Source organism: Pantoea pleuroti (assembly GCF_014156615.1).
GTDB classification, from domain to species: domain Bacteria; phylum Pseudomonadota; class Gammaproteobacteria; order Enterobacterales; family Enterobacteriaceae; genus Pantoea; species Pantoea agglomerans.
In genome coordinates this window covers 127,629-242,971 of the sequence record NZ_SBFD01000007.1, presented here as the reverse complement: position 1 = coordinate 242,971, position 115,343 = coordinate 127,629, and the positions used below count along the sequence as shown (strand labels likewise).

The 115,343-nt window shown below is 56.7% G+C and carries 90 protein-coding genes, 5 tRNA genes and 1 other RNA gene (1 of these 96 only partly in view); 22 read left to right on the top strand and 74 right to left on the bottom strand.

Annotated features, from left to right (window positions below):
* The first annotated feature begins 59 nt into the window (after window positions 1-59).
* The gene (fadB, locus tag EPG66_RS17315; protein ID WP_182687642.1) at window positions 60-2,243 is read left to right on the top strand and encodes a fatty acid oxidation complex subunit alpha FadB; all 2,184 of its coding nucleotides are present in this window, start codon (window positions 60-62) and stop codon (window positions 2,241-2,243) included.
* Window positions 2,244-2,253: 10 nt separating this feature from the next.
* Complete coding sequence (gene fadA / locus EPG66_RS17310; protein ID WP_031590260.1) at window positions 2,254-3,417, top strand: acetyl-CoA C-acyltransferase FadA; 1,164 nt, start codon at window positions 2,254-2,256, stop codon at window positions 3,415-3,417.
* 71 nt (window positions 3,418-3,488) lie between these two features.
* On the opposite strand, the gene fre is transcribed toward fadA, so the two are convergent.
* The 3 genes from fre to pepE all read right to left on the bottom strand — a co-directional run bounded on the left by fre (window position 3,489) and on the right by pepE (window position 6,522).
* Window positions 3,489-4,190: an NAD(P)H-flavin reductase gene (gene fre, locus EPG66_RS17305; protein ID WP_010257219.1), complete on the bottom strand. Its 702-nt coding sequence runs from the start codon at window positions 4,188-4,190 to the stop codon at window positions 3,489-3,491.
* A 41-nt stretch (window positions 4,191-4,231) separates the two neighbouring features.
* Window positions 4,232-5,716, bottom strand: a complete 1,485-nt coding sequence (gene ubiD / locus EPG66_RS17300; protein ID WP_010257222.1) for a 4-hydroxy-3-polyprenylbenzoate decarboxylase — start codon at window positions 5,714-5,716, stop codon at window positions 4,232-4,234.
* Window positions 5,717-5,796: 80 nt separating this feature from the next.
* Window positions 5,797-6,522, bottom strand: coding sequence for a dipeptidase PepE (gene pepE / locus EPG66_RS17295; RefSeq protein WP_083070397.1), 726 nt, complete (start codon window positions 6,520-6,522; stop codon window positions 5,797-5,799).
* A gap of 206 nt (window positions 6,523-6,728) precedes the next feature.
* Here pepE and rfaH point away from each other — a divergent pair, with 206 nt between their 5' ends.
* Complete coding sequence (gene rfaH, locus EPG66_RS17290) at window positions 6,729-7,217, top strand: transcription/translation regulatory transformer protein RfaH (RefSeq protein ID WP_010257230.1); 489 nt, start codon at window positions 6,729-6,731, stop codon at window positions 7,215-7,217.
* Here the strand turns inward: rfaH and tatD are convergent.
* The 10 genes from tatD to udp form a co-directional block, all read right to left on the bottom strand.
* Window positions 7,214-7,996, bottom strand: a complete 783-nt coding sequence (gene tatD, locus EPG66_RS17285; RefSeq protein WP_039390518.1) for a 3'-5' ssDNA/RNA exonuclease TatD — start codon at window positions 7,994-7,996, stop codon at window positions 7,214-7,216. The genes rfaH and tatD overlap by 4 nt on opposite strands.
* 88 nt (window positions 7,997-8,084) lie before the next feature.
* A complete protein-coding gene (tatC, locus tag EPG66_RS17280) occupies window positions 8,085-8,843 on the bottom strand; it encodes a Sec-independent protein translocase subunit TatC (protein WP_031590265.1) in 759 nt (252 codons plus the stop codon).
* Window positions 8,843-9,448: a Sec-independent protein translocase protein TatB gene (gene tatB, locus EPG66_RS17275; RefSeq protein WP_115757960.1), complete on the bottom strand. Its 606-nt coding sequence runs from the start codon at window positions 9,446-9,448 to the stop codon at window positions 8,843-8,845. Before tatB ends, tatC begins: the two co-directional genes overlap by 1 nt.
* A gap of 3 nt (window positions 9,449-9,451) precedes the next feature.
* Window positions 9,452-9,706: a Sec-independent protein translocase subunit TatA gene (gene tatA / locus EPG66_RS17270; protein WP_039390514.1), complete on the bottom strand. Its 255-nt coding sequence runs from the start codon at window positions 9,704-9,706 to the stop codon at window positions 9,452-9,454.
* Window positions 9,707-9,815: 109 nt separating this feature from the next.
* Window positions 9,816-11,453, bottom strand: coding sequence for a ubiquinone biosynthesis regulatory protein kinase UbiB (gene ubiB / locus EPG66_RS17265; RefSeq protein ID WP_031590268.1), 1,638 nt, complete (start codon window positions 11,451-11,453; stop codon window positions 9,816-9,818).
* Window positions 11,450-12,055 carry a ubiquinone biosynthesis protein UbiJ gene (gene ubiJ / locus EPG66_RS17260; RefSeq protein ID WP_010257253.1) on the bottom strand — a complete coding sequence of 202 codons (606 nt, stop codon included), beginning with the start codon at window positions 12,053-12,055 and terminating at the stop codon, window positions 11,450-11,452. The genes ubiB and ubiJ overlap by 4 nt, the downstream gene beginning before the upstream one ends.
* An 11-nt stretch (window positions 12,056-12,066) precedes the next feature.
* Window positions 12,067-12,825 (bottom strand): bifunctional demethylmenaquinone methyltransferase/2-methoxy-6-polyprenyl-1,4-benzoquinol methylase UbiE, encoded by a 759-nt coding sequence (ubiE, locus tag EPG66_RS17255; protein WP_008926452.1) that lies wholly within the window; start codon window positions 12,823-12,825, stop codon window positions 12,067-12,069.
* Between the two features lie 75 nt (window positions 12,826-12,900).
* Window positions 12,901-14,400: a DNA recombination protein RmuC gene (gene rmuC, locus EPG66_RS17250; RefSeq protein WP_031590271.1), complete on the bottom strand. Its 1,500-nt coding sequence runs from the start codon at window positions 14,398-14,400 to the stop codon at window positions 12,901-12,903.
* Between the two features lie 67 nt (window positions 14,401-14,467).
* Complete coding sequence (locus EPG66_RS17245; protein ID WP_182687634.1) at window positions 14,468-15,754, bottom strand: tetratricopeptide repeat protein; 1,287 nt, start codon at window positions 15,752-15,754, stop codon at window positions 14,468-14,470.
* Between the two features lie 92 nt (window positions 15,755-15,846).
* Window positions 15,847-16,608, bottom strand: a complete 762-nt coding sequence (gene udp, locus EPG66_RS17240; protein ID WP_010257266.1) for a uridine phosphorylase — start codon at window positions 16,606-16,608, stop codon at window positions 15,847-15,849.
* A gap of 303 nt (window positions 16,609-16,911) precedes the next feature.
* Here udp and EPG66_RS17235 point away from each other — a divergent pair, with 303 nt between their 5' ends.
* On the top strand, window positions 16,912-17,745 hold the full coding sequence (locus tag EPG66_RS17235; RefSeq protein WP_010671680.1) for a dienelactone hydrolase family protein: 834 nt from the start codon (window positions 16,912-16,914) through the stop codon (window positions 17,743-17,745).
* Window positions 17,746-17,800: 55 nt separating this feature from the next.
* On the opposite strand, the gene metE is transcribed toward EPG66_RS17235, so the two are convergent.
* A complete protein-coding gene (metE, locus tag EPG66_RS17230; RefSeq protein WP_182687632.1) occupies window positions 17,801-20,071 on the bottom strand; it encodes a 5-methyltetrahydropteroyltriglutamate--homocysteine S-methyltransferase in 2,271 nt (756 codons plus the stop codon).
* Window positions 20,072-20,215: 144 nt separating this feature from the next.
* Between metE and metR the strand changes: the two genes are divergently transcribed.
* Window positions 20,216-21,142, top strand: coding sequence for an HTH-type transcriptional regulator MetR (metR, locus tag EPG66_RS17225; RefSeq protein ID WP_003854400.1), 927 nt, complete (start codon window positions 20,216-20,218; stop codon window positions 21,140-21,142).
* An 83-nt stretch (window positions 21,143-21,225) separates the two neighbouring features.
* A complete protein-coding gene (locus tag EPG66_RS17220; protein ID WP_069025607.1) occupies window positions 21,226-21,705 on the top strand; it encodes a YehS family protein in 480 nt (159 codons plus the stop codon).
* A gap of 511 nt (window positions 21,706-22,216) precedes the next feature.
* On the opposite strand, the gene EPG66_RS17215 is transcribed toward EPG66_RS17220, so the two are convergent.
* Complete coding sequence (locus EPG66_RS17215) at window positions 22,217-23,080, bottom strand: carboxylate/amino acid/amine transporter (protein WP_182687630.1); 864 nt, start codon at window positions 23,078-23,080, stop codon at window positions 22,217-22,219.
* Between the two features lie 374 nt (window positions 23,081-23,454).
* On the opposite strand from EPG66_RS17215, the gene glpT reads away from it, so the two are divergent.
* Complete coding sequence (gene glpT / locus EPG66_RS17210) at window positions 23,455-24,795, top strand: glycerol-3-phosphate transporter (protein ID WP_064703272.1); 1,341 nt, start codon at window positions 23,455-23,457, stop codon at window positions 24,793-24,795.
* Between the two features lie 49 nt (window positions 24,796-24,844).
* Here the strand turns inward: glpT and yigL are convergent, their stop codons facing one another.
* Together yigL and pldB are read right to left on the bottom strand one after the other, a co-directional pair.
* The gene (yigL, locus tag EPG66_RS17205) at window positions 24,845-25,645 is read right to left on the bottom strand and encodes a sugar/pyridoxal phosphate phosphatase YigL (RefSeq protein WP_182687628.1); all 801 of its coding nucleotides are present in this window, start codon (window positions 25,643-25,645) and stop codon (window positions 24,845-24,847) included.
* Window positions 25,646-25,697: 52 nt separating this feature from the next.
* Complete coding sequence (pldB, locus tag EPG66_RS17200; RefSeq protein WP_064703271.1) at window positions 25,698-26,690, bottom strand: lysophospholipase L2; 993 nt, start codon at window positions 26,688-26,690, stop codon at window positions 25,698-25,700.
* A 112-nt stretch (window positions 26,691-26,802) separates the two neighbouring features.
* Here pldB and rhtB point away from each other — a divergent pair, with 112 nt between their 5' ends.
* A complete protein-coding gene (gene rhtB, locus EPG66_RS17195; protein WP_010257290.1) occupies window positions 26,803-27,426 on the top strand; it encodes a homoserine/homoserine lactone efflux protein in 624 nt (207 codons plus the stop codon).
* 53 nt (window positions 27,427-27,479) lie between these two features.
* Here the strand turns inward: rhtB and EPG66_RS17190 are convergent, their stop codons facing one another.
* From EPG66_RS17190 to pldA, 4 genes are all read right to left on the bottom strand, one after another.
* Window positions 27,480-28,289 (bottom strand): DUF1460 domain-containing protein, encoded by an 810-nt coding sequence (locus tag EPG66_RS17190; protein ID WP_182687651.1) that lies wholly within the window; start codon window positions 28,287-28,289, stop codon window positions 27,480-27,482.
* Between the two features lie 225 nt (window positions 28,290-28,514).
* Window positions 28,515-29,138 (bottom strand): threonine export protein RhtC, encoded by a 624-nt coding sequence (gene rhtC / locus EPG66_RS17185; protein WP_010257296.1) that lies wholly within the window; start codon window positions 29,136-29,138, stop codon window positions 28,515-28,517.
* Window positions 29,139-29,150: 12 nt separating this feature from the next.
* Window positions 29,151-30,980 carry an ATP-dependent DNA helicase RecQ gene (recQ, locus tag EPG66_RS17180; protein ID WP_010257299.1) on the bottom strand — a complete coding sequence of 610 codons (1,830 nt, stop codon included), beginning with the start codon at window positions 30,978-30,980 and terminating at the stop codon, window positions 29,151-29,153.
* Between the two features lie 24 nt (window positions 30,981-31,004).
* Window positions 31,005-31,883, bottom strand: a complete 879-nt coding sequence (gene pldA / locus EPG66_RS17175; RefSeq protein ID WP_010257301.1) for a phospholipase A — start codon at window positions 31,881-31,883, stop codon at window positions 31,005-31,007.
* Window positions 31,884-32,077: 194 nt separating this feature from the next.
* On the opposite strand from pldA, the gene EPG66_RS17170 reads away from it, so the two are divergent.
* Together EPG66_RS17170 and rarD are read left to right on the top strand one after the other, a co-directional pair.
* The gene (locus tag EPG66_RS17170) at window positions 32,078-32,548 is read left to right on the top strand and encodes a thioesterase family protein (protein WP_010257304.1); all 471 of its coding nucleotides are present in this window, start codon (window positions 32,078-32,080) and stop codon (window positions 32,546-32,548) included.
* Between the two features lie 23 nt (window positions 32,549-32,571).
* On the top strand, window positions 32,572-33,471 hold the full coding sequence (rarD, locus tag EPG66_RS17165) for an EamA family transporter RarD (RefSeq protein WP_010257306.1): 900 nt from the start codon (window positions 32,572-32,574) through the stop codon (window positions 33,469-33,471).
* Here the strand turns inward: rarD and EPG66_RS17160 are convergent.
* The 10 genes from EPG66_RS17160 to EPG66_RS17120 all read right to left on the bottom strand — a co-directional run bounded on the left by EPG66_RS17160 (window position 33,442) and on the right by EPG66_RS17120 (window position 44,238).
* Window positions 33,442-34,494 carry an AbrB family transcriptional regulator gene (locus EPG66_RS17160; protein ID WP_039390486.1) on the bottom strand — a complete coding sequence of 351 codons (1,053 nt, stop codon included), beginning with the start codon at window positions 34,492-34,494 and terminating at the stop codon, window positions 33,442-33,444. The two genes, rarD and EPG66_RS17160, sit on opposite strands and share 30 nt — an antisense overlap.
* Window positions 34,495-34,591: 97 nt before the next feature.
* The gene (corA, locus tag EPG66_RS17155) at window positions 34,592-35,545 is read right to left on the bottom strand and encodes a magnesium/cobalt transporter CorA (protein ID WP_003854370.1); all 954 of its coding nucleotides are present in this window, start codon (window positions 35,543-35,545) and stop codon (window positions 34,592-34,594) included.
* A 176-nt stretch (window positions 35,546-35,721) separates the two neighbouring features.
* Window positions 35,722-35,778 carry a YsgD/CorL family protein gene (gene ysgD / locus EPG66_RS23280; protein ID WP_353748370.1) on the bottom strand — a complete coding sequence of 19 codons (57 nt, stop codon included), beginning with the start codon at window positions 35,776-35,778 and terminating at the stop codon, window positions 35,722-35,724.
* A 67-nt stretch (window positions 35,779-35,845) separates the two neighbouring features.
* On the bottom strand, window positions 35,846-38,008 hold the full coding sequence (uvrD, locus tag EPG66_RS17150) for a DNA helicase II (RefSeq protein WP_010257313.1): 2,163 nt from the start codon (window positions 38,006-38,008) through the stop codon (window positions 35,846-35,848).
* A 154-nt stretch (window positions 38,009-38,162) separates the two neighbouring features.
* Window positions 38,163-38,879 carry a 5-amino-6-(5-phospho-D-ribitylamino)uracil phosphatase YigB gene (gene yigB, locus EPG66_RS17145; RefSeq protein ID WP_022624864.1) on the bottom strand — a complete coding sequence of 239 codons (717 nt, stop codon included), beginning with the start codon at window positions 38,877-38,879 and terminating at the stop codon, window positions 38,163-38,165.
* Window positions 38,876-39,781, bottom strand: a complete 906-nt coding sequence (gene xerC, locus EPG66_RS17140; RefSeq protein WP_069025599.1) for a tyrosine recombinase XerC — start codon at window positions 39,779-39,781, stop codon at window positions 38,876-38,878. The genes yigB and xerC overlap by 4 nt, the downstream gene beginning before the upstream one ends.
* A complete protein-coding gene (locus EPG66_RS17135; RefSeq protein WP_010257324.1) occupies window positions 39,778-40,482 on the bottom strand; it encodes a DUF484 domain-containing protein in 705 nt (234 codons plus the stop codon). The genes xerC and EPG66_RS17135 overlap by 4 nt, the downstream gene beginning before the upstream one ends.
* Window positions 40,479-41,303 carry a diaminopimelate epimerase gene (gene dapF / locus EPG66_RS17130; protein ID WP_010257326.1) on the bottom strand — a complete coding sequence of 275 codons (825 nt, stop codon included), beginning with the start codon at window positions 41,301-41,303 and terminating at the stop codon, window positions 40,479-40,481. The genes EPG66_RS17135 and dapF overlap by 4 nt, the downstream gene beginning before the upstream one ends.
* Before the next feature lie 28 nt (window positions 41,304-41,331).
* A complete protein-coding gene (lptM, locus tag EPG66_RS17125; RefSeq protein ID WP_010257328.1) occupies window positions 41,332-41,532 on the bottom strand; it encodes an LPS translocon maturation chaperone LptM in 201 nt (66 codons plus the stop codon).
* Window positions 41,533-41,679: 147 nt separating this feature from the next.
* Complete coding sequence (locus EPG66_RS17120) at window positions 41,680-44,238, bottom strand: class I adenylate cyclase (protein ID WP_182687625.1); 2,559 nt, start codon at window positions 44,236-44,238, stop codon at window positions 41,680-41,682.
* Between the two features lie 315 nt (window positions 44,239-44,553).
* Between EPG66_RS17120 and hemC the strand changes: the two genes are divergently transcribed.
* Genes hemC through hemY form a run of 4 tightly spaced genes read left to right on the top strand, consistent with a single transcriptional unit; the run spans window position 44,554 to window position 48,578 of the window.
* Window positions 44,554-45,495, top strand: a complete 942-nt coding sequence (hemC, locus tag EPG66_RS17115; protein WP_031292611.1) for a hydroxymethylbilane synthase — start codon at window positions 44,554-44,556, stop codon at window positions 45,493-45,495.
* On the top strand, window positions 45,492-46,220 hold the full coding sequence (gene hemD, locus EPG66_RS17110; protein WP_182687623.1) for a uroporphyrinogen-III synthase: 729 nt from the start codon (window positions 45,492-45,494) through the stop codon (window positions 46,218-46,220). Before hemC ends, hemD begins: the two co-directional genes overlap by 4 nt.
* 25 nt (window positions 46,221-46,245) lie before the next feature.
* Window positions 46,246-47,379 (top strand): uroporphyrinogen-III C-methyltransferase, encoded by a 1,134-nt coding sequence (hemX, locus tag EPG66_RS17105; RefSeq protein WP_010257336.1) that lies wholly within the window; start codon window positions 46,246-46,248, stop codon window positions 47,377-47,379.
* A 2-nt stretch (window positions 47,380-47,381) separates the two neighbouring features.
* Complete coding sequence (gene hemY, locus EPG66_RS17100; protein WP_069025598.1) at window positions 47,382-48,578, top strand: protoheme IX biogenesis protein HemY; 1,197 nt, start codon at window positions 47,382-47,384, stop codon at window positions 48,576-48,578.
* 922 nt (window positions 48,579-49,500) lie between these two features.
* Here the strand turns inward: hemY and EPG66_RS17095 are convergent.
* The 19 genes from EPG66_RS17095 to trxA all read right to left on the bottom strand — a co-directional run bounded on the left by EPG66_RS17095 (window position 49,501) and on the right by trxA (window position 65,245).
* A non-coding RNA gene (locus EPG66_RS17095) (RtT sRNA) lies at window positions 49,501-49,630 on the bottom strand.
* Window positions 49,631-49,661: 31 nt separating this feature from the next.
* Window positions 49,662-49,738 (bottom strand) — tRNA-Pro (locus EPG66_RS17090).
* Window positions 49,739-49,758: 20 nt separating this feature from the next.
* Window positions 49,759-49,845: transfer RNA gene (locus EPG66_RS17085), tRNA-Leu, on the bottom strand.
* Window positions 49,846-49,861: 16 nt separating this feature from the next.
* Window positions 49,862-49,937, bottom strand: a tRNA-His gene (locus EPG66_RS17080).
* 98 nt (window positions 49,938-50,035) lie between these two features.
* Window positions 50,036-50,112 (bottom strand) — tRNA-Arg (locus EPG66_RS17075).
* Window positions 50,113-50,270: 158 nt separating this feature from the next.
* Window positions 50,271-51,011 carry a lipopolysaccharide N-acetylmannosaminouronosyltransferase gene (gene wecG, locus EPG66_RS17070; RefSeq protein ID WP_182687621.1) on the bottom strand — a complete coding sequence of 247 codons (741 nt, stop codon included), beginning with the start codon at window positions 51,009-51,011 and terminating at the stop codon, window positions 50,271-50,273.
* A 25-nt stretch (window positions 51,012-51,036) separates the two neighbouring features.
* On the bottom strand, window positions 51,037-52,380 hold the full coding sequence (wzyE, locus tag EPG66_RS17065) for an ECA oligosaccharide polymerase (protein ID WP_182687619.1): 1,344 nt from the start codon (window positions 52,378-52,380) through the stop codon (window positions 51,037-51,039).
* On the bottom strand, window positions 52,377-53,444 hold the full coding sequence (wecF, locus tag EPG66_RS17060; protein ID WP_182687617.1) for a TDP-N-acetylfucosamine:lipid II N-acetylfucosaminyltransferase: 1,068 nt from the start codon (window positions 53,442-53,444) through the stop codon (window positions 52,377-52,379). Before wecF ends, wzyE begins: the two co-directional genes overlap by 4 nt.
* Complete coding sequence (gene wzxE / locus EPG66_RS17055; protein ID WP_010257347.1) at window positions 53,441-54,691, bottom strand: lipid III flippase WzxE; 1,251 nt, start codon at window positions 54,689-54,691, stop codon at window positions 53,441-53,443. The genes wecF and wzxE overlap by 4 nt, the downstream gene beginning before the upstream one ends.
* Entirely contained in the window at window positions 54,691-55,821 is a 1,131-nt protein-coding gene (gene rffA / locus EPG66_RS17050) for a dTDP-4-amino-4,6-dideoxygalactose transaminase (protein ID WP_143790260.1), read from the bottom strand. The genes wzxE and rffA overlap by 1 nt, the downstream gene beginning before the upstream one ends.
* On the bottom strand, window positions 55,808-56,515 hold the full coding sequence (gene rffC / locus EPG66_RS17045; protein WP_033767582.1) for a dTDP-4-amino-4,6-dideoxy-D-galactose acyltransferase: 708 nt from the start codon (window positions 56,513-56,515) through the stop codon (window positions 55,808-55,810). Before rffC ends, rffA begins: the two co-directional genes overlap by 14 nt.
* Window positions 56,493-57,374: a glucose-1-phosphate thymidylyltransferase RfbA gene (gene rfbA, locus EPG66_RS17040; protein ID WP_031590304.1), complete on the bottom strand. Its 882-nt coding sequence runs from the start codon at window positions 57,372-57,374 to the stop codon at window positions 56,493-56,495. The genes rffC and rfbA overlap by 23 nt, the downstream gene beginning before the upstream one ends.
* A 19-nt stretch (window positions 57,375-57,393) precedes the next feature.
* The gene (gene rffG, locus EPG66_RS17035; protein ID WP_182687615.1) at window positions 57,394-58,464 is read right to left on the bottom strand and encodes a dTDP-glucose 4,6-dehydratase; all 1,071 of its coding nucleotides are present in this window, start codon (window positions 58,462-58,464) and stop codon (window positions 57,394-57,396) included.
* Window positions 58,461-59,720, bottom strand: a complete 1,260-nt coding sequence (gene wecC / locus EPG66_RS17030) for a UDP-N-acetyl-D-mannosamine dehydrogenase (RefSeq protein WP_115758765.1) — start codon at window positions 59,718-59,720, stop codon at window positions 58,461-58,463. The genes rffG and wecC overlap by 4 nt, the downstream gene beginning before the upstream one ends.
* Window positions 59,717-60,847: a non-hydrolyzing UDP-N-acetylglucosamine 2-epimerase gene (wecB, locus tag EPG66_RS17025; RefSeq protein ID WP_033759719.1), complete on the bottom strand. Its 1,131-nt coding sequence runs from the start codon at window positions 60,845-60,847 to the stop codon at window positions 59,717-59,719. Before wecB ends, wecC begins: the two co-directional genes overlap by 4 nt.
* Window positions 60,848-60,857: 10 nt before the next feature.
* A complete protein-coding gene (gene wzzE, locus EPG66_RS17020) occupies window positions 60,858-61,907 on the bottom strand; it encodes an ECA polysaccharide chain length modulation protein (protein ID WP_031590308.1) in 1,050 nt (349 codons plus the stop codon).
* Window positions 61,908-61,934: 27 nt separating this feature from the next.
* Entirely contained in the window at window positions 61,935-63,020 is a 1,086-nt protein-coding gene (gene wecA / locus EPG66_RS17015; RefSeq protein WP_182687613.1) for a UDP-N-acetylglucosamine--undecaprenyl-phosphate N-acetylglucosaminephosphotransferase, read from the bottom strand.
* 280 nt (window positions 63,021-63,300) lie between these two features.
* Window positions 63,301-64,560: a transcription termination factor Rho gene (gene rho, locus EPG66_RS17010; protein WP_010257369.1), complete on the bottom strand. Its 1,260-nt coding sequence runs from the start codon at window positions 64,558-64,560 to the stop codon at window positions 63,301-63,303.
* A 352-nt stretch (window positions 64,561-64,912) separates the two neighbouring features.
* Window positions 64,913-65,245 (bottom strand): thioredoxin TrxA, encoded by a 333-nt coding sequence (trxA, locus tag EPG66_RS17005; protein ID WP_003851963.1) that lies wholly within the window; start codon window positions 65,243-65,245, stop codon window positions 64,913-64,915.
* A 117-nt stretch (window positions 65,246-65,362) separates the two neighbouring features.
* On the opposite strand from trxA, the gene rhlB reads away from it, so the two are divergent.
* Together rhlB and gppA are read left to right on the top strand one after the other, a co-directional pair.
* Window positions 65,363-66,655: an ATP-dependent RNA helicase RhlB gene (gene rhlB, locus EPG66_RS17000; protein WP_182687611.1), complete on the top strand. Its 1,293-nt coding sequence runs from the start codon at window positions 65,363-65,365 to the stop codon at window positions 66,653-66,655.
* 7 nt (window positions 66,656-66,662) lie between these two features.
* Window positions 66,663-68,147: a guanosine-5'-triphosphate,3'-diphosphate diphosphatase gene (gene gppA / locus EPG66_RS16995; protein ID WP_010671664.1), complete on the top strand. Its 1,485-nt coding sequence runs from the start codon at window positions 66,663-66,665 to the stop codon at window positions 68,145-68,147.
* Between the two features lie 43 nt (window positions 68,148-68,190).
* Here gppA and rep read toward each other — a convergent pair whose 3' ends face one another.
* On the bottom strand, window positions 68,191-70,212 hold the full coding sequence (gene rep / locus EPG66_RS16990) for a DNA helicase Rep (RefSeq protein WP_010257384.1): 2,022 nt from the start codon (window positions 70,210-70,212) through the stop codon (window positions 68,191-68,193).
* A 75-nt stretch (window positions 70,213-70,287) separates the two neighbouring features.
* Here rep and ppiC point away from each other — a divergent pair, with 75 nt between their 5' ends.
* The gene (gene ppiC / locus EPG66_RS16985) at window positions 70,288-70,569 is read left to right on the top strand and encodes a peptidylprolyl isomerase PpiC (RefSeq protein WP_010257386.1); all 282 of its coding nucleotides are present in this window, start codon (window positions 70,288-70,290) and stop codon (window positions 70,567-70,569) included.
* On the opposite strand, the gene EPG66_RS16980 is transcribed toward ppiC, so the two are convergent.
* The gene (locus tag EPG66_RS16980; protein ID WP_182687609.1) at window positions 70,570-72,630 is read right to left on the bottom strand and encodes an AsmA family protein; all 2,061 of its coding nucleotides are present in this window, start codon (window positions 72,628-72,630) and stop codon (window positions 70,570-70,572) included.
* Window positions 72,631-72,914: 284 nt separating this feature from the next.
* Here EPG66_RS16980 and kdgK point away from each other — a divergent pair, with 284 nt between their 5' ends.
* Window positions 72,915-73,847 carry a 2-dehydro-3-deoxygluconokinase gene (gene kdgK / locus EPG66_RS16975; protein WP_182687607.1) on the top strand — a complete coding sequence of 311 codons (933 nt, stop codon included), beginning with the start codon at window positions 72,915-72,917 and terminating at the stop codon, window positions 73,845-73,847.
* Window positions 73,848-74,048: 201 nt separating this feature from the next.
* On the opposite strand, the gene msbA is transcribed toward kdgK, so the two are convergent.
* Complete coding sequence (msbA, locus tag EPG66_RS16970; RefSeq protein WP_376712838.1) at window positions 74,049-75,806, bottom strand: lipid A ABC transporter ATP-binding protein/permease MsbA; 1,758 nt, start codon at window positions 75,804-75,806, stop codon at window positions 74,049-74,051.
* A 493-nt stretch (window positions 75,807-76,299) separates the two neighbouring features.
* On the opposite strand from msbA, the gene EPG66_RS16965 reads away from it, so the two are divergent.
* Complete coding sequence (locus EPG66_RS16965) at window positions 76,300-77,172, top strand: alpha/beta hydrolase (protein ID WP_010671660.1); 873 nt, start codon at window positions 76,300-76,302, stop codon at window positions 77,170-77,172.
* A gap of 2 nt (window positions 77,173-77,174) precedes the next feature.
* Here EPG66_RS16965 and EPG66_RS16960 read toward each other — a convergent pair whose 3' ends face one another.
* From EPG66_RS16960 to bcsR, 8 genes are all read right to left on the bottom strand, one after another.
* Window positions 77,175-78,665 (bottom strand): M16 family metallopeptidase, encoded by a 1,491-nt coding sequence (locus EPG66_RS16960; RefSeq protein ID WP_031590318.1) that lies wholly within the window; start codon window positions 78,663-78,665, stop codon window positions 77,175-77,177.
* Window positions 78,666-78,911: 246 nt separating this feature from the next.
* A complete protein-coding gene (locus tag EPG66_RS16955; protein WP_010257403.1) occupies window positions 78,912-80,201 on the bottom strand; it encodes a dicarboxylate/amino acid:cation symporter in 1,290 nt (429 codons plus the stop codon).
* 225 nt (window positions 80,202-80,426) lie between these two features.
* Window positions 80,427-82,433 (bottom strand): biofilm formation regulator HmsP, encoded by a 2,007-nt coding sequence (hmsP, locus tag EPG66_RS16950; RefSeq protein ID WP_031292605.1) that lies wholly within the window; start codon window positions 82,431-82,433, stop codon window positions 80,427-80,429.
* A 116-nt stretch (window positions 82,434-82,549) separates the two neighbouring features.
* The gene (gene bcsC, locus EPG66_RS16945; RefSeq protein WP_182687605.1) at window positions 82,550-86,017 is read right to left on the bottom strand and encodes a cellulose synthase complex outer membrane protein BcsC; all 3,468 of its coding nucleotides are present in this window, start codon (window positions 86,015-86,017) and stop codon (window positions 82,550-82,552) included.
* Entirely contained in the window at window positions 86,010-88,298 is a 2,289-nt protein-coding gene (gene bcsB, locus EPG66_RS16940) for a cellulose biosynthesis cyclic di-GMP-binding regulatory protein BcsB (RefSeq protein ID WP_143991281.1), read from the bottom strand. Before bcsB (EPG66_RS16940) ends, bcsC begins: the two co-directional genes overlap by 8 nt.
* 4 nt (window positions 88,299-88,302) lie before the next feature.
* A complete protein-coding gene (bcsA, locus tag EPG66_RS16935) occupies window positions 88,303-90,906 on the bottom strand; it encodes a UDP-forming cellulose synthase catalytic subunit (RefSeq protein WP_182687603.1) in 2,604 nt (867 codons plus the stop codon).
* Entirely contained in the window at window positions 90,903-91,634 is a 732-nt protein-coding gene (gene bcsQ, locus EPG66_RS16930) for a cellulose biosynthesis protein BcsQ (RefSeq protein ID WP_010257415.1), read from the bottom strand. Before bcsQ (EPG66_RS16930) ends, bcsA (EPG66_RS16935) begins: the two co-directional genes overlap by 4 nt.
* Window positions 91,634-91,831, bottom strand: a complete 198-nt coding sequence (gene bcsR, locus EPG66_RS16925) for a cellulose biosynthesis protein BcsR (protein WP_010257416.1) — start codon at window positions 91,829-91,831, stop codon at window positions 91,634-91,636. The genes bcsQ (EPG66_RS16930) and bcsR overlap by 1 nt, the downstream gene beginning before the upstream one ends.
* A 200-nt stretch (window positions 91,832-92,031) precedes the next feature.
* Here bcsR and bcsE point away from each other — a divergent pair, with 200 nt between their 5' ends.
* Genes bcsE through bcsG form a run of 3 tightly spaced genes read left to right on the top strand, consistent with a single transcriptional unit; the run spans window position 92,032 to window position 95,416 of the window.
* On the top strand, window positions 92,032-93,570 hold the full coding sequence (gene bcsE, locus EPG66_RS16920; RefSeq protein WP_182687600.1) for a cellulose biosynthesis protein BcsE: 1,539 nt from the start codon (window positions 92,032-92,034) through the stop codon (window positions 93,568-93,570).
* A complete protein-coding gene (gene bcsF / locus EPG66_RS16915; RefSeq protein WP_039390442.1) occupies window positions 93,567-93,755 on the top strand; it encodes a cellulose biosynthesis protein BcsF in 189 nt (62 codons plus the stop codon). The genes bcsE and bcsF overlap by 4 nt, the downstream gene beginning before the upstream one ends.
* A complete protein-coding gene (gene bcsG / locus EPG66_RS16910) occupies window positions 93,755-95,416 on the top strand; it encodes a cellulose biosynthesis protein BcsG (protein ID WP_069025584.1) in 1,662 nt (553 codons plus the stop codon). Before bcsF ends, bcsG begins: the two co-directional genes overlap by 1 nt.
* Window positions 95,417-95,549: 133 nt before the next feature.
* On the opposite strand, the gene EPG66_RS16905 is transcribed toward bcsG, so the two are convergent.
* The 13 genes from EPG66_RS16905 to EPG66_RS22885 form a co-directional block, all read right to left on the bottom strand.
* Window positions 95,550-96,557, bottom strand: coding sequence for a family 8 glycosyl hydrolase (locus EPG66_RS16905; protein WP_182687599.1), 1,008 nt, complete (start codon window positions 96,555-96,557; stop codon window positions 95,550-95,552).
* A gap of 8 nt (window positions 96,558-96,565) precedes the next feature.
* Window positions 96,566-97,009: a cellulose biosynthesis protein BcsD gene (gene bcsD / locus EPG66_RS16900; protein WP_039390436.1), complete on the bottom strand. Its 444-nt coding sequence runs from the start codon at window positions 97,007-97,009 to the stop codon at window positions 96,566-96,568.
* The gene (locus tag EPG66_RS16895; RefSeq protein ID WP_182687597.1) at window positions 97,009-100,824 is read right to left on the bottom strand and encodes a cellulose biosynthesis protein BcsC; all 3,816 of its coding nucleotides are present in this window, start codon (window positions 100,822-100,824) and stop codon (window positions 97,009-97,011) included. Before EPG66_RS16895 ends, bcsD begins: the two co-directional genes overlap by 1 nt.
* Window positions 100,825-100,835: 11 nt before the next feature.
* The gene (gene bcsB / locus EPG66_RS16890; RefSeq protein WP_182687595.1) at window positions 100,836-103,787 is read right to left on the bottom strand and encodes a cellulose biosynthesis cyclic di-GMP-binding regulatory protein BcsB; all 2,952 of its coding nucleotides are present in this window, start codon (window positions 103,785-103,787) and stop codon (window positions 100,836-100,838) included.
* Window positions 103,784-105,895, bottom strand: coding sequence for a UDP-forming cellulose synthase catalytic subunit (bcsA, locus tag EPG66_RS16885; protein ID WP_010671648.1), 2,112 nt, complete (start codon window positions 105,893-105,895; stop codon window positions 103,784-103,786). The genes bcsB (EPG66_RS16890) and bcsA (EPG66_RS16885) overlap by 4 nt, the downstream gene beginning before the upstream one ends.
* 49 nt (window positions 105,896-105,944) lie before the next feature.
* Window positions 105,945-106,748, bottom strand: coding sequence for a cellulose biosynthesis protein BcsQ (gene bcsQ, locus EPG66_RS16880; RefSeq protein ID WP_182687592.1), 804 nt, complete (start codon window positions 106,746-106,748; stop codon window positions 105,945-105,947).
* Entirely contained in the window at window positions 106,739-107,329 is a 591-nt protein-coding gene (bcsO, locus tag EPG66_RS16875; RefSeq protein WP_137229761.1) for a cellulose biosynthesis protein BcsO, read from the bottom strand. The genes bcsQ (EPG66_RS16880) and bcsO overlap by 10 nt, the downstream gene beginning before the upstream one ends.
* 828 nt (window positions 107,330-108,157) lie before the next feature.
* Window positions 108,158-109,180, bottom strand: a complete 1,023-nt coding sequence (dppF, locus tag EPG66_RS16870) for a dipeptide ABC transporter ATP-binding subunit DppF (protein ID WP_182687590.1) — start codon at window positions 109,178-109,180, stop codon at window positions 108,158-108,160.
* Complete coding sequence (gene dppD / locus EPG66_RS16865) at window positions 109,170-110,156, bottom strand: dipeptide ABC transporter ATP-binding protein (protein ID WP_010257423.1); 987 nt, start codon at window positions 110,154-110,156, stop codon at window positions 109,170-109,172. Before dppD ends, dppF begins: the two co-directional genes overlap by 11 nt.
* A 12-nt stretch (window positions 110,157-110,168) precedes the next feature.
* Window positions 110,169-111,071, bottom strand: coding sequence for a dipeptide ABC transporter permease DppC (dppC, locus tag EPG66_RS16860; protein ID WP_010671643.1), 903 nt, complete (start codon window positions 111,069-111,071; stop codon window positions 110,169-110,171).
* 9 nt (window positions 111,072-111,080) lie between these two features.
* Window positions 111,081-112,100 carry a dipeptide ABC transporter permease DppB gene (gene dppB, locus EPG66_RS16855; RefSeq protein ID WP_010257427.1) on the bottom strand — a complete coding sequence of 340 codons (1,020 nt, stop codon included), beginning with the start codon at window positions 112,098-112,100 and terminating at the stop codon, window positions 111,081-111,083.
* A gap of 171 nt (window positions 112,101-112,271) precedes the next feature.
* Window positions 112,272-113,882 carry a dipeptide ABC transporter periplasmic-binding protein DppA gene (gene dppA, locus EPG66_RS16850; RefSeq protein ID WP_039390428.1) on the bottom strand — a complete coding sequence of 537 codons (1,611 nt, stop codon included), beginning with the start codon at window positions 113,880-113,882 and terminating at the stop codon, window positions 112,272-112,274.
* A gap of 1,417 nt (window positions 113,883-115,299) precedes the next feature.
* Window positions 115,300-115,343: transfer RNA gene (locus EPG66_RS22885), tRNA-Pro, on the bottom strand; it runs 167 nt beyond the window's last position.

The following is a 115,343-nucleotide window of genomic DNA, read 5'->3' as shown; positions in this document are numbered from 1 at the left end:
CCCACACTCACGATCATCTGGTATGACCAGATCACCTTTCGCGGTTTCAGGAGACGCACATGCTCTACCAAGGCGCTAACCTTACTCTTCACTGGCTGGACGATGGCATCGCCGAGCTGTTTTTTGACGCTACGGGCTCGGTCAACAAGCTCGATACGCAAACTGTCGCCAGCCTGGGCGAGGCGATAGCTGTGCTGGAGCAGCAGCCAGAACTGCGCGGCCTGCTGCTGAGCTCCGCTAAACCTGCATTTATTGTAGGGGCAGATATCACCGAGTTCCTTTCACTGTTTGATGCACCCACCGAAAAACTGAGCCAGTGGCTGAGTTACGCCAACAGCATCTTCAATCGTCTGGAAGATTTGCCGGTCCCGACTCTGGCCGCCATTGACGGCTATGCACTGGGCGGCGGATGTGAATGCGTACTGGCAACCGATCTGCGTATCGCTACTGCGGACGCCCGTATTGGCCTGCCGGAAACCAAACTCGGCATCATGCCGGGATTTGGCGGCAGCGTGCGATTGCCGCGCCTGCTGGGTGCCGACAGTGCGCTGGAAATTATTGCGGCGGGAAAAGATGTCGATGGCAATGCCGCTCTTAAACTCGGTCTGGTCGATGCGGTGGTGTCTCGCGAGAAACTGCGTGAGGCGGGGATCATCATGCTCAAAGCCGCTGCCACTGATGGCAGCTGGCGCGCACGCCGGGCCCCTAAGCTGGCTCCGCTGAAACTCAGCCCGATTGAAGCGGCCATGAGCTTCACTATCGCGAAAGCCATGGTGCTGCAAACCGCAGGCAAGCATTATCCCGCTCCGCTGATGGCGGTAAAAACCATTGAAGCCGCAGCCAGCCTTGGCCGGGATGACGCGCTGAAACTTGAAACCGCAGCGTTTGTGCCGCTGGCCCAGTCTGATGAAGCACGCGCGCTGGTTGGCATCTTCCTCAACGATCAGTACGTGAAAGGTCTGGCGAAAAAGCGCGGCAGCGAAAGCGGCGCACCCGCTCAGGCAGCGGTACTGGGCGCAGGCATCATGGGTGGCGGCATCAGCTACCAGTCTGCGTGGAAAGGCGTGCCGGTCAGAATGAAAGATATTAATCCACAGGCGTTAACGCTGGGGATGAACGAAGCCAGCAAGCTGCTCAATAAGCTGCTGGAACGCGGCAAAATCGACGGCAACAAACTCGCCAGTGTGATCGCCACTATCCAGCCCACGCTGGATTACGCCGGTTTTGAACAGGCTGATGTGGTGGTTGAAGCGGTGGTAGAGAACCCGCTGATCAAGGCAAAAGTGCTGGCGGAAACCGAACAGCATCTGCGTAAGGATGCGATTCTGGCCTCCAATACCTCGACCATTCCCATCAGCCAGCTGGCGCAGGCGCTGCAGCGTCCGGAAAACTTCTGCGGCATGCACTTCTTCAATCCGGTGCCGCGTATGCCGCTGGTAGAGGTGGTTCGTGGCGAGAAAACCAGTGAAGCGACCCTGAGCAAAGTGGTGGCCTGGGCCAGCAAAATGGGCAAAACCCCCATCGTAGTGAATGACTGTCCGGGCTTCTTTGTTAACCGGGTGCTGTTCCCTTACTTCGCCGCTTTCAGCCTGCTGCTGCGCGACGGCGCTGATTTCCGTCAGATTGATAAAGTGATGGAAAAACAGTTTGGCTGGCCGATGGGCCCCTCATGGCTGCTGGATGTGGTGGGCATTGATACCGCGCACCACGCGCAAAGCGTCATGGCTGACGGTTTCCCGGATCGTATGAAGCATGACTATCGTGATGCGATCGATCTGCTGTTTGATGCCGGTCGTTTTGGCCAGAAAAATGGCAAAGGCTTCTGGCGCTGGGAAGAAGATAAAAAGGGCAAACTGACAAAAGTGGCTGATACCGAAGTGGATACGCTGCTGGAGCAGGTCTGCCAGCCTAAGCGGGTCTTTAGCGACGAAGAGATCCTGAATCGCATGATGCTGCCAATGCTGAATGAAGTAGTGCGCTGCCTGGAAGAGAAGATTATTGCCTCGCCAGCGGAAGCGGATATGGCGCTGGTCTATGGTCTCGGCTTCCCGCCTTTCCGTGGCGGCGCTTTCCGCTATCTCGATACCCTGGGCAACAGCAACGTGGTGGATCAGGCCCGGCGTTATAGCGCACTAGGAGGCTTATATGCCCTGCCTGCGCTGCTGGTGCAGAAAGCCCATCAGCATGAAAGCTGGTATCCCGCCGCCAAACCGATTGATGAAGCCGCGCTGAAAAGCGCCTGAGGGCAAAAAGATGGAAAATGTGGTGATTATTGATGCGGTGCGCACGCCAATGGGACGTTCAAAAGGCGGCGCCTTTCGTCACGTGCGCGCTGAAGATCTCTCTGCGCACCTGATGCGCGAACTCCTGAGCCGCAACCCGGCGGTGAACCCGACATCACTGGACGATATCGTCTGGGGCTGCGTACAGCAGACGCTGGAGCAGGGATTTAATATTGCGCGTAACGCCGCGCTGCTGGCCGAAATCCCGCACTCAGTGCCGGCCACCACCGTCAACCGACTGTGTGGCTCTTCAATGCAGGCGCTGCATGATGCGGCCCGCGCCATTATGGTCGGTGATGCGCAATGTTGTCTGATCGGTGGCGTGGAGCATATGGGGCACGTGCCGATGAATCACGGCGTCGACTTTCATCCCGGTCTGGGCCGTACCGTGGCAAAAGCAGCAGGCATGATGGGCTTAACAGCTGAAATGCTGGCGCGGATGCATCATATCAGCCGTGAGCAGCAGGATGCATTTGCCCTGCGTTCGCACCAGCGGGCCTGGCAGGCCACCCAGCGCGGGGACTTTGCAACAGAGATTGTCGCCACCTATGGTCACGACAGCGACGGCATTCTTAAACGCTATGACTTCGATGAGGTGATTCGCGAGGAGACCAGCGCCGAAGGACTGGCGGCACTCAAACCCGCCTTCGATCCGGTTAACGGCACCGTCACAGCGGGCACGTCGTCGGCGTTGTCAGATGGCGCGGCCGCCATGCTGGTCATGAGTGAATCACGCGCCCGTGAACTGGGGCTGACAGCGCGCGCGCGCATCCGCAGCATGGCGGTGGTGGGCTGTGATCCTTCGATCATGGGCTATGGACCGGTACCGGCCAGCAAACTGGCATTAAAACGGGCGGGACTGAGCGTCAGTGATATCGATGTGTTTGAGCTGAACGAAGCCTTTGCCGCGCAGACGCTGCCGTGTATCAAGGACTTAGGTTTGCTGGAACGGATGGATGATAAGGTCAATCTGAATGGCGGCGCGATTGCGTTAGGCCATCCGCTGGGCTGCTCCGGCGCACGCATCAGCACGACGTTGCTGAATATTATGGAACGACGCGATGCCCGTTTTGGCCTCGCCACCATGTGTATCGGACTGGGTCAGGGCATTGCGACCGTATTCGAGCGTCTGTAATACGTTGAGTCTTACTTTGTCAGATTTACCCGCCAGTAAACCGGCGGGTTTTTTCTGTCTGCTACAGGGAATCAGATAAAGGCAAACGCATCGCCGTACATCTGTGACTCCACTGCGCCACGCTCGGCACAGAAACGATCGCGCGCAATCTTCGCCATCTCAAAACGTCCGGCGATGTAGATCTCATGCTCGCTCAGCGTACTGAAGTCCTGCATCACTGCCGTCAGTACCGTGCCTGAGCGGCCCTGCCAGCCCGCTTCAGGTTGCTCGACAACCGGGATCACCTTCAGGTTCGGATGCTTCACCGCCAGCGCATCCAGCTCTTCCAGATCGTACAGATGCTTGAGTTCACGTCCGCCCCAGTAAATGGCGATATCGCGCTCTGGCTGTTCCGCCAGTGCAGTGAGCAGAATCGAACGGGCATAGGAGAAACCGGTGCCGCCTGCAATCAGAATCAGCGGCTTGCTGCTCTCTTCACGCAGCCAGGCATCGCCGTGCGGCATATCAACCGTAATCTGGCGATCGTTACGGATGCGATCCATGACGGCCATGGCATAGAGGTTCAGATCGGACGCACCGATATGCAGCTCAATGATATCTTTTTCCATCGGCGTTGAGGCCAGTGAGAACGGACGCTTGTCACGCTCGTCCATCACCACCATCAGATACTGTCCCGCGCGAAAACTGAATTCCGCTTCAGGGATCAGGCGAACGCGATAGACCGTGTCGGTAATCGCCTCAACCGAAGTTACTTTACAGCTTAACGTTGTCATGCGTTCCCTCTGTCGGGTCGTCTTTATGGTTGTGCTCGCCATCAACGCTGTGGCGGCTGATCAAAAATACCTAGCTCATCCCAGATAGCATCAATGCGCGCGGTGACCGCAGGATCTTTGACGATAGGTGTACCCCATTCGCGCTGCGTTTCACCTGGCCACTTATTGGTCGCATCCATCCCCATCTTCGATCCCAGCCCGGAAACGGGCGAAGCGAAATCGAGATAATCGATTGGGGTATTTTCCACTAATACCGTATCGCGGGCCGGATCCATACGCGTGGTGATCGCCCAGATCACGTCGTTCCAGTCACGCGCATTAACGTCATCGTCACACACAATAACAAATTTGGTGTACATGAACTGCCGCAGAAACGACCAGACGCCAAACATGACACGTTTGGCATGCCCCGCGTACTGCTTTTTAATCGTCACGACCGCCAGCCGGTATGAACACCCTTCTGGCGGCAGATAGAAGTCCACGATCTCCGGGAACTGCTTCACCAGAATCGGCACCAGTACTTCATTCAGCGCCACGCCCAGCACCGCAGGTTCATCCGGCGGACGGCCGGTGTAGGTGGAGTGATAGATAGGCTTATGGCGCTGCGTAATATGCGTAACGGTAAACACCGGGAAGCTATCTACTTCATTGTAGTAGCCGGTGTGGTCGCCGTAAGGTCCTTCCGGCGCCATATCGCCCGCTTCGATATACCCTTCCAGCACGATTTCCGCGCTGGCGGGAACTTCGAGATCGTTCGAGAGGCATTTCACTACTTCAGTTTTATTGCCGCGCAGCAACCCGGCGAACGCATATTCTGACAGCGTATCAGGCACCGGCGTTACAGCTCCAAGGATAGTGGCGGGATCGGCACCCAGCGCCACCGAGACCGGAAAACGCTCACCCGGATGCGCTTTCGTCCACTCCAGATAGTCGAGCGCGCCGCCACGGTGCGACAGCCAGCGCATAATCAGACGATTTTTGCCGATCACCTGCTGCCGGTAGATCCCAAGATTCTGCCGCTCTTTGTGCGGACCGCGCGTCACGGTCAGCCCCCAGGTAATCAGCGGTGCCGCATCGCCCGGCCAGCACTTCATCACCGGAATGCGCGTCAGATCGACTTCATCGCCGCTGAACACCTCTTCCTGACAGGGTGCATTGCGCAGGCGTTTGGTCGGCATGTTCAGGACCTGCTTAAACTGCGGCATCTTATCGAACAGATCGCGGAAGCCTTTTGGCGGCTCCGGCTCTTTCAGGAAGGCCAGCAGCTTCCCCACTTCACGTAGTGCGCTGACCTCTTCCTGGCCCATGCCCATTGCCACACGCTTTGGTGTGCCGAACAGATTGCACAGCACCGGCATGTCGTACCCTTTCGGGTTTTCAAACAGCAGAGCCGGGCCACCGGCACGCAGGGTGCGGTCGGCGATTTCGGTCATTTCCAGTTCAGGATCGATCGACTGGGTAATGCGCTTTAGCTCACCGCGCTGTTCGAGCAGCGCGAGAAAGTCTCTTAAATCGTGATATTTCATGCGGCTTTAGCTTTCCGGCCAGAGTGAATCGGCCATTATAGGTCTGATTAAGCGGTTATGCTGAGGTTTATATGGCAGCGTCATACGCACTGAAAGGGAACCAGCGGTTGTAACGCGCGGGCATCGTGATACCCCTGAATCGGCTCGCCGTGGCGAAACAGTTTAAAATCTTCGTTTCGCACGCTGTGATAGCGCAGCTGATTGTCGTGAAGGTGCAGAAAACTGCCTTCACGCAGTGCAATCACCGACTCGGTCGGATTAACTGCACAGAACTCTGCCAGCCGTTCGTCGCGGGTTTCGCCCATATGCCCGCTGACGCTGGCATCCAGATAGTGGGGATTAATCTGCACCGGAAAGAGTCCCAGCGCAGGCAGCACCACGCTGCTGCGCACCGGCATATCATTCGTGGTACGGATTGAGGGCGTCGCCACGTTGCAGCCTGCGCTCCAGCCGACATAAGGTACCTGCCGCTCCCGCACCGCGCGCTGAATCGCCCCGATCAGACCCTGCTCATGCAGCATCTGATTCAGGAACCAGGTGTTACCGCCGCTGACTAAAATCAGCTCTGCCTGCGCAATCGCTTCAGCCGGTGAGGCGAATGCCTGAACCCGCTCAACCTGAATACCCAGAGAGGCACTAAGTTCGGCGGCGCGTTGCTGCTGATCGCCACGAATAATCGCGTAGGGGATTAATACCGCCGAGCGAATAGCGCGTCGGGCGATCATGGCGTGCAGCTGCGGCTGCGCATAGCCCAGCAGCGGCGCATCATCGGCCAGCTTGCCGTTGCTCAACAGAAAGAGTTCCATCAGAGGATCCTTTTGCAGATGTGATGGTCATTGAGTCTGATACAGAGCAATAGCAGACGTCAATTTTCAGTCACCTTTTCTGCTGCCATCGGGCATCTTAAGAAAAGTCTCAGTTTATTTTCTTTGCGGGACGCTTTACCCTGCCCCTGCGCTATAACTCTGGCAGCAGGTTTGCTATTCTTAGCGTCCATTCAATGGGAGCAGTTATGGAATCCTGGTACTTACTCTATTGCAAACGTGGACAGCTACTGCGCGCGAAGGAGCATCTGGAGCGGCAGGAAGTGCATTGCCTCAGCCCGATGATCGCTCTGGAAAAGATCGTGCGCGGTAAACGCACCACCGTGAGTGAGCCACTGTTCCCGAATTATCTGTTTATCGAGTTTGATCCGGAAGCCATTCACACCACGACGATCAGCAGTACCCGTGGTGTCAGTCACTTTGTGCGCTTTGGCACGACGCCCGCGACCGTGCCTTCAGCCGTGATCGAAGCGCTGGAAACGGACGTTCCGCAAATCCTGCTTGACCCTGAAACGCCGCAAAGCGGCGATGAAGTGGTCATCACCGACGGGACGTTTGAAGGGCTGCGCGCCATCTTTGCCGAGCCGGATGGCGAAACACGCTCGATTCTGTTGCTTAATTTGCTGAACAAGCAGGTGATGCGCAGCGTCGACAACAAGCAGTTCCGCAAGATTTAAGCCAGTCTGAATAACGTCCGCGCATTATGGTCGATGCGGGTCGCCAGTTCCTCAGCACTCTCACCACGCCATGTCGCCACCTGATGCACAATATGCGGTAAAAAGCAGGGTTCATTACGGCGCGAAGTCGGGCGTGGACGCATGTCTCGCGGCAGCAGATATGGGGCATCCGTTTCCAGCAGCAGGCGATCGGCCGGAATCAGTGGCAGCAGCTCGCGCAACTCCAGACCACGGCGCTCATCGCATACCCAGCCCGTAATTCCTACCGATAATCCCATGCCCAGACAGGCTTCCAGTTCGTCACGCGTGCCGGTAAAGCAGTGGATCACCGCGCCAGGCAATTTTGGCAGCCAGGGCGCCAGCACTGCGGCGAAACGCGCATGGGCTTCGCGGCAGTGCAGAAAGACCGGCATATTGAGTTCCGCCGCCAGAGCCAGCTGCGCATCAAACGCATACTCCTGCTGCTCATGAGCCGACAGGTTGCGATTGAAATCGAGTCCGCACTCACCAATGGCAACCACTTCCGGTTTTTCAGCCAGACGACGCAGGGTGCTGGCAATTTCCGTTGACCATTCGCTGGCATGATGAGGATGGACGCCCGCGGTAGACCAACAGAAGCCCGGTTGATCCTCAGCCAGTCGCTGAGCCTGCTGGCTCTCCAGCGCGTTAGTGCCGGTAATAAGCATGCCGGTGACGCCCGCATCACGCGCGCGTTTAACCACCTTTTGCCGATCGGAGGCGAATTGCGTGCTGGTCAGGTTTACACCGATATCAAACATAATTTTTCCCACAGTTTATAAACAAAAACCGCCCATCAGGGCGGTTTGGAGTGATCGCTTCCCGCCAGTGCGGGTAAAGCTGTCCGCATCAGGAGTCGGTATTCTCGTCTTCATCCTGTAACCGGCGGCCTTTACCCACATAGTAACGGGAAAAGAATACGCCGACTTCAAACAGGCAGTACATCGGAATAGCGAGCAAAGTTTGGGAAAAAACATCCGGCGGTGTGAGCAACATCCCGACCACGAAGGCGCCCACCAGAATATAGGGACGTTTCTTCTTCAACTCTTCCGGGCTGGTGATCCCGGTCCAGCACAGCAACACAATCGCCACCGGCACTTCAAACGCCACGCCAAATGCCATAAACAGCGTCATGACAAAATCGAGATACTTAGAGATATCCGTTGCTACGGTCACGCCGATCGGCGCTGTCTTGGTGAAAAAACCAAATGCCAGCGGGAAGACCACGAAATAGGCAAAGGCCACGCCAAAGTAGAACAGGAAGGTGCTGGAAAACAGCAGCGGCATAACCAGCCTGCGCTCATGCCGGTAAAGCGCCGGGGCGACAAATGCCCAGACCTGATAGAGGATCACCGGCACCGCAAGAAACACCGACACAATAATGGTCAGCTTAATCGGGGTGAAAAACGGTGAGGCCACATCGGTCGCGATCATGCTGGAGCCCACCGGCATCTGGCTGATTAGCGGTGCCGCGACCAGCTGGTAGATGTCGTTGGCGAAATAAACCAGCACCAGGAAAATCGCTAATACAGCGATGATGCAGTTCAGTAGGCGCTTACGCAGCTCAATCAGATGACTGATGAGCGGTTGGGTATCTTCAACGGCCATTATCGTTCATCACTTGCAGAAGAGGGGGTAGCGGAATGACGCGCAGGATCTGCCGGCCTGGCAACGTCGCCAGCGGGCGCCTGTGCCGGTGCGCTGGCCACAGCGGTTGGTGCAGCAGAGGATTGCGCCGCCGGACCTGAGTCTGAAACCGCAGACGGCGTCTGTGCCGGGGCACTGGCCTGGTGTTCTGCAGTAGCCGGTGTCGCCGAAGGCTCAGACGCAGCAGGCTCAGAGACCGGATGAGGCGCAGGCCTGTGCTGAGCCGAATGGATGGTGTTTGCCTCGTCTTCCTCTTTTTCAATGTCGATGCTCTGGCTGACCGAGCGTTTCATTGAATCCGCAGTTTTACGCAGCTCTTCCATTGACTCTTTCAGCTCAGGTGAGAGCGTGCCACGGCCCGCTTCTTCCACCTTTTTCAGGCTCTCCTGCAACTCCTGCAGCTTGAGCTCCTGCGCCAGTTCATGTTGTACATTGGCTGCCAGCGAACGAATCGCCCTGATCCAGCCGACCACGGTTTTCACCGCAACCGGTAAACGTTGCGGGCCGAGTACAATCAGCCCGATCACGAACACCAATACCAGTTCACTAAAACCAATATCAAACACGGTTTACACCTGCTTGTCGTTCTTGGCTTCTTCTTTGTTAGCCGAAGTTTGCTGTTTGTCCGCCAGCGTTTTGGCAGCGAAGTCAGCGTCCTGCTCTTTCGGTTGATCCTTTTTGTCGTCCTCGTCACTCATGGCTTTTTTGAAGCCACGAATCGAAGAACCCAAATCTGAACCCAGATTACGTAATTTGTTAGTACCGAACAGAAGTACAACAATCACGGCAATGATTACCAATTGCCAGATACTGATACCGCCCATGAGATAGCCTCTAATATTCTGTGAAAACGATGAGGTAATGCACCACAGAGTGCCCTTTTCAACCGGGCCTGAGCCAGCGACATTACCTTTTTTTAGACGGACGTGACAATCAGTTTGTCTTACGCCAGCCGATTAACCAGGAGACAATTCCTGCTGCCATTAACACCGCCGGGAAAAAGTCCCAATCCGGTCGGGTGAGCAGCACAGCCGTTCCGCTTAAGAGCAACGTTGCACCGACGCCGAACAGGTAACGCGCCTGATGGTGCCGGACGCGCTGCGCATTCATATCGCCCACTAATTTATCGACGCTGTGCCGTAAAAGTTTGTGCTGGCGCATGCTGTCGTAAAACAGCTCCGGCAGCTCAGGGAGCTTCTCAGCCCAGAATGGTGCTTTCTCTTTTACCGCACGGATAATAGCCGGTAATCCCACCTGATCTTTAATCCACTCTTCCAGGAAGGGCTTGGCTGTCTTCCACAGGTCGAGCTGCGGATAGAGCTGACGGCCGATGCCTTCAACATAGAGCAGCGTTTTTTGCAGCAGGACCAGCTGCGGCTGCACTTCCATATTAAAGCGGCGTGCAGTGTTGAACAGGTTCAGCAGCACATGCCCGAAGGAGATTTCAGCCAGCGGTTTTTCAAAAATCGGCTCGCAGACTGTGCGAATCGCAAACTCGAAATCTTCTACGTTGGTATCGGGTGGCACCCAGCCTGAGTCAACGTGTAACTCCGCGACCTTACGGTAGTCACGGTTGAAGAAAGCGATAAAGTTTTCAGCCAGATAGCGCTTATCTTCTTTGTTCAGTGAACCCACGATACCGCAGTCGATGCCGATATATTGTGGATCTTCCGGATGTTCATAGCTGACAAAAATATTGCCCGGATGCATATCCGCATGGAAGAAGCTGTCGCGGAAAACCTGGGTGAAGAAGACCTGCACGCCACGTTCTGCCAGCAGCTTCATATTAACGCCATGACGCTCCAGCGTGGCAACGTCTGAAATCGGAATGCCGTAGATGCGCTCCATCACCATCATGGTTTCGCTGCAGTAGTCGGAATAGACTTCCGGCACATAGAGCATGCGGCTATCTTCAAAATTCCGGCGCAGCTGAATGGCGTTAGCCGCTTCACGTAACAGATTCAGCTCATCAAGCAGGGTTTTCTCATAATCACGCACCACCTCGACCGGACGCAGACGACGGCCATCCGGCAACAGGCGCGGGACCCAGCGGGCCAGGCGATAAATCAGCTTCATGTCCGCCCGAATCACCGGCAAAATATCGGGGCGAATCACTTTGATCACCACTTTCTTGCCGTTTGATTTCAGCGTGGCGGTGTGCACCTGCGCAATGGATGCCGAAGCCAGTGGCTTGATATCAAAATCATCAAACCAGGTTTCAATCGGCGCGCCCATTGAAGCTTCAATCTGCGCTTTGGCTTTGACGCCATCGAACGGCGCAACGCGGTCCTGCAGGATCGCCAGTTGATCGGCAATCAGCGGCGGGAAGAGATCACGACGGGTCGACAGCATCTGGCCAAACTTGATCCAGACCGGACCCAGCTGCTCCATCGCCATGCGCATACGTGCGCCGATCGGTTCATGCTGATGCAGATTAGGGATCCAGAAAACAGAGCGACGCCACAGGCGAAACAGGAAAGTGAGGCGTGTCTGAGGAATCAGTTCATCAAGGCCATAGGTCAGAAACACCTTCATGATCAGATATAAGCGGCGGATCTCTCCAAAACTCATTTTGCCTCCAGCTGCGCCAGACGCGCATCAAGCGCCTCAAGCGAACGTTCCATCGCGTCGACCTCCTCAGAAAACCAGGCTAATTCCAGCGAGCCAGGCGCAACACGCCACTCTTCGGTTATGGCCTGTCCGAGATAATCCTGGCGACGCTGCACTTCACCTTTGAAAAAGCGTAATGCCTGTTGTGAGCGCTGGCTGATCCCCTGTGCGGCGATATCGCCGACCCAGGGAGCCAGATATTCTGCCGGATCCAGCTCAGCCAGATCCATCAGCGCAGAGAACTGCTGCACCACCTGCAGGTCACCTTCAACCTGCAGTTCACCGCTACGGATCAGCGGCGTCAGCTGCTGGCGATCGCGCAGCTTCGGCAGGGTTTTCAGCGAGGTGATCACCGTGCAGTCACTGCGATCCTGCCAGTCAGCTAACACATCGACCTGCTGTTCACTGAAAACCAGCACCAGCGGATGAGAGAACTCATTCAGGCGCAGCGTCAGCACTTTGCCATTCAGGCGTTGCCGCGCCGGTTTCAGGCCACGATCGCGATAGAGAATACGGTTCAGCGCCGTTTCCAGGCCCGCGGTAATCAAGGGCGTCAGGTTCATTACCATCTCACTCAGAACTTAAATCCACGATGCAGCGCCACAATGCCGCCGGTCATATTGGAGTAAGTGGTATTTTCAAAACCAACATCGTTCATCATCGCTTTCAGGGTCTCCTGATCGGGATGCATACGGATCGATTCGGCCAGATAGCGATAGCTCTCTGCATCCTGCGCCACCAGTTGTCCGATGCGCGGCAGAATGTGGAACGAGTAGGCGTCATACGCTTTGCTCAGCGGATCCAGGACGGGTTTAGAGAACTCCAGCACCAGCAGGCGTCCGCCCGGCTTGAGTACCCGGAACATAGAGGCCAGCGCCTTCTCTTTTTCCGTAACGTTACGCAGGCCAAAAGAGATGGTAATGCAGTCGAAATAGTTATCGGGGAAAGGCAGGGCTTCGGCGTTGGCCTGTACGTAACTCACGTTGCCGACCACGCCCTGATTACGCAGCTTTTCGCGGCCCATCTTCAGCATGGAACTGTTGATATCGGCCAGTACAACCTGACCCGTTTCGCCCACCAGACGAGAAAATTTAGCCGTCAGATCGCCGGTACCACCCGCCAGATCCAACACGCGCTGACCGCGACGTACGCCGCTGCTGTCAATGGTAAAACGCTTCCAGATACGATGGACGCCAAACGACATCAAATCGTTCATCAGGTCATATTTTGCCGCTACGGAGTGAAACACGTCCGCGACTTTGTCAGCTTTTTCGCTTTTGGCGACCGTCTGAAAGCCAAAATGGGTAGTTTCCTGCTGTGATTCATCTGCCATCGGTTTTACCTGCTCCACAAACAATACTTCCCGAAGTGTATCAGAGTCACGGAAGCCAGGCACGCTGCGCCCATACTATTCGTGGAGGCGCCTCACACGCATCGCACTCTCATCCGCATCACTGTCATCATCTGCGTCATCAGCCGCCCGGTTTTCCGGCATGGCTCGTTCGGCCAGTTGAGGATTGATTGGTCGTTTGATCTCCACACCCAGCGCACGAAATCCTTCAGTCTGCGCAATCAGATTGCCGCGCCCTTCTGACAGCTTTTTCATCGCCTCGCGATAGCTGTTCTGTGCTTTATCCAGGCTGTGACCAATGCCGCTCATGTCATCGACAAACAGCCGCATCTTGTCATAGAGTCGCGTTGCCCGATCGGCAATACGCTGTGCATTGCGGCTCTGATGCTCATAGCGCCACAGGTTATTAATGGTACGTAACGCCACCAGCAGCGTGGTGGGGCTGACCAGCATGATGTTCTGCTGCAGCGCCTCACCAATCAGCTCAGGCTGGCGGTCAATGGCCAGCAAAAAGGCGGGCTCCACCGGGATAAACATCAGCACATAATCCAGCGATCGTAAGCCGGGCAATTGTTGATAATCTTTTCTTCCCAGCAGGCGGATGTGCGCCCGCATGGCAGCGACATGTTCCTGAATAGCCTGCTCTCGTTCGATCTCATCATCCGCATTGAAGTAGCGCTCATAGGCCACCAGCGTCATTTTGGCGTCCACCACCACATCTTTGCCCTGCGGCAGGCGTACAATCACATCCGGCTGCATCCTGCCCTGCTGTTCTGACTGAATGCTAACCTGGGTTTCATATTCGTAGCCTTCACGCAGTCCGGAGGCTTCCAGTACCCGGCTCAGCACCACTTCACCCCAGTTGCCCTGGATTTTATTATCGCCCTTCAGCGCTTTGGTCAGGTTAAGCGCCTCCTGCGCCATCTGCGCATTCAGCTGCTGTAACTGCCGGATTTCATGGGTCAGGGTATGCCGTTCACGCGCCTCTGCGCCAAAGCTTTCATGAACCTGACGACGAAAGCCATCAAGCTGTTCACGCAACGGGCCAATCAGCCCGTCCAGACTTTGCCGGTTCTGCTCATCGACGCGACGGCCGCTGTTTTCGAAAATACGGTTGGCGAGGTTTTCAAACTGGGCGCTGAGGCGTTGTTCGCTATTGGTCAGCAGGCGCTGTTTCTCTTCTGCGGCGAAACGGGTCTCTTCAAGGCGAATGGTCACTTCCCGCAACTCCGCTTCCTGCGCGCTGTTGACCTCCAGCTGATTGCGCAGTTCACGATTAAGCTGCTCACTTTCATTGCGCCAGTAATCGAGCTGTTGCAGCCGCTCATTGGCGCCGCTCAGCGCGCCGTGCAGCTGACGAAGCTCCTGCTCACGCTGCTGCGTCTGCTGCTGAAGCTGTTCGATTTGTTGCTGCTGACGCTGTTGCGCCTCTTCCTGCAGACGGCGCTCGGTCTGGAAACTGGCGACCTGATGGCCGGCACGTAACTGTGCCAGCATCCAGCCAATCCCTAACCCGGCAAGCGCCAGACAGGCGCTGATAATGATGTGCTGATCCATGATTTCCCCCGCGACTCAGGCTGCTGAGGGAAAGGTAGAGTCGCACTGTATGAATGTCCAGATAATTTTAGCAGGATTCAGCGCCTTGCAGTGCCGCCACCGTGAGCTTGCCAGCCTGCCAATCATCAATCAGGAAAAACGGCATGGGCAATAGCCATTCACCCTTTTTAACCTGCGCCAGATAGTGCCAGGTTGTCCCGCCCGAGGTGATCGCGACGCGCTGTCTGCTTCCCTCAGCGGCGCTGGATTTGCCGGTCATACTGGCAAAACCGGCATTGCTGCCCACGTGGAAATGCGGCGTCTGCCAGCGCACGGGCGCATGGTCAGGCCACGGCTGGGCCTGATGAAAATGAAACAGCGCATCGTGGCTCAGGAGGCTTTCGCGCACCGTCGGCCACAACGCCACCTTGAGGAAATATTGATCGGTGAAGCGCTGGCTGCCCTGATACTCCGCAATGAAATCGCGCATCGCCTGTTCCACATCCCGGAAGACGCCGTGACAGCCGCCCCACATCCCTGCCAGCAACAGCTCAGTATGGGAGAAGTAGTCACGCATATGGTGGAACCAGTAAGGTGACGCCAGCCAGGCGTTTACCGCTGCCGCTTCGCGCTCCGAGAGCAGCGAGTCGGCATCACGCACGATAAAGCGTTTCACGCCAGGATCGTCCATCACCAGGAAACGCCACAGGGTCGGAAACAGCGTTTTCTCGTGGGACATATCGATCAGCTGGACGTGCGGCTGGTCAAGGCGCTGCCAGACATGCTGCGGCACGCTGTCATCAAGGTAGATGCGGCAGACCCAGCCGGGATAGAGCTCAGGCGCCACTTCAACGTTTTTGAGTAAGGTTTCACAGTAGCGCGGCTGATCGCCATAGAGGCAGAAAGCGATGACATTCTGGTGCGGATGAGTGAGATCGACAGGCTCCGGTTGCGGAGCGGGAAACGTGGCGCGCTGCCCCTGACTGAAACGCGCATCAGAGCGCTTCAGCGACGCCAGACCGTGACGCGCCACCTCGTCCTTTTTATCCAGCCAGCCACACACTTCGGTCAGGCCATCCAGCCAGGTTTCAGAGGCGGTAGCCTGCACAGCGGGCGGCGCCTGATAAATCTTCTGGTAGATTTTGTACGACTTATTGTGCTGACCCAGACGCAGCAGACAGAGCGCATAGTCGCTCAGCACCTGCATCTGATTGGGCATTGAGCGCAGCACCTCTTCGCAGCATTGAGCGGCCAGCGCATAGTCGCCCTGTTGCATGGCGGCACGGAAACGTTCGGCACTGCGTTCCAGCATGGCTTTGAGTGCGGCTGGATTAGCACCAGGGGCAGGACGTCGGACGGGAATAGTATTGCGCATAAAAACTCTCAGGTTTCACTGATATTACGCGCCGTTAACTACCGGCAGCAGGTTTTGAGTCTGGACAAAAAACCTGCTGCCAGACGCAATCGTTATAGTAAACGACGCGCCGCTTCGACCACAATCTTCACTGCGTCGCTTTCTGTCTGTTTCATGGTGACCGCATCCGGGATCTCTTTCTGAGTGCGGTTCACAATCACGCCCGCCACCATGCCGGCTCGCAGACCCTGGCTGGCGCACATGGTTAACAGTGTAGCGGATTCCATCTCATAGTTGAGAACGCCCATCTCCTGCCACTCTTTCATCGATCCCCTGAAGCGACTGACTACGCGGCCCGAAACGGTGTCGTAGCGCTCCTGACCCGGATAGAAGGTGTCAGAAGAGGCGGTGATGCCGATATGCGTTTTCGCGCCACAGGCTTCTGCGGCGGCAACCAGCGCGGTGGTGCAGGCGAAATCAGCCACTGCCGGGAACTCCATCGGCGCAAAATGCAGGCTGGCCCCGTCCAGGCGAACGGATGCGGTGGTCACCAGCACATCGCCAACATTGATATGCGGCTGGATAGCGCCCGTGGTACCGACACGCAGGAAGGTGCGCACGCCAAGCTGCGCCAGCTCTTCGACCGCAATCGAGGTAGACGGACCGCCAATGCCGGTTGAGCAGACCACGACCGGCTTACCATCAATTTTTGCCAGCCAGGAGGTAAATTCACGGTGTGAGGCGAGATGCGTGGCATCTTCCATCAGTCCGGCAATTTTCTTCACGCGCTCCGGATCGCCCGGCACAATCGCCAGGGTGGCGCCCTGCAGATCGGCTTTGGTCAGGCCAAGATGGAAAACGTCAGACTGTGTCATTTTCAGACTCCTGTTAAGGGAAGGTAGCGCGCCACTCTACGCCAGCACGCCCGATAAATATGTGACAACATTCACTTAAGAAAATGAAAGTTACATTTTCCGGAAGATAAATTGTGACAACAATCACACAATTGCATCTTCCTGGTGCGGATAGCTCTCGGTGGGGCTGTGTCAGGGTCTGCGCAATGTTAAAGAGAAGGATGATTTTATTCGCTGCTGATTCTGTGACCCGACACCTGGCGCATACGCTTTCCGGCCAGGCTATAGTTACGTGATTGCGCAAATGCTTGCACGGAGAGAATAATGAAACCCAGTGATAATATGGCACAAAAACCGGCGACGGGCGGCTTTGCCCCTGCCGTGCAGCCCACCGCCTCCACCACCATCATTACCGACAGCCCGGCGATTCACGCGGGTGAAACCTCAGTACCCAGCCAGGGCGAAAACATGCCGGCATTCTTTGCAAAACCCCAGTCAGCGGAAGGCCCGTGGCCAGTCGTGCTGGTGGTGCAGGAGATCTTTGGTGTCCATGAACACATCCGGGATATCTGCCGCCGTCTGGCGCTGGAAGGCTATCTGGCTATTGCGCCTGAGCTCTATTTCCGCGAGGGCGATCCCGCTGAGTATAACGATATCCCGACGCTGTTCAGCGAGCTGGTCAGCAAAGTGCCTGACAGCCAGGTGCTGGCCGATCTCGACCATGCCGCCAACTGGGCCGCACGCAACGGCGGCGATATTCGTCGCATGGGCATAACCGGTTTTTGCTGGGGTGGTCGTATCAGCTGGCTGTACGCCGCGCATAACCCGCAACTGCGCGCCGCCGTGGCGTGGTATGGACGGCTGACCGGTGAGCGTACGCTGAAGCAGCAGAAGCATCCTATTGATATTGCGGTCGATCTGAATGCGCCAGTATTAGGTTTGTATGGTGGCCAGGATGAGGGTATCCCGCTGGAGAGCGTCGAGCAGATGCGTCAGGCACTCCATGCCGCCAATGCGACCGCAGAGATCATCGTCTATCCCGAAGCGGGCCATGCGTTTAATGCTGACTATCGTGCAAGCTATCATGCTGAATCTGCCAATGATGGCTGGCAGCGGATGCTGGCCTGGTTCAGGCAGTATGGTGTTGCATCGCAGTAAATGAAAAAGGGGCGCGTCTGCGCCCCTGATTTTTTCGTCCACCAGACCCGATTCCCTACGCCGTTTCGCCACGCAATTTCTTCGCCGCCGTCACCATGTTCGCCAGCGCCTGACGCGTTTCCGTCCAGCCCCGTGTTTTTAAACCGCAATCCGGGTTCACCCACAGACGCGCTTCCGGAATACGTTTTGCCGCCTTCAGTAATAGTGCTTCTATCCACTCCACGCTGGGGACGTTAGGCGAATGGATGTCGTAGACGCCGGGGCCGATTTCATTCGGGTAGTCGAAGTTTTCAAACGCCTCCAGCAGATCCATGTCAGATCGCGAGGTTTCGATGGTGATCACATCGGCATCCAGCGCCGCGATAGCGTCCATAATGTCGTTAAATTCGCAGTAACACATATGGGTGTGAATCTGGGTTTCATCCCGCGCCACCGCCGCATTCAGTCGGAAGGCCTCCACCGCCCAGTTCAGGTAGGCGGCCCATTCAGACTGGTGCAGTGGCAGACCTTCACGCAGCGCAGGCTCATCAATCTGGATAATCCCGATGCCCGCCTTCTCCAGGTCTTCGACTTCATCACGCAGCGCCAGCGCGATCTGTTTCGCGATGGTTTCGCGTGACACATCTTCACGCGGGAATGACCAGCAGAGGATGGTTACCGGACCGGTCAGCATCCCTTTTACCGGCTTGTTGGTCAGCGACTGGGCATATCTGGCCCACTCAACGGTGATCGCCTCCGGACGACTGACATCGCCGATAATGACAGGCGGTTTCACACAGCGTGAACCGTAGCTCTGAACCCAGCCATTCTGTGTAAAGACAAACCCCTCCAGATGTTCGCCGAAGTACTCAACCATGTCGTTACGTTCCGCTTCACCGTGAACCAGCACATCCAGCCCCAGCCGCTCCTGTTCGAGAATCGCCTGCTTAATGTGCTCCGCGATGCCGGTGCGGTAATGGTTGCTGTCGAGCCGGCCCTGTTTAAAGTCGAGGCGCAGGCCGCGAATTTCAGTGGTCTGCGGAAAAGAGCCGATGGTGGTGGTAGGCCAGGCTGGCAGATTAAAACGCTGACGCTGCAGGACAGCCCGCACCGGATAAGCGCTCTGGCGTTCACTGTGCTGTGGGGTAATGGCCTGCAGACGCTGGCCCACCGCCGCATTATGCACGCGGCGGGAATGAGCGCGGGCGTGTACCGGTGCGCTCCAGGCTTCCAGCGCCGTCGCATCGTTGTTGTTGAGTGCCTGACTCAGCAGCGAGAGCTCGGCACATTTCTGCAGCGCAAAGGCGAACCAGCTTTTGACTTCATCATCCAGACGGGTCTCGACGCTCAGGTCGATAGGGCTATGCAGCAGCGAGCAGGAGGAGCCAATCCACACCTGTTCACGCACTCTGGTCAGCGGTTGCAAGCGGCTGAACCAGCGGCTCAGATCGGCGCGCCAGACGTTGCGTCCGTTGATCACGCCGAGCGACAGCAGCCAGCTGGCGGGCAGTTGCTGATTCAGTTGCTGAATATCATCACGACCATGGACCAGATCGACATGCAGCCCCTGCACCGGCAGCGCACGAATCACATCAATGTTCTGGCCGATGCTGTCAAAATAGGTGGTCAGCAGCAGTTTGCTGTGACCCTGCAGTGCGTCATACGCCGGCTGGAAGGCTTCGCGCCACATCTGCGGCAGCTCCAGTGCCAGAGCGGGTTCATCAATCTGTACCCATTCGATGCCGCGCTTAGCCAGTTCCGCCAGCACCTGCTGATAGACCGGCAGAATTCCCTCCAGCAGCGACAGACGTTCAAACGGCTCACCCTTCACTTTACCCAGCCACAGATACGTCACCGGCCCCAGCAGCACTGGCTTGATGTTGTGTCCCAGCGCCAGTGCCTCATCCACCTCATCCAGCAACTGGGTCCAGGTCAGTTTAAACGTCTGACCCTGGGTAAACTCCGGCACCATGTAGTGATAGTTGGTGTTAAACCATTTGGTCATTTCTGCCGCCGCCGCAGGCTCGCCGGTCGGCGCACGACCGCGTCCCAGGCGGAACAGGGTGTCGAGGTCCACAGTGCCTGCTTTGTTCTGATGACGCGCGGGCACGTTGCCCAGCATCAGGCTGGTGGTCAGCACATGGTCATACCAGGCGAAATCGCCGACCGGCAGCAGATCGACGCCCGCCTCTTTCTGTTGTTGCCAGTGTCGCGCACGCAGCTTACGGCCCGTCGCCAGTAATGCCTGCTGCGTGCTGTCGCCAGCCCAGTAGCTCTCCAGCGCTTTTTTCAGTTCACGGCGCAGGCCAATACGGGGAAAGCCGAGGGTATGGTTCAGGATAGTCATGTGCTGTTCTCCAGATAATCTTTCACTTTGGCTGAAATGGGCAGCCAAAGATGTTTAGCCGTCCAGATGTTTACACTGCTATACTCTGCGGGTACTGTATATTGCTCAAGCGCAATATGTTCATTTTCGATGTGAAGGACTCTCATGATCGAACTCAAGCACCTGCGGACGCTTCAGGCTCTGCGCAATACGGGATCGCTGGCGGCGGCGGCGGCCCAGCTTCATCAGACGCAATCGGCGTTGTCTCATCAGTTCAGCGATCTGGAGCAGCGGCTGGGATTCCGCCTGTTCGTGCGTAAAAGTCAGCCGCTGCGCTTTACGCCGCAGGGCGATATTCTGCTGCAGCTGGCCGAGCAGGTGCTGCCGCAGATTCAGCAGGCATTGCAGGCCTGCCATGAGCCGCATCAGACCACATTACGGGTGGCGATAGAGTGCCATAGCTGCATTCAGTGGCTGACCCCCGCGCTGGATAAATTCCGCCAGAGCTGGCCGCAGGTGGTGATGGATTTCAAATCGGGCGTGACCTTTGATCCTCAACCCGCCCTGCAACAGGGTGAGCTGGATGTGGTGCTGACCTCCGATATCCTGGCGCGCTCGGGTCTGTTCTACTCCCCGATGTTTGATTATGAAGTGCGTCTGGTGCTGGCAACGGATCACCCGCTGGCGCAGGTTGAGCAGATTTCGCCGGAAGATCTAGCCGATGAGGTGTTGATGATCTATCCGGTGCAGCGTCAGCGTCTGGATATCTGGCGTCACTTTCTGCAGCCCGCAGGCGTCAGTCCGGCACTGAAAAGTGTGGATAACACCCTGCTGATGATTCAGATGGTCTCGGCGCGTATGGGGATTGCCGCGCTGCCGCATTGGGTGGTGGAGAGTTTTGAGAAGCAGGGTCTGGTGGTCACCCGCACGCTGGGTGATGGCCTGTGGAGCCGTCTTTATGCGGCCGTGCGCGAAGGGGAGCAACGTCAGCCGGTGCTGGAAGCGTTTATCCGCTTTGCCCGTCAGCACGCCTGTGAGCATCTGCCTTTTGTGCGCGACGCCGCGCTGCCCGGTGCGGTGTTGCAGCGGTAATCTGGCGGGCACAAACCTGCGCGAAGGCGGGCAAAATCCCCTATAATGCGCAGCCTGTCGACTGACCACGAGAAGATTTCACCATGACTAACAATGATATTCTGCGCAGCGTGCGCTACATGCTCAACCTGAGCGATGCCAAAATGGTGGAGATTTTTGCGCTGGCGCAATGTGACGTGCCGCTGGCGGATATTCAGGCGTGGCTGAAAAAAGATGACGATGCTGCGTTCCGTCCCTGCCCCGATGTGCTGATGGGTTATTTCCTGAATGGCCTGATCTTCTACCGTCGCGGTAAAAGTGAAGATGCGCCCGCACCGTCGATTGAGCGCAAGATGACCAACAACATCTTCATGAGAAAGCTGCGTATCGCTTTTGATCTGAAAACCACCGATATTCCTGATGTACTGAAGCGCGTGAATTTTACCGTTTCACAGGCTGAGATTGGTGCGATTTTCCGCAAACCTGAGCATAAGAACTACCGCGAATGCGGCGATCAGATTCTGCGTAACTTCCTGAAAGGGCTGGCGATGATTCAGCGCCCTAAGAGTGAGAAGCCTGCTTAACGTCTGTGGCTGATCGCTTCGGGTACCTGCGTGGTCAGAAGTGGCGCATCTGATCGCAAAGAAAGCCTGCATCCATGCAGCACGGCCTCGCCATCCCTGGCTCGGACGCTTTGCTCCTCAGTTGCGCCACCTCTTCCCTCAAGCTTCTTCATGGCTTTTTAATCAGCAACACCAGGCCAGCCCTGGGGAGTGAAAGCGGGTCATCGGTGGAGCGTTCGTCGCAGGGGGAAAAATCGCCGGGCGCGTTTCTGAACCATCCTGTAAGATTCCTTCGCGATCGCACACGCCAACTCCATTGCGAATGCTCTACGTTTCAGCGCGCCATCCCCTCCTTCATATTCGCTCTGAGCCCCTGGTTCAACTGCGATGATGCTGTTAAGTCTCCAGGGCTGGCGCGTCTGAAGAGCGAAGCGTCCGGGCCAGGGATGGCCCGGCCGATCCACAGGGATGTGAGATTCCTTCGCGATCGGACGCGCCAGCCCGGGAGGCCGCTCCCATGCAACAGCCCTGTTTATGATCGGTCACCGCGCCCCACCACCCAGCGCTTATGCACCCACAGCGAGGCGAGGATCACCATTGCGCCCGCAATAAAGCCTGGCCAGTGCGGTTTCTCCTGCCAGATAGCCAGATTCACCAGCAGCCCGGCAGGAACGTGCATGTTATTCATAATGCCCAGCGTGCCGGCATCGACCTGGGTCGCACCATAATTCCACATAAAATAGCCGAGACCGGAAGCCGCAATGCCCAGCCAGACCAGAATGCCCCACTGCAATGAGGTCGTTGGCAACTTCTGCGGATTGCCCCAGGCACACCAGGCGATCACCGCAATCAACACCGCACCCAGATAGAACCAGGAGAAGGCCGTGTGCTGCGGCATCGGGCGGGTCTCCTGCAGACGCTTATAGCCCACCATTCCCGCCGCAAAGCAGATATTTGCCAGTTGCACTAACAGCAGACCAAACCAGAAATGATCGCTGACTTTGTCATAGCGAATAATGGCCGCACCTGCCACAGCCAGCAGTGCACTGAAGATATAGCCGATGCGCAGTGGACGACGGCTGATCAGATCGTAAATCAGCGTCACATAAAGCGGCGTCATCACCGTAAACAGCAGGAATTCCGAAACGCTAAGATAGAGATAGGCTTCGAAACTCAGCAGATACATCACGCCCAGCTGCAGCATCCCGACCAGCATGTAAAGCAACAGCGTTGAAGGGGGATGACCACGCCAGCGCAGGAAAGGTAAAAATACCAGCGCAGCCAGCGCCAGTCGCATCAGTACAGAGAACCAGCTGTCCACCTGCCCGGCAAGGTATTCGCCAATCAGACTGAACGAAAAGGCCCACAGAATGGTGGTAATAATCAATAAAAACACGGTGACGACCCCGAAATTAACAGGCCGTCAGTGTAAACAATGTGCTGCCATCAGGCTGTGAAATCTGGTTGACATCTGATTACAAACCAGGCGATCAGAATAGCCATCGGAAAAGGGCTTTCGCCTCCTGACATAACTGTCTGCATAAAGATCTTTCAGCCAGATAAAATGCGCGAAATGATCCATCGAATGATCACTTCCGCTCCAGAATGTAATAAAAGTGTAACAAATGTGTCATTCATCACAGTAACGTTGCGCAACTAACACTATTCTTTGCGCGAAATGGAACATTCTGCGTCCATTTTCTTCTGCTCTTTTCCTGCCCCAACCTGCTGGGAATTAAAAACCATAATGTGCCCTGGAGGGCCTCACTGATGCTGAGCATTTTTAAACCTGCACCACGTCAGCCGCAGGTGGCGGAGGATCACGTTGATCCGCTCTACCGTCGTCTGCGCTGGCAAATTTTCATCGGGATCTTCTTTGGTTACGCTGCCTACTATCTGGTCAGAAAAAACTTCGCACTCGCCATGCCCTACCTGGTAGAGCAGGGTTTTTCACGTGGCGATCTCGGTTTTGCCTTATCCGGAATATCCATCGCCTACGGCTTTTCAAAATTCATCATGGGATCGGTCTCTGACCGCTCAAACCCGCGCATCTTCTTACCGGCAGGCCTGATTCTGGCCGCGACAGTGATGTTGATCATGGGATTCGTTCCCTGGGCCACCTCCAGCATCATGGTGATGTTCGTGCTGCTGTTTATCTGCGGCTGGTTCCAGGGCATGGGCTGGCCACCTTGTGGACGTACCATGGTTCACTGGTGGTCGCAGAAGGAGCGCGGCAGGATCGTTTCGGTCTGGAACTGCGCCCATAATGTCGGCGGCGGTATTCCGCCTCTGCTGTTCCTGCTCGGTATGGCGTGGTTCAACGACTGGAAAGCGGCTCTCTATATGCCGGCGTTTGGCGCCATCGCCATTGCTATTCTGGCCTTTGCGCTGATGCGCGATACGCCGCAATCCTGTGGTCTGCCACCGATTGAAGAGTACAAAAACGACTATCCGCCCGACTACGATGCCAGCCACGAAGAGGAGCTGACGGCTAAACAGATCTTCATGAAATATGTACTGCCGAACAAGCTGCTGTGGTACATCGCGCTGGCCAACGTATTTGTTTATCTGCTGCGCTACGGCATTCTCGACTGGTCGCCGACCTATCTCAGAGAAGTAAAACACTTCACGCTGGATAAATCGTCGTGGGCTTACTTCCTGTATGAGTATGCGGGGATCCCCGGAACGCTGCTGTGCGGCTGGATGTCGGACAAAGTGTTCCGCGGTAATCGCGGTGCGACCGGGGTGTTCTTTATGACGCTGGTAACCATCGCGACCGTGATCTACTGGCTCAACCCGGCGGGTAATCCTGGCGTCGATATGGCCTGTATGATTGTGATTGGCTTCCTGATCTACGGTCCGGTGATGCTGATTGGTCTGCACGCGCTGGAGCTGGCGCCGAAAAAAGCGGCGGGGACGGCGGCGGGCTTCACCGGCCTGTTCGGCTATCTGGGTGGATCGGTGGCAGCCAGCGCCATTGTCGGTTACACCGTCGATTACTTCGGCTGGGACGGCGGCTTCATGGTGATGATTGCTGGCTGTGTGCTGGCGGTTATCCTGCTGTTACTGACCATGGTCAGCGAACACAAACACAAAAAGACCCCTGCCTGACGGCAATAAAAAAGGGCCGGATGTCCGGCCCTTTTTTTGCGCTGACGGCTTAAGCAAGATAGAGCGTGCGCAGCGTCTGCGGCACGGCATCATCGGCATTTGAACCGATCACATCCAGCTCCGGCAGCGTATCTTTCAACCGCTGATGGGCGTTCTGCATGATAAAGCCTTTACCCGCCATGCTCAGCATCTCCACATCGTTCATGCCGTCGCCAAAGGCAATACAGCTTTCCAGTGAGTGGTCCAGCGTTTTCGCGACCGCTTCCAGCGCATGCCCTTTCGACACGCCGCCCGCCATCACTTCCAGACAGGTAGGCAGCGAGAAACTGACGTTAACCCGGTCGCCCCAGCGCGCTTCAATCGCCTGTTCCATCGGGATCAGATGCTCGGGATTTTCGCAGGTAAAAAAGACCTTGCTGATATTATCGGTTGGCAGCAGACCCGGCTCATAGACCTGATAGTTGAACACCGACTCGCGGAAATAGTCCTGCTCAGCCGGACTTGAACGGCTGACAAACCACTCATCGTCGCGGTAAACGTGGGTCAGAATATCGCTGTGATGATATTGCAGGCCAAACAGATCGCTGGCGATATCCTCATCCAGATTATGACTGAACACCAGTTCGCCCTCTGCGTTGTGCACGCGCGCGCCGTTTGAGGTGATCATATAGGCCGGAATCGCCAGGCTGTCACGCATCTGTCCGACATCGATATGATGACGGCCGGTGGCGAATATAAAGTGAATATCTTTCGCAACCAGTTGCTGCAGCGTTTCACGCGCAAAAGGGGTCAGGCGATGTTCGGGAGAAAGCAGCGTGCCATCCAGATCGGATGCAACGATGTGATACATGAATACCTCGGGTATCTGGTTCTGCCGGCCTTAACCGGTCGGATAAATAACGTCAGTGGTGCGAGGAAAAAAAGTCGACCACTGCATTGAGTGCTTCGGCGCGCATCTCATCCTTTTCAAACAGGATCTCATGACGCGCACCGTCGATCACCCGTGGCTTATTGCCCTCACACGGATGACCCGCCGCCGCCATCGCGGCACAAAAAAGGTCCTGCGAACGGTTGTCGACCACCCGATCATCGCTGGCCTGTAACAGCAGCAGTGGCGTAGTGATTTTATCGACCTGACTGATGATGTTGCGACCCGCATGGACGCCTTCACGTACCCAATGGTAGGTTGGCCCGCCAACGCGAATCGCCGGATCGTCCGCATAAAAGCGCAGGTTTCGCCGATAACGCTCGGTGCTGTGCGTCAGCCGGTTAATGCCAAACGGATGCGCACGCCAGCGGCCGGTGCCGAGCGCATAGCCATCGCGCATGGCCGGACGCTTCTCCGCCCAGTCCAGAATCCGATGAGCCAGAAAAGAGGGCAACGGTAAAGCAATGCCAAACATCGGCGCCACCAGCGCGGCCGCATGAAACGCCTGCGGCTGACGCGCCAGAAACAGCGTTAAGATTGCGCCGCCCATGGAGTGAGCCAGAGCATAGCGCTGCTGGTAGTGACCGCTGATAATCTCTTTCAGATAGAGCGTTTCAAGGTCGTCGACATAATGGGTAAATTCCGCCACGTGGCCACGGTGTGAATCTTCCAGCAGGCGATCGGAACGCCCCTGACCGCGATGGTCAAGGATCACCACATCAAATCCGCAGTGAAACAGATCGTACGCCAGCTCAGGATATTTTATGTAACTCTCGATGCGTCCCGGCACAATCAGGATCACACGCTTGTGTTGCGGTGATGTGAAGCGGACGTAGCGCAGCGTCAGATTACCCACGCCGGTAAACTCAAGCTCTTCGCGGCTGTGCCAGAAATCGAGCAGTGGCCCGGTAGCGAAGGCAGCAAAGGCTTTTTCTCGTCGCAGCCAGCTGGCTTTGTGTTGATTCATTCGCCCTCCTGATGACCGGATACAGAGTCCTGAATGCCATGCGCAGGCCGTAGCGCCGCGCTTATTTCTGGCGTATTGTGTCACAATTCCGCTACTAAAGAGAGCCTGACCCATGACCATCGAATGGTGGCTGACCTATCTGCTTACCACTACAATTCTCAGCCTGTCGCCCGGTTCCGGCGCAATCAACACCATGAGTACCGGTATCAGCCACGGCTATCGTGGCACGGTGGCCTCTATCTCCGGTTTGCAGGTCGGCCTGGCGCTGCATATCGTGCTGGTCGGCATTGGTCTGGGTGCGCTGTTTTCTCAGTCGCTGCTGGCGTTTGAGATTCTGAAATGGGCCGGTGCGGCCTATCTGGTCTGGCTGGGTATTCAGCAGTGGCGCTCAGCGGGTGGCATTGATCTGGATGCAGTCGCCAGAGCGATGCCGCGTCGTCGCCTGTTCAAACGCGCCGTGCTGGTTAACCTGACCAACCCGAAAAGTATCGTCTTTCTCGCCGCCCTGTTCCCGCAATTTATTCAGCCGCATCAGCCACTATTTATGCAGTATCTGGTGCTGGGCGTCACCACCGTTGTGGTCGATATCATCGTGATGATTGGCTACGCCACGCTGGCAACGCGGATTGCGGGCTGGATTAAGGGACCAAAACAGATGAAGTTAATGAACCGCATTTTTGGCGGGCTGTTTATGGCGGTAGGCGCACTGCTGGCCAGTGCCAGAAAAATCGCTTAACGCCTTTCGCGCCGAATTCGGCGCGAAAGATTATTCCTTCTTCCCTGGCCCCGCTACGGCGCTGACAATGGAACCGCACGCAACACAATGATGCCCGGCTTCGAGCGCATATATTCCCTGAACGGCGCATCGACAACTTTTCGATTAACGGCCAGCGAAGAGGCGTTCCTGAACCATAAGCGGCCATCATGCCGGACAGCAATCCCCACATGCGTAACATCCAGCCCCTGACTGGTGGCGTAAACCCCCACGTAATCGCCGGTCTGGATCTGCTTCAGCACCTGCGGTGTGATCGCCCGGGCCGGAATGTAAGTGATACGACGTGCAATCACACCCAGACCGGGCACCTGTTCTGCTCCGCTGGCCTGACGATTCAGGTGCTTCACCACCGTCACCGTATCCGGGCTAAGGGTGCGGGTCACGTCATCGGCATTGCGCGGGCTATCGGCGAACCAGTCGGAAAAAAAGTGGCGACGATTCCGGTAGCTGACCTCACCGCCAGCGTAGCGGGTCCGAATCAGGTTAGCCTCAAAGCTGGCGCGATCGTTGCTGCGGCTCAGCGCCTGCACATAATCAAGCAGCGTGTAACAATCCACACCGTTGAAATTGATTACCAGCGCTTCCGGACGCGTGGGAGAACCGATCAGCGTATCCGCTTCATAGGGTGTCCCGAGAAACGTCGCAGAGATCCGGCTAATCCTTTCGCCCTGCGTCTGATCGACATCGGGCAGCGTCTGCATCAGGATCGAGGTGACCTCATCGCTCTGGCCCGGCTCTGGCGCAGGGTTACGGGCGGCATCAGGCGAGGCGCAGGCGCTGATACAGGCCGTCATCAACACCAGTAATATGAACTTCACTCTCATCATCCTCTCCATAAACATTGCGCCTGCTTCCCGACTGTAATGGAGATATGGATATGAATGATTAATAAAGAGTGACGATTTATCTGCGGTTGCAACAGCAAAACTCCCTGAGCCCTGGAATGTGACATCTGTCACACAAGCGAACTCTCTGGAGGAAGCGACAGCGAGGGAAGTTTCTGCCGGAGGCGCAACGCGCACTCCGGCATAAAGACTGAAACGCGGAATTTAACGCGAAAGAATCAGGTGGATACCAAAACCGGCAAACAGTACGCCTGCCATGCCATCGACCCACTTCGCCAGTCGCTGATACTTAGCGCGGATCCACGGCAGCGCAAAAATCGCCGCCACCAGGGTAAACCAGGCAAAAGTTTCTCCGACAATCAGCAGGAACAGCCCCCAGCGCTCCGCCGAACCGACATCGTCGCCAACAAACAGCGAAAAGACGCTGCCGAAGTAGATAATGGCTTTAGGATTCGACAGGTTCGTCAGCAGGCCTTTGAGAAAGCTCATGCCGCGTTTCGGCAACGCAACCACCGGCTCATCCTGCTGCGGCTGTTTATGACGCTGACGTGCCGAGCACATCAGCTGCCAGCCCATCCACAACAGATAAAGTCCACCGCCGACCATGATGATCTGATGCAGCCAAGCCATTTTTTCCAGAATCAGATGCAGCCCCATCAGCGCCACACCCGCCCAGACCACAATGCCCAGCGTAATACCCAGTACACCCATCATCGCCTCTTTGCGCGAGCGGCTGGCGGCAGTCTGTGACACGAAAAAGAAATCGGGGCCGGGGCTCATCAGTGCCACCAGATGCACCAGCGCCACAGTGGCGAATAACATCAGCATAATCAGTGTCCTTTACTCTTCATCATCAAGATGCTCTTTGATCATCACCAGGAAAGGTTTGCCAAAGCGCTCCAGTTTGCGGTGACCCACGCCGTTGACGCTGAGCATCTCGGACGCGCTGACCGGCATCTGTTCTGCCATCTCTATCAGTGTGGCGTCATTGAACACCACGTAAGGCGGAATATTCTCTTCATCGGCGATCGCTTTTCGCAGCTTACGCAGCTTGGCGAACAGTTTGCGATCGTAGTTGCCACCGTGAAACTTCGCCGGACTGCTGCTTTTTGTTTTTGCGGTGATTAAACGGGGCACCGCCAGCATCAGTGGCACTTCACCGCGCAGCACGGGACGCGCCGCTTCGGTGAGCTGCAGAGCCGAATGCATAGCGATGTTCTGCGTCACCAGCCCCAGATGGATTAGCTGACGTAACACGCTCACCCAGTGTTCGTGGCTCTGATCTTTGCCCAGTCCATAGACCGGCAGTTTGTCATGACCCTGCTCACGGATACGCTGATTGTTGGACCCGCGCAGCACCTCAACGATATAGCCCATACCAAAACGCTGACCCACGCGGTAGATGCCGGAGAGCGCTTTTTGCGCTTCAACCAGGCCGTCATACCGTTTAGGTGGGTCGAGACAGATATCGCAGTTATCGCACGGCTGCTGGCGGCCCTCGCCAAAATAGTTCAGCAGCACCAGACGGCGGCAGGTCTGCGCTTCAGCAAACGCGCCCATGGCGTTGAGTTTGTGACGCTCAATATCCTGCAGCGGTCCGGGCACTTTCTCTTCCAGACATTTACGCAGCCAGGCCATATCGGCCGGGTCGTAAAGCATCATCGCTTCGGCAGGCAGACCATCACGTCCGGCTCGCCCGGTTTCCTGATAATAGGACTCGATGTTGCGCGGGATATCGAAGTGGACCACAAAACGGACGTTGGGCTTGTTGATGCCCATGCCAAAGGCAACCGTCGCCACCACGATTTGCAGATCGTCACGCTGAAACGCTTCCTGCACCCGGCCACGCTGCTCGCTGTCGATACCGGCGTGGTATGCCCCGACGCTGAATCCCCGGCTTTGCAGTCGCGCGGCGGTGTCTTCCACCTTCGCCCGGCTGTTGCAGTAGATAATGCCGCACTTGCCGCGCTGATCCTGAACGTAACGCAGCAGCTGATCGGTGGGTTTAAATTTCTCCACCAGCGTGTAGCGAATATTGGGGCGGTCAAAGCTGCTGATCTGGATCAGCGGATCCTGCATATGCAGCAGGTTAACGATGTCGTTGCGGGTAGTTTCATCCGCGGTAGCGGTCAGCGCCATTACCGGTAATTCGGGGAAGCGCTGACGCATCTTGCCGAGTGCGCCATATTCCGGACGGAAATCGTGGCCCCACTGGGAAATACAGTGCGCTTCATCCACCGCCAGCATCGCCGGTTGCCAGTGCGCCAGACTGTCCAGGAAGTTATCCATCATCAGGCGTTCCGGGGCGATGTAGAGCAGCTTAACCCGACCGGTTCGGCAGTCGGCCATCACCGTCTGCTGCTGATCGCGCGTCATGGTGGAGTTGAGATAGGCTGCCGCCACGCCGTTCGCCAGCAACTGATCGACCTGATCTTTCATCAGCGAGATCAGCGGCGACACCACCAGCGTCAGCCCCTCGCGCACCAGCGCAGGAATCTGATAACAGAGCGATTTACCGCCGCCGGTGGGCATCACCACCAGACAATCGCGCCCGCTCAGCGCCTCATTGATGATCGTCTGCTGACCGGGACGAAAATGCTGGTAGCCGAAGGTATCCTGCAATACCTGCTGCGCCAGCGCTTCCTGATTAAGAACTGCCGAGGTTGCCACGCGATTCCTGTCTTTCGTTATGGATTAGAACAAGTCGTTAAGTGTTACACCCACACCCAGACGCGTCTGGCGATGGTTGTAATCGATCAGTGATTCACCGTAACCGCTAAACACCTGAGTATAGAAGCGAACGTGCTCAGTGATAGGGTAGCTCCAGCCCAGGGTCGCGCCGCCATAACCGCTGTTCCAGTTATAGTTGCCCTCTACGCTGAAGATATTGTCGCCGAGCTTATAGCCCAGACGGGTGCGGTAGTAACCCATGTATTTGGTGATATCGGGATTATCATCGCTGTTCGCCCCTTCAGGGATGCGATACCAGGGTTTGATTTCCGCCAGGAAGTTACCATTCTCTGCCATCAGACGCGCATAGACGCGGTTCCAGCTGCGCGAGGTGGGATCGCTTCGTCCGTTGGATTGGTGATTCAGACCCACTTCGACATCACGCAGTGTCCAGCCCGCCAGCGAATAGTCGGTCGCCCAGCCCAGGAAAATCTGCGGCTCATAGTTGGTCTCACGGAATGGCGATGACTCAGCACTATTCGACAGCTGCCACCAGGAACGCTGGGTATAAGAGGCGGCCAGCACGGAGTTGTCGCCCAGAATACCGCGCCACAGCGGAAACGCCAGGCTGAGCTGGAATTTAACTTCATCTTTGCGGGCATTCTCTCCCCAGTTATAGGAGGAGATCGCCTCTTTATTGAGGTCGCTGGTATAGGTATAAAGCAGATAGTTGTTCTCGTAAGGATAGAGAACAAACGGGTTATCATGCTTCTCCAGCAGGTTAGCGATAATGCTGCCCTGAACCTGTGGCGCGTCATGAACCTCTTTAATATGGGCTTCATCCGCCTGCGCCAGCGCAGGAAATATCAACATTGCCGCCAGCAAGGCGCGATGCTTACGCATAAAATTCTCCGGTGAGCAGCTGCGTATCAAAGTAACTGAAAGGGTGTCGTAAAAAGCAGGCCATTCTACACGCAAATGGCAGTGAGCATGAGTGCTGATTTCTTAAACTGGAAACACCCTCGCAGGCGGCATAGAATACACAACTCATTCATATTCCGCGCCCCTCTGGCCCGATTTTTTCAGGACACATCATCATGTCATCACCCGTGCTGACACAGCAGGACGCTCGCCAGCTGGTCGGCGAAATTTTCGTTTATCACATGCCGTTTAATCAGGCGCTGGGCCTGGAACTGATGCGCCTTGACGCAGACTACGCAGAGATCAGCTTCAATAACAAAACCATGCTGGTGGGCAACCAGGCGCAGCAGATTCTGCACGGCGGCGTTATCGCGTCGGTACTGGATGTCGCGGCGGGCATGGTCTGCGTCAGTAATGCATTAACCCGTCAGGAAAGCATCAGCGAAGCGGATCTGCGCCAGCGTCTGTCACGCATGGGTACCATTGATATGCGCGTCGACTATCTGCGTCCCGGACGCGGCGAACGCTTCACCGCCACCAGCAGCCTGCTGCGCGCCGGTAACAAAGTCGCCGTGGCGCGTGTGGAACTGCACAATCAACAGGGCGATTATATCGCCACGGCTACCGCCACCTATCTTATCGGCTAACCACGCCATTGAATGGATCGCATATGGATACGCAACAAACCCGCCAGGGCGTTGGCTTTGCACTGGGCGCTTACTTTATCTGGGGCATTGCGCCCGCTTATTTCAAGCTGGTAAAGCAGGTTCCCGCCACGGAAATCATGACGCACCGGGTGATCTGGTCTGCACTGTTTATGCTGTTACTGATTACCCTGAGCCGCAGCTGGCCCGGCGTTCGCAGCGTGTTGCGCCAGCCTAAAAAAGTGCTGCTGCTGGCGCTGACGGCCGTGACTATCGGCGGCAACTGGCTGCTGTTTATCTGGGCAGTCAACAATCAGCATATGCTGGAAGCCAGCCTGGGCTACTTTATTAACCCGCTGATCAACGTGGTGTTCGGCATGCTGTTTTTGCGCGAACGGTTTCGCCGCTTGCAGTGGCTCGCCGTGCTGCTGGCCACCGTCGGCGTACTGGTGCAGCTGTGGCAGTTTGGCTCGTTACCGATCATCGCGCTGGGCCTGGCGCTGAGTTTTGCCCTGTATGGCCTGGTGCGTAAAAAGATTCAGGTCGATGCGCAGAGCGGCATGCTGATTGAAACTCTGTGGCTGTTTCCGCTGGCGGCGATTTACCTGTTTGGCTTTGCCGACAGCGCCACCAGCCACTTATCCGCCAACCCACTGAGTCTCAACCTGAAGCTGATAGCGGCGGGCATTGTGACCACCATTCCGCTGATGCTGTTTGCGGCAGCCTGCAGTCGTCTGCGACTTTCCACCGTAGGCTTCTTTCAGTATCTCGGTCCGACGCTGATGTTTGTGCTGGCGGTCGCGTTTTACGGTGAGACCATCACGCCAGACAAGATGGTGACTTTTGGTTTCATCTGGCTGGCGCTGCTGGTATTTGTCTGCGATGCGGTGGCGTTTTCATTCCGTTCCCGTTCGCGCATAGCGTGAAATAAAGCGCGCTAAAGCCGGGCCGGTCAGCAGGATAGTAAAGAGACGCAACGTCTGCAACGCCATCACAAACGCCATGTTGACCTGGGTTCCCGCCGCAATGATCGCCACCGTGTCCAGCCCCCCTGGACTGGTGGCGAGATAGGCCGTCATCAGATCGATATCCAGCATTCGCGTCAGCATCCACGCCAGCCCGCCACACAACAGCATCAGCCCGAAGATCGAGGCCAGCATCTGCGGCAGCGTGCGCAGTGCCAGCAGAAAAATCGGGCGGGTGAAACGTAATCCCACGCTCCAGCCAATCAGTGCATAGGCCACGGCCAGCAACCATTCCGGCACCTGTAACACCGCGATGTCGCTACTGTGCAGTGCCGCACCCGCCAGCGCAGGCAGCAGCAGCGCGCCAGAAGGAATGCGCAGTCGTGTGCCCAGCCACGCGCCTGTCAGCATCACCACCAGGGTGATAACAAAGCCCTGATTCAGCGGTGGAAACCAGAGCAGCGAGACGCTGTGCGCCTCATCGCCCAGTCCGATGCGCGCCACCAGCGCGGCCGCCGAGGCGACAAACAGCACCCGCAGATACTGCATGAATGCGACCAGCCGCACGTCAGCGCCAAAGTCACCCGCCATCGCCACCATGGCCGATGCACCGCCCGGCGACGATCCCCATGCGCCGGTCGGGCCAGGCAGATGACTGAAGCGCACCAGCAGAAAACCTGACAGGCCGCTGGCCGCCAGCGTCAGCAGCAGCACCGTCAGCACGATCGGCCAGTCCTGAATCAGCGGGGCCAGAATCGAAGGCGACAGACTCTGCGCAATCATGCAGCCCAGTACGGCCTGAGCGAGCAGGAACAGCCGTTTATCAATTCGCAGCGTGGCACCCGACAGCCCCATCACTACACCGACAATCATCGGCCCCAGTAACAGCGCAGCGGGCACATGAAAATAGTGCAGCACCGCGCCCAGTAATACCGAGATCAGCAGCAGCAGTGTCCACTGCGCGCGCAACGAAAAAGCGTCCATAAGAAGTTAATAATTTGTAAAAACAGGAGGGTAAGATTACGCAGAAATGGGGACAGGAGCCAGCAGAACGGGCCATCTCAGATGGCCCGTTCTTATTTTAAAGCCAGTTTTTACGCTTGAAATAGAGATAAGGCGCCAGTCCGGCCAGAATCATCAGGCCGATCGCCGCCGGATAACCGAAGCTCCACTTCAGTTCCGGCATAAACTCAAAGTTCATCCCGTAACTGGAGGCCACCAGCGTCGGCGGCAGAAACACCACGGAGACCACCGAGAAGATCTTGATAATGCGGTTCTGCTCGATGTTGATGAAACCCATAGCCGCCTGCATCAGGAAGTTGACCTTCTGAAACAGTGATTCGTTATGCGGCAGCAGCGATTCGATATCGCGCAGAATTTCACGCGCCTGCTCCAGCTGATTGCCCGGCAAACGTGCTTTGCGTACCAGGAAGTTCAGGGCGCGCTGGGTATCCATCAGACAGAGGCGCACCTTCCAGCCGATATCTTCCAGTTCCGCTAATCGCGACAGCGCCTGATCGTACTCTTCGCCCTGCTGACCTTCCATGATCACCCGGCTGAGTTTCTCCAGTGCGCTGTAGATGTTCTCGATTTCGTCCGCCAGCTGTTCGATTTTGGTTTCAAACAGGTCAAGCAGCAGCTCAAAGGCATTGCCGTCGATCAGGGTCTGATTACGGGCGCGCATGCGATAGAGACGGAAAGCAGGCAGCTCACGTTCGCGCAGCGTGTAGAGACGGCCTTCACGGATGGTAAACGCCACGGTGGAGTTACCGGCGTGATCGTCAGCATCTTCATAGAAGAAGAAGGAGTGGATATGCAGGCCATCTTCATCTTCGAAGAAGCGTGCCGAGGCCTCGATATCTTCCAGCTCAGGCCGTGTTGCCAGACTCTGGCCCAGCTCAGATTGCACGCGATCACGTTCGCCCTCTTCCGGCTCGATCAGATCGACCCAGACAGAGGTCGTCAGTTTGTCGTTTTCGTCTTCCAGCTCCAGTCGCGTCAGGCGGCTGTGATCCAGTTTAAATGCGCTCAGCATAGCAATACTCCCCATTGCAGACTAAATGGGACAAGGCAGTCCGCCGTTCCTCAACATGGAACGGGCAGCCTGAACACGGAAACAGAGTTTCAGAGATAAATCAGTGCTGACTCGCGACGGAATCAAAAAGGGAGGTCGCTGATAACCGCTAAGGCTACCCGCGTAAAGAGGTAGCCTTAGATGTTATTCCTGGAATCCAGGTCATTGAGCCAGCATCGACTGGGCGTGTCCAAGGCATTGTCCTCTCATGATAATAGTGGGCGCATGTTACGCTGAGACGAAAAAGCCGTCAACCGCACGCTAAAGCGTTTCCAGCTTCGCGTAAGCCGCCACCAGCCACTTGATTCCCTGCCCCTGAAACGCCACCTGAAGACGGCTATGCTCGCCGCTACCTTCCAGATTAATGATGGTGCCTTCGCCAAATTTTGCGTGATGAACACGCTGCCCCAGCGCGAATCCACTGTCATTTTTGGTCACCGGGGCACCCATACGCTGATGGTTTACCGGACGGCTGACGCTGGCGCGCAGACGCACTTCTTCTATGCACGCTTCGGGCAGTTCGCCGATAAAACGGGACGGGCGGTGATACACTTCCTTACCATAGAGTCGGCGGGTTTCGGCGTAGGTCAGCGTCAGCTTCAGCATCGCACGGGTCACGCCGACATAAGCCAGACGACGCTCCTCCTCCAGCCGGCCACCTTCATCCAGTGACATCTGGCTTGGGAACATGCCCTCTTCCATGCCGACGATAAACACCTGGCTGAACTCCAGCCCTTTTGCCGAGTGCAGCGTCATCAGCTGAACTGCATCCTGCCATTTGTCTGCCTGGCCTTCGCCCGCTTCCAGCGCGGCGTGGGATAAAAAGGCCTGCAACGGCATCAGATCTTCATCTTCATCCTGATAGCTGAACTGCCGCGTAGCGGTCACCAGCTCCTCAAGGTTTTCGATACGCGCCTGACCCTTCTCACCTTTTTCCTGCTCATACATCAGCCACAGGCCAGAGTCTTTGATGACCCGGTCGGTCTGAACATGCAGCGGTAACTCGGCAGTTTCGGTTGCCAGTGAATCAACCAGTTCACAGAAGCGTTGCAGCGCAGACGCGGCCCGGCCGGCCAGCGCACGGCTTTGCAGCAGTTCACGCGTTGCCTGCCACAGCGTCATCTGACGTTCACGGGCCGTCTGACGCACCACGTCGAGCGTGCGATCGCCCACGCCGCGCGTCGGGGTATTTACCACGCGTTCAAATGCCGCGTCGTCATTGCGGTTCGCCATCAGACGCAAATAGGAGAGCGCATCTTTGATCTCCTGACGTTCGAAGAAGCGCATGCCGCCATAAATACGGTACGGCATGCTGCTTTGCAGCAGCGCCTCTTCCAGCACACGCGACTGGGCGTTGCTGCGATAGAGAATGGCGCAGTCGTTGAGCGCGCCGCCGTTCTCCATCCAGACCTTAATGCGGTTGACCACGAAGCGCGCTTCATCCAGCTCATTAAAGGCGCAGTAGATCGAGATCGGTTCGCCATCACTGCCTTCGGTCCAGAGCTCTTTCCCCAGACGACCATTGTTGTTAGCGATCAGGGCGTTGGCGGCTTTCAGGATGTTATTGGTTGAGCGGTAGTTCTGCTCCAGACGGATCGTTTCCGCGCCGGGGAAATCCTGCAGAAAGCGCTGAATATTCTCGACCTGCGCGCCGCGCCAGCCGTAGATCGACTGGTCATCATCGCCCACGATGATCACCCGACCACTGTCGCCCGCCAGCATCCGAATCCAGGCATACTGAATGTTGTTGGTATCCTGGAACTCATCCACCAGCACATTGGTAAAGCGTTCGCGGTAGTGATTAAGAATGTGTGGCTTGTTGAGCCATAACTCATGGGCGCGCAGCAACAGCTCGGCAAAGTCGACTAAACCCGCGCGATCACAGGCTTCCTGATAGGCCTGATAGATGCGCAGCCAGGTCTGCTCAATCGGATTGCCGTAGCTTTCGATATGCTTTGGCCGCAGGCCTTCATCTTTTTTGCCATTGATGTACCACATGCCCTGACGCGCAGGCCACTGTTTGTCATCAAGGTTCATTGATTTGATCAGGCGCTTGAGCAGACGTAGCTGATCTTCGCTGTCGAGGATCTGAAAATCCTGTGGCAGACCGGCGTCAAGATGGTGGGCGCGCAGTAAGCGGTGCGCCAGACCGTGGAAGGTTCCGATCCACATCCCGCCCTGACTGGTGCCGATCAGATGCTCGATACGGTGACGCATCTCCGCTGCCGCTTTATTGGTAAAGGTCACCGCCATAATCGAATAGGGCGAGCAGTTCTCCACCGACATCAGCCAGGCAATGCGATGCACCAGCACCCGCGTTTTACCACTGCCCGCGCCTGCCAGCACCAGCAGGTTACTGCGCGGTGCCGCAACGGCAGCGCGCTGATTGTCATTCAAACCATCGAGCAGTTCAGAAACGTCCATAAGCACCGATTACCAAAGAAAAAAACGCCGTCGTCACACTGATTATTCCGCCTGCCGCAAGGCATTATCGCTGCCAGTCAGGCGGCGACACAGGTGCCGGATAAGGGACGGCGGCAAAACAGAAAGAGGAGACGACTGGATAAATTTACAGCCATTATAGCAGTGAGGTGAGTGATGCCAACCGCGAAATTTCGACATGCGGCAACAGGCGCGCATCCGGGATATGCATCAGGTTGCCCTGCCGCAGGTTAATCCAGCAGGCCTGCAGCCCGCAGCGCAGTGAGCCCGCCACGTCGGTGGTCAGGTCATCACCCACGTGCAGAATATGGTGTGGCGCGATATCAAGGCGTTGCGCGGCAAGCTGATACATATCCTGCCATGGCTTGGCGCGCCCGTCCGGGCCGGCCCGCAGTGTGAAGCGGAAGTATTCGGCAATGCCCATTTTTTCCGGGCAGGCGTTGCCGTTGGTGACAGCCACCAGCGGGATTTTTTCCGCCAGGGCTTTCAGCGTCTGGTGCGTCTCATCCGGCATCTCGACCTGACTCCGCCACTGATGGAAGACCGCCATCACTTCTGCCGCGCCCGCGGTGGCTTCAGCAGCAGAGAGGCCGATATTCAGCATCGCCAGCTCAACCGAACGGCGTCGCCACTCCGAAACATCATGATAGATATCAGGTTCGCGCTGCAGTAGTTCATCGCGCAACTGCTGATAATCCTGCGGCGTGAAGTCACGCAGCGCCGGATGAAAAGCCTGCAACGCGGCATGGGATTCCAGGGTGGTGCGACGGATGACCGGGTAGTTATCGTAGAGTGTGTCATCAAGGTCGAAGGTCATGGCTTTTATGGCCGACAGCGGACGATAAAACTTCATTCGTTCTTTCCTCGTTTGGCGCGGGGATGCGCAGCGTCATACACCGAAGCCAGATGCTGGAAGTCGAGATGGGTATAGATCTGGGTCGTCGACAGGTTTGCATGGCCCAGCAACTCCTGCACGGCGCGCAGGTCACCACTGGATTCCAGCAGATGCGTGGCAAATGAATGTCGTAGCTTATGCGGATGGATATGGCTGGCCACGCCCTGTCTGATGCCCCATTCGGCAAAGCGTTTCTGCACGTTGCGTGGCGAGATGCGGTTGCCGCGCGTCGAAAGAAACAGCGCATCATCCTGGCCGCCAAAGGTTCCACGCAGCGGTAGCCAGTGCTGGATCCAGGTGACCGCCGTGCGACCAATCGGTATCCGGCGCTCTTTGCTGCCCTTACCGACTACCCACACTTCGCCTGAATCGAGATCGACGTGGCGACAATCCATATTCACCAGTTCAGAGAGACGCAAACCGCCGCCATACATCACTTCCAGCATCGCCCGGTCGCGCACCGCCAGCGGATCGCTAAGGTCGATCTCCAGCAGTTGATTCACTTCATCAACATCAATGTTTTTAGGCAGATGGCGCGCTTTACGCGGCGTCATCACCCCTTTGGCCGGGTTGGCAGAAAGCAAACCCTGGCTCACCTGCCAGTCGAGAAAACTGCGCAGGGCGGAGAGCCGCAGCGCGAGGCTGCTGGCGGCCAGTCCGGCGCGACGGCTGCGCGCCGCCATGCTGCGCACCTGTGCTGGTTCCAGCTGCGCCCAGCTGCTGAGCTTCATCTCATCAGCAATCGCCACCAGCGCGGCAAGCTGGCGCGCATAGCTGCTCTGGGTTAACGGACTGAGCTGGCGCTCCACTTTCAGGTAGCGCAGAAATCCGTCGACGGCCTCCTGCAGCGCGCTGCTCATGCGCGTTCAACCCAGCGGGAGAGCAGATCAGGCATCATCTGCGACAGATGCTGCAGCAGCAGTGTCCCCATGCCCGATTGATAGTGCTGGCTGTCACGACTGCTGAACACCAGCACGCCGAGATCGCCCTCCTCACCCATTAGCGACATGGCAACCGACCCGATCGCTTTGGCCTGCGGCAACAGCAGCAGCAGTTCCGGCCCGTTAATGTTGCCAAGATAGTGATGCTGGTTACCGAAGCGCTGAATACGCAGCGGTTCAAACGCCTGACGCGAGAGGCTCAGCTGAAAGAAATCGGAGGGCGCGCCCAGCAGCCATTTATCACTGAACAGCCGCACATTGGCACCCGCCAGGCCCAGCTCACGCGCCCAGCGATGCAGACGGTTGAGCATATCCTGCAGCGAGTCAGCCGCGGCCAGATGGCTTTCCAGCGACAGCAGACGGTCAAACAGTTCGTGGTTAGCGCTGGCCTGCTCCATCAGCAGCGTGATCTCTTCTTCCAGCCGCTGAATATGGTTGCGTTGCCGCGCCATATGCCATTCGACCAGCGAGACGCTGCCACGCACCGGATGCGGCACGGCCATCTGTTCAACTGCGCGGGCATTGCGGATAAAGAAATCGGGATTCTGCCGCAGATAATCACTGACGGCCTGATCGTCCAGCAGAACCGAACTGTCAGCCTGCTCTTCGATATTTTTCATAGATGAATAAACCCATCGTAGACGTGTGTCGCAGGCCCGGTCATATAGAGCGGCTGACCGGCGCCTTTCCAGGTGATGTGCAGCGTTCCGCCAGGCAGGTCGACACGCACTTTGGGTGCCAGAATGCCCTGCTGAATGCCACATGCAACGGCAGCACAGGCGCCGCTGCCGCACGCCTGCGTTTCACCCGCTCCGCGTTCGTAAACGCGCAGGCGGATATGTTCGGGATTGATGATCTCCATAAAACCGACATTGACGCGATCCGGGAAGCGTTCATGACTCTCCAGAATCGGGCCAAGCAGTTCAACCTGCGCGGTTTTGACACTTTCAACCTGGATAACGCAGTGCGGGTTGCCCATCGACACCGCACCCAGCATCACCGTCTGTTCGGCCACACGTAGCAGATAGAGATTTTCGGCTTTGTTGGCACGAAACGGCACCTGCTGAGGCTCAAAGTTTGGCTCGCCCATGTTCACGCGCACCTGGTCGTCAGGCGTGACGGTCAACACCATGCGGCCATTCTGCGTACTGACCCGGATGTCACTTTTGTTGGTCAGCCCTTTCAGCTGAACAAAGCGGGCAAAGCAGCGCGCACCGTTGCCGCACTGTGCGACTTCACTGCCGTCAGCGTTGAAAATGCGATAGTGGAAATCGAGATCGGGATCATAAGGCGGTTCAACAATCAGCAGTTGATCAAAGCCGATCCCCAGATGACGATCGGCCAGCCGGCGGATCAATTCCGGCGAAAAGAAGACGTTTTGTGTCACCGCATCCACAACCATAAAATCGTTGCCGAGACCGTGCATTTTGGAGAACTGCATTTTTTGCTCCGCCGGATAAGCCATCAGATTAGTTCGCTTTTACGCCTGAATTGCCGGTAACCAGCCCGCCGACATCGGCTTTAGAGGCATCCGCTTTCTGGCGGTCGGTTGGGGCTTGTTGTTTCTTCGGCTGATCCTTCGGCGGGAAGTAGAGCGGTCCTTTCAGACCACAACCTGCAAGGCTGATTACTGCCAGTGTCATGGCCAACAGGCTTATTACTTTCTTCATTCTTTATGCTCTTCATGTCCTTTACCTGGATGCTTATCATCGCAGTTGAAGGTGGAAAAGCAACAGGAAATGCCCGCAAATAGCGTGAAGCGGGTGACAAGCCGGGAAGATTGCGGCCACCCGCAGAGCGCAGGCAGCCCGTCAGCATCAGTGCACCTGATAGCGTGGCTGATAGTCGCTGTTGTCGTTGTCAGGCTGCGAGGTACACAGCTGCGTCAGCGTCTGGCTACGGAACGGAATCACCTGGAATCGCTCACCGGTGTTCACAATCTGGTAGAACTGCGGCAGGTTGAAGTTGATAAAGCTCGAACCATAGGTAAAGCGATCGTGCGATGAGGAGTAGAACCGGCTGACGTCGCGCACCAGCTCCTCTTTGCTGCCTTCACAGTGATGATAGACCTCAACCCGATTGGTCTCATCAAGGATGTAGATATTGAAGCCGCGCTCATCAGTGGTGTTTTCAAAGAAGAACTGAATAATGCCTTCGCTGGCATAACCGTTGACCACGGGTGGCAGCGGCGTCTGATTCGTTTCGACTTTGATCGACAGTCCGTGCAGCTTGTTGTTGGAGATCGCGCCATAAAACTCAACCGCGTTTTCCAGCTTCTGCACCGAAACGCTCATGCGTTCAAAGAACAGGCCCCAGGTCTCACCCGCCATACGCAGCGCTTTAAAGCGACCCGGCTCCTGACGTGTGCTGGAGAGGCGCAGCTCAATGCATTCTGAGACCAGCTGCTGTACCCGCGTCCGAATCAGACCGCGCAGATGCTGGCTGTAGCAGAACACTTCCACCGTATCGGGCGGTGCAGCATCCTGATGCATCTTGCCGAGAATGGTTTTCAGCCCTTCGATCATCGCCTGTTCGCCACTGAAGTGTAGCGTACGTACCTCATTCCAGGAGTTGCGATAGAGCAGATCGATGCTGCCAATCAGGCACTGCTGCTGCTGACCAAAACTAAAGACATCCAGCTTACGGAAGTCGAAGTGCACCACCTGATTGCGGAAGGCCGCCGTCGGATCGTGTTCAAGGTTAACAATAATCGCAAGGTGCCGGATTTCGCACGGACTGTAGAGCGCTTTTGGCGTCGGCGAGGGCAGACGCAGCGGGAAATGGCTGGAAACATCGTTAACCAGCTCCTGCAGACGCGCCAGATCGCAAACCTCATTGCCTTTAATATGCAGCCGGGTTTTACGGGTCAGCAGCCCATTGAACCACGCCCACGCCACCAGCTTATTCAGGTAACGGTTATATTCCAGCGGCTGATGGCTGATAATCGAATCCATGTCCGGTGCCTGGTTGTAGAGATACCAGCCGGAACGGTTGGCGCGGCCAGGCGGCACATGAATAAAGGTCAGATTGGGCTCGGAGAGATCGGGCGAAATCTGCGGATTCACCAGCGTCACTTTGCCCGGCAGCGCTTCAAACGCGGCATACAGTTTACGGGTCAACACACCGATATCCTGCGGGCTGGCGCTGACGCTTAAGTTATTGCGGCGGGCAAAACGGATCAGGTTGCGATAACTCTGCATCATCGCATCCAGCAATTCATTATGGGCTTCGCGCACCCGCTCGATTTTCCACTCAGCGCGGTTGTCCAGAATGGCGATCTTCTCTTCGTTCCAGCCCCACTCTTTGACCAGCTGCGATAAAATTTCGCGACGCCAGCCGGTGCGGTGCTGATGATCTTCGGTGCTGAGCTTTTCACACACTTTGAGGTAGAAGCAGCGGCGCACCAGGTCAAGACGCGGCTGATCGTCAACGCTGGTCAGATAGTGCGTGACGCGCTCCAGCATCATGCAGTAAGGATCAAGCCCGAAGCAGATGATTTCACCGTCATGCAGGCGCTGTTTGATATCCATCGCCAGCAGTTTCGTATTCGGGTATTCCCAGCTGTACGCTTCCAGCAGCAGCGTTTTCAGTACGGCTTTATACGGGGAGTCGATGCTTTTATAGAGCTGCCACAGGCTGGCGCCGAAATACTCTTCCGCCGACAGCGTGCCGAGGCCGCCAAGATCGAGCCACTCATTAGGGGTCAGCACGCCTTTGGCGTAAAGCGACATCACGTAGTCGTCGTAATTGTGCTCTTCTTCGCCCGGCACCATATTCCACAGGATGCGTTTACCCGCCATACGAACCGCGGTACGGTAAAACTCATCCAGCAGTAAAATGTGTTGTGTTGAACCGCAATCTTCACCGCCCAGACTGCCGCTTTCGTTGTGGCGGAAGCGGTTCTCATCAATCAGAAAGAAACTCACCTCCACGCCCATCGAAACGCACCACTTCTGCAGCAGCGTACATTTGCGCTGCAGATTCAGACGCTCTTCATTATCGAGCCAGGATTGATGGCAGACCCAGATATCGAGATCCGAGACGCTGTTCTGGCCGACAGATGAGGTGCTGCCCATAGAATAGATAGCCGTGATCGGCATTTCGCCTTTCGGCGCATCGGCATGACGCAGATCGCTGTCGCCGGTGAGATCGGCCAGCAGCTGACGCTGATTTTCATCAGGCGTGAAGAAGCTGATGCCATGTGGAACGCTACCTTCAAGGTAACCCGGCATCTGCGGATGTTGATAATGTAATAAGGTTGGCAGCAGACTGTAGACGCGCTGAAAAGCGGGTCCCATAGCAGCCAGCGCACGATCAACGCGCAGCTGGTTGATTGCATCCAGTCTCTGTTTCAGTGTCTCAATGTAGAGGTACAAGACGTTTCGCCTGATTGTCCCAGTGTTTAAGCACCCTGTTTCCACACTCTGCCGCTTATAAAGTAAAAAAGTGGGCAGATAATTGCTGGAAACGTGATCAATCTAACACCCTGCAGATTGACCGTAAAGAAAGTTGCGCTACCTGACAGTTTAGCACGTTCTTACCAGCTTCCCGCCTTTTCAGCTCTGGTTCCCACGTTATGGCTTAATAAACCGGCCTGAAACCGCACGCAGGCCGTTTTCAATCCGTTGAAACTGACAGTCTTCACCCAGAGATGATAGGATATTCAGTGAACGATAAAAATGGTTAACAGCATGTTAGACAAAATTTTCAGAATTGCTACAAGACAAAGCCCGCTCGCATTATGGCAGGCACATTATGTACAGCAACGACTCATGAGTGCCCATCCGGGACTGCGCGTTGAGCTGGTGCCTATGGTCACGAAAGGTGACATTATCCTTGATACGCCGCTGGCAAAAGTGGGTGGCAAAGGGCTGTTTGTCAAAGAGCTGGAGCTGGCGATGCAGGATGGCCGTGCCGATATGGCGGTGCACTCGATGAAGGATGTGCCGGTCAATTTCCCGGAAGGTCTGGGCCTGGTAACCATCTGCGAGCGCGACGATCCGCGCGATGCGTTCGTTTCTCATCATTATGACTCTATCGACGCGCTGCCACAGGGTGCCATTGTCGGCACGTCCAGCCTGCGCCGTCAGTGCCAGATTAGTGCGCGCCGTCCGGACCTGGTTATCCGCTCGCTGCGTGGCAATGTCGGCACCCGCCTCGGCAAGCTCGATGCCGGAGAGTATGACGCGATTATTCTTGCTGTCGCCGGGCTGAAACGCCTGGGACTGGAAGATCGCATTCGTCAGGCGATGCCTGCCGAAGTTTCCCTGCCCGCCGTGGGTCAGGGTGCGGTCGGCATTGAATGCCGTCTGGACGACACCACCTTAATTGGCCTGTTGCAGGCGCTGAATCACGATGACACCGAAGTCTGTGTCAGAGCGGAGCGCGCCATGAATACCCGTTTAGAGGGTGGCTGCCAGGTGCCAATCGGCAGTTTCGCGGTGCTGGAAGGCGATGACCTCTGGCTGCGCGGCATGGTCGGCGCACCGGATGGCCGGGTCATGGTCAGCGGCGAACGCCGTGGTCCCCGCGCTCAGGCTGAACAGATGGGCATTTCACTGGCCGATGAACTGCTCAATGGCGGCGCGCGTGAAATCCTGCAGGAAGTTTATCAGGGGCAGCCGCCGGCATGACCATTCTGGTGACGCGTCCGGAACCCGCAGCGGCAGAGCTGGTGTCACGCCTGCATGCCCTTGGCAAACAGGCGTGGAGCCTGCCGCTGATCGAATTTGCGCCGGGCGCTGATCTCACCTCTCTGCCACAAAAGCTCGCCGCACTTCGCCCTGGCGACCTGGTTTTTATCCTTTCTCAGCAGGTTATACATTACGCACAACACACCGTCACAGCATGGCCCGCTGAGCTGGACTATTATGCAATTGGTCGCAGCACCGCACTGGCGTTTCATACCGCCAGCGGACAGCAGGTGACCTGGCCTCATGCACATGAAACCAGTGAAGAACTGATCCGGCTGAATACCCTTCAGCAGGTTGCCGGTAAACGTGCACTGATCCTGCGTGGCGATCCCGGACGCGAGTTGCTGGCACAGACGTTAACCCGGCGAGGGGCTGAGGTGTCGTTTGCAGCCTGTTATCAGCGCTGCCAGAAGTATTATGATGGACCCGTTGAAGGACGCCGCTGGCGCGATCGCGGTGTCTCCGTGCTGGTGGTGACCAGCGGTGAAATGTTACAACAGCTTTTTTCGCTGTTCCCCGCAATTGATCGCGAGGAATGGCTGCTCAACTGCCGACTGGTTGTCGTCAGTGAACGTTTGGCTACCCTGGCCGCAGGATTGGGTTGGCAGGATATTCAGGTAGCCGATGGTGCCGATAACGATGCGCTGCTGCGCGCGTTACGCTGAACTTTAACAATGGGATGTGCCACATATGACGGAACAAAAAGACTCCTCCGCCATGGTTGAAGAAACCACCCCAGCGGTCGACCGCTCTCCTTCCAGCAACAGCACACCACCGCGTAATGCGAAAAATGGTGGCATGGTGCTGGGTGCAGTTGCGATTGTCATTGCGCTGGCGATTGGTGCGGGTTTATACCTTAACGGGAAACATCAGGCTGATTTACAGGCACAAACCAATCAGAAGCTGAGCGAACAATTAAGCGCGTTGCAACAGCAGGCCAGCAGCGACAAACAGCAGCTGACTCAGCAACTGAGCGGCGCTGAAACCGCGTTGCAGACAGCCCAGACACAGCAGAACGCGTCAGCAAAAGAGCTGGAAACCCTGCGTGAAAAAGTGGCCGTGATTTCTGGTAACGACGTGCGCAGCTGGTTGCTGGCACAGGCGGACTATCTGGTGAAACTGGCTGGTCGCAAACTCTGGAGCGACCAGGATGTCACCACCGCCGCTGCACTGCTGAAAAGCGCCGATGCCAGCCTGGCCGACATGAACGATCCCAGCGTCATGAATGTGCGTCGTGCGCTGACCCAGGATATCAGTAACCTCTCTTCTGTTACGCAGGTCGATTATGACGGCGTGATCCTCAAACTGAACCAGCTGTCGAACAACGTTGATAATCTGCGTCTGGCCGATAACGACAGCGATGATGCGCCGATGGACAGCGATGGCGGTGAACTGTCAGGTTCCGTGCGCGAATGGCGTCAGAATCTGGTGAAAAGCTGGCATAACTTTATGGATGATTTTATTACCATCCGCCGCCGCGATAACACCGCCCAGCCGCTGCTGGCACCTAATCAGGATGTTTACCTGCGTGAGAATATCCGCTCGCGTTTGCTGATTGCTGCTCAGGCGGTACCGCGTCATCAGGATGAGATTTATAAACAATCTATCGACACCGTGTCCGCATGGGTTCGCGCCTGGTACGACACCAATGATGCCGCTACCAAAGCCTTCCTTGCCCAGCTGGATGAGCTGAGCCAGCAGAACATCAATATGGATCTGCCGGATAACCTGGAAAGTCAGCCGTTGCTGGAACAGCTGATGCAGACCCGCGTTCGGAACCTGTTAGCGCAACCGTCTGCCGCTGCTAATCAGCAGGGAGGCTAAGCATGCTTAAGGTATTTATCCTCTTTATCCTGCTGATTGCTGGCGTAGTGCTGGGACCGATGATTGCCGGTCATCAGGGCTACGTGCTGATTCAGACCGATAACTGGAATATCGAAACCAGCGTCACCGGCCTGGTCATTATCCTCATCCTCAGCCTGCTGGTGATTCTGGCCGTGGAATGGCTGCTGCGCCGCGTGCTGCACACCGGCGCGCGTACCCGTGGCTGGTTTACCGGACGTAAACGCCGTCGCGCCCAGCGTCATACTCAGTCGGCGCTGATGAAGCTGGCAGAAGGCGATCACCGTCAGGTGGAAAAACTGCTTTCTAAAGATGCCGATCACGCTGATGTGCCGGTGGCGAACTACCTGCTGGCAGCAGAAGCTGCGCAACAGCGTGGTGATGAAATGCGTGCTAATCAGCATCTTGAACGTGCTGCAGAGCTGTCAGAGAGCAACACTATTCCGGTAGAAATTGCCCGCGCACGTATTCAGCTGGCACGTAACGAAGATCATGCTGCGCGTCATAGCATTGACCGTCTGCTGGAAGTGGCACCGCGTCATCCTGAAGTGCTGCGCCTGGCCGAACAGGCGTATGTCCGTACTGGTGCCTGGAGTGCATTGCTGGATATTCTGCCCGCCATGCAGAAGGCGCAGGTTGGCGATGAGCTGCATCGCGATGCGTTACAGCAGCAGGCCTGGCTGGGTCTGATGAATCAGGCGATGGCCGACCAGGGCAGCGATGGGCTGAAGCGCTGGTGGAACGATCTGAGCCGCAAAACCCGTCAGGAAACGACGCTGCAGGTGGCCATGGCGGATCATCTGATTGAATGCAACGATCACGACACCGCGCAATCGATCGTGCTGGAGGGCCTCAAGCGTCATTATGACGATCGTCTGGTACTGCTGATGCCTCGCATCAAAAGTGGGAATCCGGAAGCGCTGGAGAAAGTATTACGTCAACAGATCAAACAGCACGGCGCGACACCGCTGCTGCACAGTACGCTGGGGCAGTTGCTGATGCGGCATGGTGAATGGCAGCAGGCTGCTGAGGCACTGCAGCAGGCGCTGGCACAGCGTCCTGACGCGTTTGATTATGCATGGCTGGCGGATGTTTACGATCGTCTGCGTCGCCCGGAAGAAGCGGCGAAGATGCGTCGTGAAGGGTTGTTACTCACACTGAAGAACAATCCCAACGCCTGAGCCTCTTTTCATACCTGAGAAAGCCGGGCTTGCCCGGCTTTTTTGTGCCCGCAATCTGCCAGCACGCTTTCGCAGGCAAAAAAAACACCTGCCACTGGCAGGTGTAAGATCAGGTCGGTAAGACAACCGGGAGGTACCTGACTCAACGTAGTGTCTGTTAACCCTGTAAGGCTTTCGCGATACAGGCAGGCAGACAACAGGTACCTAAAATTGGCTCTGCGTCATTCCCAGGTTTATGTAGCATCAGCAGACATAAGAGGTGGAATGAGCATCTACAGCAGAAGTATTGCACAAGCCATGCCAGGTTTATGGTTATTTTTAAAATCACGATAAATCAGCAGGTTAAAGAATTAGCTCAAAGCTTCATTCAACTGGCCTGTCGGGAAATGTCGGTATCCAGCGACAGCTGGCATTTTCTCTGTCTCTGAATGGAGACAGCAAGGTCAATCTCTCTATGAACTCAACAATAACAATGGCTTATTTGTCGGCAATTCACGACGCTGTTGCTCCTGCTTATATTGCGAGCGGAATCAAAGCATAGTAACTCTGGTTGCAACGGATAAGCTCACACGCTGCCCGCTCTCACCGCTGTGCGGGCTTCAGGGAGCATACACCTTTCGCTTCACGTATGGCAGAAACATCAAGTACTTACATGAGCTTCAGAAGGTTTACAGCAATGAATATGCTCGAAGCGCTGGGAACACGGTCAGAGGAGGAAAGCGTCCCACGCCAGGGACGGCGTGGGCCGAGCGGCCATGGATGGCATTAGCGCCTTTCCGATCTGACCGTGTTCCCCTCGCAGACTCGAACTCACCGCTACGTTGTTCCACAGCATGCGCCCCGGCTTAAACCTTCTGCAAAGGTCCTCATCCTCTTTTCTGCAGACGAAAAAAAACCTGTCTTTTCAGACAGGTTTCTAAAATGGTCGGCGAGAGAGGATTACACTGCTCTGCGAGCCGCGCCCTGCGGGCCGTTGCTGAAGCAACGTTGTCTCGCTACGCTCGGCTCAAACCTCCTTCGGAGGTTCTCATCCTCTTTTCTGCAGACGAAAAAAAACCTGTCTTTTCAGACAGGTTTCTAAAATGGTCGGCGAGAGAGGATTCGAACCTCCGACCCACTGGTCCCAAACCAGTTGCGCTACCAAGCTGCGCTACTCGCCGATTTTTTTAACTGTTTTGCCTGGTGCGAAGAGAGGGACTTGAACCCTCACGTCCGTTAAGACACTAACACCTGAAGCTAGCGCGTCTACCAATTCCGCCACCTTCGCGTTTCCCAGCAAAATCTGGGGTGGCTAATGGGACTCGAACCCACGACAACTGGAATCACAATCCAGGGCTCTACCAACTGAGCTATAGCCACCACAATACTTAATGTCACAAGTTAAAAACCTGCAGCATTTAAATCTCTACTGCCAACCGCGGTAAATCAACCACCGAAGCTCATGCGCACAAACGATATGGCGCGCCCGACAGGATTCGAACCTGAGACCTCTGCCTCCGGAGGGCAGCGCTCTATCCAGCTGAGCTACGGGCGCGTAGCGCCGTTGCGGATGTGCATACTAGAGATAAGCGCCCATCGTGTCTAGTGCTTTTTAAATAAAAAGACGCGTTTGATTACGCTTTGTGCATTTTGTCGACAAATAGTGCATTTCCTCTCTCACAACGCGTAAAAATGCGGCATTTATCAGCAATATCAGAGATCGCCACGCCAGTGATAGCGCAAATATTTAAGCAGTTTTAATTGCCGGCGCAGGCGGCCAGGCTGCCGAATCAGACGATAGAGCCACTCCAGCCCCAATCGCTGCCAGATCTCCGGCGCTCGCTTCACATGGCCGGTGAAAACATCGTACGTTCCACCAACGCCCATATAGAGCGCATCAGGCCAGTGCGCACGGCACGCCAGCATCAATAGCTCCTGACGTGGCGACCCCAGCGCTACAGTCACCAGCTTCGCGCCACTGGCTGCAATCCGGGCAAACAGCGCATCCTGATCGGCTGGCGCAAAATAGCCATCCTGCGCCCCGACAATATTCACATTCCACTGACGACGTAGCTTATCGCAGGTTTCATTCAGCACCTGCTGACGACCGCCGATAAGAAACACAGGCGTTCCTTCCCGCCCGGCGCGTTCCATCAGCGCTTCCCATAAATCTGCACCCGCAATGCGCTGCACCGACGCGTGTGGATACTTTTTACGAATCGAGCGCACAATGCTGATGCCATCGGCGTACGCATATTCCGCCTGCGCTAACAGCGTGCGTAATCCCTCATCCCGCTCAGCGGTCAGGATCTTCTCCGCATTAATCGCCACTAAAATACCGCTGCGTACGCTCTGCGGGGGCATCAAAAAATTCACCGCCGACGGCATGTTTTCGAAGCCATACAACTCAACGCCGCGAATCCGGTACTGCGGCGTCTCAGTTAACTTTGTCATATCTTCCGTCAATCCCAGAGGTTACTCAGAGCGGGCTGTGCAACACCCGCCCGCTGCGGTCGCGAATCAAACCTGCGCGATCCAGTAACCAGAAAAGTAATTTAGCCATGCCCAGACAGGCAGCAAAAATGATGCAGAAAAACACCACGCGTGAACCGAACGCATCAAGGCCTTCGCGTGCCAGCACGATCATGTTAAAGACCGCGCCAAAACAGAAGCTTTGCAGGATGGCGCCGGTGTAACGGTTGGTCTCAAGGCAGCCACGCTGATAGATCGCATCAAAGGCTTTTATAATCATCCCTACCGCGACCGCACCAATCGGAATCGCCCAGACGCCGCCCATCACCACCAGCGACCCTATCAGCGTGGGTGAAATCGCCAGGCCAGAATGGTTGTTCAGCAGTTCCCAGGTGAAGTAGTTAGCACTGTTTAACACTGCCAGCGGCCGATCCGGCCAGAGCCAGGTCGGAATGAAAACGTAGAAATCACGCCACAGCGGTGCCAGCCCCTGAAACTCAATTCTGGCGTAGTTATCCAGCAGCAAGGCGAGATTCTCCCACGGCGAGAAGGTATCACGCGTCAGATACAGAAAGGTATAAAACGCTTCATCGCCCATAACGTCGAGGTTATAGCGGCGCAGTGCCAGCCAGAACATTCCTGCAATCGCCAGCACGCCCGCCGTTGCCAGCATCCACAAAGTGATCCAGCCACGGGTAATCCCGATAAACAGGAACAGGGCAAACGCTATAATAATATTGGCTCGGGTACCGCCCACCAGCGCGTAGGTCAGTAAACCAAAGGCAACGGTCACCACCAGGAACAGCAGCCAGTTGCGGCGCGTCGGGCTCAAAAAGTAGGGGATCAGCATCGCCGGAATAAAGAAATAGAAGAAGCGCTTAAGCGCTACACCCGACACTTCACTGGAGAAAATCTGGTTATAGGCGGTCAGGCGGAACAGCAGAAAACCGTTATGAATGAAGAACACCGTCACCGTACCCAGCGCCACCAGCGCCAGGATCACGCAGGTCAGATGGGTTTCGACGCGATTCATCTGCAGCCAGGGCTTCGCCGGAGACGCGCTGGCGGGTTTCAGTCGCACTTTATAGCTGACGTAATAAATGGCGTAAAACGCCGTGGCCGACAGCAGCGCCTCCAGCAGGTTCTCAACCGGCACCACTTCGACATTAAAGCGAAACACCAGCACGGAGGTCAGCGGGAAGCCGAAGTAAAAGGTCAGTAAGAACAGCAATGTGAAGAACAGATGAAAGTTAAAACGGACGCGCTTAAACTCCCGCCAGGTCAGGGTCAGAATAAAAACCAGCGACAGCAGATAGACCATCAGCAGGCCGCCAAACTGCATAAGACTCATGACAACTCCCCTTCGCTAAGCTGTAACGCGGCTCGCCAGCCCGCCAGATAACCCGGCGCAAAAAAGGCGATAGCCTGTTTATCACAGCTCATCAGCTGACGACGTGCCTCGGCGATCACCGCAGGCGACAGCGTATCTTCACTGAACAATACCGGAAGCTGCTGCTCTGCCACATCACGCCAGAATGGATTTTTGCGGGTCAGGACAAACGGCACGTTGGCCTGGATCAGCAGGCAGAGTGTTCCCACCCCTTGCTGACGTTCAAACATAAAATAGCCGACATGGCAGCGCGCCAGCAGGGCTAAGTAATCATCGAAGGCCAGCTTTTCACGCATCAGATTCACCTGCCCGTTCGGGAACAGCGCATCGGCAGCGGCCTGAATCTGGCTGATGTAAGCCTCATTGCCTGGCGGATAGCCCAATGGGACCTCGATACGCACCTGCTCGCCAAACTGCGCGTGAATCGCTTTTAAGCCTTCGATATGTCGGTTACTCGGATCGCCCGAGTTACCCAGCAACAGCGTAAAAGGTTGCGACGGGACAGATTCAACGGCTGCGGCGGGCATTCTGGTGGGAAAATAGAGCAGTGAACCGGGTACGCGCCGATGGCGCTGCTGGTAGTGATGCAGGTCGCCCCGGGTCGCAAAAACCTGTGCAACCCGCCCCTGCGCTATCCGGCGAACCAGATAGAACAGGCGGAACTTCAGGCTGCGCGAATCTTCATAAAGATCGGCGCCCCACACGTGCCAGAACAGCTGTGAACGACGCAGCTTACCGCTGAGTAACGCCAGCCAGATCCACGGGTTAAACTGTCCGTGGCAGAAAAAACGCTGCTGACGATTTCTGGCCCGCTGCACTACCGCCTGCGCCAGCGCTTTCTTGCTGGTAAAGCACTCGATCTGCAACGCACTGAACGGCGCCAGGCTCTCAGGCTGCTGCGTCACCACCATAAAATGGCGTGGCGCAGCCGCAGGCTGCTCAACGCTAAGTACGTCGTTGAAAAAGCGCAGCACCGTAAGATTGTGGTGGGGAATGTCCGATCCCAAAACGTGAATTAAAGTCATTTTTTCCGGCAGTAAACAATAAAAGCGCCACAACAGAGGGCAAAGTAAGCCATATAGGTAAACATATAGGCCTGCGCCGCACCCGTCGCGCCATGTAACGGGATCAACCAGCGTGAGAACAGCGTCAGTAACAGGAACTGGCTGATCTCAGTCAGAACATAAAAGCGCAGCGAGGCTTTGGCGATAACCAGATATCCGAAAACATAGGCGCCGACCTTAAAAACATCACCGCACAACTGCCAGACAAAGAGATCGCGCATCCCGCGAAACGCTTCAGAGAACAGCAGGCTGATGGCGAAATCGCGCAGTACCCAGACACCCAGGCTGGCAACCGCCACGGCGGGCAGAACAAAGCGCAGTGCACGGCCAATCTCGCGCGCGATGTCGCGTTTGTTATCCAGCCGCGCCAGCGTCGGCAGCAGCCAGACGCTAAACGTCGCGGTAATAAACTGCAGATAGGCATCGGAAATGCTGGTAACGCCCTGCCATAATCCGACCTGTGCCCAGCCCTGCTGCTCCGCCAGCAGATTACGCATCAACACCCAGGCGACCGGCAGGGTCACGGCAGTGATCAGCGCCATCAGGGTATATTTTGCCAGATTACGGGCCAGCTCAGGATGCCATTGCGGTCGCAGCCAGCTAAGCGGCAGCGGCGCACGGCGTTTCAGCATCAGGAGTGCAGGCAACAGCAGCAAAGCCGGCACCAGCGCCAGCCCGGTCAGCGCGCCCTGATAGCCGCCCAGCCACCAGCAGAGCAGATAGCCCGCCACGCCAATCAGGCTGCCGAGAATCAGCGCCAGCGCATTACCGCGCGCGTCGCGATAGCCCTTCAGCAGCGCCAGGGTAAAGTTGGCCCAGGCGATGCCGAGCTGAAGAAACGCCACCACGCGGATAACGCCCTGATAGCGGTCGTGACCAAACAGCGCGATGCTGATGGGTGCCGCCGCCAGCAGAAACAGCAGCGCCAGCACACCGGAAAAGCCCAGTACCATGGTTGATGCCGTGCCCACCATCGCCCGCAACTGTTCGGGCTGCTGCTGATACTGCGCCACATAGGTGGTGACGCCATTAAAGATGCCTGCGCCCGCCAGCACGCCCAGCACGGTGATCAACTGACGGAAGTTCCCCGCCTGGCCGACACCCTCGGGTCCGAAGCTGACCGCCAGCAGTTTGACGACCAGCAGGCCGGCCACAATTTTTACCAGCGTGGACGATGCGGTCCACACTGAGGCTCTGGCTAATGACATCAGGAAAAGAAGCTCAGCAGTGAGCTGATAACCGTGCTCTGATTATTATCCGACAGGTTGTAAAATAGCGGCAGACGCAGCAGGCGTTCACTTTCCCGCGTGGTAAAGCGATCGTCGCCGACAAACTGCGAGAACCGCTCACCGGCGGGCGAACTGTGCAACGGAATATAGTGAAACACCGTGAGTATCTCGGCTTCTTTCATCCAGTTTATCAGCGCCTGACGATCGTCCTGATCGCGCAGTTTGATATAGAACATGTGCGCATTGTGTTCACAGCTGGCGGGGATCACCGGCAGGCTGATGCGTCCCTGAGCCGCCAGCGGCTGCAGCGCATCGTAATAACGCTGCCAGATGCGTAACCGCTGCTGGTTGATACCTTCAGCGGCTTCCAGCTGCGCCCAGAGATAGGCGGCCTGCAGATCGGCCATCAGATAGCTCGATCCCATATCGCGCCAGGTGTATTTATCGACCTGACCCCGGAAGAACTGGCTGCGATTGGTGCCTTTTTCCCGCACGATCTCGGCGCGCTCGACCAGGCTGGTGTCGTTAATGAGCGTCGCGCCACCTTCGCCGCCGGCGGTGTAGTTTTTGGTTTCGTGGAAACTGAAGCAGCCAATATGGCCGATGGTGCCGAGCGCACGACCTTTGTAGCGTGACATCACGCCCTGCGCCGCATCTTCAATCACAAACAGCTTATGCTTTGCCGCCAGCGCCATAATGGTGTCCATTTCACAGGCCACGCCTGCGTAATGCACCGGCACAATGGCGCGGGTTTTTTCAGTGATGGCCGCTTCGATCAGCGTTTCATCAATGTTCATGGTGTCCGGGCGTACATCGACAAACACAATGCGGGCGCCGCGCAGTACAAAGGCGTTGGCGGTAGAGACAAAGGTGTAGCTCGGCATAATCACTTCATCGCCGGGCTGCAGATCGATTAACAGCGCCGCCATCTCCAGCGAAGCGGTACAGGAGGGGGTCAGCAGCACTTTTTTGCTGCCAAACCGCTGCTCCATCCACTGCTGACAGCGACGGGTAAATCCACCGTCGCCGCACAGCTTGCCGCTGTTCATCGCCGACTGCATATACTCAATTTCTGTGCCCACAATCGGGGGCGCATTAAATGGAATCATGACCTTTCCTGTAAAACCAGTACGCGGTGCTGTCGAGCCGGGCACCGCTGCGTAAATAGAGGCGCATTGCCGTGAGATTGCTGAGCTGGGTAGCAACCCGAAGCTGAGCCAGCTGTCGTACCCGCGCCCAGTCTGCCGCCGCCAGCATCAGTCGCTGACCCAGCCCCTGGCCCTGCGCGTCGGGCAGTACGCCCAGCAGGCCAATGCGGGCATCGCCATCCACCGCGCGCAGCGAAACAAATCCCTGCAGCTGACCCGCGGCATCGCTTGCCACCAGACACTGATCGTCAAACGCCCCGCGCACCGCATTTTCAATCCACTGCGCATAGAAGCGTCCGCTGGCGTCCGGCGCATACCAGGGCGCGCGAAAACGACTCTGGCTGAAGAGCTGTGAGGCAGCATCGCGCAGTAGCGGGATCTGGGCTTCGCGCGCGATGCGAATTCCCGTCTGCCGTTCAGTCTGTTTCACCGCCAGCGTCAGATCTGCTTCGCCTTCTGCCAGCCGGAACTGGTGCTGCTGCAGCGTATCAATCAGCGCCGTCTCGCTGGCAGCGACTTTCATCTGCATCAGCGCACAGGGATGACGCAGCGCCTGTTCCAGCGGAATGTCACCTTGCGGCTCCAGCCGCACGGTATCAACACCGAAGAATGCGCTCTCCCAGCTAAGGGGATTAATATTGACGTGGACGGGCATGCAATAAATCCAGCAGGTATTGGCCGTAGCCGGTTTTTGTCAGCGCTTCACCCGCGGCCCGCAGCTGGTCATCACTCAGCCAGCTGTTACGCCAGGCAATCTCTTCCAGGCAGGCAATTTTGAAGCCCTGACGTTTTTCCACCGTCTGCACAAACATGCTGGCTTCCACCAGGCTGTCGTGCGTGCCGGTATCCAGCCAGGCAAAACCTCGTCCCAGCAGTTCGACCGTCAGCTCACCACGCTCCAGATACATCTGGTTAATGGCCGTGATTTCCAGCTCGCCCCGCGCTGAGGGTTTTACCTGTTTCGCGAATTCAATAACCTGATTGTCATAAAAATAGAGCCCGGTTACTGCCCAGCGCGATTTCGGCTGCTGTGGTTTCTCTTCAATCGAGATCGCCCTGAAGTTATCGTCAAACTCCACCACGCCGAAACGTTCCGGGTCCATGACCTGATAGCCAAACACCGTTGCGCCACGATTCTGTTCAACAACTTTCCGAAGCTTGGGGCTGAAGCCCTGGCCAAAATAGAGGTTATCACCCAGAACCAGGCAGCAATTATCCTCGCCGATAAAGGATTCGCCGATGATAAAGGCCTGCGCCAGCCCATCGGGACTTGGCTGCACCGCATAGCTAAGGCGTATCCCAAATTCACTGCCATCGCCCAGCAGACGTTCAAACTGCGCCCGGTCTTCCGGCGTGGTAATTAACAGGATGTCGCGAATACCCGCCAGCATCAGCACGGAGAGCGGATAGTAGATCATCGGTTTGTCGTAAACCGGCAGAAGTTGCTTTGATACTGCACGGGTTATCGGGTGTAACCGCGTGCCCGACCCTCCCGCTAAAATGATGCCTTTCATCGCTGCTCCTTACACGGGTTTATTGCGATAAGCCAAGGCGTTCGCCCTGATAGCGGCCATCCAGAATAGCCTGCCACCAGGTGGGATTGGTCAGATACCATGCCACGGTTTTACGCATGCCGCTTTCAAAGGTTTCCTGCGGCACCCAGCCAAGTTCATGCGCGATTTTACTGGCATCAATGGCATAGCGCTGATCGTGACCGGGGCGGTCAGTGACATAGGTAATCAGGTCGCGGTAATGCACCAGCCCGGCAGGTTTCTGCTCTGCGGCCAGCTCTTCAAGCAGGCTGCAGATAGTTTCGACCACCTCAATATTGCGTCGCTCGTTATGGCCGCCAATATTATAAGTTTCGCCTGGCTTGCCATGGCTGACCACCTGATAGAGTGCGCGGGCGTGATCTTCGACGTAGAGCCAGTCACGAATCTGCTGTCCGTTGCCGTAAACCGGCAAGGCTTTCCCGGCCAGCGCATTGATGATGGTCAGCGGGATCAGCTTCTCCGGGAAATGGCAGGGGCCGTAGTTATTTGAACAGTTGGTGACCAGCGTGGGCAGACCGTAAGTTCGCAGCCAGGCCCGCACTAAATGGTCGCTACTGGCCTTGCTGGCGGCGTAAGGACTGCTTGGCGCATAAGGTGTGGTTTCGGTGAAGTAAGCCTGGCTGTCATGCAGATCGCCAAAGACTTCATCGGTCGAGATATGGTGGAACAGAAAGGCGGTTTTGCGCGCGTCATCCAGGTTTTGCCAGTAAAAACGCGCGGCTTCCAGCAACTGATAAGTCCCGACAATATTGGTCTCGATAAAGGCCAACGGCCCGTCAATTGAACGATCCACATGGCTTTCAGCCGCAAGATGCATCACACAGTCTGGCTGATGACGGGCAAACACCTGATCAAGTGCCGGGCGATCGCAGATATCGACCTGCTCAAAATGAAAGCGAGACGAGTCGGCAACGCTGGCGAGTGACGCCAGATTTCCGGCGTAGCTGAGTTTATCGACCACCACCACCTGATGTTCGGTTTCTGCGATCAGAAAGCGCACCAGTGCGGAACCGATAAAACCGGCACCGCCCGTGATCAGAAAACGCCTCATCGCCACACACCTTTGGTGTCGACAATCCAGTTCTGCTGAACGCTGGCACCATCAATGGCGCGGAAGGCGCGGTGATCGACCAGCATCACCAGAATATCGGCCTGTTCCAGCGCCTGCCCGGCAGAGACCAGCACGGCTTTGTCGGCCAGTGCGTCAGCAAGCTGCTCAATATGGGGTTCAACCACCCAGGTGGTGCCGCTGTGCCACTCTGCAATTTTCTGTGCCACACCCACCGCCGGACTTTCGCGCAGGTCGTCGATATTGGGTTTAAAGGCCAGGCCAAAGCAGGCGATGGTGATATCGCTGGCGCGCTTGCCGGTCTGCGTCAGACAGTCCGCCAGCGCGGTTTTCACCTGGTCCAGCACCCACTGCGGCTTGGCGTCATTGACCTCGCGCGCGGTGCGGATCAGGCGGGCTAATTCAGGATTCTGCGCCACGATGAACCAGGGATCGACGGCGATACAGTGACCGCCGACGCCTGGACCTGGCTGCAGGATGTTGACGCGCGGATGGCGATTCGCCAGCGCAATCAGCTCCCAGACGTTAATCCCCTGATCGGCACAAATCAGCGACAGCTCATTGGCAAAGGCGATATTCACGTCACGGAAGCTGTTTTCTGTCAGCTTACACATCTCGGCGGTTCGGGCGTTGGTTTCAACGCATTCGCCTTTTAAAAACAGCCGATAAAGCTCGCTGGCGCGGGCGGAACAGGCTGGCGTCATGCCGCCAATCACCCGGTCGTTGTTAATCAGCTCAACCATCACCTGACCAGGCAGCACGCGCTCCGGGCAGTAGGCGACAAAAATATCGGGCGTATCACCGTGCTGAGGAAAGCGCAGGTCGGGACGCGCCGCCGCCAGCCAGTGGGCCATCTGTTCGGTGCTGCCCACCGGTGAGGTCGACTCCAGAATCACCAGGTCGCCCTTTTTCAGTACCGGCGCAATCGACTCCGCCGCGGCTTTCACAAAGCGCAGATCGGGCTGATGCTCATCTTTAAAAGGGGTCGGTACGGCGATAAGAAAAGCGTCGGCGGCTTCCGGCTGCGTGGTGGCGCGCAGATCGCCACGCGTAACGGCCGCATGCACCACCTGATCTAAATCGGGTTCCACGATATGGATCGCGCCACGATTGATGGTTTCAACGGCGCGCGCGTTGATATCCACGCCGACCACTTTTTTTCCCTTTGAGGCAAAAACGGCTGCCGTCGGCAGCCCAATGTATCCCAGTCCAATCACGGAGATGGTTTCAAAACTCATAATTCGGCTCGGTTATCTTTTAAGGCTTGTAAAATACGACCACAGGCTTTGCCATCGCCATACGGATTATGGGCGTGGCTCATCGCCTGCCAGGCAGCGTCGTCAGTCAGCAAGGTGCTGACCTCCGCCACGATTCGGGCGATATCGGTCCCCACCAGTTTGACGGTGCCGGCGTCGACCGCTTCAGGCCGCTCGGTGGTATCACGCATCACCAGCACCGGTTTACCCAGCGAAGGCGCTTCCTCCTGAATGCCACCGGAGTCAGTGAGGATGAGCCAGGCGCGGTTCATCAGCCAGACAAAAGGCAGATACTCCTGCGGTTCAATCAGAATGATATTCTCAATGCCGCTGAGAATCCGGTTTACCGGCTCGCTGACATTGGGGTTAAGGTGCACCGGATAGACAATCTGCGCCTCGGGATGCTGGCGGGCAATCTGCGCCAGCGCGCTGCAGATACGTTCAAAGCCGCCACCAAAGCTTTCGCGACGATGTCCGGTGACCAGCACCAGTTTCTTATCCGGGTCGAGAAACGGATAGCGCGCCGCCAGTTGTGCATTCAGATTGCTGTCATCCAGCACCCTGTCGCGAACCCACAGCAGCGCATCAATGACCGTATTGCCGGTCACGATAATGCGCGCATCGGGCAGATTTTCCTGCAACAGATTCTGACGCGATCGGGAGGTGGGGGTGAAATGCAGATGGGCAAGATGACCGGTAAGTTTACGGTTACCCTCTTCCGGCCATGGCGAGGCGAGATCGCCGGTACGCAGACCGGCCTCCACATGCCCGACCGGAATCTGATGATAAAATGCCGCCAGACTCGCCGCTAGTGTGGTGGTGGTGTCACCATGCACCAGCACGATGTCCGGTTTGAAGTCGAGCAGGACGGTTTTCATGCCCTCTAAAATGCGGCAGGTGATCTCGGTCAGCCCCTGCTCGGGACGCATAATATTGAGATCATAGTCCGGCTGCAGCTTGAACAGGCGCAGCACCTGATCGAGCATTTCGCGATGCTGTGCGGTGACGCACAGTCGCGATTCGAAAGCGGGATCCTGCGCAAGCGCCTGAACCAGCGGTGCCATTTTGATCGCTTCGGGGCGAGTACCAAATACCGTCAGAACTTTCACACTGTTTCTCTCACTCATGCGTGTCTGACATCAGACGCGGACGACGTGCCAGCGCCACTCCCGCGCCTGTTAATGCCCCAATGGCACCCCACATAATCATCATGAACAGACGTCGCGGACTGTCACGTGATACCGGCTCTTCCGGCGTACGCAGATAACGGTAGGTCTGGAACTGGCTGTTCAGTTTTGGCCCGGTCTGCAGCGTGGTCAGCATAGCTCTGTTCTGATCATAGCTGATATCAAACTCCGGACCGGTAGCGCGCAGCGTATCCAGCTGTCCCTGTAAAACGGGCTGGCCCAGCAGGAACAGGTCGCTGTCTGCCAGATTTTCACCCGCTTCTCGCGTCTGTTTCTCATTGATGCCCTGCTGGCTGGCGATCTTCAGCGCCTGCTCCAGTCGATGCTGCTGGCGCTGAAATACCGCGTTAGCCACATCTTCCTGACGTTTCACCTGCGCCTGCAACTGGTCGGTACGCGCCCGCCAGGCACCTTTTAGCTCATCATTCAGATGACGTGCGGCGCGCTCACTGGCATAGGCGATGTACTGACGCAGCAGATTGTTGGCGTCGCCAGCGGTTTCCGCTTTGAGTTTCACGTTATCGGGCAGGTTATGTGCCGCGTCAGCGGGCGTAAACAGGATATTGCCGATCATATCGTCGAGCAGCGCGGCGTCATTATGTGCATTGCCGGTTTTACGACTCTTGTAATAATCCGTTTGCTGCCAGAACTCACGACGCGTATCCCAGGAGGCGAGTTGCATGGTGAACTCCTGATAAACCTGATCCATCACCGTAGGTGAAGGTGCGGCCAGGGTTAAGGCGTTGTTGCGCACATCCAGATTGGTCAGGAATTGCTGCTGCGCATAGTAAGAACCCAGCATGTTTACCGTCGGACGATCGGTGATCGCCGTGGTGCTCCAGACCTGTTTCAGCAGCAGCGTGGCCAGCCAGGCGATCAGAGCAAACAGCAGCGCCAGCCCGATAATCCAGCGCTTGCCACGCCATAAACGGCAGCAAAAGCTGCGAATATCCAGTTCGTTGTCCACAACGTCAGAAGGCATGGCAGAGGTATCCTTTATCAGCTCTTTTCAGGGTAATTTGTTTTTTGCTTCGCGATGATGGCTCAGACGGCGCTTAATGCGGCGGACACGTCGCGCCACGCGCCACGCATGTTTGAGGCAGTAGCCGTAAATCATAAACGCGCCCAGGAACAGCAGCAGCATCACCCACTCCGGGATAAATGCCAGATATTCACCCAGCACACCGATACCGGCGAGAATGGCCGCCGCAACGGTAATCAGCACAAAGGCCTGACGGGAGGTAAAACCGGCACGCATAATCAGATGGTGGATGTGCTGACGATCAGCCGAGAACGGACTCATGCCTTTACGTAGGCGACGATACATAATCGCCACCATATCCATCAGGGGAATGGCGATAAGCCACAGTGCGGTAACGGGCGTAATGGGATGGCTCAGACCCTGCGTCGTTTCCAGCAGAATCCAGATAATGGTGAACCCGATCATGGTGCTGCCGGCATCGCCCATAAAAACTTTGAAGCGACGGCCAAGGAAGCCGAGGTTAAGCAGGATATAGGGCAGCGTGGCGGCAATCATCGCAAAACACCACATCGCGAGGCTGGTCTGGCCGTCGAAGTAGAGGATGATCCCCATGGCGGCAAAAGTGACCGAGGAGAGTCCGCCCAGCAGACCGTCGATCCCATCCACCATATTAAAGGCGTTGATCGCGGCCCAGACGGCAAACAGCGTCAGCACATAACCGAAGGGCCCCACGATAAGCTCGAACGGGCCGACGATAAAGCCCAGGCTAAGCAGATAGAGTTTTGCGCCAAACATCATCACCAGCGCGACAATGGCCTGCACCACCGCACGAATTTTGACGCTGATATCGAAACGGTCATCCAGTGCGCCAACCAGCACCAGAACACCGGCGCAGCCCAGATAGAGCAGCGCGTGGGGCAGATAGTAGTTGGTAATGGCAAACGTAAAGCAGATACCTGCGAACACAGAAATGCCGCCCACCAACGGAATCGCGCCATGATGGCGTTTACGTGAGTTAGGCTTATCAACTAAACCAATTTTTTTAGCCGCTTTTCGAGCAAAAAAGAGGAAAGCCAGGGAAAAGAGAAAAATTAAACCAAGCTCAGTACTCATAGTGAGTAAATTCACGTTAAACGCTCTCAGCTAACATCCCGCACAACAATACGCGAAAAAACGCGCCTATCGCTGTGTCGGATTCCGAATTCTGCATAAAGAGACAGACGAACGGTCAAAAGTTCGCCATCGCTACCACAGTCATTATAAATGCTCCTGCCAGTGTTCAATCCTATAGCTCACAAATGAAAAACGCCACGTTGAGACGTGGCGTGAGGTCGATTTTCTGCGCATCTGGACTAAAAAAGCCGAATCTGAGGTTCGGCCAGGCAGTATCGGATTAAGAACGCTTCATCATATCGAAGAATTCATCATTAGTTTTGGTCATCGCCAGCTTGTTGATGAGGAATTCCATTGCGTCGATTTCGCCCATCGGGTGAATAATCTTACGCAGGATCCACATCTTCTGCAGCTCTTCCTGAGAGGTGAGCAGCTCTTCTTTACGCGTACCAGAGCGATTGTAATCAATAGCAGGGAAGACGCGTTTTTCAGCGATTTTACGGGCGAGATGCAGTTCCATGTTACCGGTACCTTTAAACTCTTCGTAAATCACTTCATCCATCTTCGAACCGGTATCAACCAGCGCAGTCGCGATAATGGTCAGGCTGCCGCCCTCTTCCACGTTACGTGCAGCACCAAAGAAACGCTTTGGACGATGCAGGGCGTTGGCATCCACACCACCGGTCAGGACTTTACCTGAAGCAGGAACCACGGTGTTGTAGGCACGCGCCAGACGTGTAATGGAGTCGAGCAGGATGATGACATCTTTCTTGTGTTCAACCAGACGCTTGGCCTTCTCGATCACCATTTCAGCAACCTGAACGTGGCGTGAAGCTGGCTCATCGAAGGTTGAGGCGATAACTTCGCCTTTCACCAGACGCTGCATCTCGGTTACTTCTTCCGGGCGCTCATCGATCAGCAGTACCATCAGGGTACAGTCCGGATAGTTGTGCGCCAGGCTCTGTGCGATGTTCTGCAGCAGCATGGTTTTACCGGCTTTCGGTGGTGCAACAATCAGACCACGCTGGCCACGACCAATTGGCGATGCCAGATCCAGTACGCGAGCGGTTAAATCTTCCGTTGAGCCATTACCCCGCTCCATACGCAGACGTTTATTTGCGTGCAGCGGCGTGAGGTTTTCGAACAGAATCTTATTACGCGCATTTTCCGGCTTGTCGTAGTTAACTTCGTTAACTTTCAGCAGCGCAAAATAACGTTCACCCTCTTTCGGTGGACGGATTTTGCCAGAGATGGTGTCACCAGTGCGGAGGTTGAAGCGGCGGATTTGACTAGGGGAAACGTAGATATCATCAGGGCCGGCGAGGTAGGAGCTGTCTCCGGAACGGAGGAATCCAAATCCATCCTGAAGGATCTCCAGCACGCCATCACCGAAGATGTCTTCGCCGCTTTTCGCGTGCTGCTTCAGGATTGAAAAGATAATGTCCTGCTTGCGCATACGAGCCTGGTTTTCCAGTCCCATATTTTCGCCGAGAGTAACCAGCTCAGCAACCGGCGTATTCTTTAATTCGGTAAGATTCATAGTGATGGGTTCTTAAACTCGGGGTAATACTCGGAATGTTTGTCGTGAATGGTATGGCAACTAATCCATGCCGTTAATGGCTCTTTTCGGCTCTTCCTGACGATCATCGTATGGAATGGCGATCGGTATGCAGGGAGATGTCCGAATGTGATGCCAGAGTTGGAGCTAACCGTAAGATTGCTGAACCGTTCTATCTTTATAAGGTACAGGGCGACAGGGTTCAACAAGGGAAAACTTTTAGATGCTAACTACAAGGTAAGTTCGTAATGCAGTGCTGGTAAATTAGCACGCCTGAAAGCGAACGTCCAGCAGCAGGAGATAAATTCACCACTGCCGGACATTCAGCCCTGAATTACGCCAGATTGGCGTTCAGGAACTCTTTCAGCTGGCCTTTAGACAGCGCGCCCACTTTGGTCGCGGCGACTTCGCCATTTTTAAACAGCAGCAGCGTCGGGATACCACGAATGCCATACTTCGGTGCCGTGCCTGGGTTATCATCAATATTCAGCTTAGCGATGGTCAGCTTGCCATCATACTCTTCTGCAACTTCATCAAGGATTGGCGCGATCATTTTGCAAGGACCGCACCATTCAGCCCAGAAATCTACCAGTGTAACGCCGTCGGCTTTCAGCACGTCGGTGTCGAAACTGTCATCAGTCAGATGAACGATTTTATCGCTGCTCATGTTTTACTCCACAAGATTATGCCTGGCGAATTGGCGTAAAATATACCAATGTTGGTTGACTTTATTTCATCGGATACGCTTTCGTAAAGCGATAGTAAGCTGATATTCTACCACACTATGAGCAAAACACACTTAACTGAACAGAAGTTTTCCGACTTCGCCCTGCACCCAAAAGTGGTGGAAGCCCTTGATACTAAAGGCTTTCAATACTGCACGCCGATTCAGGCGTTAGCTCTGCCTTTTACGCTTTCAGGGCGTGATGTTGCAGGCCAGGCGCAAACCGGTACCGGCAAAACGATGGCGTTTCTGACGTCAACGTTTCATCATCTTCTCTCTCATCCTGCGGCGGAAGGTCGTCAGGTTAACCAGCCACGGGCATTAATTCTTGCGCCGACGCGTGAACTTGCTGTGCAGATTCATGCAGATGCAGAACCCCTTACCGCCTCAACCGGCCTGAAACTGGGTCTCGCCTATGGCGGAGACGGTTATGACAAACAGCTGAAAGTGCTGGAGCAGGGCGTTGATATTCTGGTGGCTACCACCGGTCGCCTGATCGACTACGCGAAACAGAATCACGTCAACCTCGGTGCTATTCAGGTCATGGTGCTGGACGAAGCCGATCGCATGTTCGATCTCGGCTTTATTAAAGATATTCGCTGGCTGTTCCGTCGCATGCCGCCGGCGACTCAGCGTCTGAGCATGCTGTTCTCGGCGACCCTCTCCTACCGCATCCGTGAACTGGCGTTTGAGCACATGAACAGTGCTGAATATGTGGAAGTGGAACCGGAACAGAAAACCGGCCATCGCATTCAGGAAGAGCTTTTCTATCCGTCTAACGAAGAGAAAATGCGCCTGTTGCAGACCCTGCTGGAAGAAGAGTGGCCCGATCGCGCCATTATTTTCGCCAACACCAAGCACCGCTGTGAAGATATCTGGGGCCACCTGGCCGCCGATGGACACCGTGTCGGCCTGCTGACCGGCGACGTTGCTCAGAAGAAGCGCCTGCGCATTCTGGATGACTTCACCAAAGGTGATGTGGATATTCTGGTCGCCACTGACGTGGCTGCTCGCGGTCTGCATATCCCGGCTGTTACCCACGTCTTTAACTACGATCTGCCAGACGACTGTGAAGATTACGTTCACCGCATTGGCCGTACCGGTCGCGCAGGCGCCAGCGGTCATTCAATCAGCCTGGCCTGTGAAGAGTACGCGCTGAACCTGCCTTCCATTGAAGAGTACATCGGCCACAGCATCCCGGTCAGCAAGTACAGCAGCGAAGCGTTGTTAACGGATTTACCGCCGCCTAAGCGTCTGCAACGTAGCCGTTCCGGCAATGGCCCGCGTCGCGGAGGGAATAACGCCAATCGTCGCGGTGCTCCACGCAACAACAACCGTAAACGTTCAGGTTAAGGCCACCATGCTAAGCGCATCGTCACTTTATGCAGCGATTGATTTAGGGTCTAACAGCTTTCATATGTTGGTGGTGCGTGAGGTCTCTGGCAGTATCCAGACCGTTGCAAAAATTAAGCGCAAGGTTCGCCTTGCTGCCGGTCTGGATAAAAATAACCTGTTGTCAGCCGACGCGATGTCGCGGGGCTGGCAATGCCTCAGACTGTTCTCTGAACAACTGCAGGATATTCCCCCCGATCAGATTCGCGTGGTGGCGACCGCCACGCTGCGTCTGGCTGCCAATGCGCAGACCTTCCTCGACACCGCCCAACAGATCCTTGGCTGTACCATCAACGTCATCAGCGGTGAAGAAGAGGCGCGCCTGATTTATCAGGGCGTGGCCCACACCACCGGCGGTTCCGACCAGCGTTTAGTGGTCGATATCGGCGGCGGCAGCACCGAGCTGGCTACCGGCGATGGTTCGCACGCGTCGGTGTTGTTCAGTCTGTCGATGGGCTGTGTGACGTGGCTGGAGCGCTTCTTCAGCGATCGTCACCTGGCAAAAGAGAACTTTGACCAGGCCGAGCTGGCGGCACGTGAGATGATCCAGCCCATTGCAGCGCAGCTGCGTGAGCAGGGCTGGCAGGCCTGTGTTGGTGCTTCAGGCACGGTTCAGGCGCTGCAGGAGATCATGGTGGCGCAGGGCATGGATGAGCGCATCACGCTGAATAAGCTGCAGCAGCTGAAGCAGCGCGCCATTCAGTGCGGCAAACTGGAAGAGCTGGAAATCGAAGGATTGACGCTGGAGCGGGCGCTGGTGTTCCCCAGCGGCCTGTCGATTCTGATCGCCATCTTCCAGGAGCTCAGTATCGATAGCATGACGCTGGCGGGCGGCGCACTGCGTGAAGGACTGGTCTACGGCATGCTGCATCTGCCCATCGACCGGGATATCCGTACCCGTACGCTACACAACGTCCAGCGCCGTTTCAGCATTGATGTTGAGCAGGCGGATCGCGTGCGTCAGCTGGCGGAGAGCTTTTTCCGTCAGGTTTCCACGTTGTGGAAGCTGGATCAGCGCTGTCGTGAGTTGCTGCTCAGCGCCTGCGCGATTCACGAAATCGGCCTGAGCGTTGACTTCCGTCATGCGCCGCAGCATGCGGCGTATCTGGTACGTCACCTCGATCTTCCTGGTTTCACACCGGCGCAGAAGAAGCTGCTGGCCTGTTTACTGCAAAACCAGAGCGGCAGCATCGATCTGGCTTTGCTGACTCAGCAGAATGCCCTGCCGCCGCGGCTGGCGGAACGGATGTGCCGTCTGCTCCGGCTGGCGATTATTTTCTCCACCCGTCGTCGCGATGACACCCTGCCTGCGGTGCGGCTACAGGCAGACGATGATGCCCTGCATCTGACCCTGCCCGCGGGCTGGCTGGAGGCGCATCCGTTGCGCAGTGAGCTGCTGGAGCAGGAAAGCCACTATCAGTCTTACGTCCACTGGTTATTAACCCTGTCGTAGTTGCCCTCGCGTGAGGCGAATCTCCTTCGCCTCCTGCACTGTTTTAACTCTTTTTCGCCTTATCCAGCATCGCTCTCAGACCGGCCACCCGGCTCTGACCGGTTTTCATCCGCTCCTCCGCACTGACCACTTTGCGCTCAGTTTCCCATTGCAGATCGTCCTGCGGCAGTTCCAGCAGAAAACGGCTCGGCTCCGGCCGGATTAATTCGCCATATTGCCGGCGTTCGCGACACAGGGTAAAGGTCAGCTCTTTCTGCGCCCGTGTGATCCCTACGTAGGCCAGGCGACGCTCCTCTTCGATATTATTTTCATCGATGCTGCTCTGATGCGGTAACAGCCCCTCCTCCATGCCCACCAGGAACACATAGGGGAACTCCAGCCCTTTGGAGGCGTGCAGCGTCATCAGCTGCACCTGATCCAGCTCTTCATCGCTTTCACCGCGCTCCATCATGTCGCGCAGGGTAAAGCGCGTCACCACCTGCGCCAGCGTCATCGGCTCATCGATATCGCTGCCCTCCAGCATCTCGGTCATCCACTGAAACAGCGTGTTGACGTTCTTCATCCGCATCTCTGCGGCTTTCGGGCTGCCGGAGGTTTCGAACAGCCAGCTTTCGTAGTCGATGCCGCGAATCAAATCACGCACTGCGTTTACCGGCTCACGTTCGGTCAGCTGGATAATCTCATTCAGCCAGTGGGTGAAGCGCTGCAGGTGCTCCAGACCGCGGCCACTCAGCGTCTGCCCCAGACCGACATCAAAACTGGCGTTAAACAGGCTCTTGCTGCGCAGGTTGGCCCACTCACCGAGCTTCTGCAGCGTGGCCGGGCCAATCTCACGGCGCGGCGTATTGACGATGCGCAGAAACGCGCTGTCATCCTCAGGATTGGTCAGCACGCGCAGATAGGCGAGCAGATCTTTGATCTCGGGCCGTGAGAAGAACGAGGTACCGCCAGAGATGCGATAAGGGATGCGGTTCTGCATCAGAAACTTTTCAAAGGTCCGGGACTGATGGTTGCCACGATAAAGAATGGCGTAATCTTTGTACTGCGTCCGGTTGATAAAGTGATGCGCGATGAGCTCGCCGGTGACCCGCTCCGCTTCATGCTCTTCACTGTTGGCAGTAAGTACCTTCAGCTCGCTGCCCTGCCCCAGCTCCGAAAAGAGCCGCTTCTCAAAGACGTGCGGGTTATTGGCAATCAGGATATTTGCCGCTTTCAGTATGCGCTGCGAAGAGCGGTAGTTCTGCTCCAGCTTCACCACCTCCAGCGCCGGGAAATCCTGATTCAGCAGCACCAGATTCTGCGGGCGTGCGCCGCGCCAGGAGTAGATAGACTGATCATCATCGCCCACCACCGTGAAGCGCGCCCGCGCGCCCACCAGCAGCTTAACCAGTTCATACTGGCTGGTGTTGGTATCCTGATACTCATCCACCAGCAGATAGCGGATACGCTGCTGCCAGCGTTCACGCACCTCCTGATTACGCTGCAGCAGCAGCGTCGGCAGCAGAATCAAATCGTCGAAATCGAGCACGTTGCACGACTTAAGATGCTGGCTGTAGAGGGCGTAGCAGTGAGCAAAAATATTATCCTGCTGCGATCGTGCCAGCGCGGCGGCGCCCTGCGGATCGATCAGATCATTTTTCCAGTTCGAGATGGTGGAGATGAGCTGCTGTAGCAGCGTCTTATCCTCTTCCAGCCACTCTTTTGTCAGCTCTTTCAGCAGGGCGAGCTGATCCTGATCGTCGAACAGCGAGAAGTTTGACTTCATGCCCAGCGCCGCCGTTTCGCGTTTGATGATCTCCAGCCCCAGCGTATGGAAGGTGGAGATCAGCAGGCCGCGTGCCTCTTTGCGGCCCAGCGTCTGCGCCACACGCTCTTTCATTTCGCGCGAGGCTTTATTGGTAAAGGTCACTGCAGCGATGTGGCGCGCCTGATAGCCGCATTCACGGATCAGATGGGCGATTTTATTGGTAATCACGCGGGTTTTGCCCGATCCCGCGCCCGCCAGCACCAGACAGGGACCGGTAACAAATTCGACGGCACGTTGTTGGCTGGGGTTTAAACGCATAGGAGAAATCGCCTGATTGAATCAAAAGAAAGGGGTTTATACTGGGCGGCAATTATACACAACCGAGATACCAACATGGCGAAAACCGCGGCGGCTTTACACATCCTGGTCAAAGAGGAAGCGCTGGCAAAAGAGATTCTGGCGAAACTGGCGAAGGGTGGCAATTTCCAGCAGCTGGCAAAGAAGCACTCAACCTGTCCTTCTGGCCGGAATGGCGGCGATCTGGGTGAGTTCCGGCAGGGACAGATGGTGCCAGCCTTTGATAAAGCGGTCTTTACCTGCCCGCTGCTGACGCCTTACGGGCCGGTAAAGACCGGCTTTGGTTATCACATTATCAAAGTGCTCTATCGCAACTAGTTACTTCTTCTGCTTCATCTGCTGCAGGACGGTGCTGCACTGGTTGTCTTCGTTATCACTAGGAGAGATCAGTGCCAGCAGCGCCGCCGCCGGGCCGACTACTGCGCCCAGTGCCACTGCAGCGGCACCACGTGCCAGCAGTGGCCCCGTTTTCACGCCCGCATCAGGATTTTTAAAGGTGCCGCGCACGTAGAGCGGGGAGCGCAGCGTTACGATGCGGACACCCTTACTCTCCGGATTCACCGACAGATCCAGCCGCTCACTGGCGAAGTTCGCGTTGCCTGAAACATTGATAATCGCGTTCTCGGTATCAAACACAAACAGGTTAGGCGTCGCCACACCGTTCTGCAGTTTGAGATCGGTGGCGGCGCAGTTGATGCGCACCTGGTCATCGCCAAACAGTTTGCCCACCACGTAGTTACCGACGTTGAGTCCGGCAATTTCCATCAGGCTGCGGCTAATCAGGCCATCATTCATCAGCAGCTTAAGTTGCCCGTTGCTGGTCGCCAGCAGATCGGCTACGGAGTTACCGGTGCCGGTAAAGCTGGCATCGCCATTGAGCTGGCCACGGCTGTTCTTCATCGCCTCCACATTCGGGAAGAGCTGACGCAGCTGCAGCTTACGGACATGAAGATCAACCCGACCACGCATCGGCGAGTGATTGCCCTCCAGCCGGATGGTGCTGTTGAGATTGCCGCCCGCCACACCAAAGCGCAGCGGGTCCAGCAGCAGATCACCGTTTTTGAGCTGCAAATGGGTATAGAGATCGCTTAACGGCAGTGAATTGCTGTGTTCGATCCGTTTGCCGCTGAACTTCACTTCGGCATCCATTACGTCCCAGTTTTTGGTGTCGAATTTATCGTGCGGCAGCACGCGGTCTGCGGGCTGATTCGATTTCTCACCGCGCCGGGCTTTGGCCTGAGCCGTTTTTTCACTGCCTTTGCCAGAGTCGACGCCAATCAGCGGCCCCAGATCGGCCATGCGCAGTTGCTCAGAGGTCAGTTCGCCGCTGAGTGTCGGGCGGGGTTTGACCTGACTGTAGATCAGCGAGCCATGAATATCGCTGTCGCCAATATGTCCGTTGAATTTCTCATAGCGGTAGACCGCGCCCTTTTCGCCGCTGAATTTAGCAATCAGATGGCCGTCGGTTTCATAAGGTGGCGTGTCAGGCAGCAGGACGCCGGTCAGGCCATAGAGATTCGCCAGCGTATCGCCCGAGAAGCGCAGTCGCACGTTAAGCCCGCCGAGGTTCATCGGATCCTGCAGACCGCCGGTCACCTGAACCCGCGTGCTGCCGTTGCGCAGATCGGCCTCAATCGGGAACGGGGTGTTCTGACTGCGCAGTGACAGCATGCCGCCAATCTTACCGTCGCCGCTGAGTGACTCATTGTTATAAGTGCCCTTCGCCTGCCAGCCAAAGACGAAGTCGCCTGCGCCCTTCTGCTGATCATTGCCTCCGGCAATCTGCGTATACGGCACCGGTTTACCCAGCGGATTAACCTGCACCGTGACATCTGCGCGGTTAATGGCGTCGCGATAACGAATCTGGCCCTGATCGAACAGAATATTATCCAGACGAAATGACCAGGCCGATGGCGCAGCACTCTTCTCATCCTTGCCGCTATCGGCAAGGGTAAAGGTCCAGTTGTTCTTTTTTTCCGCGGTCTGAATCAGACGCGCATCCGGCCGCTGCAATTTAATCCACGGGATAAACAGTTCTTTGTGCAGCAGCGACAGCGGCGACAATGTGGCATCGACCCGCTGCAGATGTACCATGGTGACGTCAGCAATATCAGGCGGATTCCCCAGCATGATATCTTCCGCATGGATCTGCGGCCACGGCACCCAGCGCCGCCAGCCTGCCTCGTCGCGATTTCGTGCCCAGTCGATACCCAGATCCCCGCGTATCGCAAAGGGACGGTTTAACTCGGTTGAAACTTTTTGATTAATGGTGGGCTTCAGGCGATTCCAGTCAAAGGTCGCGATGACGACGATAATCACCACGATCAACAACACCAGAATTCCTGCTACCCAGCTGACTATTTTCCCGATACGCGACATTACGCTTTCTCCTTGCACATTCACGGTCTGCGTTAAAGATAGTCGAGACCACGGGCAACGGCATCAGGGAAGCGGGATAGTAAGATGATTCAATTCAGAAAAGGGGGTTTATCAGCCATTTCGTTAGCATAAGCGGTAAAAAAAGCCGACATTCCCGGCGTTTATCCCCGAGACCGGGGCTAATGGTCACCTTTAAAGATAAATTAAAACACCGTTTTAAAACCATTGACGTCTGCCATACCAGACGCGAGACTAAGGCGATATTTCACTACAGGTCTGAAACCATGACGCAGAAAAAAATCGCCATCATCGGCGAATGCATGATTGAGCTGTCCGAAAAGGGTGAGAACATTAAACGTGGCTTTGGCGGCGATACGCTCAATACGGCCGTTTATCTCGCCCGCCAGGTTGATGAGCAGCAGTTACGGGTCGATTATGTCACTGCGCTGGGTACGGATTCGTTCAGCGATCAAATGATCGCAGCCTGGCAGCAGGAGAAGGTCAATACCGACCTGATTCAGCAGCTCGATAATAAAATGCCGGGCCTGTATTTCATTGAAACCGATGCCGACGGTGAGCGTACCTTCTGGTACTGGCGCAGTGATGCCGCCGCGCGTTACTGGCTCGACAGTCCGCAATCCGCAGAGATAGCTGAACAGCTGTCGCACTACGATTATCTCTACCTCAGCGGCATCAGCCTGGCGATTCTGTCGCCTGCCAGTCGTGAAAAGCTGATGCTGCTGCTGGCTCGCTGCCGGGCTAATGGCGGCAAAGTAATTTTCGATAACAACTACCGCCCACGTTTATGGGCCGATCGGGCCAGCACACAGGCCGCTTATCGCGCCATGCTCAACTGTACCGATATCGCCTTCCTGACACTGGATGATGAACATCTGCTCTGGGGCGAAGAGCCGCTGGATGACGTTATCGCGCGTACCCGTCAGGCGGGTGCCAGCGAAATCGTGATTAAGCGCGGTGCAGACTCCTGCCTGGTGGTCACCGGCGATGCGCCGCTGATTGATGTGCCTGCGGTTCGTCTGGCGAAAGAGAAAGTGATCGATACCACCGCAGCCGGTGATTCGTTCAGTGCCGGTTATCTGGCTCGCCGTCTGACCGGCGCTTCTGCAGAGGTCGCCGCGCAGCGCGGACATCTGACTGCCAGCACCGTGATTCAGCATCGTGGCGCGATTATTCCGGCAGAGGCGATGCCTGACTGACAGAGCGGCAGCCAGCGTCGTTGATACAGGCACTGAACGTGCCGATGCCAGAAAATGCGCCTGAGGGCGCATTTTTTAGGCTGTTGGTAACGTCTGGTTGGGTGGCTGTAACACTTTTCTCCTCTGACCCGGCTCTCTGTGAGTTGAGCATATTAATTGCTGTTGGGTTCACTCTGCTTTGGCATTCGGCACAAACATCTCTTACGCACAAAGTGGCTGACTGAACTGCATCTGATAAAGCCGGGCATAAGCGCCTTTCTTTTGCAGCAGCTGCTGATGCGAGCCGCGCTCAACAATCCTGCCCTCTTCCACCAGCAGAATTTCATCTGCCTTTTCAATGGTCGAGAGCCGGTGAGCGATAATCAGCGTGGTCCGGTTTTGCTGTAGCGTCTCCAGTGCAGACTGAATCGCGCGTTCAGACTCGCTGTCCAGAGCCGAGGTCGCTTCGTCGAGGATCAGAATCGGACTGTCGCGCAGCAGGGCACGGGCAATTGCGATGCGCTGACGCTGTCCACCCGACAGCAGCACCCCATTCTCTCCAATCACCGTATCCAGCCCGTTATCCATTTTATTAATAAACTCCATGGCATGGGCCATCTGCGCCGCCTTTTCGATCGCCTCCCGACTGAAGACGTCGGTACGGGCATAGGCAATGTTATTGGCGACCGTGTCATTGAACAGGTGAACATGCTGAGAGACCAGCGCCACCTGCTCGCGCAGTGAGGCCAGGGTGTAATCGCGCAGGTCATGACCATCCAGCAAAATTTCGCCGCTGTCGATATCGTAAAAACGCGTTAACAGGCTGGCGAGAGTCGATTTACCCGAACCGGAACGGCCTACCAGGGCCACGGTTTTACCGGCGGGAAGGGTCAGATTGATATGCTGCAACGCAGGCGTTTCCGATCCCGGATAAGTAAAGGTGACATCGCGAAATTCAATATTCCCGGTGGCGCGATCAGCCACCCGGGTACCTTCATCCTTTTCCTGTTCAGTATCCAGGATCGCGAACAGCGTCTGACAGGCTGCCATGCCGCGCTGGAACTGGGCATTGACGTTGGTCAGGGACTTTAACGGACGCATCAGCATCAGCATGGCGGAAAACACCGCGCTGATGGATCCCGCCGTCAGCGTTGCCATGACCGACGGAAAACTGGCTGCATAGAGCACAAAGGCGAGCGCAGAGGAGGCGAGCAACTGAATAATCGGATCGGATAGCGAGGTCGCCGAGACCATTTTCATTCCCTGGCGACGCATTTTGTTGCTGACCTGTTCAAAGCGGGAGGTCTCGACCTGCTGACCGCCGAACATCAGTACCTCTTTATGCCCTTTCAGCATCTGCTCTGCATGAGACGTCACCTGCCCCATGGTGTTCTGCATATTCTTGCTGATTGTGCGGAAGCGTCTGGAGACGATGCGGATCGCCAGTGACACAATGGGTGCCAGCACCAGCAGGATCAGTGAAAGCTGCCAGCTGTAGTAGAACATCATCACAAACAGGCCAACAATGGAGGCCCCTTCGCGCACCACCGTCACCAGCGAGCCGGAAGAGGAGGAGGCGACCTGCTCGCAGTCGTAGCTGATACGGGAGAGCAGCGTGCCGGTTGACTGCTGATCAAAAAATGCCACCGGCATGCCCATCATATGACTGAACAGGCGACGACGCAGGGTCATCACCACTTTGCCTGACACCCAGGAGATGCAGTAACTGGAGATGTAGCCGCTGACACCGCGAATCAGAATCAGCCCGATAATCACCAGCGGCATCCAGCGCAGAATGCCGTGATTGTTTTTGCCAATGACATCGTCCAGCAGCGTCTTCAGTAACGTCAGCATAAATGGATCTATTGCGGCGTTGACGATCAGGGCAACACCCGCAACCAGCAGTCCCAGCCTGAAGGGAGAAATCGTCGGCCACAGGCGACCAAAGGTTTGTCGGGTGGAGAGATCGGTATCAAACATGGGATGCATCTTACCGTTGTGAATGAACGACTGATGTTATGTTAAACCCCATCAACCAACAGGAAACTGCCTGTTTCTATCCGACGCTGATCATTCCCAAATGAGACTGGCACTTAAGCCTCTGCAGCGTGGCGAGAGTGACTCTGGCGCTAAAATCATTATTTCGCCTTAACAGCAGACAGCGTGATATCCGGTAAATTGCGGCTATCGAAGCGGGCCGTGCCAGCCATTTACCTTAAGCTGCAAATTAGTGGTTAATAACGGACTTCCTGCGGCAATCCCCTTCAACCATCCTTATAATTTATTGATTAAAATTAATCAGTTATATAAAAAGATCCACCACCAGGCATAGTCCGAATCTGGTCAGATCCCCCCCTTTTCGGATGGACGACCGCCTGAAAAAAGACCATCTTTTAATCAAAAGACAGCAGGACGCTGTTCTCTCCGGCCGCGAACAAAACAATTAAAATATTCCCCGCATCAGGATCTATTTATGCACACAGAAATTATTAATATCTGGCCACACGGTGATGCGCCAGGCGCCAGCGATTCGCGCGCCCAGCCGCAGATTGTCGACATGGCAAAAGAGTATGAGCCTTACGATCGGGCAGCTACCGGCGTGCGTTGCCCGGAGATGGCGATCTGGCATCCGGTCGAATCAAACGGGATTACCCTGCTGGTCGCACCGGGCGGTGGCTATCAGCGCGTGATGATCGATCGTGAAGGCAGCGCCCTGGCGACATTCTTTACCTCAATGGGTTACACCCTGGCGGTGATGACTTATCGCCTGCCCTATGATGGACATCACGAAGGCCCCGACGCGCCGCTGGCCGATGCTCAGCGCGCGGTACGCGTCCTGCGTGAACGGGCGCAGCGCGGCCTGAATGGTAAATATATCGTCATGATGGGCTTTTCGGCGGGTGGCCACGTGGCTGCCAGTCTGGGTACGCGTTTCGCAGAGAAACTCTATCCGGTGCAGGATGGCGCAGAAAACTTCTCGCCGCGTCCGGATGCGATGGTCCTGGTCTATCCGGTAATCAGCATGCGGGACGGCATCGCCCATGAAGGAGCCAGAACCCGCCTGCTGGGTGCCTGGCCCGATCAGAAAACCATTGACGCTTATTCAATGGAAACCCGGGTTCATCCGCTGGTGCCGCCGACGCTGTTGATCCACGCAGCCGACGATGATGATGTATCCGTGAATCACAGCATGGCGTTTTTTGGCGCGCTGCGTGAGCATAAGGTCCCGGCAGAGGTGCATTTCTATCAGAAAGGCGGGCACGGATTTGGTATCCGCGGCGTGGCAGATTTGCCCCTCGCCAGCTGGCCGATGTTAGTGACCGAGTGGCTCAGGGCAAAGACCTGATTTTATGCGGCTGGCGGAACGTCTTTGACGTTACTATCCGGCGGACTGGCTTCATTGCTGGTCGCCGGTGCCGCTGGCGGTGCCATCACTTTGTCCCAGTTGTTTTGCAGGCTCTTCACGTTGGTTTCCGCTTCGCCTTCCGGCTGAATCAGTACCATCATCAGCTCCTGCGTCAGCTGCTGACGCAGCTCCTGGTTTAACTGTTCGCGGGTCAGGCCGGCCAGGAAAGTCTGACGCAGCTTCTGATACTGCTCAGGTGCGATATCGACTACGGCGTTCTGCTGGGAGCGCAGGCGCTGGCTCATCAGCACATCCGTATCGGTGCGGGCATAGGTGGTAAACAGCTTGTTCAGCTCCAGCAGCTTCTGCGCCATCAGCGCATCGAACTCCTCCTGCGGCAAGCCTTTGTCACGCACGTTTGCCAGCTCACGCGCCACCAGGTTCATATTCTGCGCCAGATTTTCGTTGCGTCCATCCAGGTTGATGGAGCACTGCGCACGCTGATAGAGCACACGGCAATCAAATCCCACCTGTATGCCCTGTGCCTTGCTGTCACTGAGCGCACGCTGGACATGCCAGAACAGCGCTTCACGCGCCAGATCGCCCTGCCAGTAACGCTGCAGATTCTGGGAGTCACGAATCGGTTGCCACGGCGTATCCCACACCAGCGAAAGGCGATCCTGCGTCATGTTGCTGCTGACCAGATTTACCGGCTCGTGCGGCAGCGGCGACAGGGTGGGCAGTGGCGCAGGCGTTTCTCGTTTACCGGTTAACGCCGAGAAGGTTTTATTGATCTGCTCAGAGAGGTTGCGGCTGTCGACATTCCCTACCACGTAGAGCGTCATCGCATCCGGGGTGTACCACTGATGATAAAAATCATTGAGCTGGGTTAAATCAACCGGCACGCGTGGTTGCGCTGCGGGATCATGCGCCAGCAGCGCGGAGCCTTTCAGGCGGTAGCGCCACCAGACATCCTGGGTATCTTTCGGCCAGGTCGCCACCGGATCCGATGCCGCCAGCGCGGTGTTGACCACCTGTTCGGTGATGGCCATATTGCCCGCCGTGGCCGCCAGCCAGTTCAGCGCTTCTTTCAGCAACTCGGGGCGGTTATTCGGCAGACTCAGATTATATTGGGTGGAATCATAGGAGGTGATCACAGGTGGCAGCGGATGCTGTGGATCCATCGCCTGTTGCCATAGCGCGCGCTGCTGATTGTTATCAAGCGCGGTGTTGTGCACCATCGCCAGACGCGGCAGCAGATGGCTGAAGCCGGCCTGTTGCGCACTCTCCACCAGCGAGCCGGTATTCACCACCAGCCGCAGTTCAATACGGTCACTGGGGCGTTGCGGTGTGGCCAGTAACTGCCAGTTAAATCCATTATCCAGCTTGCCTTCCTGCCAGGCCGGATCCGGTTGCAGCGTTTCTGCCTGGAGACCAAAGCTGCTTGCCAGCACTAATCCACCAACCAAAAGCCGAATTCTGGTGCCCTGCATGTGAACCCCTACTCAAATAATTCAAATATCGTTATCACTGGCGCATATTGCCGCTGTTATTAACGAATCGGCTGGCGCCGAATCGCGCTGTTATCCAACAACAAAGTGTTTGACCACAGGAAGCTCAGGATGTCGCGTAACGAAGTGAAAAACGTCAAAAAAAACAAGTGGGGTTTATTATGCAAATGCCCGCTGTCAGGGCAAGCGACAGCGGGCATTTGTGAGGATTTAAGTGAAATTCAATGATTAAATTGAAGATTCAGACGCTTTATTCTCCTTATTCCGGCCTGCCAGCGTGTCGGTCAGCTGTTTATGATCCAGCTGATCGACCCACTTCGCCACCACCACGGTCGCCACACCGTTACCGATCAGGTTGGTCAGCGCACGGGCTTCGGACATAAAGCGGTCGATACCAAGAATCAGCGCCAGACCCGCCACCGGCAAATGTCCCACCGCAGAGAGCGTCGCGGCCAGCACAATAAATCCGCTCCCGGTTACCCCCGCCGCGCCTTTGGAGGAGAGCAGCAGCACCACCAGCAGCGTAATCTGATGGAAAATGTCCATGTGCGCATTGGTCGCCTGAGCGATAAATACTGCCGCCATGGTCAGATAAATCGAGGTGCCGTCCAGGTTAAAGGAGTAACCAGTGGGGATCACCAGCCCTACTACCGATTTCTTGCAGCCCAGCTTCTCCATCTTATCCAGCATGCGCGGCAGCGCAGACTCGGAAGAGGAAGTGCCCAGCACAATCAGCAGCTCTTCTTTGATATAGGCGATGAACTTAAAGATGCTGAATCCGGCGAACAGTCGTGCAATCAGTCCCAGCACGATCACCACAAACAGAATACAGGTGATATAGAAGCAGATAATCAGCTGGCCGAGCTGCACCAGTGAGCCCACGCCATACTTGCCGATCGTGAACGCCATCGCGCCAAATGCCCCTATCGGTGCCAGACGCATGATCATGTTAATGATGCCGAAAATCACTTTTGAGAAGCTCTCAATCACGTTGAAAATCAGCGTGCCGGTATTACCCAGACGATGCAGGGCAAAACCAAACAGAATGGCAAACAGCAGCACCTGCAGAATATTGCCGCTGGCAAAGGCGCCAATCACGCTGTTGGGGATGACATCCAGCAGGAAAGCGACGATGCCCTGCTGTTCTGCCTGCTGCGCGTAAATCGCCACGGCTTTGGCATCCAGCGTGGCAGGATCAACGTTCATCCCGGCACCCGGCTGCACCACGTTAACCACGATCAGGCCGATAATCAGCGCGATGGTGCTGACAATTTCAAAATAGAGCAGTGCAACCGCGCCGGTCCTTCCTACCGCTTTCATGCTTTCCATGCCAGCGATGCCGGTCACCACGGTACAGAAAATCACCGGGGCGATAATCATCTTGATTAACTTAACAAAGCCATCTCCCAACGGCTTCATCTGGGTCCCTAACTCCGGGTAAAAATGGCCTAACAAAACGCCGATGCCAATCGCCATCAGCACCTGGAAATAAAGGCTTTTAAAAAGTGAGGTTTTCATAAACAGGTGTCCACTAACGCCGTGAGGTGATGTTGTCGGATTCGTTATTGTGACTGGCGGGCAACAGAGGTGGCGCCTGACAGTAACCCGAAAATAACACTCTGTTTACGTGATTAATACAGGGTGACAAACGCCCAGGAAACCCGGGGATCGTAATTCTGAACTGAAACGCTTCAGCAGGGGGTTTTGTAACTAAAATTCTCGCAAAATCAATGAATCAGGCAATTATTGCGGTAGTGAGGAGTTTTCGATCCATGCCTGATTGAATCGGGTCAGAGGCAGCGCTTCAGCATACAGATAGCCCTGTCCGATAGAGATGCCGCGCGCCAGCAGCCAGTCACGTTGTTCCGCTGTCTCCACGCCTTCGGCAATCACCTCCAGATGGATAATCTCGGCGATGGCCGCCACGATGCAGACCATGGTGTCGTCATGCGGCAGCGCCGCCACGAAGCTGCGATCCATCTTCAGCTTGTTAACCGGCAACGCTTTCAGCTGATGGAGGTAGTTAAGGTTGGAGTAGCCCATGCCGAAATCGTCCAGAGCCACGGCCACGCCGGTCTGCTGCAACATCCGCAGCATCGATATCGCCTGTTCAGCATCATCAAGCTGAGCCGTTTCTGTCACTTCCAGCACGAAGGTGCCAGGTGCGATGCGATGGCGCGTCAGCAGGGATTGCAGATGCGAGACCACGCCCGTGTCACGCAGTTGCACAGCGGAAATATTCACACTCAGCGGCAGCATAATGCCCTGTCGCTGCCAGCCTGCCAGAATGCGGCACGCCTCTTCAAACACCCAGCGGCCAATCGCGCTAATCACGCCAATCTCTTCGGCACTGGCAATAAACTCTTCGGTCAGACCGTAGCTGCCGTCTGGCTGGCGCATACGCAGCAGCGCTTCCGCGCCGACTAACGTGCCGGTGCGCATATCGACCTGCGGTTGCAGATAGAGGGCGAACTGCTCATTGTGCAGGCCCTGCAGAATGTCATGCTCCTGGGTCAGACGTTTTTGCGCGCGCTCGGTTAACGCGGCGTCAAAGAACAGGATCTGATTTTTGCCCTGATGGCGGGCCGACATCATCGCTGAGGTCGCGCGGCCAAGCAGATCACTGGCGCTCAGCGGCTGATCGTCGCGCAGCGCCAGACCAATGCTGACGTTAGGACGCAGCTGCAGCTGATACAGGTTGACCGGCTGATTAAGGCGAATCATCAGGTTACGGGCCAGACGCAGGGCGCGGAACGGATTACTGGCGCGCTTCATTAACAGGACAAAGTCGCTGGTCCCGGTCTGCGCCAGCAGAGTATGGTCATCCAGTGTATTACGGATCTTCTCCACCAGCGTCAGCATCAGCGTATCGCGCTGCTCATCGCTCAATACGCCATTGGCTTCCTGCAGGGTTTCAATGCGGATCACCATCAGCCCCAGCGGCTGTTCCGGGCTGCTCATGAACTGCTCGACCAGCGCCAGAAACAGGGTACGGTTGGGCAGATCGGTCACGGGAAAATGGGTGGTCAGCCGGCTCATCTCATCATGTATCGACTCCAGCACCTGCTGATTGCGGTTGTAGCTGCGGATGAGCATGCCGATTTCATCATCGCGGTGGCTCTGCGGCAGTGACAGCTTATGCGTCAGAATAGACTGCGGCGGCAGCTCCTGCAGCTCCCGCGAGAGATTGCGCAGCGGATGCACCACCAGCCGGTTGATACACCAGCTGATCGCCACTGACAGGATCAGTGCCAGCAGCAGATAGGTGATAATCATGGTCGAGAGCGTGCTGAGAATAAACTGGTAGACGCGCGTCGAGTTAGCCTGCAGCACCAGATAGGCCAGCGGTTTCGGCATCCCGGTATTTTCCACTGAATAGAGCGGCAGGGTAATCTGCACCGGCAGCTCAAACAGTCGCGCCACCAGACGCGGCACCGGTTTCTCCGTTTCGAAGTCGGCATGCAGAGCCTGAAACGCATTCGGCAGCACCACATCGGCGCGCGATAAAATACCGGCAGGTTTCAGTGAATGGAGAATGCGTTCGGCCTGAGAAATATCGGCGCGCAGTACCGCTTCCGACAGCGGCTGGCGGACAGTGTGTGCGATATTCTCCATCTGCTGGGCGTAGTCAATCCTGCGCTGCTGCACAAAATGAAACAGTTGGATGACGATAAAGATGCTGATGGTGATAACCGCAACCAGCGAAACCGTCGCCATCTGCTTTATCGTAAGTGACCGGCTTACGCGCAAAAATATTCTCCTGACGATGAAAAAAGCCCAGATAGCAGACAGTACAATGCCCGCCAGTATATCCCATAAACTGACTTTTTTACCGTCTGAAAAGTCCGGCTTTTTCCCGGTCGGGATTATTTAAAATCCGCGTAAGGGGTCAGCGGCTGTGGCGGCATATCCAGATCCCCTTCCCAGCCAGCGGCAGAGTAACGCACGTAGATAAGCCCGTGACTTGGGGTATAGTCTTTCGCCTGTTGAATATCGACGCCCACCCCGATAAACCAGTCGGGCGTGATACGACGTTCAACCACGCCCTGCAGCGTATACCCCGTGCCACTACCGGTGCTGCTGGTAGAAACGGGATTGCTGGCAAGGGTAAAACCGGGATTGACCGGATAGCGCTGCTGCGCATCGGTTTTCGAATGTGACCAGGAAACCGAGCCGCCCAGGTCGAACGACCAGTTTTCTGTCCGCTGTCGCCAGGTGACCGGCACGGAAAAGGAGAGATACTGCTGCGGACTGTAGTAGCCGCCCTGACCGAAGGTGTAATCGCTGAGATCCTTCTGATAGTGCCAGAGCATGCTGTTCAGCCCGACGGTGGCCCGGCGATTATCGCTATTAATGAGCTTGTAGTAGTAGCCAGCCATTAAGCGCTCGCGACTGTTATCCGCAACGTTTTTACCGGTGATCTGATGTGCACTGATGTCGCCCCAGACACCGTGTGCGCCGTCCTGATCGTAACTCAGCCCGATGCTGCCACCCGTTGCCACTACGCCGCCCCAGCTTTTTCCACCATTGGCCGATGGATCGCGCCCGCCCGCGTAGGAAAGCAGCGAACTGGCGATCGGCCGTCGCGAGGCGGTCAGCGTCACGCCAAGATCCCTGACGTCAGTTTTCCAGCTCAGTCCACCGGTCCAGTTGGTCACCTCAAAGCCCAGCGGCGTGGTACCCAGATCCGCTGACCAGCGGTCATTATGCCAGCCGACGCCCAGCGCAGTGCCCTCGGCGCGCTGACTGGCATCGCGGCTGCATCCGCCGGAACTGGCGTCGTCGCAGCTACCAAACTGCTCGTCGAAGCTGCCGTTGCGGGTGGTAAAACTCCCTGCCGAGACGTCCACCCGGTCGAGACGGAAAAAGCCACGTCCGTCGGCAAACGGACTTTCCGCCTGCAGCATGGTGGTATGGGCAGTAAAGTCGGAGACCCCAGCCGTACCCTTATTGCGCGAATAATCCTGCTGCACCGTCAGCGTGGTCTCACGCTGACGATAGAGATCTGCGGTGTCGCTGCGAATACTGCGCTTCAGCCAGTCATCCTGTTCCTGAGAGCGTGTCGCGCGGCTGATACTTTCGCCGCTGCCGATACCGCTGGCCGTCATCGCCTGACGATAATCCGCCAGCGCGATCTCTGGCTGCTGCTGTGTGCGCTCCAGCCGTGCCGCATCACGAAACACCAGTGCCTTATCCTGCGAAGGCGGCAGTGACGCAGCGCGCTGCTTCAGGCTGGCAAAGCGCACGGCAGCCTGCGTGGTTTCGCCCACCGCCTGCCATGCCAGCGCGGCGCGGCGATCGGCATTAAGACTATTGGGCTGGGCTGGCTGCTGCTCAAGTGCCTGCCGTGCTTCACCGGTGCGCTGGAGCGCGACCAGCGCTTCGATTCGTCCCAGCGCCGCGTCGCCGCTATCCGGCTCGCGCGACAGCACCTGCTGATAGGTCTCCAGTGCCTGCTGCGCATCCCCGCGAGCCAGCGCCCAGTCGGCCAGCGTCAGGTCACGTCGGCTGGAAACCGGCTGCTGGTAAAGCAGCGTCACCGCTGCCCGCTCCTGCCCTGCCGCACGAAGCGCTTCGGCGCTGGCAAAAATTTTATCCTGCCCGAGCCGGTCAGCCAGCTCATGCATATTACTGTTCCACTGCGTTTCAGGCAGGCGATGCAGCGTTGCCAGTGCGGCGTCATCATTATCCCGGCTGGAAAGGTAGAGCGCGGCGGCGTAGAGCGCGGTCGCATCTCCGGGATGCTGCTGTTGCAGCGTCGCGATCTGCGCATCCGCCTGTTGGGTGGCGCCACCGTCGCGTAGCGCGCTCGCCAGCCGATAACTGAGCCAGACGTCATCCGGCTGCAGCGCCAGCGCCGCCCGATACTTCTCTGCCGCCTGCGGCCATTTATTCTGCCGGGCGAGCGCATCGGCCTCGGCGCGCAGACTGTCACTGCGCAGCGCGCGCAACGTTCCCGCCATCTCGCGCTGCTGCCCGGCGGGTAGCGTACTGATAAACTGCATTACGCGGGCAGGCGACTCAGCCTGATAAAGCCCGGCCAGGCGACGCACGGTGGTGGTGTTGGTCGCGTCAAGCCGCAGCGCATGCTGCCAGAACAGTTCGGCACCTGCCGCATCTTTGCGCGCCATCGCTACATCGCCCAGGCCAATCAGGGCATAGCTGTCGGTGCTATCAATTTTCTGTGCGGCGCGGTAAGCGCGTTCGGCCCCCTCAACGTCATGCTGCGCCAGCGCCTTGTCGCCCTGTTCGACCGCCAGCCAGTAACGGTTAGTCTGCAGCAGCGACTGCCATTTGCCGATCAACGTGCTCTGCTTGCCCGCCTCAACGGCGCGTTCCAGCCAGAGCACCGCCGCGTCACGATGGCCGGCGCGTGCCTGGGTCTGCCCCATTGCACCCATCAATTCGGCGTCGTTGGGGTTATCCTTCAGTGCCCGACTAAGCGCTGCCATCGCATTATTCACATCGCCCGCCTCGACCAGCGCCAGGCCACGCATCCGTTCGCGATAGGCGGGATCGGCGAGCTGCGCCTGCTGCTTCGCCAGCACATCCGCGCCCTGCTGGTGCGCGTCGCCGTCGGTAAAAACAGCCAGATAAGCCTTCAACTGCGCCACGCTGCTGTCGCTGACCGGCTGATCGTTGATTTGCTGCAGCCAGAGATCGGCGGCGGCGGCGCGTCCGCCGTTGCTGTTTGCCAGCTTTTTCAACTGCGCTATCGCCTGCGCCGGCTGCTGTTGATCAAATGCCATGCGTGCAATTTGCAGCTCAACCCCGATATTGCCCGGGTAGCGCTGCTCCAGCGCCTGCAGCTGCTGATAAGCGACGCTCTCCTGACCGGGAATGCGTGCCAGCAGCCGCCAGTATTCCAGCGCCGTGTTCGCATCCGGAAAAACCCCTCCGAACAACGCATCGTAAGCACTTTTCGCCTCCGCCAGGCGCCCCGAAGTGGCGAGCAGGCGCGCCTGCTGCAGCTGCTGACGCCCATCCGACGACATCAGCGTCAGGCCGACGGCTGATTCACGCGTCGCGGCGGAGTCGGGCGCAACCTTTTTCAGCTGCTCCAGCAGCATCTGCGCTTTAGGGATATCGCCCTGACGCAGCGCCAGCCGCAGGCGAGCCGCCAGCACCTGCGGATTATCAGGATCGATCTTCTCAAGCCGGTAGAGCGATTGCTGCACCAGATCGTATTTGTTGGTCGACTCGCCGGTGCGTACCTGTGACAGCAACCATTCGACCGGCGACACCTCCGGTCCGTCGACCGGTGCAGCCAGCCCCGGCAGCGCACTCAGTGCGCCGAGCAGCATGCCTGCCCGCAGCACCCGGGCGTTATTCATCTTCATCCAGTAAACGACGACGGGTAATAATTCGCATCAGACGCCAGGTCATCAGCGCGAACAGTACCACCACAAAGAGTGCGCAGAGTGCCAGCCAGAAGGGATGGACGGAGAGTAGCGACCAGAGACGCTCCCACCACGGCAGATGACCAACGTAGTAGCTCTCTCCCACGCGCAGGCTGTTAACCCCTGACTCACGGATTACCACGGTGGAGCCAGACATCGTGCCACGCTTGCCGCTGTCACCCATCGCCTCGTTGAGCAACTGCCAGCTGCGCGGCGTGCCATCGGCGAGCAACGCGACAACGCTGCGCTGATCGTAAAAAGGTGACTGGAAGCCAATCACCGTTGCCAGCGGGCCGCGGGAGCTGATAGTCGTCGTGCTTTCTGCCGCCTGCTCGCGCTGACTTTGCGGGTTCACCTCCGGAGTGATCCGTCGCACAGGCTCTTTCAGCCAGCTGGCGGTGGCGTCGACCAGCGCCGGGATCCGCTGGTCATCCTGAAGATCTTTGGGGATGACGCCGATCATCAGCAGATCCACATCCTGCTTCTTCGCCGTGGCCCAGTCATCGGTCAACTGAACGCGCAGCGCCGGATAGCCGGTTTGCGCACCCATATTGCCCAACGTATTCAGCAGCGTGCTGACCTGCTCTGCATCGGGTTTTGGCGGCATCAGTACCAGGGTTTGCGCCAGATCGGCGTAGCGGCTGAACGGAAAGCCCGCATTCGCCCACGCGCGCAGCGACGGCATTTCGATGTAGTGGCGATAGCCGGAAAAATCGATGCTGGAATTGTCGTCCACCACCACATGATGCGTTATCGGCGTTGCGGTTTCACAGCGTCCATCCGCGTTGCCGCTGATGGTGATATTGGCGTAATCAAAATCGAAGCGCAGCTGATTCACTACCCCGAGGCGCAGCGCCGGAATCAGCAGCTCATGGCTCTTGTCCAGCATTCCCTGTATCAGCGGAATATGCAGCAGCTGTTGACCCGTCGTATTTTTCGGCGGCAGCGGATAATCCTGAATGAACTGATTATTCAGGTTGACCGCCAGCCGTGAGCCATCCGACTGGAAAGGCGCGGTGTAGCGATAGCTCAGATCCATGTCGATACCGCGCGCGCGAACCAGGAAGAGATCGGGCGGCAGATTGAGGGTCAGGCTGACGGGATTAGGCTGCACCCCATCAGACTGCAACTGATTCTCATATTGCGTCAGTTCGGCGAAAGTGGTGCGGCGATCGGTCCGCACCCAGTTAGGGGCGTCATAGGCCTGGCGCGGGGAGAGCAGCTTAACGCTGTCGATGGTTGAGATATCGCCGCGCAGCAGCAGCTCCCCCTGGGCGATACCCTGAACCGCCGTCAGCAGGTCCTCATCGTTGCGTCCCAGAATCAGCAGCATTTTTTCATACGGATTATCGGGCTGGCTGACAATCTCTACTGTGGGTTTCGCCACCGGCGGCAGATCTTTCAGGAAATCTGGGCGCGCATCGTTGGTGGCGAACACCACCGCATGATGCTGTTGCGGTAGCTGGTTATACAGCACCGGAAAGCGCTGTCCGCGCCAGCCCGTTTTGCTGCCAAACCAGGAAGCAAGAATGGCGGCAGCCCGCTGCTGCGTCACATCCGGCTGGGCGCTGAACACCATCGGCAGGGTCAGCGGCCGCGTATCCCGCGAATCAAAAAAGGGTTCCGGGAAGTGGGAGAGGTCATTTTTCAGCGGCAGTTTTTGCAGCGTCAGATCGATGCCGCTCTGTTTGCCGATATCAAGCCAGATTGCGCTATTGGCAGGATTTTCACAGACGTTGGCGTAGTGGCCCACCAGCTCGAAACGCACGCGGTTGAAGTCGGCAATGTAACGCGGATCGATCGACAGCTGCGTCTGGGTCTCTTTACCCAGCTGTTCCGGCGTCAGGGTGATCAGACCGACCAGCTCATCATTGAGATACACCTTCAGCTGCGACAGCGTCGGCAGCAGTGCGGGCGAAGGCCGAAAGCTGAGGTTCAGTAACGCGCGCGTCACCACCTCATCGCTGCGCACACCGAACTCAATCTGTCCGGTAGTGCGGGTGCCACGCAGCGTCATGCTGCCAGGCGGCGGTGCCAGCTGGGCAAAGCTCAGCTGGCTGTTCCGCAGCGGTGCGCCGTTATCCTGCGGTAAAGATTGCACAGGCGTTACACCAGCGATGTTTGCGGGCGCGTCCTCCTGCGCGGCGGCACAGCTTAACGTTGCACTGCCCAGCAGCAGAGCGGCAAACCACCTGTTTACTCTCGGTATCGTCATATCATCAACTCAATGCGTTTTTTGAAGCCGGCACACGTCCGATGCCTTGCGGCAACAGCGAAGCCAGCCAGCTCACCCCAACGGTAAGCAGGTTAAACAGCCGACGTAACTGCGGTGGGCCATATTCCGCCAGGCGCAGGTAACCTTTGAAACCGAGGATCATGATATCGGCGAGGCTTTGCACCGGTTTATCTTCCGGAAAACCGTCCTGCCACAGCGCCCAGGTATCGGCGCGGGCGAAGGTACACTGGATAAATTCAATATGCTGCTGGGTGGTCAGCTGATGGAGACGCACGCCAGCACGGTGGCCAAAGACACGCTGCACCTGGCACGGGAAGCTGAACTCCTGCTGTCCACGACGCAGCAGCAGCCACACTTTTTCATTCTCCCGCAGCGCATCCGGCTCGCGCATCTCCAGCCCGACGCCGCCGTCAGAGTAATCACGCAGCGTACAGGGCAGCATATGACCATCTTCGCGTGCAATGGCGGCCGGCATGGCGATCTCCACCCGGTGCGCCTCACGGATCTGCCGTGCTTCAACCGAAACAGCTACCGCACCGCCAAGAATAATCATGTTGTAGAGCACCCAAATCAGGCTCACCCATACCGTCAGTACCTCATTGGCCGGACCGTGCTGCATGCGCCAGAACGCCATCAATACCCCTGCGAGGTTGAGCAGCACCAGCAGCATATAGGGCTTGGTGATCACCCAGTCCAGATGCTGCTCCTCGACCAGCCCGCCTTTTGCGGTGACGTTAAACTTCCCTTTGTGAGGATTGAACAGCGCCACGGTGGTAGGCCGGGCGATATACCAGGCCAGCACCGTCTCGTAGACCTCGCTCCAGAAAGAGTGTCGCCAGCGTCCCTGAATACGCGAGTTGGTGAGGCTGGTATGCAGCATATGGGGCAAAACATAAATGGCGATCGCCAGCGCAGGCGCATAGATGATGTAGGCATGACAGAGCAGAAACGCCAGCGGCGCCAGCAGGAAGACCAGCCGCGGAATGCCAGAGAGAAAGTGCAGCATGGCGTTGGCATAACAGAGCCGCTGTACCCACTTCAGCCCCTTACCAAACAGCGGGTTATCAAGGCGGAAGATCTGCACCATACCGCGTGCCCAGCGGATACGCTGTCCGATATGCGCTGACAGACTTTCGGTCGCCAGTCCGGCCGCCTGAGGAATGCGGATGTAGGCCGAGGTGTAGCCGCGCCGGTGCAGACGCAGCGAGGTATGGGCATCTTCGGTAACGGTTTCCACCGCAATACCGCCAATTTCATCCAGTGCGCTGCGGCGCAGCACGGCGCAGGAGCCGCAGAAAAAGGTGGCATCCCAGGTATCATTACCGTCCTGCACCAGCCCATAAAAGAGCGAACCCTCATTGGGCGTACGACGAAACCGCCCGAGATTGCGCTCAAACGGATCAGGCGAGAAGAAGTGATGCGGCGTCTGCATCATCGCCAGCCGGGGATCTTTAATAAACCAGCCCATGGTCATCTGCAAAAAGGCGCGCGTCGGCACATGGTCACAGTCGAAAATCACCACAAATTCGCTGCGGCAGTACTTTTTCAGCGCGTGATTGATGTTGCCGGCCTTGGCGTGCTCATGGGTGGGACGGACGACATAGTTGATACCCACGCTGGCGGCAAAGTCGCGGAATTCCGGCCGGCCACCGTCGTCGAGCAGATAGATATTCAGGCGGTCTTTCGGCCAGTCGATGCCCATGGCAGCATAGATGGTAGGTCTGACCACGCTGAGCGGTTCGTTGTAGGTTGGCACCAGCAGATCGATGCCTGGCCACTGATCCCGATCGACAGGCATCGACACCGGCTGACGGTTAAGCGGCCAGAGCGTCTGAAAATAGCCCAGCACCAGCACCACCCAGGCGTAGGTCTCAGCCGCAATAAGCAGCAGACCAAACACCAGACTCAGCGGATCGTCCCAGTTCAGCGTCGAGGTATAGCGCCACCAGAGGTAGCGGCACGATACGGTCAGCGACAGCACAATCAGCATCATGGTCGGGAAACGCCCCGGGACGCGTCGTACCAGCATCGCCAGACTCCAGAGCAGTACCACAAAGATAAACTGCGTCATCAGACCAAAGGGCTGGCTGATACAGAGCAGCGCCAGCAACGTCGCAAACAGGGCGGTGACGGCGAAGAGGCTGCGTCGCACCAGCGGCGACAGCCGCTTCAGCCACTGTTCGATGCGCACATCGATTCCCTGGGTCTGTGAGTGGGCAACGGCCCTGTCCAGCCAGCGGTAGCCATGGTGGCGCCACCCAGACAGCGCACCGAGGCCACGGAAACCGCCACGAGCGCCATCGCTCTGCGGCAGGATCACCAAAAGCCACAGCGTCTGGATCAGATAACGCAGGATATCCAGCGGTCGCGGCCGCTCCGGCGAAATGTGCGGATAGAGCCGGCGGCGCTGCTGAATAATCCGCTGCCAGCCCGGCGTTTCGAAGCGAAGCAGCATCAGGCCCAGCACCGACCAGAACAGATGGAGCGCACTGGCGAAGCGGGACGCGCCATTGCCTCGTGCGGTGGTGTAGCCCCTGTGCAGCGATTGCCAGGCGGGCGCTGTTAACAGCCAGCACAACGGATTCAAGAGCTCACTCCATTCAGATTGAGCAGCAGCCAGCTTGCCAGCGTGATGATCTCTTCACTGACCAACGCATGTGGCCGGTATTCACCGACCGGCTGCTTCATCATCAGCGCTTCTGCCAGCGCCTCATCCCGGTGGATCAGCAGCGGGATCAGCGGATTCAGCGAGGCCATCCAGAGCTGATGCAGATCCTGCTGCAGACGGCTGTTGGCATTAAACTGATTGATAATAAAACGGGTGCGCGCCGGAAACTGGCGCTGGCTAAGCCGCAAATGGCAATTCGCGTCTGGCTGAGTGACGCACAACAGGCTGTCCAGCGTCGGATAGAGCGTTTCATGCCAGGGCAGGGTATCGGCAGGCAGATCGAAAATAATCCACTGATAGCGCGCCCGCAGGTCCGGCAATGCCTGGAGCAGCGGCGCGGCGATCGCCTCATTCTGTCTGGCAATAGTCAAAGCATGCTGATGGGAAAGCACCCCGTGAGGCAGCAAATCAGGACCATCGGGATAGCGAAGCCCGCTGTGCTGCCAGTCACCGCCCTCACACAGGGCTTTCATCCAGCCATTATCCTGCTGAGCGGGCAGATTAAAATGCACGCCGAGCTGGCTGACCGGAGAGCCATCAATCAACAATACTCGCTCGCCGAGTGCAGCCAGCGCCCAGCCTAATCCGGCACAAAGAGAAGTCGTGCCGACGCCGCCCCGTACGCCCTGAAGCGCGATCTGCGGCATCAGCGATCGGTCTCAGACTGGCTGGCAAGGGTTTCCGCTAACAGCGGCCAGCGCGACACAATCGCTTTCAGGCGCTCTTCCCGCGCAATGTCGACATAGCGGAAAGAGTGCAAAGAAAACGCATCACGCAACGCACTAATATCATCCTGACGATCGCCATCAGCGGCAACAGGGTTATAGAGATTGTGGTTTTTCATTACTGTTCGCCAAAAATAAAACAACGTCACACTCAGGATGACGGACTGCGCGTAAAGGAAAGTTGAAAAACATTTCCAGAAACGCGGCAATTGCAGAACAATGTGAGCCGGCCTGTGATTAGCAATGTTTAAATTTCTCAGGTTACATCCCGGCCTGTCTATAATAAGCTAGCCTGGACTGGAAAAATAACGAATTCAATATGAAAAATTCTTTTTCGCTGGGGCTGTTGCATGTTCAGCCTGAATTAACGGCATTGCAAACGCCTGGCTGTTATTGGGTGACCTGTGCGCGGCAGGATGACGCCCGCACTTTTATTCGACAGGTAATTTCACATCAGCAGGCCGTAACGCTGATCAGCGCTGACCAGCCGCCGCGTGATTTGCTGACGCCCGACCCCATTGGCGGACCCGATCGTATTCCGCTGTTTTCTCTTTCCAAAAGCAAAAGCAGTTTGTTGCAGCTGGAAAGTGATTTTCTGCGCACGCTCGGCAGTAAAAATGGGTTAGTGATATTTAATAGCAGCGCAGCGCAATGGGATAAGCTTGATGACGCAGAATTATCCCGCTGGATAAAGGGCATGCGTCAGACGTTGCATAAAAGAAAGCTCACCCTTTTAATCGTGACCTCCGGCACCACAATAATAAATCTGAGTAATCATCTTCAGCGTTATTTTCGTCAGCTGGATGGCGTTGCGCATTTGAGCTTTCAGCAGGATAGCTGGCAGTATCGAATTAACTGGTGGTATGCCGCGGAACGCCTGCTTGCCGATCGGGCAATACGTCTGGGCTGTGAAAATGAGCGCTTTTTTACCTTAAATGAAAAGCAGGAACCGCTGAGCCTCAACGATGAGCAGCATTATCTTGCGGACAAAATCGTGCTCGAAGGCGCGCCGCCGCTTTCACGCCAGTGGCAACTGTTCGAGGATAATGAACAGGCCTGGTTGCGGGCGCAGCAGGCCAATGCCGCAACGGTGATTTTCAGCCTGACCCGCAGCGAATATATCAACGAACTGGCGAAGATGGTGCACAGCCTGCGGCGTACACGCGGCAACGGCCTGAAAATTGTGGTGCGCGAGATGGGGGCCAGCCTGCGTTATAGCGACGAACGTCTGCTGCTGGCCTGCGGTGTGAACGCCATCGTCCCGACTAACGCCACACTGTCGCGCTTTCTGACCACGCTGGAGGGCCTTCAGGGACAGGTGTTTAACCGTCGCGTTCCCGCCAGTCTTGAGGCGTTAACCGCTTCGTTGCAGCCTCTGCATGAGAAAGGCTACCTGCGTCTCGACGCCTTCTGTCAGTCAGTCGGCCAGTTGATCAGCAATACCCTGCTGCCGGAAAATGATAAGGGCCTGCTGGTCGCGTTGCGGCCGGTGCCACAGCTGAAGCCTCAGCAAATCCTGACGCTCTGTAAACCGCGCCGCTTTGGCGACCTGGTCACGGTGCTGGAAGATCGTGTCATCCTTTTCCTCTCTTCCTGCCGCTATAACGACCTTGATAAAGCATTGAAATATATCTTTTCTCTGCCTCACGACGAGCTGTTTGCTAACCGGATGGTCTGGTTTGAGGATAATCAGATCCTCGCGGAAGTCAGCAATATCAAGAAACTGACGCCGATGGCAATTCAGGATCTGACTCCGGTATCAGAGACGGCCCGCGCCGCCGTTGAGAGCCGGCCTGAAACACATGAACGCGCTGCACCGCAGCCCATCACTTTATTGCCGGAGAACAACGCCTTATGAATCTGATGGACTGGGTACAAATCGCGCTACTTACTCTGGTTATCCTGCTGTTTTTAAAGCCGTTATATCAAAAATGGCTACCCCGTCGCTGGAACGGCATCATGAATCGCCTGTTGCCGGCTCGCGCGCTTAAATCGGAAGGTCACTGGCAGCGTCAATCCTCTGAAACGGATAGAAAAAATTAATGAATACTGATCAACCTGCGGCGGCCTCCTCTTCCCGCTTCTGGTCCTCCTGGCGCGGACTGGGCGGCTGGAATTTCTACTTTTTACTGAAGTTCGGCCTGCTGTGGTATGGCTATCTCAATTTTCACGCCCTGAGCAATCTGGTGTTTCTCGCCTGGCTGCTTTTTCCGTTACCCTCGGCGCGCCTGCATCGCATCCGCCAGTTGATCTCGATTCCGGTTGGCATCGCGCTGTTCTGGCACGACACCTGGCTGCCAGGACTCAGCAGCATACTCAGCCAGGGCGATCAGCTGGCGGGCTTCTCTGCGGCCTATCTGCTCGACCTGGCCGATCGCTTTATTAACTGGCAAATGGTGGGGGCCGCCTTTGTGCTGCTGGTTCTCTATCTGTTTGTTTCACAATGGATCCGCATCACGGTGCTGGTTTCGCTGATGCTGATCTGGCTTAACGTGCTGACGATTGCTGGTCCGGCGATGTCGCTGCTGCCGACCCGGACGGCCACGCCACAGGTGGTATTGAATCAGACGCCCAGCGGCGGCCAGCCAGCCGCCACGCCGGATGGACTGGAGCAGTCTGCGCCGCCGACCAGCGCGAATCTCACCGCCTGGCTGAACCGCTTTCATGAAAGTGAACGCCAGCGCGTGACGCATTTTCCCGACAATCTGCCCGCCGATTCGCAGCCTTTCGACATCCTGGTGATCAATATCTGTTCGCTCGCCTGGTCTGATATGGATGCTTCTCAGCTGCGTAACCATCCGCTGTGGCAGCATTTCGACATCATGCTGAGCAATTACAACGCCGCAACCAGCTACAGCGGACCGGCGGGTATCCGACTGCTGCGTGCCAGTTGTGGCCAGACCTCGCATAGCGATCTCTATAAACCTGCCGATCCGCGTTGCTATCTGTTCGACAATCTGGCGAAGCTGGGCTTTAAAGAGCAGTTGATGATGGATCACACCGGCGTATTCGGTAACTATCTGAAGGAGGTACGCGAAGGGGGCGATATTCAGGCACCGCTGATGTCACAGGCGGGTATCGCACCAGAACTGACATCATTCGACGGCTCGCCGGTATTCAACGATGCGCAACTGATGCAGCGCTGGCTGGACGACCGCAGCAAAAGCAGCGATGCACGCAGCGCCACTTTCTACAATCTGATCCCGCTGCACGACGGCACCCGCGAACTCGGCAGCACCAAAACGGCACCGTGGAAGCCGCGCGCGCAACTACTATTCGATCAGCTTGATACCTTTATGACACAACTGGAGAAGTCGGGCCGCCGCGTCATGGTAATGGTAGTGCCCGAGCACGGTGCCGCGCTAGAGGGAGACAAAATGCAGATGTCCGGCCTGCGCGATATTCCCAGCCCGGATATTACTCACGTACCGGTAGGCATTAAATTCGTCGGAATGAAGGCGCCGCATCAGGCTCAGCCATTGAACATTGATGCGCCGACCAGCCTGCTGGCCTTGTCAGAGATTGTGTCGCGCGTCGTAGATGGGCAGGTATTTAATGCCCCGAATGTGAATATGTCGGTGCTGACTGACAAGCTGCCGCAGACGCCGGTGGTGTCGGAAAATGACGGTGCAGTGGTGATGATGTATCAGGGCAAACCCTGGATCAGGCTGAACGGCGGCGACTGGGTCGCCTATCCGCAGTAACGCGTAACCGACGGGCTGCAGAGCCGTGACCCGGCAGTTAAAGGCGGAGCAGGCGCGGCTGAGCGCCTGCTCCGTGTTGAGCGCGTGGCGGTCGGTGGCAGAACAGCGGCCAGTGCCGCCATTCTGCTGGTTATCAGCGCTTCTCCTGAAACGCCTGCCAGGTCAGCAACTGCAGACTGGCAGAAAAGTAGTTCTGATCCGCAGCCAGCTTATCGCTCAGATAGCCGGTTTCATTCAGCGTCAGGTCACGTACCGCCAGCAGTCCGCCCTCAAGATGGTAAGGTGCAGGGGCATTCGCCAGCACGTCGAACCAGGCGGGTGTCAGCATGCGGCTGTAACCCTGCCAGACGCGCTGAAACGGCACCAGTGCCAGGCTGTGCGGGTCATACCACCAGATGTTCAGCGGCACGCGAATCGCATCGTAACTGAAGCGGTTCGAGTAGCCGACGGCCGGGGCAACCGAACCGTCGGCATTCAGTGCGACCCAGTCCATTGGCAGCCCGGTTTTACCAAAGCTCAGCTTACCCAGCAGATCAAAGCCATCGTTAATCAGCTTATCCCAGACCTGAAGATGGCTGTGTTCACCAAACTCGCGCCACGCCTGAAACAGGAAGTAAGAGGGATTGAGCACCACATAACTGACTTTGTTAAAGCCCTGCGCACCCGGCAGCATCACGGTGTGGCCGCCAAAACTCGTGACATCCAGCCTGATGATGGCGCGCTGAATACGGTCAGATTCCTGCTGGTAGCTATCCACCTGCCATTTCTGTGCAGCACGCTGTAGTGCCCAGGCCAGCAACACATCGCCATCCGAGGCGTTATTCTTGTCGGCGACGGGGTTGTCACTGCCCGGCACGTAGCGCCAGTAGAAGAGCCCGGTCTGCGGATTACGCAGCTGGCTGCGCGTCCACTGCCACAACCGCTCGAAGGTGGCGCGATCGTCGTTGGCCACCGCCAGCAACATGCCATAACCCTGGCCTTCGGTGTGACTGACGTTGTTATTGGCGGTGTCAGTGATCCGCCCTTCTGAGGTCACAAAGCGACTTTTAAAAGTCTCCCAGCCGCCGGCACTTGCCTGCGCGCTGCAGGCCAGCAGTAAAACAGAGCAGAGCCAGACCCGCCAGAGTGGATTACGTTTCATTTCCGATCCTATTGATATCGATAGTGCAGCGTGCTGCCATCGTTGAGTTCAAGCGTAACCGGCACAATGCTGCTGCCGCCCTGGCCCTGCAACCAGCCCGAAAAAAGCCCGGCCATCACCGCACCAAACGCCGCCTGCCAGTCAGCCGGAGAGTGGGTGTTGTCGCCTGCCGGTAAGGCGTGACAGGCAATCAGCAGCGCCTTCTCTTCCGGCTGAAGCTGCACAAAGCCCCAGTTAAACCGCGCCAGTTGCAGATTGCACTCGCGCTCCAGATCCTGCACGGTACGCGACTCTGGCAAAGGATAGCGGGTCGCCAGCGATTCCCCCATCTTATAGAGAAAGGCTTCTGCCTCCTGCTGACCGGCGTTGGCGATCATCCCGTCAATCAGCACGCTGACCAGATCAAACCAGCCCGGCTGATAAGGATGCGATACCCCCGAATGCTCACTCATTACTTCTCTCCGAACAGGTAACGGACATAGAGCTGCGCGCTGCTTTCGTTGTAGTCACCAAAGGTGTCATAACCCAGCTGGCCGCCAATCGTCACATCTTTATTAAGTTTGTAGTCCGCCCCAGCGTGCAGGTTGTAGCCGATGCCGTTTTTACTGCCGCCGGAGTAGTAAGCTTCTTTCACACTGCCGCTGGCGGCAAGGGATTCCAGCTCTGACTGCAGGCTGGCATCCGACGGGAAGTACGCGCTCTTATCCTGACTGTAGGTCTGATAACCGGCTGCCCCGCCAATATTGACTTTCAGATCGTCAAATTTGCGGGAGAACTCAATCGGGAAGGAGACCGACGCATAGTTCTGCGGGCTGAAGTAGCCGCCCTGACCGTAGCTGAAATAGCTGAGGTTTTTCGAGAAGTCCATCCACGACAGGCTCATGCCGACTTTCAGCTCGCGATCGTCAGTGTGGAACGGACGAACGTAGGCACCGGCCGTCGCCTGCAGGTTGTTGTTGCTGGCGACATTCTCGCCGAGATAGCTGTACGCGCCCGCACCGGCGTAGAAGCCCGCATCGCCATTGTCGTAGCTTAACAGGGCGTTAGCGCCGTTTTTGGTGACGCGTCCCCAGCGTTTGCCACTGGTTTTATCTTCTGCGCCGACGTAAGAGAGCAGGCTGTCGGTAATCGCGCGGCGCTCACCGGTCAGGATCAGCGTCAGGAAGTCGGTGAGTTTCGGTGACCACTGCACGCCACCGACCAGAGTACTGAGATCCTGGCCCAGCGGCGTACTGCCGATATCCACTTTATAGCTGTCGCCCTTCAGCGCCAGATTCAGCTCCACGCCCGAGGCAGTTTGCGAATCGGTGGTGGCGTTCGGCAGGTCATTCGCCGTTGCACCGCCTGCAGCCACCACCCTGCCCTGACTCAGCGCATTGGTGCCGAAACGGCGCCAGGCATCGGCTGCGCCACTGCCCGCCGTGAGTGAGACCGGCGTGGCGGTAAAGTCGAGGCGCGCCGTTTCAAACGGCACGGTAGAGAAGGTCAGCGGTGCTTTGGCTTCCGTCAGCTTGCTCAGGCCCGACTCGCCGTCACGCCCGCGCACCTGCACCATGCCCTGACTCCAGCTGCCGGTTTTCTCCTGCAGCGAATCCATCATGGTGTCGACGTCGTGCAGAATCTGTGACTGCCGGGAAACAGTTTCGCTGCCCGCGGCCGGTTCACCCTGCGTTGTCACGCCAGCGGCAACGCTCGCAGGTGCCGCCTGCCACGGCAGCACGGTGCCGTAGCTGGATGGTGAACGTCCCACCGGCGAAGTATCACGGTTGATAAACGGATTATCCGCCAGCGCCAGTCCGCCCACGGTCGGCACGCTGCCAGGCTGCGCGCCCTGCAGGCCAATCAGCTGACCGCGCGCTGAACGCAGATAAGTCATCGCCTGAGAATGCTCGCCATTGGCCTCCGCCACCCGCGCCAGCAGCAGCAGACGATCCGGTGTCTGAGTCGTACTGTTAAGGCTGCGACTCAGCTCATTAGCGCGCTGCACATTGTTCTGCGCCAGCGCGACGTTGATGGCTCCGACGCGCGCATCCTGCGTCGGCGTATCCTGGGTCATCAGGTAGTCATAGACCACGCCCGCATCCCGGTTCATCTTGCCGTCCTGGTAGAGACGGGCCATCGCGAACATCAGATCGCGGTTCTGCGGATCCTGTTGCAGTGCACCAATCAGCTTGTCATACGCCACCGCGTACTGACGCTGCTGCCGCAGACGATCCACTTCGTTAATCAGGTAGCCATTGCGAATACCGGCCAGCTGCGTCGGCGTACTGCGCGCCTGCAGTTCCGGGTTGCTGAGGAAGCGCTGCGCCTCACTGCCGAGGCCCGCCTGATTCAGCACCGTCATCTGCGCGGCATAATCGCCCGCATTGCCCTGCACGCCACGCTGCAGGTTAGTCCGCACCACCGAAACGGCGCTGGTGAGATCGCCCGCCTGCGCCAGCTTCTGCGCCAGGTTTCCGGCATCAACCGGGTTGGTGGGTGGATTAACCGTGAGCGCCTTCAGGGTATTGGCGGCGGCAGCCGTCGCGCCCTGCGCCAGATACTGGTCGGCCGTGCTCATCTGCAGATTGAAATTAACCCGCTGCGCCAGTTCACGCATCGCCGCCGTCTTCGCGTTAGCGGGAATGCGCGACAGCAACGTGCTGGCCTGCTGCCAGCCGCCGCTTTCGCTGGCGTTAAGCGCACCGGCATACAGTTCGCTGGTGCTGGCCCCGTTGCGCATCACCGGCTGCATCACGTTGGCCGCCAGCAGCGTATCGCCCTGCTGACGGTAGAGCCGGGCTAAATCAAGCCGCAGCCAGCCATCCGTGGGATAGCGCTGAATACCCTGCTGCAGCGTCGCGATGGCAGCGGCATTGTTACCAGCCGCCAGTTGACGCTTCGCCTGCTGACGCAGCGCATCGGCTTCATTGGCTCGTGGCGTGACGCTCTGGCGAACGCTGTCCGGCAGTGCACCCAGCAGCGTACTGGCTTCGGCACCCCGATTCTGCTGACGCAGAACATAGAACAGCCCCTCTTTGGCGCTGCGGTTATCCGCATCGCTTTGCAGAATAGTGCGATAGAGTTGCTCCGCCTGCGCAGGCTGATTGGTGCGGCGCAGCACGTCGGCGCGGAACAGTCTGGCGGCCAGCCCTTTTTCACCGTCAGCCTGCACCAGCGGTTCGCTTAATGTCAGCGCCTGCGCCGTGTCTCCGCTTTTCAGTGCCTGCTGGGCGCTGGCCAGTTGTGCATAAAAACGCGCATCGTCAGCCTGCTGCTGACGCGATGAACCCTGATCGCCGCCGAGCTGAGCAGACCGCTGCAGATAATCCGCCGCTTCCTGATAACGTCCGGCTCGCTGGGCCACATAGCCCATGCCCGCTAACGCATCGGCATCCTGCGGATTGGCGCCCAGTACTTTTTCAAAGCTGGACTGCGCACCGCCGACGTCACCGCTGTTGAGCGCGCTGAATCCGGCCCCTTTTTCTGCGCCGCCGACGTTTTTACGGTAGTAGTCGATCACCGCCGAATCCTGCGGATGACGTTGCTGCCAGGTCTGATAGAGCGCCGCATCTGACGGCTGTGGACCGAGCCACAGCAGCGCCTGACGCAGTGAGCGGTCGGCATCCTGATTACCGCTCGCCAGCGAACTCAGCACCTCAATGCCTTCGCGACGGGTCGGTTCCTGATAGGTCAGCGCTTTACCCAGCGCCAGCCGTGCGCCGGTGTCCTGCGGATGCTGAGCCGCAAACTGACGCAGTGCCTCAACTGCCTGCGGCAGCAGCGTACGGTCGCCCGCCATAGTGAGATAATATTCTGCCGCGACACTGGGTGGTGGCGCATTGCCGCTGAAGGTGTTGCGCCAGGTCTGTAACGCCGCCGGAATATTGCCGCTGCGCGCCTGCTGACGCGCCAGCGCAAGCTGCGCCTGCGGAATGGTCTGCATCTGGCGCGCGTTATCCAGCTCGCCAAGATGCGGATCGTTGGGGGAGACCTGGCTCAGCAGGGCGCGATACTGCGCCGCCGCCGCAGTGTCGCCGCCCTGCTGTGAATAGAGCGCCAGCAGGTAGAGCGCCTGAGTGTTGTTGGGTTCAACCATCAGCACCTTTTGCAGTGAGGCTGTCGCCAGGTCGTCATGCGCTTTCTGATGCCAGTAAGAGGCCTGATCGAACAGCGCCTGCAGCGCCGGGTTGGCGCTTTCTGCCGCCAGCAGCGGCTGTGACAGGGCCAGCGCGCTGCCCAGCAGCAACGCCTTACGAATACCGGCACTTAACAGATTTTTTTTCATTGTTATTATCCTTACTTCCTGCCGGAATCACGGTCCTGCTTAGGGTTCAGACGTCGCCAGGCGTGACGCTTCAGCATCACCCAGGCCGCACTGCCCACCAGCGCGGAGAGCAGCATCGCCGCCACTGCCAGCAGCACCGAGTGCTGGTTGGCATACCACACCACCATCATGTACCAAGGCAACTCACCGCTGGGAAACTGCGCGCCGACGCGGAAACTGCGAATGCCGTTTTCATCGGTAATAATCGCGGTATCGCCACGAATGCCGGCGTTAATCTGTGCTGAACTCAAATCGTTATGCAGTCGCAACAGCTGATCGTCGCTGGTTGCCACCGTCATCACCACCAGCCGATCGCGGTTCCATGGCGATCGATAGCTGAGGAAGCCTCGCCACGCTTCGTTGGAGGAGAAGTAACGATCGGCATCCAGCTGCTGACGACTCCAGTCACCGGTCAGCCAGCCGCGTAATTTTTCCAGCGTGTCAGGCTCTTTCACCCCAAAGGTGCTGCCAGTCGCGTCATAAGGGGAAGCCGCCAGCATCGCCTGATTAAAGGCGCTGTTGCCGGTGGTGCTCACCGCCAGCAGATCGCTCTGCTGTATGCGCGCCAGATGGGTGCCGCCAGTCGGCAGGCCAAACAGTACCTGATTCTGTGTCAGCGCCAGACCGGTGGCTTTACCAGCCCGCGCCGCCAGATCCAGCAGCGTTGACAGTTCAGCATCGCTGGGCGTTTCCGGCAGCAGCAGCGTGGTCTGGCTGAAATCGGCCAGACGTGAGAACGGGAAAGAGGCACCCACAAAGTAAGAGAGGTTCGGCAGCATGCTGAAGTGACGGGTATGGCTCAGGTCGATCCATGAATCCTCTTCAATCCGGCTTTTGATGTTGTTGTTGAGTAACACACCGCAGGGCGCATCAGCCCGTGGTTTGATATTGAAGTAGAGCGCCAGCTGGTTATCGCCATAGATCAGGTAGGGTTCGAGATTAAGCTGATACTGCTCCTGACGCGCATCACCGCCCAGACGGTGCCAGGCGTTCTCCAGCAGGCCGACTTTGTTCACCGTCAGATTGCGCAGAAAAGTGCCGTTGAGCATGACGTTAAGGAAGGAATTATCCTCATCGATCCAGCTTTCAGACGGGAAGCGATAGTGCAGATTGACCGGCACTGTGTCGCCATCCCACAGGAACAAATCAGGCGCGGCGCGGAAGTTAACACGCAGCGCATCATGCCAGATGCCGCTGCTGGTCAGACTCTGATCTTTACGCAGCAGTTCGCTCAGCCGTACCGGCCGGTCAGTGTTAATCCAGCGTGGTGCATCGTAAGGTTTGCGGTTTGCAATAGTCTGCTCAGGGACCTGCAGTTGACTCTCGTCTGTCGTCAGTGGCTGCGTTGTCAGACGGTTCGCCGCCTGACGCAACTGCTCCTCATTGTTGCCACTGACCAGCAGCAATTTGTAAACCGGATTATTGGGATTATCCACCACCTGCAACATCGGACCGTTACTGGCCGGGAAAGTCAGGGTGCCGATCCGATCACCAGGATGACCAAACAGGATGCCGTTGTGTTCCGGCAGTTCGCCGCGCACCACCGGGAAACGGATGCCGCGATAATCACTCTGAATGCCGAGCCAGGATGCCACCAGTGCCGCCGCGCTGACGGCATCGGCTGAAACATGACTGGCAAAGCCCACCGTCACGGTGGACGCCGTCATCCGCTGAGGATCCAGGAAGGGGCGCGGGAAATTACGCAGGCTGGTGCCGATATTGAGCTTCTGACCCTCAAGGTGCAGCGATGTGTTCGGCAGAATGGTGACCTGATACTGCTGTGCGCTCTCTCTTTCACACAGCAACTTGTCCGCATCGTTGATTTTAAAACTCAGGTTATTCGCCGACACCACCATCGCCGCCGGAATATCCAGCTCATAGTCACTGACATCGCTGTCCGTCGCACCCAGCGGCAGTGTACCGAGCGGCTGACCATTCAGCATCAGCTGCAGCGACGTATTGCGTGCCGCCAGCGCAGCTGAGACGCGCAGCGTCAGATTAAGTCGCGCATTGGTAATGACTTCATCGCCGGGCAGGGTAAAGGTGATGCCCGACTGTAGCTGGCCGCCGGTCAGCGTGATGCCGCGCGACTGGCCCATCTGGGCCACTGAAATAACACTACTGATCGGCTGATTGATGGCAGCCGCGATCGGCGGCTGCGCTTCTGCAACCGGCGCAGCTACCTGGCCTGGCGCGTAGGGCAGCGCACTGGCGGCTGCTTCCAGCGCGGGATCGGCACTGCTCAGGCCCTGCGGCAGGGGTACTGCTGACAGCGCGCTGCTGTCCTGGGTCACCGCGCCGGTGGCGGCCATCGGCGCGGTGGTCTGGGCAGAAGCCGCCGCCTCGCCGGTCGATGACGCTGTCTGAGGCGTTGAAGTCGCGTCACCGGTCACTGAAGATGGCTGAGTTTGTGATGTCGCCTCGCTACCTGGGGCGTAAGAGGCGTTCACCGGGGGTGCCATGGCATTGGGTGATGCACTCTGAAGCGCCGATGCCGGTGCAGATTCTGCGGACGGTGTCGCAGATGGCGCATTTGCCGCTGGTGACACTGACGGCATTGCAGACTCTCCACCGCTGACCGGGACCGGGACCTGGTCTGAACCTGCCGTCTGGGTGGAACCATTATTCATGGGCGCCACAGATGCCGCATCGCTGGCCGGAGCCTGATTTGTCGCGGGTGCAATGACGGTGGCATCGGCAGGCTGCGTGCTGGAAGCAGCATCAGACGGCATCGGAGCCGGACTGTTTACCGGCGCACTGGCAGGCTGCGTGCTGGAAGCAGCATCAGGCAGCGTCGGAGCTGAACTGTTTACCGACGCAGCACTGCTGTTATCAGTAGCAACCGGCGCTTCCGCGCCAGCGGGCGTCAGCCATAACGCTGCGGTCAGTGAACTGACCAGCAAAGTTTGCGTCAGGATCTTCATGCCGCCCCATCCTCTTTCGCCGCCGCGGCAACCGGGTCGACATTTTTACGTTTATCGTGGCGGCCTTTCCAGGTCAGCCAGAACAGCTCAAAGACGGTACGGATAATAGTGCCCAGCGAAATCAACGGGTTGTCCTGCTTATACTCCGGCTGAATCCAGGCATCAGCACGAGCCAGCACCACACGGACCAGTTCGCGACGACGCGCCAGCGGCATCGCCTCAAAGCGCAGACGGATGCTCTCATCATCGCCGGAAATCTGACTGACCGGGATAGTGATCGCGCCGGATTTCAGCAGCAGATCAATCTCTTCAATCTCATCAGTTTCATGACGTCCATCGGGTGCATCAAGCTGCGCGCCGCCCATCGAAAGGTTGCTGGTCTGGGTGCGCGATGAAATGCCGCTGGCGTAATGAATAATCGCCGGGATTTGCACTTCAACACGGATAGTTTTACGCACCTGCTTGGTTTCGCGCGCCACGGCAATCGCCGCCATCAGAATGATCAGGCTGAAGATCGCCCAGCCGACGTTGAGCGCGATAACGTAAGGATCGACGCCAAAATAGTCATGCATCACGGCGCGCACCACGCCGGCTACAATGCCAATGCCCAGCAGCAGCGCCACAATCACATGCGGACGCACAATGTGGAAATCGAAGAAGCCCTGATCCAGCACGCCGCCTTTATCGGTCACGTTAAACTTGCCATGTTTTGGCGACAACAGGGTCAGAATGGTCGGGATTACCAGATGGAAGCACATCACCGTCTCATAAATTTCACCCCAGAAGGTGTAACGGAAACGGCCATTCATCCGTGAGTTAACGTAGAGCGACATCACCAGATGGGGCAGCACATAGGCAAAGATCAGCGAGGCCGATGAGTGAATAATATTCAGGTTAAACAGCAGGTAAGCCAGCGGTGCGGTCAGGAAGGCAACGCGTGGCAGGCCAAACTGGAAATGCAGCATGGCGTTGAGATAGCAAAGACGCTGCTGCCACTTCAGGCCACGGCCAAACAGCGGGTTATCGACGCGGAAAATCTGTGTCATGCCACGCGCCCAGCGGGTACGCTGAATGATATGCAGGCCCAGACGTTCTGTTGCCAGACCGGCAGCCAGCGGGATCGACAAAAAGGCTGAGCCCCAGCCCAGTCGCTGCATTTTCAGGGCGGTGTGTGCATCTTCGGTCACGGTTTCAACGGCAAAACCGCCAATCTCTTCCAGCGCTGAACGACGGATAACCGCACAGGAGCCACAGAAGAAAGTGGCATTCCAGTTATCGTTACCCTGCTGCACCGGGCCATAAAACAGCGAGCCTTCGTTTGGAATGCTGCGTGCGGCGCGCAGGTTACGCTCAAAGGGATCGGGAGAATAGAAGTAGTGCGGCGTCTGTAGCAGCGCCAGCTTCGGATCTTTCAGGAACGGTCCTACCGTTGCCTGCAGGAAGGTGCGCGTCGCCACGTGGTCGCAGTCGAAGATGCAAATCAGCTCACCTTTGGTGATTTTCATCGCATGGTTGAGGTTCCCGGCTTTGGCATGTTTGTTGTCGTCACGGGTGATATAACCCACGCCGACATCCGCCGCAAAGCGGGCAAACTCGCTGCGCTTGCCATCATCCAGCAGATAGACCCTGATTTTGTCACGCGGGTAGTCGATACACTGCGCCGCGAGTACGGTGTCGCGCACCACATCAAGACTTTCATTGTAGGAAGGCACATAAATATCGACCGTCGGCCACAGGCTGGTGTCGTCCGGTAAGGGTTCAATCGTGCGTTTTAATGGCCAGGTGGTTTGCAGGAAGCCAAGAATTAAGATCAGCCAGACGTACAGCTCCGCCAGATATAAGCCAATGCCTAAGATAGCTTCAACTTCGGAATTAAAGTGCAGCGTCTCGGTGGTCCGCCACCAGATATAGCGGCTGGACATCAGCGCAGAGAGAACCACCATCACCACCGTTATTTTGCGGCTCTTGCTGAAACCCAATAAAAACATCATGCCGATGCTGATCAGACCAAAAATATACTGTTTCTGGCTGTCCATTGGCGTAATGATGATCACCGCGGCAACGGGTGCAAGCACCAGCAGCAGCAGGTAAAACCCGATTTTACTCATGATTCACCCTGAGAAGAGCTGTGTAAGTCAGTCGCCTGGCGGAAGCCGACTAAAAGTGGTTTGTGCGGATGGGAGCCTGAACTTCGCCATTACCCACGGTGATATTCAGAATGCTGCTGACCCTTTTCGCGATCAGTTCAATATCAAATGCCGCTGCGGAGGCGGGACTGAAATCGTAAACAGACTGCTGCGAAGCATTGGCTTCACCCACACTTTCATCACGGTGAACCACGCCCAGTAAATTATCGCCCAGGCGCTGCTGCATAAACGCGGTGACATCGCGATTGATATTCCGGCGGTTGTCAGACTGGTTAAGGATAAAATAGTGACCCTGCTTATTATTGAGAGGCTTACCGATCATCCGGTTCTCTTCAATCTGCGGTAATAACGATACTGATGCGGTATCGGCTAACATCACCACTAAATGCATATCGGCCAGCGTCGTCATTGCTTTAAGGGCGGGGCCTGGGCCAGGCGGGAAATCAGCCACGATCACCAGACCAGGATAATTGAGCACCGTATCCAGACCGCGCTTAATAAAGTGGGGATCTTTCATCAGGTTCTCTTCGAACCGTTCGCGTTGCGGCTCCGTGACGTCGCCATAGGGCAGCACAAAGATATTGCCGCCAGTGGTAAGAATCGACTGGCTCCAGTCCGCCTGCTCTTCAGAGCGCGCCACAAATCCGCGGCCATCATGAAGCGGCACGCCAAAGTGAAGACGCAGTGCATTCTGCACATCAAAATCAATCGCCAGAACTTTGCTACCGGAACGCGCCAGACTCCAGGCCAGATTCGCCGCCAGCGTGGTTTTCCCCACGCCCCCCTTTGGCGAGCACACACAAACTAATGGCATAGCGCAATCTTCTCCAGTAACGGTTTGAGTAAGGTTTCTTTCGGCAGATTAATCTCGCGCGAGCGGAACAGCGCACCAAATCGTCCTGGCTCAGAATGGGTGGCGGTGGGTGCGACGATAGGCTGAAGTTCCGCCACGGTGGCAGGCCGGACCGGCTCAGCACGCAGCGGGGTCGCAGGCTCAGCCACGGCCGCTTTTTGCAGTGGTGGCGGTGGCGGAAAGAGTGATGAAGGACCGCGTGCAGTCGTGCTGGTTGCTGGCAGGTTACTGCCTGACAGGCTATCGAGAATCGAGGTGCGGGCTGCCATTGCCGGTTGCGCAGTGAGTGCGGCATGTCGTGCCGGTGCCCCAGGCGGTGGAGCCGTGAACTCATCACCACGCAGCGGCTGAGGTTGCGGCAGGTCAATACGCTCGCCGCCGCCAAACGGGGTCTGATGTTCTTCTTTCGCCAGCTGGCGAATCAATGCCCATTTACTGTGTTCCGCCGCTTCCTGCGTCTGGCCAGACATATCTTTAAAGTCGATGTCGAGCGTTTGCGTTTTCTCTTTAAAACGCTGCAAATCATCGTAATTATTCTTCATTGGCCATGGCCTGCAACAAGGTGGGAATTTTCCTGGAATATAACACATCCCTTTAATATCAGTCAGAAAAACCTGATTACAAAAAAAGCAATTTCAATCAAATTGTTTAATCATAAAGATTCAATTGTGGCGGAATAAAGCCTCTTCCGAGTCATTGCCGCCAATAATTAATAAGTAATACTTAAGTTAAATTCATTAGCACTGTTTAAATAATTTTTCAGAAAATGACGCTCTGACAACCTCTGGCACTGCCAGGCTGACTCCTGTAAACAGCGTCTCAATGAGCGTTCAGGCTGCCGCAGCCGCAAAAAAAGGCATTTCTGCCATAAGTGATTGAGGATATTTATCTTTTTTCACTGCAAATATCGCCAGAAGAAAAACAGGTTAAGACTGATAACGGAAAAAGAGGAGGAATAACCAGGAAGTGCTCGCTGACCTGCCAGCAATGCGGCTTGCAGCTGAGTTGAGATAAAAAAAGGCTCCAGAAAGGAGCCTTCGGCTGGGGAGTTAAGATCGCGAACAGGCTCAGGGGGCATACGCCTTACGCAACGACGCCATCCCTGGCTGGCTCAGCGCGGGCGATTACGCACCTCATCCCTGAGGGGCGCCCGTAGCCGAGCCAACGCGTTGCGTTGTTCAAAAACGCTCCCGGCGTTTTTAGTACGCACCTCATCCCTGAGGTGTGCCCGTAGCCGGGCCAACGTGTTGCGTTGTTCAAAAACGCTCCCGGCGTTTTTATCCGGGCGGCGCGATGCTTTGCTACAGGCGTATGCTCCCATCGCTTTCAATTTTGTGCGGTCTGTAAACACCAGAATGCGCTGCCAATCCTCAGCTGACCTTTTCTGCCACGCCGACCGGTTGATTCTCATCCTGATCAACTGCGAAGCAGGCAATCTCCTGTCCGCCGTAGTTTTTCAGCTTCGGCTGCAACTGCACGCAGGTGCCAAAACGTTGGTGGCAGCGCGCATTAAAGGCGCAGCCTGGCGGCGGATTGAGCGGGCTGGGCAGTTCGCCGGTCAGCTTAATGCGCTCACGACGGTCGTCTGGATTAAGCCGCGGCGTCGCCGACAGCAAAGCCTGGGTATAAGGATGGCGCGGGTTGGCAAAAATTGCCTCTTTGCTGCCCTTCTCAACGCACCGGCCGAGATACATCACCATCACCTCATCGGCAATGTGTTCCACCACCGACAAATCGTGCGAGATAAAGACATAAGAGAGCCCCATATCCTGCTGCAGATCCATCATCAGGTTAAGCACCTGGGCACGCACCGACACGTCGAGCGCCGAAACCGGCTCATCGGCAATCAGGACGTCCGGATCGAGCATCAGCCCACGCGCGATGGCGATACGCTGACGCTGCCCGCCTGAGAACATGTGCGGGTAGCGGTCGTAGTGCTCGGTTTTCAGACCGACTTTTGCCATCATCTCCAGCGTTTTCTCGCGGCGTTCCGCTCTGGTCAGTTGGGTATTAATCACCAGCGGCTCTTCCAGAATCTGGCTTACTTTTTTGCGCGGATTGAGTGAGCCGTACGGGTTCTGGAACACGATCTGGATTTTCTGGCGACGCAACTTCTGCGCCTGGGGATCGTGTTTCAGCAGATCCTGACCGTGCCAGTAAAGCTGCCCTTCGGTCGGGGTTTCAATCATCGTCAGCAGGCGGCCCAGCGTGGATTTACCACAGCCTGACTCGCCCACCACCGCCAGCGTTTTACCGCGTTCCAGATTAAAAGAGACGCCATCCAGCGCTTTGACCAGACGTTCCTGACCAAACAGCCCCTTCTTCACCGGGTAGTGCTTCTTCAGATCAATCGCCTGCAGCAGGAACTGATCTTTAGTGGTTTCATGACTCATAAGTTGGTCTCCCGGCATCGTCCAGCGGATAGTGACACTTGGACTGGCGTCCTGGAATGGTGCGCAGTTCAGGTTCTTCCTGACGACAAAGGTCAGTCGCATAGGGGCAGCGTGGATTAAGCAGACAGCCAATCGGGCGGTCATACTTGCCCGGTACCACGCCAGGCAGCGAGGCCAGGCGTGCTTTATCGGCCGCGAACTCCGGCAGCGCACGCAGCAGCGCCTGCGTATAAGGATGGCGCGGCGCCTTAAAGATATCGGTCGCTTTACCGCTTTCCACCACCTGACCGGCATACATCACGATAATGTGGTGCGCCGCTTCTGCCACTAACGCCAGATCGTGAGTAATCAGGATCAGCGCCATGTTCTCCTGCCGCTGCAACTCCAGCAGCAGTTCGATGATCTGCGCCTGAATGGTCACGTCGAGCGCCGTGGTCGGCTCATCGGCGATTAACAGCTTAGGCCGACAGGCGATCGCCATGGCAATCATCACACGCTGGCTCATGCCGCCCGACAGCTGGTGCGGATAGACATCGAGCCGTGACGCGGGATCGGGAATACCGACCTGATTCAGCAGGTCGATCGCCCGCTGACGCCGTGTACGCTTATTACCGCCCTGATGCACCTTGATCGCTTCCATGATCTGGAAACCTACGGTGTAGCAGGGATTGAGGCTGGTCATCGGGTCCTGAAAAATCATCGCCACTTCGGCACCCACCAGCTGGCGGCGCTCACGTTCGGAGATGTTCTGCAGGTCGCGCTGGTTAAACTCCAGCTTCTCAGCCATCACTTTGCCGGGGAAATCGATCAGCCCCATGATCGCCAGTGAACTCACCGATTTACCAGAGCCGGACTCGCCTACGATACCCACGACCTGGCCCTGCTCAACCTGATAACTGATGCGGTCAACCGCGCGGAACGGTGCTTTATCGTCGCCGAAATGCACCGATAGTTTGTCTACATTTAATAACGCCATCTCGGTGCCTCTTTACTGCTTGAGTTTCGGGTCGAGTGCATCACGCAAACCATCGCCCATCAGGTTAAATGCCAGCACGGTAAGCAGAATGACCAATCCAGGGAAGGTCACTACCCACCAGGCACTTTGCGCATACTGCAGGACGTCGGAGAGCATCGTGCCCCACTCCGGCGTTGGCGGTTGCGCACCCATACCGAGAAAGCCCAACGCCGCCATATCGAGAATGGCGTTGGAGAAACCTAATGAAGCCTGCACGATCAATGGTGCAAGGCAGTTAGGCAGAATATTCACAAACATCTGGCGCAGCATACCGGCACCGGCCACGCCGGAGGCGGTCACATAGTCGCGGTTCACTTCCACCAGCACCGCCGCGCGGGTCAGACGGATATAGTGCGGCAGCGCCACAAAGGTCAGTGCGATGGAGGCGTTAACGATTGAGGGGCCAAAGATGGCGACCAGCACCAGCGCCAGCAGCAGGCTGGGTAGCGCCAGCATGATATCGACCACTCGCATGATGATGGCATCGACCACACCGCCGAGATAACCGGCCAGCAGGCCAAATATCACGCCAAAAATCAGTGACAGCACCACCACCAGACAACCAACCAGCAGCGACAGGCGCGCACCGTACATCAGACGAGACAGCACATCGCGGCCTACATCGTCGGTGCCCAGAATGTAGCTCCAGCTGCCGCCTTCCTGCCAGACCGGCGGATGCAGCAGCGCATCGCGGAACTGCTCAGCAGGCGCATGCGGGGCCAGCACATCGGCAAAAATGGCGCACAGCAACACAATGATGATGTAAACCAGGCCCACGACGGCGCCCTTGTTACGTTTAAAGTAGTGCCAGAATTCCTGAAACGGGGTCATCGGCTTGGGTGCAACGGTAACGCTGCCGGGATCAACAACAGACATGATGCCCCCTTATTTCTTATGACGTATGCGCGGGTTAACCACGCCATACAGCAGATCAACCAGCAGGTTGACCACAATAATCAGTACTGCTGTGAGCAGCACCCCGCCCTGCACTACCGGATAGTCACGGCGCTGCAACGCTTCAATCAGCCAGCGACCCAGGCCCGGCCACGAGAAGATGGTTTCGGTCAGAATCGCCCCGGCCAGCAAAGTGCCGACCTGCAGGCCGATCACCGTGACCACCGGCAGCATGGCGTTTCGCAGCGCATGCACCACGATCACGCGCATCCGCGTCAGGCCTTTGGCACGCGCAGTACGGATGTAATCTTCACCCAGCACTTCGAGCATCGCCGATCGCGTCATTCGCACAATCACCGCCAGCGGAATGGTGCCGAGCACGATGGCAGGCAGGATCATGTGCATCACCGCATCGTGGAAGTCGCCCGGCTCCCCCCAGAAGAAGGTATCGATCAGCATAAAGCCGGTCAGCGGCATGGTGTCATCCAGGAAGACGGTGTCGCCGACCCGCCCGGAAACCGGCGTCAGGTTGAGCTGTACCGAGACCAGCATGATCAGCATGATGCCCCACCAGAAGATCGGCATCGAGTAGCCGGTCAGTGAGATTCCCACGGCGGTGTGATCGAAAATCGACCCCCGCTTCACGGCAGCCATGACCCCAACCGGGATACCAATGGCCACGGCAAATATCATGGCGCAGATGCCGAGTTCCAGCGTCGCTTTGAAGCGCGGAACAAACTCATCCCAGACCGGGATGCGGCTCTTAAGTGAAATGCCCAGGTCACCATGTAATACGCCGTTAATGTAGTTCAGGTACTGTTTCCACAGCGGCTGATCCAGACCTAACAGCGCCATTAACTGTGCATGGCGTTCAGGAGAAATACCGCGTTCGCCCGCCATGATCAGTACCGGATCGCCGGGGATCATGTGAACAAATGCGAAGGTGAGTAATGTAATACCGATAAACGTTGGGATGACAAGGCCCAGACGTCGGAGTATGAACTGCAGCATAATCCGGGTTCTCTCTTGTCCGCGCGACCGTCGCCGCGAGGGTAGTTATTGCTTACATCTGACGATCGGGTAGGCCCGACCGCGACGCAGACAGGCTGCGCCTCTACCGTTTCCAGTAAAACAGGGAGATAAAGCCGGGGCGACGCGCAGCCGCCCCGGAAAAGGCGACAATTATTCTTTAATGTCTACCTGAGCAAAGTAGTGTCCGCCCAGCGGATCGACTTTGTACCCGGAGACTTTCTTGCTGACCGGTTCGTATACCGTTGAGTGCGCGATCATCAGCGCCGGTACCTGGTCATGCATCACAACCTGTGCCTGCTTGTAGTACTCGATGCGCTTCGCCTGATCGGCGGTGGCACGAGCTGGCTGAATCTGATCCTCAAAGGATTTATCACACCAGCGCGAGTAGTTAGAGCCATCTTTTGCCGCTGAACAGCTGAACAGGGTGGCCAGGAAGTTATCCGGATCCCCATTGTCACCGGTCCAGCCCATCATGACGGTCTGGTGCTCACCTGCTTTGGCGCGCTTCAGATATTCGCCCCACTCGTAGGTGACGATTTTGGCTTTGACGCCAATCTTCGCCCAGTCGCTCTGGATCATCTCAGCCATGCGGCGTGCATTCGGGTTGTACGGACGCTGAACCGGCATTGCCCACAGGTCGATTGAGAAGCCGTCTGCCATGCCCGCTTCTTTCAGCAGCGCTTTGGCTTTCTCAGGATCGTAGGCGTAATCTTTCACGTCGTCGTTATAGCCCCACATCGTTGGTGGGATCAGGTTTTTAGCAGGCTGACCTGCACCCTGATAAACGGCTTCGATAATCGCCTTTTTGTTGACCGCCATGGTCAGTGCCTGACGCACTTTCAGGTTATCCAGCGGTTTTTTCTCAACGTTGTACGACAGATAGCCGACGTTCAGACCAGCCTGCTCATACAGGTTGATGTTTTTGTCCTGCTTCATACGCGCGATGTCAGCCGGGTTTGGATAGGGCATGACCTGACATTCGCCCTTCTGCAGCTTGGCGTAACGCACTGAAGCATCCGGGGTAATAGAGAAGACTAAGCGATCGATTTTCGGCTTGGTGCCCCAGTAATCCGGGTTAGCTTTGTAAAGGATGCGCGAATCTTTCTGGTACTGCAGCAGCTGGAACGGACCGGTACCGACCGGGTTCAGGTCGACATTTTGCGGGGTGCCCGCTTTCAGCATGTTGTCAGCGTACTCTTTCGACAGAATCGAGGCGAAGTCCATGCCGAGGTCAGCAAGGAACGGCGATTCAGGACGCGTCAGCACAAAGCGCACGGTGTTCTCGTCCACTTTTTCAATTTTGCTGATCAGCTTCGGCATGTCCATGCCTTCGAAATATTCGTAGCTGCCGCCGGAGACGCCGTGATAGGCGTTGTTTTTATCGAGCTGGCGCTCAAAGGTGAACACCACATCATCCGCATTGAAGTCGCGCGTCGGTTTGAAATCTTTGGTGGTCTGCCACTTCACGCCTTTGCGCAGGTGGAAGGTGTAAGTTTTACCGTCTTCACTGACATCCCACTTCTCTGCCAGCGCAGCGTGCAGTTCGGTGGTGCCGATAGTGAACTCAACCAGTCGGTTGTAGATCTGACGTGAGCTGGCATCGTAGGTGGTGCCCGAGGTGAACAACTGCGGGTTAAAGCCTTCCGGAGAACCTTCAGAACAGTAAACCAGGGTTTTTGCCTGAACACTGGCGGCGACAGTCATAGCAATCAGGCTCAGACCGACCTTCAGCATCCCGGATTTAGCCAGGGAGTTGATCATGCTTTTGCTCCATTGTGATGTGATGTTGTGTGTATTGCCCGACCTCTGATTTTTTTATGCGGTTCAGGCGTACCACCGAACAGGTGGTTAAAGCACGCTACGTTTTTTTTGTTTTTTCTTATGCAGATGGTGCATTCAGAAAATTCCGTAACTGCGCGTTTATTGACGCATCAATTTGTCAACAGTTGCAAAGAACGTCAATACAACGGTTACTTATTTACACAGAGTGTGAGGGATAGCATGCAACGGTAATAAAAACTCTTTCGGCCTAAAAGCCATACAATGCACAGCGCAGCTGGCCTGATTTCCGTGCATTGTGCTGGATGGTTGTTCTATCGCTAGTGATTCTCACCGCTAAAAAACTTAAAACTTTTACCGGCAAATGTTGAATAACTGAACGATTCACCGTGCGTTATGACGTTCATCCAGCGGAATATGCTGGTAAAGAAGCATAAGAAATCAGCATGTTGCCGCTTTCGGTCATAAGAAGAATGTGTCGCGAATTATGATCGCATCTCTTATATGGCAAGGCCTGCCAGCGGGTAAGTGATGATAACAACGGCTGGTAAACAGAATGCGCGGCGGATGGGGTTTACTGGAACTTTCTGGAAAATGATAGCCAGAGGCTGAAAGCGGGGGAAGGTTCAGGGAAGAGGATGTGGCATGAATGGCTGTCAGATTGAGACTGCTTCGGGAACACGGTCAGATCGGAAAGGCGCTTAAACCATCCATGGACGCTCGGCCCACGCGATTACGCACCTCATCCCTGAGGGTGCGCCCGCAGCCGGGCCAACGCTTTGCGTTGTTCAAAAACGCTCCCGGCGTTTTTGTCCATGGCGTGGGACGCTTTCCTCCTCTGCCCGTGTTCCCTGCGCCTTAAGATTGTTGATTGCTGTCAGCATCACTCTGGTTTGGATCTGTAAGCTGCCTGAGATGCTTCTGTAAGTACCTGATGCATCTGCCATACGTGAAGCGAAGGGAGCATACGCCTGTAGCAAAGCATCGCGGGCCAGGGATGGCCTGCGTTGAGCCTGCCATGGATGGCGTTTTTGCGTCTTTGCGGAAGGCGTATGCTCCCTGAAGCCCACTCAGCGGTAAGAATGTGAATGCTTAGCGGTCAGATCGAGACTGCTTCGGGAACACGGTCAGATCGGAAAGGCGCTTAAACCATCCATGGACGCTCGGCCCACGCCGTCCATGGCGTGGGACGCTTTCCTCCTCTGCCCGTGTTCCCTGCGCCTTGAGATTGTTCATTGCTGTCAGCCGTCACTCGGGTTTGGATCTGTTAGCCGTCTGAGGCTCCCAGCGTCTGCCTGGCGTATGCTCCCTGAAGCCAGCTCAACGGTAAATCCGTACCTTTCATCCACTTTTATAAAGACGAAAAAAAACCTGTCTTTTCAGACAGGTTTCTTAAATATGGTCGGCGAGAGAGGATTACTCTGCTCTGCGAGCAGCGCCCTT

Bases quoted from the DNA above. Each gene is read 5' to 3' on its own strand.
- fadB (WP_182687642.1), top strand. From the start codon at position 60: ATGCTCTACCAAGGCGCTAACCTTACTCTTCACTGGCTGGACGATGGC.
- fadA (WP_031590260.1), top strand. From the start codon at position 2,254: ATGGAAAATGTGGTGATTATTGATGCGGTGCGCACGCCAATGGGACGT.
- fre (WP_010257219.1), bottom strand. From the start codon at position 4,190: ATGACAACGTTAAGCTGTAAAGTAACTTCGGTTGAGGCGATTACCGAC.
- ubiD (WP_010257222.1), bottom strand. From the start codon at position 5,716: ATGAAATATCACGATTTAAGAGACTTTCTCGCGCTGCTCGAACAGCGC.
- pepE (WP_083070397.1), bottom strand. From the start codon at position 6,522: ATGGAACTCTTTCTGTTGAGCAACGGCAAGCTGGCCGATGATGCGCCG.
- rfaH (WP_010257230.1), top strand. From the start codon at position 6,729: ATGGAATCCTGGTACTTACTCTATTGCAAACGTGGACAGCTACTGCGC.
- tatD (WP_039390518.1), bottom strand. From the start codon at position 7,996: ATGTTTGATATCGGTGTAAACCTGACCAGCACGCAATTCGCCTCCGAT.
- tatC (WP_031590265.1), bottom strand. From the start codon at position 8,843: ATGGCCGTTGAAGATACCCAACCGCTCATCAGTCATCTGATTGAGCTG.
- tatA (WP_039390514.1), bottom strand. From the start codon at position 9,706: ATGGGCGGTATCAGTATCTGGCAATTGGTAATCATTGCCGTGATTGTT.
- ubiB (WP_031590268.1), bottom strand. From the start codon at position 11,453: ATGAGTTTTGGAGAGATCCGCCGCTTATATCTGATCATGAAGGTGTTT.
- ubiJ (WP_010257253.1), bottom strand. From the start codon at position 12,055: ATGAACCTGACGCCCTTGATTACCGCGGGCCTGGAAACGGCGCTGAAC.
- ubiE (WP_008926452.1), bottom strand. From the start codon at position 12,825: ATGGCAGATGAATCACAGCAGGAAACTACCCATTTTGGCTTTCAGACG.
- rmuC (WP_031590271.1), bottom strand. From the start codon at position 14,400: ATGGATCAGCACATCATTATCAGCGCCTGTCTGGCGCTTGCCGGGTTA.
- EPG66_RS17245 (WP_182687634.1), bottom strand. From the start codon at position 15,754: ATGCGCAATACTATTCCCGTCCGACGTCCTGCCCCTGGTGCTAATCCA.
- udp (WP_010257266.1), bottom strand. From the start codon at position 16,608: ATGACACAGTCTGACGTTTTCCATCTTGGCCTGACCAAAGCCGATCTG.
- EPG66_RS17235 (WP_010671680.1), top strand. From the start codon at position 16,912: ATGAAACCCAGTGATAATATGGCACAAAAACCGGCGACGGGCGGCTTT.
- metE (WP_182687632.1), bottom strand. From the start codon at position 20,071: ATGACTATCCTGAACCATACCCTCGGCTTTCCCCGTATTGGCCTGCGC.
- metR (WP_003854400.1), top strand. From the start codon at position 20,216: ATGATCGAACTCAAGCACCTGCGGACGCTTCAGGCTCTGCGCAATACG.
- EPG66_RS17220 (WP_069025607.1), top strand. From the start codon at position 21,226: ATGACTAACAATGATATTCTGCGCAGCGTGCGCTACATGCTCAACCTG.
- glpT (WP_064703272.1), top strand. From the start codon at position 23,455: ATGCTGAGCATTTTTAAACCTGCACCACGTCAGCCGCAGGTGGCGGAG.
- yigL (WP_182687628.1), bottom strand. From the start codon at position 25,645: ATGTATCACATCGTTGCATCCGATCTGGATGGCACGCTGCTTTCTCCC.
- pldB (WP_064703271.1), bottom strand. From the start codon at position 26,690: ATGAATCAACACAAAGCCAGCTGGCTGCGACGAGAAAAAGCCTTTGCT.
- rhtB (WP_010257290.1), top strand. From the start codon at position 26,803: ATGACCATCGAATGGTGGCTGACCTATCTGCTTACCACTACAATTCTC.
- EPG66_RS17190 (WP_182687651.1), bottom strand. From the start codon at position 28,289: ATGAGAGTGAAGTTCATATTACTGGTGTTGATGACGGCCTGTATCAGC.
- rhtC (WP_010257296.1), bottom strand. From the start codon at position 29,138: ATGCTGATGTTATTCGCCACTGTGGCGCTGGTGCATCTGGTGGCACTG.
- pldA (WP_010257301.1), bottom strand. From the start codon at position 31,883: ATGCGTAAGCATCGCGCCTTGCTGGCGGCAATGTTGATATTTCCTGCG.
- EPG66_RS17170 (WP_010257304.1), top strand. From the start codon at position 32,078: ATGTCATCACCCGTGCTGACACAGCAGGACGCTCGCCAGCTGGTCGGC.
- rarD (WP_010257306.1), top strand. From the start codon at position 32,572: ATGGATACGCAACAAACCCGCCAGGGCGTTGGCTTTGCACTGGGCGCT.
- EPG66_RS17160 (WP_039390486.1), bottom strand. From the start codon at position 34,494: ATGGACGCTTTTTCGTTGCGCGCGCAGTGGACACTGCTGCTGCTGATC.
- corA (WP_003854370.1), bottom strand. From the start codon at position 35,545: ATGCTGAGCGCATTTAAACTGGATCACAGCCGCCTGACGCGACTGGAG.
- uvrD (WP_010257313.1), bottom strand. From the start codon at position 38,008: ATGGACGTTTCTGAACTGCTCGATGGTTTGAATGACAATCAGCGCGCT.
- yigB (WP_022624864.1), bottom strand. From the start codon at position 38,879: ATGAAGTTTTATCGTCCGCTGTCGGCCATAAAAGCCATGACCTTCGAC.
- xerC (WP_069025599.1), bottom strand. From the start codon at position 39,781: ATGAGCAGCGCGCTGCAGGAGGCCGTCGACGGATTTCTGCGCTACCTG.
- EPG66_RS17135 (WP_010257324.1), bottom strand. From the start codon at position 40,482: ATGAAAAATATCGAAGAGCAGGCTGACAGTTCGGTTCTGCTGGACGAT.
- dapF (WP_010257326.1), bottom strand. From the start codon at position 41,303: ATGCAGTTCTCCAAAATGCACGGTCTCGGCAACGATTTTATGGTTGTG.
- lptM (WP_010257328.1), bottom strand. From the start codon at position 41,532: ATGAAGAAAGTAATAAGCCTGTTGGCCATGACACTGGCAGTAATCAGC.
- hemC (WP_031292611.1), top strand. From the start codon at position 44,554: ATGTTAGACAAAATTTTCAGAATTGCTACAAGACAAAGCCCGCTCGCA.
- hemD (WP_182687623.1), top strand. From the start codon at position 45,492: ATGACCATTCTGGTGACGCGTCCGGAACCCGCAGCGGCAGAGCTGGTG.
- hemX (WP_010257336.1), top strand. From the start codon at position 46,246: ATGACGGAACAAAAAGACTCCTCCGCCATGGTTGAAGAAACCACCCCA.
- hemY (WP_069025598.1), top strand. From the start codon at position 47,382: ATGCTTAAGGTATTTATCCTCTTTATCCTGCTGATTGCTGGCGTAGTG.
- wecG (WP_182687621.1), bottom strand. From the start codon at position 51,011: ATGACAAAGTTAACTGAGACGCCGCAGTACCGGATTCGCGGCGTTGAG.
- wzyE (WP_182687619.1), bottom strand. From the start codon at position 52,380: ATGAGTCTTATGCAGTTTGGCGGCCTGCTGATGGTCTATCTGCTGTCG.
- wecF (WP_182687617.1), bottom strand. From the start codon at position 53,444: ATGACTTTAATTCACGTTTTGGGATCGGACATTCCCCACCACAATCTT.
- wzxE (WP_010257347.1), bottom strand. From the start codon at position 54,691: ATGTCATTAGCCAGAGCCTCAGTGTGGACCGCATCGTCCACGCTGGTA.
- rffA (WP_143790260.1), bottom strand. From the start codon at position 55,821: ATGATTCCATTTAATGCGCCCCCGATTGTGGGCACAGAAATTGAGTAT.
- rffC (WP_033767582.1), bottom strand. From the start codon at position 56,515: ATGCCCGTCCACGTCAATATTAATCCCCTTAGCTGGGAGAGCGCATTC.
- rfbA (WP_031590304.1), bottom strand. From the start codon at position 57,374: ATGAAAGGCATCATTTTAGCGGGAGGGTCGGGCACGCGGTTACACCCG.
- rffG (WP_182687615.1), bottom strand. From the start codon at position 58,464: ATGAGGCGTTTTCTGATCACGGGCGGTGCCGGTTTTATCGGTTCCGCA.
- wecC (WP_115758765.1), bottom strand. From the start codon at position 59,720: ATGAGTTTTGAAACCATCTCCGTGATTGGACTGGGATACATTGGGCTG.
- wzzE (WP_031590308.1), bottom strand. From the start codon at position 61,907: ATGCCTTCTGACGTTGTGGACAACGAACTGGATATTCGCAGCTTTTGC.
- wecA (WP_182687613.1), bottom strand. From the start codon at position 63,020: ATGAGTACTGAGCTTGGTTTAATTTTTCTCTTTTCCCTGGCTTTCCTC.
- rho (WP_010257369.1), bottom strand. From the start codon at position 64,560: ATGAATCTTACCGAATTAAAGAATACGCCGGTTGCTGAGCTGGTTACT.
- trxA (WP_003851963.1), bottom strand. From the start codon at position 65,245: ATGAGCAGCGATAAAATCGTTCATCTGACTGATGACAGTTTCGACACC.
- rhlB (WP_182687611.1), top strand. From the start codon at position 65,363: ATGAGCAAAACACACTTAACTGAACAGAAGTTTTCCGACTTCGCCCTG.
- gppA (WP_010671664.1), top strand. From the start codon at position 66,663: ATGCTAAGCGCATCGTCACTTTATGCAGCGATTGATTTAGGGTCTAAC.
- rep (WP_010257384.1), bottom strand. From the start codon at position 70,212: ATGCGTTTAAACCCCAGCCAACAACGTGCCGTCGAATTTGTTACCGGT.
- ppiC (WP_010257386.1), top strand. From the start codon at position 70,288: ATGGCGAAAACCGCGGCGGCTTTACACATCCTGGTCAAAGAGGAAGCG.
- EPG66_RS16980 (WP_182687609.1), bottom strand. From the start codon at position 72,630: ATGTCGCGTATCGGGAAAATAGTCAGCTGGGTAGCAGGAATTCTGGTG.
- kdgK (WP_182687607.1), top strand. From the start codon at position 72,915: ATGACGCAGAAAAAAATCGCCATCATCGGCGAATGCATGATTGAGCTG.
- msbA (WP_376712838.1), bottom strand. From the start codon at position 75,806: ATGTTTGATACCGATCTCTCCACCCGACAAACCTTTGGTCGCCTGTGG.
- EPG66_RS16965 (WP_010671660.1), top strand. From the start codon at position 76,300: ATGCACACAGAAATTATTAATATCTGGCCACACGGTGATGCGCCAGGC.
- EPG66_RS16960 (WP_031590318.1), bottom strand. From the start codon at position 78,665: ATGCAGGGCACCAGAATTCGGCTTTTGGTTGGTGGATTAGTGCTGGCA.
- EPG66_RS16955 (WP_010257403.1), bottom strand. From the start codon at position 80,201: ATGAAAACCTCACTTTTTAAAAGCCTTTATTTCCAGGTGCTGATGGCG.
- bcsC (WP_182687605.1), bottom strand. From the start codon at position 86,017: ATGAATAACGCCCGGGTGCTGCGGGCAGGCATGCTGCTCGGCGCACTG.
- bcsB (WP_143991281.1), bottom strand. From the start codon at position 88,298: ATGACGATACCGAGAGTAAACAGGTGGTTTGCCGCTCTGCTGCTGGGC.
- bcsQ (WP_010257415.1), bottom strand. From the start codon at position 91,634: ATGCCGCAGATCGCGCTTCAGGGCGTACGGGGCGGCGTCGGCACGACT.
- bcsR (WP_010257416.1), bottom strand. From the start codon at position 91,831: ATGAAAAACCACAATCTCTATAACCCTGTTGCCGCTGATGGCGATCGT.
- bcsE (WP_182687600.1), top strand. From the start codon at position 92,032: ATGAAAAATTCTTTTTCGCTGGGGCTGTTGCATGTTCAGCCTGAATTA.
- bcsF (WP_039390442.1), top strand. From the start codon at position 93,567: ATGAATCTGATGGACTGGGTACAAATCGCGCTACTTACTCTGGTTATC.
- bcsG (WP_069025584.1), top strand. From the start codon at position 93,755: ATGAATACTGATCAACCTGCGGCGGCCTCCTCTTCCCGCTTCTGGTCC.
- EPG66_RS16905 (WP_182687599.1), bottom strand. From the start codon at position 96,557: ATGAAACGTAATCCACTCTGGCGGGTCTGGCTCTGCTCTGTTTTACTG.
- bcsD (WP_039390436.1), bottom strand. From the start codon at position 97,009: ATGAGTGAGCATTCGGGGGTATCGCATCCTTATCAGCCGGGCTGGTTT.
- EPG66_RS16895 (WP_182687597.1), bottom strand. From the start codon at position 100,824: ATGAAAAAAAATCTGTTAAGTGCCGGTATTCGTAAGGCGTTGCTGCTG.
- bcsB (WP_182687595.1), bottom strand. From the start codon at position 103,787: ATGAAGATCCTGACGCAAACTTTGCTGGTCAGTTCACTGACCGCAGCG.
- bcsA (WP_010671648.1), bottom strand. From the start codon at position 105,895: ATGAGTAAAATCGGGTTTTACCTGCTGCTGCTGGTGCTTGCACCCGTT.
- bcsQ (WP_182687592.1), bottom strand. From the start codon at position 106,748: ATGCCATTAGTTTGTGTGTGCTCGCCAAAGGGGGGCGTGGGGAAAACC.
- bcsO (WP_137229761.1), bottom strand. From the start codon at position 107,329: ATGAAGAATAATTACGATGATTTGCAGCGTTTTAAAGAGAAAACGCAA.
- dppF (WP_182687590.1), bottom strand. From the start codon at position 109,180: ATGAGTCATGAAACCACTAAAGATCAGTTCCTGCTGCAGGCGATTGAT.
- dppD (WP_010257423.1), bottom strand. From the start codon at position 110,156: ATGGCGTTATTAAATGTAGACAAACTATCGGTGCATTTCGGCGACGAT.
- dppC (WP_010671643.1), bottom strand. From the start codon at position 111,071: ATGTCTGTTGTTGATCCCGGCAGCGTTACCGTTGCACCCAAGCCGATG.
- dppB (WP_010257427.1), bottom strand. From the start codon at position 112,100: ATGCTGCAGTTCATACTCCGACGTCTGGGCCTTGTCATCCCAACGTTT.
- dppA (WP_039390428.1), bottom strand. From the start codon at position 113,882: ATGATCAACTCCCTGGCTAAATCCGGGATGCTGAAGGTCGGTCTGAGC.